The sequence below is a fragment of the Streptomyces sp. NPDC093260 genome (assembly GCF_040683715.1).
In the GTDB taxonomy this organism is placed as follows: Bacteria; Actinomycetota; Actinomycetes; order Streptomycetales; family Streptomycetaceae; genus Streptomyces; species Streptomyces sennicomposti.
The window spans coordinates 1-115,343 of the sequence record NZ_JBFBEK010000022.1 but is presented as its reverse complement, the minus strand read 5'-3'; the positions used below and the strand labels follow the sequence as shown (position 1 = coordinate 115,343).

Genomic DNA, 115,343 nt, shown 5'->3' with positions numbered 1-115,343 from the left:
CCGATGAGGTAGTCGCCGACGTCCGTGCTGTTGTTGGCGTAGAACTCGACGCCGGTGCCGAAGATGTCGCTGGTCGCCTCGTTCAGACCGCCGGACTCGCCGCTGTAGTTGAGGCCCGCGGTGTTGGAGGTGACGCCGTGGCTCATCTCGTGGCCGGCCACGTCCAGCGAGGTCAGCGGGTCGTTGTTGCCCGAGCCGTCGCCGTAGGTCATGCAGAAGCAGCTGTCGTCCCAGAACGCGTTCACGTACGAGTTGCCGTAGTGCACACGCGAGTAGGCGCCGACGCCGTTGTTCTTGATGCCGTTGCGGCCGAAGGTGTTCTTGTAGAAGTCCCAGGTGACCGCGGCGCCGTAGTGCGCGTCGGCCGCCGCGGTGGCCGCGTTCGACGTGGTGCCGTTGCCCCAGGTGTCGCTGGTCTGGCTGAACAGCGTGCCGGTGCCCGAGGTGCCGTGGTTCAGGTTGTACGTCTTGTGGCCGCCGCGCGCCCCGTCGGTCAGCGTGTAGGACGAACCCGACTGAGTCGTCGTCAGCGAGACCTGGCCGCTGTACTGGGTGTTGCCGACACCGGTCTCGATGCCCTGGTAGCGGAACAGCTCCTTGCCGGTGCTGGCGTCGGTGATGACGTGCAGCTGGTTCGGCGTGCCGTCGTCCTGGAGCCCGCCGATCACCGTCTCGTACGCCAGCACCGGGGTGCCGTTCGCCGCCCAGACCACCTTGCGGGAGGAGGGGGCCACCGAGGTCTTCTGCGCGCCGAGCGCCTGCGCGCTGCGCAGCGCCTGCTTCTCCGCGGTCGCCTTCGGCACGGCCGGGGTGAGGCTGCGCACCCGCACGGCCGCGTTCGTGGCCTTCACGACCCGCTCGGTCCGCCCCGACTTCGCGGTGTCCACGACCAGGTCGCCGCCGAGGACGGGCAGGCCGGCGTAGGTGCGCTCGTAGCGGGTGTGCAGGGTGCCGTCGGCGTCCTTCACGACGTCCTTGACGACCAGCTTCTCCTGCGCGCCGAGGCCGAGGTCCTTGGCCGTGGCCGCCTTGGCGCCGTCGGCGTCGCGTATCAGTTCGGCGCGCTGTGAGGGGGTGAGCTGCACGGCGACGTGCGCCGGGTTCACCTTCCCGGGGTGCTGGGCCGGGGTGGGCGCGGCACTGGCGGCGCCCGACTGGACCGCCGTGGCGACGAGGGCGGCGACACCGGCCAGGGCGACGCCCGCGGCCCGGCGGTGGGTGGTGTGGGAGGTGCGTCTGCGAGAGCTGCTGCTACTCAACACTGACTCCTTCTGCGTGGCCGCGGGTCGCGCGGCCAGGTGGGGAGGTCCGGGCGGGGGGTGAGCCGTCCGGGCAGAACTGCGAAGTGCCGAAGTGCGAGGTGCGTGGAACGCGGTGCGTCGAGCGCCGTGCTTGGTGCGGAGGTGCGTGGCGCCGGGTGCTGGGGTGCGTGCGTGGCGCTGGGGTGTGCCTTGCCGAGGTGCGCGGTGCGGTGCACGGCGCCCGAGGGCGGGGTGCGGGCCGGGCCACAGTCGCGGAACGGTGGGGGGTGCTGTGGTGTGGCTGTGAACGGCCGAGGGGAAGAGTGGCAGGAGGACGCGGTGCTTGTCAGGACCGCGTCATCAACTTGGCTGGAAATCGTTCGTTGTCCGGATGTTCATGTTCGGTATACGGACCGGACGCGGGAACGGCGTGTGCCGCTGCTCCACTTCGCCGCGGCGGGCGGCGCAGCACGGAGCCCCGTCGCACGGCGACGTGCGACAGGGCTCAGGTGTGCGGGGGCCGGACGGCCCGGGACGGTCAGCCGGCGGCGGGGTGCACCGTGGCGAACAGCCCGTGGGCGCGGACGCCGTCCGGCAGGTCCCAGGCGCCTGCGACATGGCCGATCGCCGACGGCGGCACAACCGGCCGTCCGTCCGGTTCGGGGCGCAGCACCCGGCGCAGCCGCAGGGTGGTGCCGTCCGGCGCGGACAGCCGGGTGTCCTCCCCGGTGTCGGCGGCCCCGGCGAAGCCGGCGGGCAGCGGGTCCACGCTGGAGCGGGCGGCGGTGACCTCCCTGTCGGGGGTGTGGCTGACGCTCTGCGCCTGCGCCTCGGCCCGGCCGTCGATCAGCGCCGCCAACTGCGCGACCAGCACCGGGTCCTGGCAGCCGTCGTAGACCCAGCGCCGGCCCAGCACGCCGTGCTCCGTGGTGCCGATCAGGGCCGCCTCGCCGCCGTCGAGCGGGGCGCCGCGGTAGGTGAGCGGCACCAGGTACGCGGCCGGGTGCGGCCCGGCCAAGTCGGCGGCCACCATGAACTCGATCCCGACCTCGCCCTCCGGGTCGTCCAGCCGGAAACCGCCCGCCTTGGCCAACTCCGGGGCGCCGGCGCCCCCCTGGTACCAGGGGCGGGTGGGGAGCCAGCCGGTGAGCAGCTCCAGCTTGGTCGGCTCGAGGGTGGTGCGGTGGATGACGGCCATGCCTGCGGGTCTCCTCGGGTGACTCGGTGCGGGTGCTCACACCCTCGCACCTCGCCGGCGGACGCCGCGCGGCATTACCGCAGCGCGGCGGCCACCAGGTCCCGCAGCTGCCCGGCCGGCACGCCCCCGCCGTTCACCAGGCGGTCGAAGACCAGGCCGTCCACGCAGGTCAACAGGGTGACGGTACGTCCCGCGGGGTCGGTCACGCCCTGGGCGGCGAGGAAGGCGCGCACGGCGTCGCGGGCCGGGGCCGACGAGAGCGCGGGGGGCGGCACCGGCGCCGGCACGGGGGACGGCGCCGGCGCCGGCGCCGGCGCGGGGGGCGGGGATGGGGAGGGTCCGGCCGCAGCGCCTGCGCGGCGGGGCGGTGGCAGCCGTCCGGCCGGAGCGATGCCCGTGCGGCAGGACGCCGGCGGAGGGCCGCTGCGGGCGTCCGGCGGGCGGGAGGTCCTGGAGGCCGATCTCGTCGTGGCCGCCGACGGTGTCAACAGCCGTCTGCGCGCCCGTCTGTTCCCGGGCCACCCGGGCCCCGCCCACAGCGGCTCCACCGTCCTGCGCGCCCTCACCGAGGGGCCGGTCGACGTGGACGGCGACTTCGCGCTCACCTGGGGCGGGGAAGCGGAATTCGGCCACATCCTCTTCCGCGACGGCCGGGCCGAGTGGCACGCGGTGCTCAACTCGCCGCCCGGCGTGCGGTACGCCGACCCACTCGCCGTACTGCGCCGCCGGTTCGCCGGCTGGCACGAGCCGACCCCCGCGCTGCTGGCGGCCACCCGGCCCGAGGCCGTCCTGCACCACGACACCCACGAACTGCGCACGTCGCTGCCGTCCTACGCCGTCGGCCGGACGGCCCTCCTCGGCGACGCGGCGCACGCCATGACGCCGAACCTCGGGCAGGGCGCCTGCCAGGCGCTGGAGGACGCGGTCACACTCGCGCACACGCTGGCCCACGAACCGGGCGTCGACCCCGCGCTGGCCCGTTACGACGCGCTGCGCCGCCCGCGCAGCCAGTCCGTCGCCCGCGCGGCGCGCCAGGCCGGGCGCATGGGCCAGAGCCTGACCCGCCCCCTGGCCATCGCGGCCCGCAACACGGCCCTGCGCCTGGCCGCGGCCGGAGCGGCCCAGCAGGCGATCCTCCGGCACGCGAGGTGGGTCCCGCCGGCGCTGCCCTGACCCGCCCGCCCGAGCCGGCCGGGTCCGGGCGCGTCGGCTCGGGTCACGGTGTCGTCGGCCTCTCGCCTTCGGGGCCGGGCTCGGCGAAGCCGCCCGGCGGGACCGCCGCTCACACCCCGCCTGACCACCCGCTCAGCTCCCGGCGGGGCCCCCGGAGGAAGCGGCGCCCTCCCTGGCCGAAACGGCCCCGCTTCCGGCCGAGTCGCCACCGCTTCGGACCGGGCCGGGAGCGCTCCCGGCCGAATCGGCAGCGCTCCCGGCCGGACTCGCACCGCCCCCGGCCGGGCGGCCCCCATCGCCTCCGGCGGAGTCTCCGTCGTCCCCGTGCCACGTGCGCCACAGCGCCGCGTACGCGCCGTCGGCCGCCACCAGTTCCTCGTGGGTGCCGAGTTCGGTCAGGCGGCCGGACTCCATGACTGCCACCCGGTCCGCGTCGTGGGCGGTGTGCAGGCGGTGGGCGACGGCGATGACCGTGCGGCCCTTGAGCACGGCGGCCAGGGCGCGTTCGGTGTGGCGGGCCGTCGCCGGGTCCAGCAGCGCCGTCGCCTCGTCCAGGACGAGCGTGTGCGGATCGGCCAGCACCACCCGCGCCAGCGCCAGTTGCTGCGCCCGCGAGCCGTCCGTACGGCCGCCCTCCGCCCCCAGCTCGGTGTCCAGACCGGACTCCAGCTCCCGTACCCACCCGTCCGCGCCCACGGCGGCCAGCGCCGCCCACAACTGCGCGTCGGAGGCGGCCGGTTCGGCGATGCGAAGATTGTCGCGGACCGTGCCCAGGAAGACGTGGTGCTCCTGGGTGACGAGGACGACCTGGCGGCGCAGCCGCTCGGGTTCCAGGTCCGCGATCGGCACGCCGCCCACCGTCACCGACCCCGCGGTCGGCGCGTCCACGCCCGCCAGGAGCCGGCTCAGCGTGGTCTTGCCCGCGCCGGACGGCCCCACCACGGCGAGCCGTTCCCCGGGCCGCACCGTCAGATCGACCCCGGCCAGCACCTCGCCGCCGCGCTCGTAGGCGTAGCGCGCCCCCACCACGTCGATCCGGTCGTCCGCCGGGACGGGCGAACCGGCCGCCCCGGCCGACGGCAGCGCGCGGGCCACGCCCTCCACGCGGGCGAACGAGGCCCCGCTGCTCTGGAGTTGCTCCACCTGCATCAGGATCTGGTCCAACGGCTCGGTCAACTGCCGCAGATACAGGGCGGCGGCCACCACCGCGCCCAGGGACACCGCGCCCCGCGCGTGCAGGAACCCGCCCAGCAGCAGTACCCCGGCCACCGGGAGGGCGTAGGACACGTCCACCGCCGGGAAGAACACACTGCGCAGGAACAGGGTGTGCAGCCGGGTGCGGCGGGCCTCGTCCAGCGCGTGCCGGCTCGCCGTGACCCGCCGCCCGGCCAGCCCGAACGCCTCCACCGTACGGGCCCCGGCGGCCGTCGCCGCGAGGATCTCCGCGACTTCGGAGGTGGCCGCGCCCTCGGCGAGGTAGGCGGTCCGCGCCCGGCGCAGGTACCAGCGCAGCGCCAGCCAGATCGGTGTCAGCGTCAGCACGCCGACGGCTCCCAGCAGCGGGTCGATCACGAACACCGCGACCAGCACGGCGAGCGCCTGCATCCCGCACACCAGCAGCTCGGGCCCCGCGTCGCGCAGGGTGGTGCCGACGGTCGACACGTCGGCGGTGCCGCGCGTGGTGAGGTCGCCGGTGCCGGCCCGCTCCACGACCGAGGCGGGCAGCGCCAGCGCCCGGTCCACGAACTCCTCCCGCACCCGGGCGAGGGTGCGTTCGCCGAACCGGTGGCCCAGGTAGCGGGCGTAGCGGGCCAGCAGCAACTGGGCCAGCGCGCACATGAGGATGGCGAGCGCCATCCGGTCCACGCCGTCCGTGCCGCCGCCCGCCCGGACGTGGTCGACGATCCGGCCCAGCAGCCACGGCCCGGCCAGGCCCGCCCCGGCGGCGAGCACGTTCAGCAGCAGGACGGCGGTGAAGGCCCGCCCGTCGGCCCGCACCAGCCGCCCCGCGGCCCGCCGCACCTCCCGGACCCCGGCGACCGGCAACCGTCCCTGCGCCAGGCCGCCGCTGTCACCGCCCGGCCCCCGCTTCCCGCCCTTCCCCGTCACCGGACCGCCTCTCGTGTGTCCGGCGCCTCGCCGGGCCGTGCCCCGGCGCCGTGCGTCTCGGTGTCCCGGGCCACCAGGTCCCGGTAGGCCGGGTCGCGGGCGAGCAGGTCGCGGTGTGCGCCGCTCGCCGTGACCTTGCCGTCGACCAGGTGGTGCACGAGGTCGGCGCGGTCCAGGACCAGCGGCGAGGTGGTGGTCACCAGCGTCGTACGGCCGGCCCGGGCCGCGTACAGCCGGTCGGCGACGGCCGCCTCGGTGTGCGCGTCGAGCGCCGAGGTCGGCTCGACCGCCAGGAGCACCTCCGGGTCGGCCAGCAGCGCCCGCGCCAGCCGCACCCGTTGCCGCTGACCGCCCGACAGGCTGCGCCCCTGCGCGGCCACCGGCGAGTCCAGCCCGTCCGGCAGGCCGCGTACGACGTCCTCGGCGACGGCCGCGTGCAGCGCCCGCACGATCTCCGCCTCCGTGTGGTCCGCCCGCCCCGACAGCAGTTCCCGCAGGGCGCCCGCGAACAGGTCGGCCTCGTTGTCCGCGACCAGGACGCGTGCGCGCACCTCGCGCAGCCGGATCTCGTCCAGGCGCCGTCCGCCCCAGGTGACGTCGGACGGCTCGTACCGGCCGAGCCGGTCCACGACCGCCGCCGCGTCCGCCGGGCGGGCGCACACCAGCGCCGTCAGCCGCCCCGGCGGCACCCGCACGCCCGAGTCCGGATCGTGCAGCACGGACGGTTCGGCCGGCCCGTCGAGGACGCCGGTGTCCGCCTCCGGCTCCACCCGCAGCAGCCGTACGACCCGGCGGGCGGCCACCACGCCGCGGCTGAGGTCGTAGCCCATCTCCACCAGGAAGGCCACCGGGCCGACCAGGACCGCGGTCCAGCCGTACACCGACACCAGCTCGCCCACGGTCAGCTCGCCCCGGGCGGCCAGCCGGGCGGCCAGCCAGGTCACCACCGCGAGGAACAGCGTCGGCAGGCCCACCCCGAGCGCCTGCATCCAGCTGGTGACCGCGCCGACCCGGTAGCCCTGTGCGCGCAGCCGCTGCGAGTCCCGGCGGAAGGCGTCCGCGAACAGGTCCTTGCCGCCCAAGCCGTTGAGGACGCGCAGCCCGCCCGCGAGGTCGCCGATCCGGGCGGTCAGCACGCCCTGCCGCTCCCGGTACTCGCCCTCGGCGCCCTGCAACCGCCGCATCAGCGGCCCGACCAGTACCGCGATCAACGGCAGCCCCAGCAGCACCACCACCGCCAGCACCGGCGAGACCGCCAGCAGCAGCCCCGCCACCACCACGTACACGACGACCGAGCCGACGCCCGGCCCGATGACGGTGAGCGCCCTGCTGACGGTCTGCACGTCGCCCACGCCGATCGTGACGACCTCACCGGCCCCCACCCGGCGCGGCAGCGCCGCGCCGAGCCGCGCCACGTGGTCCACGACCACCTTGACCGTGCGGAAGTTGGCGTCCATCCGCACCCGGGTCATCGTGCGGTGCCGCATGATGGACACCCAGGAGTTGACCGCGCCGACCACCACCAGCGCGGCCGTCCAGCCGGCCAGCGCCGCCGTGTCGCCGCGCTGGAGTCCGTCGTCCACCGCCCGCGCCATCAGGTACGGCGTCGTCGCCAGCAGCACCATCCATGTGCTCGCCAGGACCGCTCCGGCCACCGAGCGGCCCGGCTGGCGCAGCGCCAGCCACGCCAGGTAGTGCCACCCGCCGCGCCGGTCCGGCGTCCCCGGGTCCTCGTACGCGTCGATCACGCTTCCCCCGATCCCCGCCGTAGCGCCGTCCGCATTCCGCCGTCCGCCGCTCAGGCGAGACTGTCGCGCCAGGCCCGGTGCAGTGCGGCGAAGCGGCCCGTCCCGGCGATCAGTTCGGCCGGGCGGCCGTCCTCCACGATCCGGCCGCGCTCCATCACCAGCACCCGGTCGGCGATCTCCACGGTGGACAGCCGGTGCGCGATCACCACCGCCGTACGGCCCCGCAGCACCGTGGCCATCGCGCGCTGCACCGCCTGCTCGCCCGGTACGTCCAGCGAGCTGGTCGCCTCGTCGAGGATCAGTACGGCCGGATCCGCAAGCAACGCCCTTGCGAACGCGACCAGTTGGCGCTGCCCGGCCGAGATGCGGCCGCCGCGCTTGCGGACGTCCGTGTCGTAGCCGTCGGGCAGGGCGCTGATGAAGTCATGGGCGCCGATCGCCTTCGCGGCGGCCTCGATCTCCGTGCGGCTCGCCTCCGTTCGGCCGATGGCGATGTTGTCGGCGACCGTGCCCGAGAACAGGAACGCCTCCTGGGTCACCATCACCACCCCGCGCCGCAGTTCGGGCAGGGCCAGCTCGCGCAGGTCCACGCCGTCCAGCAGCACCCGCCCGGCGGTGGGGTCGTAGAAGCGGGCCAGCAGCTTGGCCAGGGTGGACTTGCCGGCGCCGGTGGAGCCGACCACGGCGACGGTCTGCCCGGCCGGAAGGGTCAGGTCGAACCGGGGCAGCACCTCGCCGCCGGTGCGGTACCCGAAGCCGACCGCGTCGAACACCACCTCACGGCCCGGCAGTCCGGACGTGAGCGGGGGCAGCGAACGCGGCGCGGACGGCTCCGGCACCGACGGCGTCTGCGCCAGCAGGCCCGCGATCTTCTCCAGGGACGCGGCCGCCGACTGGTAGGAGTTGAGGAACATGCCGAGGCGGTCGATCGGGTCGTACAGCCGCCGCAGGTACAGCACCGCCGCCGCCAGCACGCCCAGCTCCAGCGAACCGTCCGTCACCCGGTACGCGCCCCACAGCACCATCGCCGCGACCGCCGTGTTCGCCACCAGCCGGGAGCCGACCACATAGCGGGCCATCTCCAGCAGCGCGTCGCCGTTGGCGCGTTCGTGACGGCGGTTGAGGACCGCGAAGTCGGCGTCGTTGACGGCCTCGCGCCGGAACGCCCGCACCGGCCGGATGCCGTTCATCGTCTCCACGAACTTCACGATCACGGCGGCGATCGCCGTGGACCGCTCCCCGTACACCCTGACCGCGCGCCGCTGGTAGAGCCGCACCAGCACGTACAGCGGCACGAACGAGGCCACCGCGACCGCGCCGATGCCGAGGTCCAGCCACAGCAGCATCGCCGAGATGTAGACGAACGACAGGACGACCGTGATCAGCTCCTGGAGCCCCTCGCTCAGCAGCTCCCGCAGCGACTCCACGTCCGTGGTGGAACGCGAGATGAGCCGGCCCGAGGTGTAGCGCTCGTGGAAGTCGACGCTCAGCGCCTGGGCGTGCCGGAAGATCCGGCCGCGCAGATCCAGCAGCACGTCCTGGTTCACCCGGGCCGCGCCCACGATGAACGCCCACTGGAACGCGCCGGAGGCCAGCGCGCACAGCAGATAGCCGACGGCCACCGCGATCAGCGGCCCGTTCTCGTGCGCGCGCAGCGCCGGTACGGCGGTGTCGATCGCGTACGCCACCAGCAGCGGGCCCGCCTGCGCCGCCGCCTGCTGGAGCAGCAGCAGGAGCGTCGTCCCGGCGACGCGGGACTTCATCGGGGCGAGCAGCGAACGCAGCAGCGCGGCCGTGGCGCCCGGGGGAGTGGGCAGGACGTCCCGGTCGAAGGGGTCGCCGGAGTCCTTCGGGCGCGGCGGTTCGTCCGTCTCGTCCTCGGCGGCGGGGACGGGCGCGGTGGAAGCCGTCATCGGTCCTGGTCCTCCTCGGTCGGCTCGGACGGCGTCGTGCCGCCCGCCATCAGATGGGCGTACTCGGGGTGGGTGCGCAGGAGTTCCTGGTGGGTGCCGACGGCGGCGATCCGGCCGCCGGAGAGAAGGGCGACGCGGTCGGCCAGCAGCACCGTGGAGGGGCGGTGCGCCACGATCAGGGCGGTGGTGTCGGCGAGGACCCGGCGCAGCGCGGCCTCCACGGCGGCCTCCGTGTGCACGTCCAGGGCGGACAGCGGGTCGTCCAGGACGAGGAAGCGGGGGCGGCCGACGACCGCGCGGGCCAGGGCGAGGCGCTGGCGCTGGCCGCCGGACAGGCTCAGGCCCTGCTCGCCGACCTGGGTGCCGGTGCCCTGCGGGAGCGCGTGCGCGAAGTCGGCCTGCGCGACGGCGAGGGCGCGGTCCAGGTCGGCCGCGCCCGCGGTGTGCGGGGCGCCCATCAGGACGTTCTCGCCGACGCTGGCCGAGAACAGGGTGGGTTCCTCGAAGGCGACGGCGACCAGGGAGCGCAGGCGGTCGCGGTCCATGGCGGTGATGTCCTCGCCGTCGAGGGTGATGCGGCCGGAGGTGATCTCGTGCAGGCGGGGGACGAGGGCGGTGAGGGTGGTCTTGCCGCTGCCGGTCGCGCCGACGAGGGCGACGGATTCGCCGGGGCGGACGTGCAGGTCGACTCCGTCGAGGAGGGGTGGGGAGTCGGGACTCGCGTCGGGGTAACGGAAGCGGACGTTCTCGAACCGCAGCCCGCGCTCGGTGACGCCGCGGCCGGCCGGCCCGGTCGTCCTGCGGGCCGTCGCGCCTGCCCCGGTGCCCGACGCCGTCGACCCGCGGTCACCAGGAACCGCCGGTTCCTCCGGCTCCGCGTCCATCACCTCGAAGTACCGTTCCGTGGCCGTCGCCGCCTCCTGGCTCATCGCCAGGAGGAAGCCGATCGACTCCACCGGCCACCGCAGCGCCAGCGCCGTGGACAGGAACGCGACCAGCGTCCCCGCCGACAGCGCGTCGTCGGCCACCCGCGTCGCGCCCACCACCAGCGTCGCCCCGATGGCCACCTCGGGCAGCGCCATGATGACGGCCCAGATCGTCGCCAGCAGCCGCGCCTTGCCCAGCTCCGTGCCGCGCAGGGTCTTCGACAGCTCGCGGAACGCCCGCGCCTGGCTGCGGTGCCGGCCGAACCCCTTGATGACGCGGATGCCGAGGACGCTCTCCTCCACCACCGTCGTCAGATCGCCGACCTGGTCCTGCGCGAGCCGCGCCACATGCGCGTACCGCTTCTCGAAGTACGCGCTGAGCGCGATCAGCGGCACGGCCGGTGCCAGCATCACCAGCCCCAGCGTCCAGTCCTGGACCAGCATGATCGCCAGGCCCACCAGGATGGTCACGCTGTTGACCAGCAGGAAGGTCAGTGGGAAGGCGAGGAACATGCGCAGCAGCATCAGGTCGGTGGTGCCGCGCGAGAGCAACTGGCCCGAGGCCCACCGATCGTGGAAGGCGACCGGGAGGCGCTGCAGGTGCCGGTAGAGGGCCGCCCGCATGTCCGCCTCGACCCGCGACAGCGGCCGGGCCACCAGCCACCGCCGCAGCCCGAACAGCACCGCCTCGGCGAGACCCAGCACCAGCACGCACAGCGCGCCGAGCCAGACGCCCCCGGTGTCCCGGTCGGCGACCGGCCCGTCCACCAGCCACTTCAGGACCAGCGGGATCACCAGCCCCACACAGGAGGCGACGATCGCGACGGCCGCGGCGACGGCCAGCCGGGCGCGCACCGGGCGCACGTACGGCCACAGGCGCAGCAGGGCCCGCACGGCCGAGCGGCCGGCGTGGGCGTCGCCGCCGGGGCGCTGTCCGGCGTCCGCAGGGCGCTGTCCGGCGCTCGCGGGGGTGTCCCCGGCGCCTTCCTCGGTGGTCTCCCCGGCGGGAGTGGGTGTCGTGGGCATCAGGAGCGAGCGTACGGATCGGCACTGACATCGCCCACCGAGTTTTGGCCGGACCGTGGTCCGTCCCTGGTCCTACGACCTGCGCGTTCGGCCGTCCGGGGGAGGGTTCGCCCGGTCCCGTCGTAGCGCGGCATCAACCGATCGGCTGATGCCGCTTCGAGCGCGTCGGGCGATGTGCGGGCGGGGTGCGCGCCGGGATTCTGGGGCCATGTCAGTCATCGAAGTCAGCGAACTGCGCAAGTCGTACGACGGCCGGGCCGTCGTGGACGGCGTCTCGTTCTCCGTCGAGGAGGGCGAGATCTTCGGCGTCCTGGGGCCGAACGGAGCCGGGAAGACCACCACCGTGGAGTGCGTCGAAGGGCTGCGCGTCCCCGACGCGGGCCGGGTCCGGGTGACCGGCCTGGACCCGGTCGCCGACCACGAGCAGGTGGCCCGTGTCCTCGGCGCCCAGCTCCAGCAGAGCGAGCTCCAGTCCAAGCTCACCGTCCGCGAGGCACTGGAGCTGTACGCCTCCTTCTACCCGCACCCGGCGGACTGGCGGCCCCTCGCCGAACGCCTCGGTCTGACCGACAGGCTGACCACCCGCTTCGGCAAGCTGTCCGGCGGGCAGCAGCAGCGCCTGTTCATCGCGCTCGCCCTCATCGGTAACCCCCGGGTCGTCGTCCTGGACGAGCTGACCACCGGACTCGACCCGCGCGCCCGACGCGACACCTGGCAGCTGATCGAGGACGTCCGCGCCGGCGGGGTCACCGTGCTGCTGGTCACGCACTTCATGGAGGAGGCGCAGCGGCTGTGCGACCGGATCGCGGTCATCGACAAGGGCAGGATCGCCGCGCTGGACACCCCGCAGGGCCTGATCCGCCGCTCGGCCGGGGCCACCGTGATCAGCTTCACGCCGTCCGCGCCGCTGGACGGACACGACCTGAACGCGCTGCCGGAGGTGGCCTCGGTGGCGTACAAGGACGGGCGGGTCACGCTCTCGGGCACCGACGCCACCGTCAACGCCGTGATCACCCTCCTCGCCCGCCACCACGTCACCGCCCGACAGCTCCGCGTCAGCGACGCCACGCTCGACGACGCGTTCCTGGACCTCACGGAGGCCGCCGCATGAACACCCCGGTCGTCGACGGCGCCGTGCTGCGCACCGAGATCCGCCTCTTCGGCCGCGAGCCGGGCGCGATCTTCTGGATCCTGCTCTTCCCGACCCTGCTGCTGGTGATCCTCGGCTCCATCCCGTCCTTCCGGGATCCCGACGACTCGCTCGGCGGCCTGAGGCTCGTCGACACGTACGTACCGATCACCGTGCTGCTCGGCATGATCCTCGGCGGGCTCCAGGGCATGCCGCAGGTCCTCACCGGCTACCGCGAGCGCGGCATCCTGCGCCGGATGTCCACCACCCCGGTCAGGCCCATCGCCCTGCTCACCGCCCACATGGTGGTCTTCGCGGGCGCGGCCCTGGTCTCCGCGCTGCTCGCCCTGCTCGTCGGCCGGCTCGCCTTCCACGTGCGGCTGCCCGAGCGGCCCTTCGGGTACGCCGTCGCCCTGGTGCTGGCGGTGCTGGCCGCCCTCGCGCTGGGCTCGGTGGTCTCCGCGCTGTCGCGCACCACGAAGATCGCGGGCGCGGTCGGCAGCGCGGTGCTCTTCCCGATGATGTTCTGCGCGGGCCTGTGGGTGCCGGTGCAGGCCATGCCCCACCTGATGGCCCGGATCGTCGGCTGCACGCCCTTCGGGGCCGCCGCGCAGGCACTCGGCCAGGCCGCCGGGGGCGACTGGCCGGGCTGGACCCACCTCGGCGTGCTCGCCGCCTGGACGGTGCTGCTCACCGCCGGGGCCGCGCGCTGGTTCCGCTGGGAGTGAACCGGCCGTGCCGGACACTGGGTCCATGACGAACGCCGAGTGGGCGCCGCTGCGGGTCGGCTTCGCCGCCTGGGGACCGTACGGACTGCTGGCCGTGGGGGTGCTGACGGCGGCCGGTTCGGCCGGCGTGGTCGGCATGTCCGGGAGCGAGATGTACCTGTCCGCCGCCCTGGTGGCCGCGGCCCTGGCGCTGGAGCTGGGACGGCCGTGGGCGCTGCGTCACCGGCCGCCGCGGGGCCGCGCGTCCGTCTGCCTCTACTTCCTGCGCTGGGCGTTCGGATTCGTCCTCACCTGGCTCAACCCCTTCTTCGCCTTCTACGCCGTCATCGGCTACTACACGGCCACCGTGCAACTGCCCCGCCGCCTGGTGCTGCCCGGTCTGGGCCTGACCGCCGTCACCATGGCGGGCAGCGAGATCGGCGGTATGCCGCCCCGCGGCACGGTCGCCTGGTCCGGCTTCGTCGTGGTGCTCGGCGTCAACATCGCCATCGTCTCGCTGTTCACGCGCTTCGCCGACCAGGAGCAGCGCCGTGCCGTCGCCCAGGCCGAGACCATCGCCGAGCTGGAACGCACCAACACGGCCCTCCAGCAGGCCCTGGACGAGAACGCGGCCCTGCACGCACAGCTCCTCGTCCAGGCCCGCGAGGCCGGGGTCGCCGACGAGCGGCGGCGGCTGGCCGCCGAGATCCACGACACCCTCGCCCAGGGGCTGACCGGGATCATCGCCCAGCTCCAGGTCGTCTCGGGCGCCCCCGATCTGACCACCGCCCGCACCCATCTGGAGCGGGCCTCGGTCCTCGCCCGGCACAGCCTCGGCGAGGCCCGCCGCTCGGTGCACAACCTCGCCCCCGTCGAACTGGAGGACACCGGACTGCCCGAGGCGCTGAAGTCCACGGTCGCCGCGTGGGGCGAGCGCACCGGAGTACGCGCCGACTTCACCGTCACCGGCACCGCCGAGCAGCTCCACGACGAGGTGTCCGCCACGCTGCTGCGCATCGCGCAGGAGGCCCTGTCCAACGCCGCCCGGCACGCCCGCGCCGCCCGGGTCGGGGTCACCCTGTCCTACCTGGGCGACGAGGTGATCCTCGACATCCGCGACGACGGCGCGGGCTTCGACCCGGCCGCCGTGCCCGCCCGCACCCGCGCCGGCGGCTTCGGTCTGGCCGGAATGCGCGCCCGAGCCGAGCGCATCGCCGGGTCGGTGACCGTCGAGTCGGAGCCGGGGCAGGGAACGGCGGTCTCCGCTCGCGTACCGTTGGTGCGCCATGACCGATGACACGACCGTCTCCCTGCTGATCGTCGACGACCATCCCGTGGTGCGGGACGGTCTGCGCGGCATGTTCGAGTCCGCGCCCGGCTTCACCGTCCTCGCCGAGGCCGCCGACGGCGTGGAGGCCGTCGCGAAGGCCGCGGCGCTCGACCCGGACGTGATCCTGATGGACCTGCGGATGCCGGGCGGCGCGGGCGTGGACGCGATCCGCGAGCTGACCCGGCGCGGCGCCCGCGCGAGGGTGCTGGTCCTGACGACGTACGACACCGACTCCGACACCCTGCCGGCCATCGAGGCGGGCGCGACCGGCTACCTCCTGAAGGACGCCCCGCGCGACGAGCTGTTCACCGCCGTGCGCGCCGCCGCCGAGGGCCGTACGGTCCTCTCCCCGGCCGTGGCCTCCCGGCTGGTCTCCGCCGTCCGCGCCCCGGCCCCCGGCAACGAGCCGCTGTCGGCCCGCGAGCGCGAGGTGCTGGTCCTGGTCGCCCGCGGCACCTCCAACCGGGAGATCGCCCGCGAACTGTTCATCAGCGAGGCCACCGTGAAGACCCACCTCACCCACCTGTACGCCAAGCTCGGCGTCAACGACCGGGCGGCGGCGGTGGCGGTCGCCTACGACCGGGGCATCCTCGGCTGAGCCCCAGGCCCGGCGGGTGCGTGCCGCCCGAGGTCAGCCGGCCACCCGCAGCAGCAGCACCGAGCGGGCCGGCACCGTGATCGAGGCGCCCGCCCGGTGCACGACGCCCGGCGCCTCGGCCTGCTCCTCCAGCGAGGTGTCCACCACCACCTCGTAGCGCTCCGCCCACGGAGCCCCCGGCAGGACGAAGCCGACCGGGCGGTCCCCGGCGTGCAGGACGGCCAGGAAGCTCTCGTCCAGCACCGGCGCGCCCCGCTCGTCGCGGCCCGGGATGTCCCGCCCCGACAGATACATGCCGAGGGTGGCCGCCGGGGCGTACCAGTCCTCCTCGGTCATCTCCGCCCCGCGCGCGGTGAACCACGCCAGGTCGCGCAGCCCGTCCGACGAGTGGGCGCTGCCCGAGAAGAACGCCCGGCGCCGCAGCACCGGATGGCGGCGGCGCAGCCCGATCAGCCGGGCCGTCAGGTCGAACAGCGCCCGCCACCCGGGATCGTCCAGCAGGGACCAGTCCAGCCAGCCGGTCTCGTTGTCCTGGCAGTAGGCGTTGTTGTTCCCGTGCTGGGTACGGCCCATCTCGTCGCCGGCCACCAGCATCGGCACCCCCGTGGACAGCAGCAGCGTGGTGAGCAGGTTGCGCAGCTGGCGGCGGCGCAGCGCCCGTATCCCCTCGTCGGCGGTCTCGCCCTCCGCGCCGCAGTTCCAGGACCGGTTGTCGTCGGTGCCGTCCCGGTTGCCCTCGCCGTTGGCCTCGTTGTGCTTGCGGTCGTAGCTGACCAGGTCGCGCAGGGTGAAACCGTCGTGCGCGGTGACGAAGTTGACGGAGGCGTACGGCCGCCGGCCGCCCCAGGCGTACAGGTCGCTGGAGCCGGACAGCCGGTAGCCCATCTCCCGCACGTCCGGCAGCGCGTGCCGCCAGAAGTCCCGTACGGCGTCGCGGTAGCGGTCGTTCCACTCCGCCCACAGCGGCGGGAACGCGCCCACCTGGTAGCCGCCCGCGCCCACGTCCCACGGCTCGGCGATCAGCTTGACCCGGCGCAGCACCGGGTCCTGGGCGATCACCGCGAGGAACGGGGAGAGCATGTCCACGTCGTGCATGGAGCGGGCCAGCGCGGCTGCCAGGTCGAACCGGAAGCCGTCCACGCCCATCTCGGTCACCCAGTAGCGCAACGAGTCGGTGATCAGGCGCAGCACGTGCGGCTGGACGACGTGCAGGGTGTTGCCGCAGCCGGTGTAGTCGGCGTAGCGGCGGGCGTCGGCCTGGAGGCGGTAGTAGCGCTGGTTGTCGATGCCTTTCAGGGACAGCGTCGGGCCGTACTCGCCGGCCTCCGCGGTGTGGTTGTAGACCACGTCGAGGACGACCTCGATGCCGGCCGCGTGCAGCGCCCGCACCATCCGCTTGAACTCGCCCACCTGCTGTCCGGCGGTGCCGGCGGCCGCGTAGGCGGCGTGCGGGGCGAAGTAGCCGATGGAGTTGTAGCCCCAGTGGTTGCGCAGGCCGCGCCTGAGCAGGTGGTCCTCGTGGGCGAACTGGTGCACCGGCAGCAGTTCCACCGCCGTCACGCCGAGCCGCGTCAGGTGCTCGATCGCGGCCGGGTGGGCGAGCCCGGCGTACGTCCCCCGCAGCTCCTCGGGGATGCCGGGGTGGCGCATGGTGAAGCCGCGCACGTGCAGCTCGTAGATGACCGAGTCCGCCCACGGCGTCTTGGGGCGGCGGTCGTCCGACCAGTCGTCGTCATCGTGCACGACGACGCCCTTGGGCACGTACGGCGCCGAGTCGCGGTCGTCGCGCACCGTGTCGGCGACGTGCTGGTCCGGCCAGTCGCGGACGTGCCCGTAGACCTCGGGCGGCAGCCGGAACGCGCCGTCCACCGCGCGCGCGTACGGGTCGAGGAGCAGCTTGGCCGGGTTCCAGCGGGCGCCGGTCCACGGGTCCCAGCGGCCGTGCACCCGGTAGCCGTAGCGCTGCCCCGGCAGCACGCCCGGCACGAAGCCGTGCCATATCTCGTGCGTCAGTTCGGTCAGCCGGGTGCGGGTCTCCTTGCCGGCCTCGTCGAACAGGCACAGCTCGACCGCCTCCGCGCCGCCGGCCCACAGCGCGAAGTTGGTGCCCGCGACCCCGTCCGGTCCGATCCGGAACCGGGCGCCCAGCGGCGTGGACGCCCCCGGCCACACGGGCACGGGCGGCGCCGCCGGGGCGACGCGCCGCCCTCCGGCCACGGCGACGGCGGCGGACGCGGGAGCCACGACGGCGCGGCGGCCGGCGCGCCCGTTCGTGTCCGACCGCCCACGGCCGCCGCCCGCGAGGCGGTGCCGGTCCTCGGCGGGCTGCGCGTGACCGCCGCCCCCGAGACCATGCCCGTCCTCGGCGGGCCGCGCCTGCCCGGCGGCCCGCCTGTCCGGCCGTGCGTTCTCGGGGCTGTGTCCGGGGTCGCCGCCCGTGGGGCCGCGCTCGCCCGGCCGCCCGTCCTCGGGCGTCTGTCTGTCGCGGGGCACCCGCCCGTTGCCGCCCGGCCGGCCGTCCTCGGTCGCGCGCCCGCCCGGCCCGCCGTCCTCCGTGGCCTGTCTGCCCGTGGGCACCCGGCCGTTCCCGGCCGGCTCCCCGTCCTCGGTCGCGGACCCGTCCGCGGGCACCGACCCGGAGGCGTCCGGGCGACCGGCATCGGGCGGCGGGCCGTCCTCGGCCGGGTGGTCGGCGTCGGGCGGCTGACGGGCGCCGGTCGTCGACCCGGCGTCGGTCGTCGGCCCCTTCGCGGTGGCGCGCCCGCTCGCCACCGCCTCCTGCTCGGCTGCGCTCGACACCTGGTCGGCCCCTTTTTTCGGCTGCTGCGGCTCGTTCGGCTCCGGTCCGCTCCTGCGGCTTGTCCCCCGGGCGCGGCTCCCCGGCGCGTGCTCCTCCCCACTGTTCTGCCCAGAGGCGGGGTCGCACTCACGTTTCCCGGGAGCGGGCCGGTCGTTGGGCAGCCCGTGAGGCACGTACAACGGCGCGCACGGCGCGCGAGGGCCGTGATGGCCGCCGTACTGGCATGGGCAGGACTACTGGCCGGGGCCGCCGGCTGCACCGCGGGCGGCCCGGAGTCGCTCGGCCGGGTCTTCGGCAAGCCCCCCGCGCCCGAGGACGTGGTCCGCGTCGCCCCGGCCGACGGCAGCAAGGACGTCCGCCCGGGGACCAGGCTGCGGGTGCGGGTGGCCGGCGGGCGCCTCCAGTCCGTCAGGGTCGTCAAGGCGCAGGACGCGCAGGACACCCCGGTGCCCGGCCGCCTCTCCCGCGACGGCCGCACCTGGCAGCCCGACGACGACCGGCTCGCCCTCGCCGCCAAGTACACCGTGGACGCGGTCGCCGTGGACGAGGACGGGCACCGCGCCGCCCGGCACACCACCTTCACGACCTACGTCCCCGCCGAGCGCTTCATCGGCTACGTCACCCCCGAGAACCGCTCCGTCGTCGGCACCGGGATGATCGTCTCCCTGTCCTTCAGCCGCCCGGTCGCCGACCGCGCCGCCGTCGAGCGCGCCGTCCGGGTCAGCGCCGACCCGCCCGTGGAGGTCCGCCCGCACTGGTTCGGCAAGGACCGCCTCGACTTCCGGCCCCGCGCGTACTGGCGGCCCGGCACCCGCGTCACCGTCGATCTGCGCCTGCGGGACGTGCAGGGTGCGCCCGGCGTCTACGGGCTCCAGTACAAGACGTTCTCCTTCACCGTCGGCCGCAGCCAGGTCTCCCTGGTCGACGCCGCGGCCCACACCATGCAGGTGCGCCGCGACGGCGAACTGCTGGCCACCGTCCCCGTCACGGCCGGCGCGCCCAACTCCACCACCTACAACGGGAAGATGGTGGTGATGGAGATGCTGGAGGTCACCCGCATGAACAGCCGCACGGTCGGCTTCGGCGGCGAGTACGACATCCCCGACGTCCCGCACGCCATGCGCCTGACCGACTCCGGCACCTTCCTGCACGGCAACTACTGGTCGGCGCCGACCACGTTCGGGCGGACCAACGTCAGCCACGGCTGCGTCGGGCTGAAGGACGTCAAGGGCGGCAGCTCCGGCACCCCGGCGGGCTGGTTCTTCGACCGCAGCCTCGTCGGCGACGTGGTCGAGGTCGTCAACAGCGACGACCGCACGGTCTCCCCGAGCAACGGACTCGGCGGCTGGAACATGAGCTGGGCCGACTGGACGGCGGGCAGCGCACTCGGGTAGCCGGGCGGGGCACGCCCGAGGCGTGCCCCGAGTGGTCGCGCACGGCCGGGTTGCGCGACGGCGGACAAGCGGTTTCCGGCGGCTGCCGAAGTTGGGACGGAACAGTGACATTCGGCCGGCGACCCGCCCCCTGACCTTGTGGTTACTATGCGCCAATGTGCGCGTGGGACGCGCTGGGGCACGGGTCGGACCGGCCCGGGGAGGGGAGTCACGTTGAACGTGCGGCCGATATCGGGGGCGTCGGTTGACGCGCGCGGACGCAGGGGGCGGCCGGGGCGCGGGGCGGGCAGGGGAGTGCTCGCACTGTCCTGCGGGGCACTGCTGCTCGCCGTCACCGCGTGCGGCGGAGGGGACGCGGACGCGGAGTCCGGCAAGAGCGGGGGCAAGGACGCGGACACGGCGCAGAGCAAGCAGTCGCAGGCCGTCGTCACCATCGCGCCCGAGGACGGCGCCAAGTCCGTCGACACCAGCGGCGCCCTCAAGGTCGCCGCGAGCCAGGGCAAGCTCACCCAGGTCGTCGTCAAGGACCCCAAGGGCACCGAGATATCCGGGGAGATAACCGGCGGCGGCGCCACCTGGACGCCGTCCTCCCACCTCGCGGCCTCGACCAAGTACACGGTCCACGCGGTCGCCAAGGACTCCGCCGGCCGCCAGGCCGCCGAGGACTCCAGCTTCACCACGCTGACGCCGAAGAACACGTTCGTCGGAGACTTCACGCCCGAGGACGGCTCCACGGTCGGCGTCGGAATGCCGGTCTCCGTCAACTTCACGCGCGGCATCACGCATCCGGACGCCGTCGAGAAGGCCATCCAGATCAAGACCGAGCCGGCCGTCGACGTCGAGGGCCACTGGTTCGGCAACGACCGCCTCGACTTCCGGCCCGAGCAGTACTGGAAGGCCGGCACCAAGGTCACCGTCAAGATCGACCTGGACGGGGTCGAGGGCCGGCCCGGCGTCTACGGCAAGCAGACCAAGACCGTCTCCTTCACCATCGGCCGCAACCAGGTGTCCGTCGTGGACGCCAAGAAGCACACGATGAAGGTCATGCGCGACGGCAAGGTCGTCAAGACGCTCCCGGTCACCACCGGCAAGCCCGGCTACGACACCTGGAACGGCCGCATGGTCATCAGCGAGAAGCTCGCGGTGACCCGGATGAACGGCGAGACGGTCGGCTACGGCGGCGAGTACGACATCAAGGACGTCCCGCACGCCATGCGCCTGACCACCTCGGGCACCTTCATCCACGGCAACTACTGGGGCGGCGACGCCTTCGGCAACTACAACGCCAGCCACGGCTGCGTCGGCCTGCGCGACGTGCGCGGCGGCTACGACGGCGGGGTGCCGGCCGCCTGGTTCTTCAACCACTCGATGATCGGCGACGTGGTGGAGGTCGAGAACTCCCACGACAAGACCGTCGCCCCGGACAACGGCCTCAACGGCTGGAACATGTCCTGGAGCGAGTGGAAGGCGTGACGGCGCGCGGGGGCGGCCCCGCCGACGCGTGAGCGTCCCCCGTGCCCCTCGGGAACGGTGTGGCCCCGGAGTCCACGGGAACGGGGGGAGCGCCCCGGCCGCCGCGGGAACCGGCCCGGTGTGATCGACCGCACCGGGCCGGTTCCCGTTAGTGGTGGTTAACCTGCTTGCCATGACCGTAACTCTGGAAGTCGCCGACGGCGTCGGCACGCTGCGCCTGGACCGCCCGCCCATGAACGCGCTGGACGTCGCGACGCAGGACCGGATCAAGGAACTGGCCGAGGAGGCCGCCCGCCGCGAGGACGTGCGCGCCGTGGTGCTCTACGGCGGCGAGAAGGTGTTCGCGGCCGGCGCGGACATCAAGGAGATGCAGCTGATGGACCACGCGGCGATGGTGCTGCGGGCCCGCGCCCTCCAGGACTCCTTCACCGCCGTGGCCCGCATCCCCAAGCCGGTGGTCGCCGCGGTCACCGGCTACGCGCTCGGCGGCGGCTGCGAGCTGGCGCTGTGCGCCGACTACCGCATCGCCGGGGACAACGCCAAGCTCGGCCAGCCGGAGATCCTGCTCGGCCTGATCCCCGGCGCGGGCGGCACCCAGCGGCTGTCCCGGCTGATCGGGCCCGCCAAGGCCAAGGACCTCATCTTCACCGGCCGCCAGGTCAAGGCCGACGAGGCCCTGGCGCTCGGGCTGGTGGACCGCGTGGTGCCGGCCGCCGAGGTGTACGAGGCGGCGCACGCCTGGGCGGCGCGGCTCGCCAAGGGGCCGGCGCTCGCGCTGCGGGCCGCCAAGGAGGCGATCGACAGCGGTCTGGAGACCGACCTGGAGACCGGCCTCGCCGTCGAGCGGAGCTGGTTCGCGGGGCTGTTCGCCACCGAGGACCGCGAGCGCGGGATGCGCAGCTTCGTCGAGGAGGGGCCGGGCAAGGCGAAGTTCCTCTGACACCCGTGGTTCCCCTGGTGCCCGCCGCTTCCCCGACGCCCCGCGCGTCACACGCGGTTGACGCGGCGTCCGCTCGCGTGTCCCCCGAAGGGGCGGTTTAGGGGAGCCTTAAGGCAATCTCAAGGCCGACCCGCCGCGGCGGCCGGCTCTTCGCCGCCGGCCGTGCCGTCCCCGCAGGTCGGCACGGCCGGACCGGTGCCGGAAGGGCTCGGGGCATATGCCGGCGCGGGGCCGGGCGACGGGGGCGTACGGGGGGCGTATTCCACCGGAACGGCCACACGGCGCGGTCCGGGCCGCCATGATGGGGGCATGGCGGGGCTGGAGGGCATGGAACAGCCGCGGGGACAGGGGCACGCGTCCGCGGCACGCTGGTCGCCCGCGATCGAGGACGAACGGGCGCTGACCGCGCTGGAGTTGTACGGCAACCCCACGGACGCGGAGGTTCCGCTGCCGTCCCGGCCCGAGTCCGCGGCCACCGCCCGCCGGCTGGTCCAGGTCGTCGTCCTGCGCCACTGGGGACTGAGTCCCAAGCTGACCGAGGACGCGGTCCTGCTCGTCTCCGAACTCGTCGGCAACGCCGTCCGGCACACCGGCGCCCGGGTGTTCGGGTTACGGCTGCGCCGCCGCCGGGGCTGGATCCGCGTCGAGGTGCGCGACCCCTCCCGGGGACTGCCGTGCCTGATGCCGGTGCAGGAACTGGACATCAGCGGCCGGGGCCTGTTCCTGGTCGACAAGCTCGCCGACCGCTGGGGCGTGGACCTGCTGCCGCGCGGCAAGACCACCTGGTTCGAGATGCGTGTGGCGGACCGCTGACGCGGGGCGGGCGACGTGGTGACATCCCACCGGACCGCGCTCCATGACACCTGATCAGGCCCGTGCGGCACCCGATCGGCCCCGCCCACGGCCCCCTCGGCCGACCGACGCTCACCCGGTGGCCACACGTGTGAATCGCCCGTTTCTTACCTTTCGCCCCTTAAATGGTGCGGGTGACCACCACTGATCGTCGCGGCGTGCTGCGGGCCGGCGCCGGGCTCGTCGCCGGGGGCGCGCTCGCGGCCGGGTGTTCCGCCACCGGCGCCGCCCCGCACCCCGCCGCGCCCGACGCCCCGCCCACGGGCGCCCCCGCCACCCCCACCGCCGCGGCGCGCTCCGCCGCCCCCGCCCCGCGCGCCTTCCCGCACCAGAGCGCGCAGATCACCCACGGCCCCCGCGACCGCCCCCGCGTCGCCCTCACCTTCCACGGCCAGGGCGACCCCGCGATCGCCCGCGCCCTGCTCACCACGGCCGAGGAGCACGGCGCCCGCCTCACCGTGCTCGCCGTCGGCACCTGGCTGGACGAGCACCCGGAACTGGCCCGCCGGATCCTGGACGGCGGCCACGACCTCGGCAACCACACCCAGCGCCACCTCGCCGTCAACGACATGTCCGAGTCAGACGCCCGTGCCGAGATCACCGGCTGCGCCGACCGCCTGAAAGGCCTCACCGGCTCCATCGGCGCCTGGTTCCGCCCCTCCCGCGCCCCGACCGCCTCCCCGCTGGTCCAGCGGCTGGCCCGGGACGCCGGGTACCCGCACGTGCTCTCCTACGACGTCGACTCCCTCGACTACACCCGGCCCGGCGCCTCTGCCGTCGTCCGCAACGTCATGGCGGCGGCCAGGGCCGGCTCCGTGGTGAGCCTGCACTTCGGATACGCCGACACGGCCGCCGCCCTCCCCGACGTACTCGCCGAACTCGACCGCCGCGGCCTGCACGCGGTCACCACCACGGAGCTGCTGAGCTGATGCCACCCACACCACCCACGCCCGCGTCCCGTCCCCTGAGGGTCCTGATCGCCGGCGCCGTCTGCGCCGTGCTCGCCGCGCTGCCCGCGTGCAGCGGCACGGACTCCGCCCACCACGCCGACGAGGCCCTCGGCAGCGAGGCGCCCGCCCGGCCCGAGCAGCCGGGGCGGCGGCAGGCCGACGCGCTGCCCGGCATGCCGCCCGTCCTGGACCCGAAGGACGCCTACGCCGCCGACCGTCCCGGCCGCCTCGCCGAGGCCGTCAAGGACTTCCCGACCCGGATCTACGTCCCCAACACCAACTCCAACACCGTCTCGGTGATCGACCCGAAGACGTACAAGGTCACCGAGACCATCCCGGTCGGCCGCCAGCCCCAGCACGTGGTGCCGTCCTGGGACCTGAAGACGCTGTGGGTCAACAACGACCTCGGCAACTCCCTGACCCCCATCGACCCGAAGACCGGCAAGGCGGGCAAGCCCGTCGACGTGCACGACCCGTACAACCTGTACTTCACCCCGGACGGCAGGTACGCCGTGGTGATGGCGTCCAAGGACCGCCAGCTCGTCTTCCGCGACGCGCACACCATGGACCGGGTCAAGACCGTCCCCGTCACCTGCGGCGGCGTCAACCACGCCGACTTCTCCATGAACGGCCGCTACTTCATCGTCTCCTGCGAGTTCAGCGGCGAACTGCTCAAGGTGGACACCGCGAAGATGCAGGTCGTCGGCCAGCAGAAGCTGGACGTGCGCGGTGCGATGCCGCAGGACGTGAAGATGTCGCCCGACGGCAGAACGTTCTACATCGCCGACATGGTGGCCGACGGGCTGTGGATCCTGAACGGCGACACCTTCGCCAAGCCCCGCTTCCTGCCCACCGGCAAGGGCGCGCACGGCCTCTACGTCAGCCGCGACTCCCGCCAGATGTACGTCTCCAACCGGGGCGAGGGCACCATCTCCGTCTTCGACTTCGCCGAGGACAAGCTGACCAAGAAGTGGCGCCTGCCCCAGGGCGGCAGCCCCGACATGGGCGGCGTCTCCGCCGACGGCAAGGTGCTGTGGCTGTCCGGCCGCTACAACTCCGAGGTGTACGCCATCGACACCCGCAGCGGGAAGCAGCTCGCCCGGATCAAGGTCGGCAGCGGGCCGCACGGCCTCGCCGTCTACCCGCAGCCGGGCCGCTACTCGCTCGGCCACACCGGCATCTTCCGCTGACGCCGCCCGGTGCGGGGCGCGGCAACCCACCGGCCGGACACGCCGCCGATCAGGTGACGGTCCACCGCCCGCCGCCGCGGAACCGCGATCGTGCTGCGCATGATCACCACTCGTCCGCGGCGGCGGATCGCCGCCGCCGTCCTGTCCGTGTCGGCCGTCCTCGCGACCACGGCCGCCACCGCTCCCACGACCTCCGCCGCCACGACCGGGAAGGCCGCCGGCCGGGCCGGCTTCGCGCGGGCCGCCGCCGCGCCCGCCTGCCCGCGGTTCGCCGACAGGGTCAAGGCCGCCGCCGACCGGCGCGTGGACGTGGACCGCATCACGCCCGACCCCGCCTGGCGCACCACGTGCGGCACCCTGTGGCGCAACGACAACCGGGCCCCGGAGACCATCTTCCAGGAGGGCTTCCTCCCCCGGGACGTGCTGGACGGCCAGTACGACATCGAGAAGTACGTCCTGGTCAACCAGCCCTCGCCGTACGTCTCCACGACGTACGACCACGACCTCTACAAGACCTGGAAGTCGGCGTACAACTACTACATCGACGCCCCCGGCGGCGTGGACGTCAACAAGACCATCGGCGACACCCACAAGTGGGCCGACCAGGTCGAGGTCGCCTTCCCCGGCGGCATCGCCCGGCAGTACGTCGTCGGCGCCTGCCCGGTCGACAAGGCCACGAAGACCGAGATCCTCAGCCGCTGCGAGAGCAACCCGAACTACGAGCCCTGGCACTGAGAGCCGCCCGGCGCCCCCGCCGGGCCGTACCGCCCGCACGGCCCGCCCCGCCGTGCCGTTAATCTGACCTGCGTCAGTACGACACGCAAGCCAGATCAATCGCGACACAAAAGGGGCGGACCGGTGGCGGACATCGAGGAAGCACGCAAGCAGTTCGAGCGGATCGACGCGGACGGTGACGGTTTCATCACCGCGGCCGAGTTCAAGTCGGCCCTGGCCCAGGGCGGCGACTGGAACGTCACCGACACCGTGGCGGAGGCCATCATCAAGCAGCGCGACCTCAACGGCGACAAGGTGCTGTCCTTCGACGAGTTCTGGGCGTACCTCAGCAGGTGACGCGGACGGCAGGGGCGCCCGGCGAACCCGCCGGGCGCCCCTCGTCGTACGGCCGTCGCGCGCCCGGCGGCCACAGGCTCACCCCGGGTACGGCGCGGCCTCGCGTCCCGCGTCCGCCACCCCGCCGCTCACCCGTTCGCCGCCGCCCGGAATACCCCGCCGCGCGCGGAGGTTGGGCCTGTCCTGCACAGCCGTGACAGCACACGGGCACCGACCTCCCGGAAGAGCGAGGCGAGCACAGATGAAGATCGGCATCATCGGCGCGGGCAACATCGGCGGCAACCTCACCCGGCGGCTCACCGCCCTCGGGCACGACGTCTCGGTCGCCAACTCCCGCGGACCCGAGACCCTGGCCGCACTGGCCGAGGAGACCGGCGCGACGCCGGTACGCGTCGAGGAGGCGGCGCGCGGAGCGGAGATCGTCGTGGTCACCGTGCCCCTGAAGGCGGTCCCGCACCTGCCGTCCGGGCTGCTGGACGGCGCCGCCGACGACGTGGCGGTCATCGACACCGGCAACTACTACCCCGAGCGCGACGGCCGGATCGACGCCGTCGAGGACGACGGCCTGACCGAGAGCCGCTGGACCGAGCGGCACCTCGGCCATCCGGTGGTCAAGGCGTTCAACGGCACCTACGCGCAGGACATCCTGGACCGCCCCCGCCCGGCCGGCGACCCCGGGCGCCTCGCGCTCCCGGTGGCGGGCGACGACCAGGCGGCCAAGGCGAAGGTCCGGGCGCTGATCGAGGAACTCGGCTTCGACACGGTGGACTCCGGCGGCATCGACGACTCCTGGCGCCAGCAGCCGGGCACCCCGGTCTACGGCCTCCGGGAAGGCGTCGAGGCGGTCACCAAGGCCCTCGCGGAGGCATCCCCGGAACGCCCGGCGGACTTCCGCGCCTGACCGGCGCCGCGGCCCGTCACTTCCTGGCCCACTCCCGCAGCGCGTCCGCACTGGAGAAGTCGGCGACGTTGGTGTCGTGCGGCTCGTCGGTGTACTGGTGGAAGAGCCACTTGGCCTTGATGCGGGGGTGGCCGGCCTTGACGTAGTCGGCGATCCACAGACCGTCGCCCGCGTACGAGGTGGTGTCGACGGTCAGCCAGAAGTGGCGGTTGGTGTACAGCACCACCCGGTTGTTCGGGCGCAGCTGCTTCACCTTGCGGATGAAGCTGTCCTTCTCGGCGTTGGAGGCGTGGGTGCCCTCGGCCGTGTTCTCCCAGTCCACGGCGAGGATGTCACCCCGCTTCTCGGGGGCGTGCGCGACGAAGTACTCGGCCTGGGCGGTGACGTCGCCCGGCCACAGGAAGTGGTAGAAGCCGACGACCAGACCGGCGTCCCGGCCGTGCTTGGTCTGGGCGCTGAGCCTGGAGTTGACGTACGAGCGGCCCTCCGTCGCCTTGATGAAGACGAAGGAGAGGCCGCTCGTGCCGTAGGTCGCTGACTGGTAAGCGCTCACATCGATGCCCTTGAGCATGCAAACTCCCTGAAGGTGCCGTGGGGGAAGGAGTCGTCCCTGAATTCCTGCCCCACCCTGATACGGCCGATCCCTCCCGAGCGTTCGAACATCCGCCCTACGCGCCCGCCGCCCGGTTCCGGCGGCACCCGTGCCTCAGCACTCGATGATGTTCACCGCCAGCCCCCCGCGGGCCGTCTCCTTGTACTTCACCGACATGTCCGCGCCGGTGTCCTTCATGGTCTTGATGACCTTGTCCAGGGAGACCTTGTGGGAGCCGTCGCCGCGCAGGGCCATGCGGGCGGCGGTGACCGCCTTGACCGCGGCCATGCCGTTGCGTTCGATGCAGGGGATCTGGACGAGTCCGCCGACCGGGTCGCAGGTGAGGCCGAGGTTGTGCTCCATGCCGATCTCGGCGGCGTTCTCCACCTGCTCGGGCGTGCCGCCCATCACCTCGGCCAGGGCGCCCGCCGCCATCGAGCAGGCGGAGCCGACCTCGCCCTGGCAGCCGACCTCGGCGCCGGAGATCGAGGCGTTCTCCTTGAACAGCATGCCGATCGCGCCGGCCGCGAGCAGGAAGCGGACCACGCCGTCCTCGTCCGCGCCGGGGATGAAGTTGATGTAGTAGTGCAGGACGGCGGGGATGATGCCGGCCGCGCCGTTGGTCGGGGCGGTGACGACCCGGCCGCCGGCCGCGTTCTCCTCGTTGACCGCCATCGCGTAGAGGGTGATCCACTCCATGGAGCGGGCCGCCGCGTCGCCCTCGGCGCGCAGCTGGCGCGCGGTCGTCGCGGCCCGGCGGCGCACCTTCAGACCGCCCGGCAGGATGCCCTCTCGGCTCATGCCCCGCCCCACGCACGCCTGCATCACCCGCCAGATCTCCAGCAGGCCCGCCCGGATCTCCTCCTCGGTGCGCCAGGCCCGCTCGTTCTCCAGCATCAGCGAGGAGATCGACAGGCCGGTCTCCTTGGTCAGGCGCAGCAGCTCGTCGCCGGTGCGGAAGGGGTACTTCAGGACCGTGTCGTCGAGTCTGATCCGGTCGGCGCCCACCGCGTCCTCGTCCACGACGAAGCCTCCGCCCACCGAGTAGTAGGTCTTGGTCAGCAGCTCGGCGCCCGAGGCGTCGTGCGCCCACAGGGTCATGCCGTTGGCGTGGTAGGGCAGCGCCTTGCGGCGGTGCAGGACCATGTCGTCGTCGAAGGAGAAGGCGATCTCGTGCTCACCGAGCACGCTGAGGCGGCCGTCGGCCTTGATCTTCTCCACCCGCGCGTCGGCCGTCTCCACGTCCACCGTGCGCGGCGAGTCGCCCTCCAGGCCGAGCAGCACCGCCTTCGGGGTGCCGTGGCCGTGGCCGGTCGCGCCGAGGGAGCCGTACAGCTCCGCGCGCAGCGACGCGGTCCGCTCCAGCAGCCCCTCGCCGCGCAGCCGGCGGGCGAACATACGGGCCGCGCGCATCGGGCCGACCGTGTGGGAGCTGGAAGGGCCGATGCCGATCGAGAACAGGTCGAAGACCGAGATGGCCACAGGGACTCCTCAAGACGGGGGTGATGCGAGCGGGAGGGCGGGGACACCGCGCGGGCGCCGGGATCGCCGGCGTGCGCGGTGCCCCCGGGCGACTTACTTGTCCAGACCCGGGTAGAGCGGGTGCTTGTCGGCCAGGGCGGTCACCCGGGCCTTGAGGGCCGCCGCGTCGTACGACGGCTTCAGCGCCTCGGCGATCACGTCCGCGACGTCGGCGAAGTCCTCGGCGGTGAAGCCGCGGGTGGCCAGGGCCGGGGTGCCGATCCGAAGGCCGGAGGTGACCATCGGGGGCCGCGGATCGTTCGGGACGGCGTTGCGGTTGACCGTGATGCCGACCTCGTGGAGGCGGTCCTCGGCCTGCTGGCCATCCAGCTCCGAGTTGCGCAGGTCCACCAGGACCAGGTGCACGTCGGTGCCGCCGGTCAGCACGTCCACGCCGGCCGCGCGGGCGTCGTCCCGCACCAGGCGCTCGGCCAGGACGCGGGCGCCCTCCAGGGTACGCCGCTGGCGCTCCTTGAAGTCGTCGGAGGCGGCCACCTTGAAGGCCACCGCCTTCGCGGCGATCACATGCTCCAGCGGGCCGCCCTGCTGACCGGGGAAGACCGCGGAGTTGATCTTCTTGGCCAGCTCGGCCGTGGACAGGATCACACCGCCGCGCGGACCGCCGAGGGTCTTGTGGGTCGTGGTGGTGACCACGTGGGCGTGCGGCACCGGGTTGGGGTGCAGGCCCGCCGCGACCAGACCGGCGAAGTGCGCCATGTCGACCATCAGGTACGCGCCGACCTCGTCCGCGATCCGGCGGAACTCGGCGAAGTCCAGCTGCCGCGGGTAGGCCGACCAGCCGGCCACGATCAGCTTCGGCTTGGACTGCCTGGCCAGCTTCTCCACCTCGGCCATGTCGACCAGGCCGTCCTCGCCGACGTGGTAGGGGACCACGTCGTAGAGCTTGCCGGAGAAGTTGATCTTCATGCCGTGGGTCAGGTGGCCGCCGTGCGCCAGGTTCAGGCCCATGATCGTGTCACCGGGCTTGAGCAGGGCGAACATCGCGGCGGCGTTCGCCTGCGCGCCGGAGTGCGGCTGCACGTTGGCGTGCTCGGCGCCGAACAGTTCCTTGACCCGGTCGATCGCGATCTGCTCGACCACGTCGACGTGCTCGCAACCGCCGTAGTAACGGCGGCCCGGGTAGCCCTCGGCGTACTTGTTGGTGAGGACCGAGCCCTGCGCCTCCATGACCGCGACCGGGGCGAAGTTCTCCGAGGCGATCATCTCCAGCGTGGACTGCTGGCGGCGCAGCTCGGCGTCGACCGCGGCGGCCACGTCCGGGTCGAGCTCGTGCAGGGGCGTGTCGAGAACAGTCATGGCGTCCGTCCTCAGCCCGCGTTCTGCGCGGCGTACTCGTCGGCGCTCATCAGGTCGGCCGGCTCCTCGGCGATGCGCACCCTGAACAGCCAGCCGCCCTCGAAGGGCTCGGAGTTCACCAGCGACGGGTCGTCCACCACGTCCTGGTTGATCTCCGTGACCTCACCGCCGACCGGGGAGTACAGGTCCGACACCGACTTGGTGGACTCCAGCTCGCCGCAGGTCTCGCCCGCGGCCACCGTGGAGCCCACCTCCGGGAGCTGGGCGAAGACGACGTCGCCGAGCGCGTTGGCCGCGAACTCGGTGATGCCGACCGTCGCGACGCCGTCCTCGGCGGGCGACAGCCACTCGTGCTCCTTGCTGTAACGCAGCTGCTGGGGGTTGCTCATGGCCTGAATTCTCCTGTACGCGGGAGGGTGCTGGTGAATGGGGGACTGCGGAAGGCACGCGTGAGCAGGGGCGGGGCGCCCCGGGATCACGACGGTCCGGTTACGACGGTGTCACTTCCGCCGCTTGTAGAACGGCAGTGCCACGACCTCGTACGGCTCGTGGCTGCCCCGGATGTCCACGCCCACGCCCTCGGCGCCGGGGGCGGCGTGCGCGGCGTCGACGTACGCCATGGCGATCGGCTTGCCGAGAGTGGGGGAGGGAGCACCGGAGGTGACCTCGCCGATCACCTCGCCGCCGGCCACCACCTGGTAGCCCGCGCGCGGGACGCGCCGGCCCTCGGCGACCAGGCCGACCAGGACCCGCGGCGGGTTCTCGGCGGCGCGCTCCGCGGCCCGCCGAAGGGCCTCGCGGCCGACGAAGTCGCCGTCCTTGTCGAACTTGACGACCCGGCCGAGCCCCGCGTCGAACGGCGTCAGCGACGTCGTCAGCTCGTGCCCGTACAGCGGCATGCCCGCCTCCAGGCGCAGCGTGTCGCGGCAGGACAGCCCGCACGGGATCAGCCCGGCGTCGGCGCCGGCGTCGGTCAGCGCCTGCCACAGCTTCTCGGCGTCGGCAGGGGCGACGAACAGCTCGAAGCCGTCCTCGCCGGTGTAGCCGGTGCGCGCGATCAGCGCGGAGACGCCGGCCACCGTGCCGGGCAGACCGGCGTAGTACTTCAGACCGGCCAGATCGGCGTCGGTCAGCGACTGGAGGATCGCGGGGGAGGCCGGACCCTGCACAGCGAGCAGCGCGTACGCGTCGCGATCGTCGCGGACCTCCGCGTCGAAGCCGGCCGCCCGCTCGGTCAGCGCGTCCAGCACCACCTGGGCGTTGGAGGCATTGGCGACGACCATGTACTCCGTCTCGGCCAGCCGGTAGACGATCAGGTCGTCCAGGATGCCGCCGTCCTCGCGGCAGATCATCGTGTAGCGGGCGCGGCCCACGCCGACGGAGGCGATGTCGCCGACCAGGGCGTGGTTCAGCAGGGCGGCGGCCTCCGGGCCGGTGACCGCGATCTCGCCCATGTGGGAGAGGTCGAACAGACCGGCCCGGGTGCGCACGGCCACGTGCTCGTCGCGCTCGGAGCCGTAGCGCAGCGGCATGTCCCAGCCGGCGAAGTCGGTCATCGTCGCCCCGAGCGAGCGGTGCAGCGCGTCGAGCGCGGTGTGGCGCAGCGGATGGGAGGCGGAACTGCTCATCGGTCGGTCTCCAAGGCGAGGCGGTCTCCCCGCGCCGGCGCACGCCGGAGGTCGGGGAGGACGAGGACAGGGCTCGTGTCCTCCCCATCTGTCATCGGAACCTGAGAGGTTCGCCATGACCGCCGTCGCACGGACGGGTCACGGCTTGCACCTTGGGTGGAGCCACTGCGGCAGCGGCCCGCTTTTCAGATGTGCCTCGCCCGCGCGGTAACGGGGCCTGAGAGATTCAAGGGAGGGACTTGCTCCTTCGGCGCCCCGTGCAGACGTGCTGCCGGGGACTCTCCCGCGCGGATTCAAGCGGCCGGTATGCAGTTGGCGCGCCCATCATTGCACGGCGCGCCGCCGCCCGGCAGGGCCGCATCTGTAACCGGCCTGTGGCAGAACGCGCACGGAAACAACGGGGACCGCGCATTACGTTCTCTTTACCGAGGGTAGGTGAACCGTCACCACCCAGGGGAGGACGATGACGGTGAACAGGACCGTGCCGGCGTACGCCACGACCCACGCCCCCGCGCTGCCCGCCGCGCGCACCGGCCGCGCCCGCGCGCACGGCGGGCGGGGCGGCCCCGCGCCCGCCGTCCGCGACCTGCGCGAGCGGCCCGGCCGCGGACCGCGCGCCCTGGTCTTCGGCCCCCGCGACCTGGTCGTGGTCACCGGACTGCCCGGCAGCGGCAAGTCCACCCTGATCCGGCGCGCGGCCGACGGCCTGCGCATCGACTCCCAGGACGCCCGCGACCGCTTCGCGGCCCGCCTGCCGGGCCGCCTGCCCTACGCCCTCTACCGCCCCCTGGTCCGCCTCGCCCACTACGCGGCCCTGCGCCGCGCCCTCGGCACCGGCGAACCGGTCGTGGTGCACGACTGCGGCACCCAGACCTGGGTCCGCTCCTGGCTGGCCCGCGCCGCCCGCCGCCGCGGCGCCGCCCTCCATCTGCTGCTGCTCGACGTCACCCCCGAAGCCGCCCTCCAGGGCCAGCGCCGCCGCGGCCGGGGCGTCTCCCGCTACGCCTTCGCGCGCCACCGCCGCGCGGCCGCCCGGCTGTTGCGCGCGGTCGAGCGCGGCGAGGTCCCGGCCGGCTGCGGCTCGGCGGTGCTGCTGGACCGCGCGGCGGCCGGCCGGCTGCACCGGATCGGGTTCACCGGTGAGGGCGAGGACGGCACCCGTTAGCCTTTCGGTCACATCAGTGGTTCCCAGCAGGCGGTAGGCAGATGGACTTCCCGGCGGACTTCTCCGCGGACTTTCCGGGGGACTTCCCGGTACCGACACACCCCCAGCCGCACGGCGGCTGGCCCGGCAACGAGCTGGAGGAAGTGCTCTCGGCCTCCCTCGGCGTGCCCACGGCCGGCGCCCGGATCGTCGAGGTGCTGGCCCGCAGCTTCCTGTGGGTGCCGCTGCCCAACGGCGGCGGCCCGCACAGCGGGCCCCTCGACCTGCCCGCCCTGGAGATCGACGGCCAGGCCTACGTCCCCGTCTTCAGCTCCGAGGAACAGCTGCGCCAGGTCGCCGGCGCCCACATGGCGTACACCATCGCGCCCGCCGTCGAGTTCGCCCGCGGACTGCCCCCGCAGATCGGCCTCGCCCTCAACCCGGACGGTGTCGTCGGCATCCCGCTGCCCCCGCAGGCGGTGGCCGAGCTGTGCCGGGCCGGGCGCACCGAGCTGGACGGCCCGGCGGGCGGCGGCCGGGTCCGCCTCTTCGAACCGGACTGGCAGGACGACCCGGTGGACTTCCTCGCCGCAGCCTCGGCCGAGTTCGCCGAGACGGGCGTCGTCGTCAGCGCCCGCCGCTGTCTGGCCGCCGTGGAGACGGCCGACCCGGTGATGTTCATAGGCGTCGAACTGGCCCAGTGGGAGGGCGATCTGCGCGCCCGCCCCCTGGACGCCCTCGGCCGCGCCCTGGCCAAGGCCCCGGTCAAGTGGCCGGTGAACCTGGTCCTCATGGACGTGGCCGACGACCCGGTCATCGACTGGCTGAGGGAAAAGGTCCGCCCCTTCTACCAGTACGGCCACTGAAGCCGCCCCGGGAAGGGGCGCGGGGCCGTGCCGGTGCGCGGCTCCGCCGCGGGAGGTGACCGGCCGCGGCCGGCCCGCACCCGCGCGACCAGGACGGAGACCGAGCCGGCAGGCGGCCTTAAGCTAGACGCACAGCTCGGTGAGGAGCCACACGAAGGGGCGGTAAAAGGGTGAGCGCCAGCGCGAGCGGCACCGCGGCCGGGCACGTGGAGCAGATGCTGCGCCAGGTGGCCCCCGGCCGCTACGACGCCTACGAATCGCTCCTCCACGCCCTCGCCACCCCCGCCACCGGCCAGGTGTGGATGCTGCTGTGGCACGGCCAGGCCGGCGCCCCCGACGCCCAGTACGGCCACATGGAGGTCGGCGGCCACGGCTACGCGCCCTGCGTCACCTCCGCCCAGGAGCTCTCGGCGAGCGGCTGGATGCGGTCGTACGAGGTGGTGGACGCCCTCGACGTCGCCCGCACCCTCTACCCGGACCGCTACGGCCTGTGGCTCAACCCGCACGCGCCGGGCGGCGGCGTCGGCATCCCCTGGCTGGACCTGCGGCGGATCGCGGCCGGCCTGGACCGCCAGCCGGCCGGACCCCTCAGACTGTCCGAACCCACCATCGAGATCCCGCAGTTCTACGCCCTGCTCACCCAGAACGCCCACCGCACCCCGGCGCTGCGCTCGCTGCGCCGCGCCTGGGTGCAGCCCGCGTACGGGGCGCCCTACCTCGCCATCGGCCTGGACGTGTACGACGCCTCGCCGCCGGCCGTGGACTCGGTGCGGGCGATGATGCAGCGCTCCATCGGCGCCGTCCCCGACGGGCTGCCGGTCTCCACGGTCGCGATGTCCGACGAGTTCGATCCGGTGGCGATGTGGCTGCGCGCCAACTCCCGCCCGTTCTACGACCGCGACGCCCATGCCGCCCCGGGCCCGGCCGGCGGCTACGGTCACCCGCCGGTCAACGGCGCTTACTGACCGCAGCGGCCCGGCGCGGCCGCTTTCCGGTTTGCACACAGGATCTTCGCACCACCCCCTCCTCTGCGCGCGTAGATTGTCGGCGATTGGACCCGAACCGCGCCGGATCGCCCTTGTGTCCCAACTGTTCAGCGTTCGGGAGGCGTTACCCACTGTTCGGATAACGGAATCCCCTGGACTGCATCACGGTTGCGCATACTTTCGCCGTCAGCTCTGGCGGGTGATCGTGACCACGCTGAAGACTCGCGAGTCAGACACGAGGTCGATGACCCCGTGTTCAAACGCGAGTTGACGTAACAGCCGGGTCACAGTGGCCGCCACCATCTGCGGCCGGAGCCCGGCAGCCAAGTACCAAAACGCCGCGCACAGCGGCAGGCGCAAGCCGGTCACCACCGGCGAGAGGGGTCGGGTCACTGTGACCGCACCGATCGAGACCACCGGGGCGACAGCCGAAGCACAGCCCGAGGCTGTGCTCGCCGGCGCCGGTGAGGGGCGGATCGAGGGTCGTTCTCTCGGGCAGATCGCCTGGTCCCGGTTCAAGAAGGACAAGGTCGCCGTCACCGGTGGCGTCATCGTGCTGCTGCTGATCGTCCTGGCGATCGTCTCGCGACCCCTCCAGGCCCTGTTCGGCCTCGACCCCAACGCCTTCAACCAGGACCTGATCGACCCCAACACCTCGCTGCCCAGCGCCGGCTGGGGCGGCATGAGCCTGGACCACCCCCTCGGCGTGGACCCCAAGTTCGGCCGCGACATCGCCACCCGCGTCCTCGAGGGCTCCTGGGTCTCCCTGGTGGTGGCCTTCGGCGCGACCATCCTGTCCAACGTGATCGGCGCGATCATGGGCGTCATCGCCGGCTACTACGGCGGCCGGGTCGACTCGATCATCAGCCGGCTGATGGACACCTTCCTCGCCTTCCCCCTCCTGCTCTTCGCGATCGCCATCTCCGCCACCCTCCAGGGCGGCGCTTTCGGGCTCAACGGGCTGCCGCTGCACCTGAGCGTGCTGATCTTCGTGATCGGCTTCTTCAACTGGCCCTATCTGGGACGCATCGTCCGGGGCCAGACGCTCGCGCTGCGCGAGCGCGAGTTCGTGGACGCCGCCCGGGGCATGGGCGCCAAGGGCCCGTACATCCTGTTCCGGGAACTGATGCCCAACCTGGTCGGCCCGATCATCGTCTACTCGACGCTGCTCATCCCGACCAACATCCTCTTCGAGGCGTCCCTGAGCTTCCTCGGCGTCGGCATCCAGCCCCCGCAGGCCTCCTGGGGCGGCATGCTCCGGGACGCCGTCACCTACTACGAGGTCGATCCCCAGTACATGATCGTGCCCGGCCTCGCCATCTTCATCACCGTCCTCGCGTTCAACCTGCTCGGCGACGGTCTCCGCGACGCTCTCGACCCGCGCAGCCGCTGACGCCTGCAACCCCGAGAGACAACAAGTTTCCGATCAATGGAGGGGAACCCGCCCATCATGCGTAGGTCAGCGCTGGCCGCAGTTGCGGCCGTCGGCTCCGTGAGCCTGCTTCTCGCAGGCTGCAGCAAGGCCGATGACAACAAGAACGACAACGGCAAATCGGCTGGGGCCAACGCCGCGACCAAGGACGTCGTCAACGCCTCCAGCAAGAAGGGCGGCACGCTCACCTACGAGCTGTCCGACGTCCCGGACTCCTTCGACCCCGGCAACACGTACTACGCGTACATGTACAACCTCAGCCGGCTGTGGGCCCGTCCGCTGATGACCTTCCAGCCCGGCCCGGGCGAGAAGGGCAACACCCTCGTCCCCGACCTCGCCGCCGGCAAGGGCGTGCCGAGCGACGGCGGCAAGACCTGGACCTACAAGCTGCGTTCGGGCCTGAAGTACCAGGACGGCACCGCGATCACCTCGAAGGACGTCAAGTACGCCGTCGAGCGGTCCAACTTCGCGCGTGACGTACTCTCCCTGGGCCCGAACTACTTCCAGCAGTTCCTGGAGGGCGGGGACAAGTACAAGGGCCCCTACAAGGACAAGAGCGGCAAGGGCCTGTCCTCCATCGAGACGCCGGACGACACCACGGTCGTCTTCCACCTCAAGCAGGCGTTCCAGGAGTTCGACTACCTCGTCGCCGCCCCGCAGACGGCCCCGGTGCCCCAGGCCAAGGACAAGGGCGTCGACTACGTCAAGAGCATCGTGTCCTCGGGCTCGTACAAGTTCCAGAGCTACGACGAGGGCAAGCAGGCCGTCCTCGTGCGCAACGAGAACTGGGACCCGAAGACCGACCCGCTGCGCAAGCAGCTGCCGGACAAGATCGTCGTCAAGCTGAAGGTCAACCCGGAGACGGTCGACCAGGACGTCCTCGCGGGCGACGCGATCGACCTCGGCGGCACGGGCGTCCAGGCGGCGACCCAGGCCAAGATCCTCAACGACTCGTCGAAGAAGGACAACACGGACAACACCTACGGTGGCCGTCTCGTGTACCTGGCGATCAACACCACGGTGAAGCCGTTCGACAACGTCGCCTGCCGCAAGGCCGTGCAGTACGCGATCGACAAGGTCTCGGTGCAGACCGCCGAGGGCGGCCCGATCCGCGGTGAGATCGCCTCCACCGTCCTGCCGCCGGACATCCCGGGCTACGCCAAGGCCGACGCCTACGCGACCGCGGGCAACAAGGGCGACGCCGCCAAGGCCAAGGAGCAGCTGAAGGCCTGCGGCAAGACGGCGATCACCACCAACATCTCGGCGCGCAGCGACCGTCCGCAGGAGATCGACGCCGCCACCGCGATCATCGCCTCGCTGAAGAAGGTCGGCATCAACGCCAACCTGAAGCAGTTCCCGTCGGGCAAGTACTTCACCGACTACGCGGGTGTCCCGAAGTTCACCCAGCAGCAGAACATCGGTCTGATGATGATGCAGTGGGGCGCCGACTGGCCGTCCGGCTACGGCTTCCTGCAGCAGATCCTCAACGGCAAGGCCATCAGCCAGTCCGGCAACACGAACCTGTCGCAGTACAACGACAAGGACGTCAACGCCCTGCTGGAGAAGGCCATCGCGACTCAGGACACCACCGAGCGCAACAGCCTCTACACCCAGATCGACAAGAAGACCATGGACGACGCCGTGATCGTCCCGCTGGCCTACTTCAAGGTCCTGCTGGCCCGCCCGCAGAACGCCACCAACGTGGTCTCCACGGCGGCCTTCAGCGGTCAGTACGACTACCTCAACATCGGCACCACGAAGTAGCAGCCCCGGAAGGCAGGTGAAGGCATTGGCGCCCGCGGGTTCGTCACCCGCGGGCGCCGGCGCCGGCCCCCGTGATCTCGTACATCCTCCGCCGGACGTTCGCGGCAGTGATCCTGCTGTTGGTCGTCTCCGCGGTCACCTTCGCCATCTTCTTCCTGCTGCCACGGCTGGCCGGCCAGACCGCCGACCAGCTGGCTACGCAGTACCTGGGCAAGAGCCCGTCGAAGGCCGACATCCTCGCGGTCAAGCACAACCTCGGTCTGGACCAGCCCCTCTACGTCCAGTACTGGCACTTCATCAAGGGGATCGTGGCCGGCGCCACCTATGACCTGGGTCCGACCACGGTGCACTGCAACGCACCGTGCTTCGGCTACTCCTTCAAGACCCACCAGGCGGTCTGGCCGGAGCTCACCTCCCGGATCCCGATCACCGGGTCGCTGGCCGCCGGCGCCGCCGTGCTGTGGCTGCTGTCGGGCGTGGCGGTCGGCGTCGTCTCCGCGCTGAAGCCCCGCTCGTTCTTCGACCGCGCGTTCATGGGCGTCGCCCTCGCCGGTGTCTCGCTGCCCATGTTCTTCACGGGCCAGCTGGCGATCCTGCTGTTCCGGGTCCAGTGGCCGATCTTCGGCCGTGAATACGTGCCGTTCACCGAGAACCCCTCGCAGTGGGCCAACACGCTGTTCCCCGCCTGGTGTTCGCTGGCGCTGCTGTACTCCGCCATCTACGCCCGGCTCACCCGCTCGGGCATGCTGGAGACGATGAACGAGGACTTCATCCGCACGGCCCGCGCCAAGGGCCTGCGCGAGCGCAAGGTCGTCGTCCGGCACGGACTGCGGGCCGCGCTCACCCCGATCATCACCGTCTTCGGCATGGACCTCGGTCTGCTGCTCGGCGGTGCCGTGATCACCGAGTACGTGTTCTCGCTGCACGGCGTGGGCGAGTACGCGGTGCAGGGCATCACCGACAACGACCTGCCCAAGATCCTCGGCGTGACCCTGCTCGCCGCCTTCTTCGTCGTCATCGCAAATCTCCTGGTGGACCTGCTCTACGCGGCCGCCGACCCGCGGGTGAGGCTCTCGTGACCGAACTCTCCAAGACCGGCGCCGCACTGAGCGAGCCGGCCGCCACCGAGAAGGATTCCAAGGCCTTCCTCGACGTCCGCGACCTCAAGGTGCACTTCCCCACCGACGACGGCGTGGTCAAGTCCGTCGACGGGCTCAGCTTCAAGCTGGAGAAGGGCAAGACCCTCAGCGTGGTCGGCGAGTCCGGCTCCGGCAAGTCGGTCACCTCGCTCGCCATCATGGGCCTGCACCGGCTCGGCGCGCGCGGCAAGAACGTCCGGATGTCCGGCGAGATCTGGCTGGACGGCAAGGAACTGGTCTCCGCCGACCCGGACGAGGTGCGCAAGCTGCGCGGCCGCGAGATGGCGATGATCTTCCAGGACCCGCTGTCCGCGATGCACCCCTACTACACGGTCGGCAACCAGATCGTGGAGGCGTACCGCACCCACCACCAGGTCAGCAGGAAGACCGCCCGGGCCCGGGCGATCGAGATGCTGGACCGGGTGGGCATTCCCGAGCCGGCCAAGCGCGCCGACTCCTACCCGCACGAGTTCTCCGGCGGTATGCGCCAGCGCGCGATGATCGCCATGGCGCTGGTCAACAACCCCGAGCTGCTGATCGCGGACGAGCCGACCACCGCCCTCGACGTGACCGTCCAGGCGCAGATCCTCGACCTGATCCGGGACCTGCAGAAGGAGTTCGGCTCCGCGGTCATCCTCATCACCCACGACCTCGGCGTCGTCGCCGAGATCGCCGACGACGTGCTGGTGATGTACGGCGGCCGGTGCGTGGAGCGCGGCCCGGTCGAGGAGATCTTCGAGCGGCCCCAGCACCCCTACACCTGGGGCCTGCTGGGCTCGATGCCGCGCATCGACCGTGAGACCTCCGAACGGCTCATCCCCGTCAAGGGCCAGCCGCCGAGCCTCATCAACGTTCCCTCGGGCTGCGCCTTCCACCCGCGCTGCCCCTACGCGGACCTCCCCAAGGGGAACGTCACCCGGACGGTGCGCCCCGAGCTGCAGCAGGTCGACGGCGGCCACTGGTCCGCCTGCCACCTCTCGCCGGAGGACCGTACGCGGATCTGGACCGAAGAGATTGCGCCGAAGCTGTGAGTGAGACGAAGAAGACGGACGCCGCGGCCGAGGCCACCGCGCCGGAGCCGGGCGCGGCCGACGACCGCGAGGTGCTGCTCAAGGTCACCGGCCTGACCAAGCACTTCCCCATCAAGAAGGGCATCCTGCAGCGCCAGGTCGCCGCGGTGAAGGCCGTCGACGGCATCGACTTCGAGGTGCGCAAGGGCGAGACCCTGGGCGTCGTCGGCGAGTCGGGCTGCGGCAAGTCCACGATGGGCCGGGTGATCACCCGTCTCCAGGACCCGACCGGTGGCACGATCCACTTCGAGGGCCAGGACATCACCCGGCTGAGCGCCGGTCAGATGCGCCCGCTGCGGCGGGACATCCAGATGATCTTCCAGGACCCGTACGGCTCCCTGAACCCGCGCCACACCATCGGCTCGATCGTCTCCGCGCCGTTCCGGCTCCAGGACGTGACGCCCGAGGGCGGCGTGAAGAAGGAGGTCCAGCGGCTGCTGGAGCTGGTGGGCCTGAGCCCCGAGCACTACAACCGCTACCCGCACGAGTTCTCCGGCGGCCAGCGCCAGCGCATCGGCATCGCCCGCGCGCTCGCGCTCAAGCCGAAGCTGGTGGTGGCGGACGAGCCGGTGTCCGCGCTGGACGTGTCGATCCAGGCCCAGGTCGTGAACCTGATGGACGACCTCCAGGAGGAACTGGGTCTGACGTACGTGATCATCGCGCACGACCTGTCCGTCGTCCGGCACGTCTCGGACCGGATCGCGGTGATGTACCTCGGCAAGATCGTCGAACTCGCCGACCGGACCTCGCTGTACGAGGCGCCGATGCACCCGTACACCAAGGCGCTGATGTCGGCCGTGCCGGTGCCGGACCCGAGGCGCCGGGGGCAGAAGAGCGAGCGCATCCTGCTCAAGGGCGACGTGCCCTCGCCGATCGCCCCGCCGAGCGGCTGCCGCTTCCACACCCGGTGCTGGAAGGCGACGGAGATCTGCAGGACGACCGAGCCGCAGCTCGTGGAGCTGAAGCCGGGGCAGCGGGTGGCGTGCCACCATCCGGAGAACTTCGCCGACCAGGCCCCGCAGGACACCGTCCTGCTGTCGGCCGCGAAGGAGGCGGCGGAGCTGGTGTCGGAGGAGGCTCTGGCCAGGTCCGCCGAGACGTCGGCGGCGGTGGCCGCGGCCGACCTGACTCCGGCCACGGAGGCGTCCACGCCGGAGCCCGCGGAGAAGCCCGCGGCCGAGGCCGCGGACGACCCGTCGACCGAAGCCCCTGCCGATGGTGAGGCTGCGGCCGAGGCGACGGAGAAGGCCGAGGCGACGGAGAAGGCGGCTGTGGGTGAGGCCCCGGCCGAGCCCGAGGCCGCCGAGGCCGCGGACGGTGACACGGCTGAAGCCGCCACCGGGGCGAAGACCGCGCCGCTGGCGGACGAGGCCGCCGACGGCGACGCCACGACCGAGGCCCCGGCCGGCAAGGCCGCGCCTGCGGTTGCGACTGCGGCGACGCCCGACGGCGACGCCCCGGTGAAGTCGGCGGAGGCGGACGCCCCGGCCGACGAAGCCGCGCCCGCGAACGAGGTCCCGGCCGACGCCGAGCCGGAGCCGGCCCCGGAGGCCGCGAAGAAGGCCGTGGCCAAGAAGACCGCTGCCAGGAAGACGGCCGCAAGGAAGACCGTGGCCAGGAAGTCCACCGCCAAGAAGTCCACCGTCAAGAAGACGGCCGTCGCCGAGAAGGCCGCCGAGGACACGCAGCGGACCGAGGGCGGTGCGGGAGAGGACGGCGGCAGCGCGAGTCAGGACTGATCCTCGACTGAGGCATGACAAGTTGGCAAAGTCATGCCCATGACCGAACGGGAGAGTGAAGAGTCGGCCCCGTACGTGCGATCCACCGATCGACGCACGCGCGAAGGGATGACCTCATGGCACTCTCCCGTTCGGCACGTCTGGGAGCCGTCGTCACCGCGGCGCTCTCCTTCCTGACCGTCGCCGCCTCCCGCGCCCCCATCCACGGCGCACCAGGAATCGGCGACCCCTACTTCCCCGAGCTGGGCAACGGCGGCTTCGACGCCCGTCACTACGCCCTCGACATCGCCTACGATCCGGCCACCGGCCGCCTCGACGGCCGTACCACCCTCACCGCCCGCGCCACGGACGACCTCTCCTCCTTCGACCTGGACCTCCAGCAGCTCACGGTCACGGGCGTCGAGGTGGACGGCAGACGCGCGCGGTTCACCCGCGACGGCGACGAGCTGCGCGTCACCCCGCGCCAGGTGCTGCGCAAGCACGGCGACTTCGAGGTCACCGTCACCTACGGCGGGGTGCCCCAGCCGCTGAGCGGCCCCATCGTCTTCGGCTCCAAGTACGGCTGGATGAAGACCGCGGACGGCGTCTTCGTCGCCTGCGAGCCCAACGCCGCCTCCACCTGGTTCCCCTCCAGCGACCACCCCTCCGACAAGGCGACGTACGACATCCGCATCAAGGCCCCCAAGGGCCTGACCGGCATCTCCAACGGCAAGCTGGTCTCGACGTACGACCGGGGCGGCTCGACGTACACGCACTGGCGCGAGAGCCGGCCCATGGCCACCTATCTCGCCACCGCCACCATCGGCAAGTTCGACGTGCGCACCGGGAAGACCCCCTCCGGCATACCGGTCTACGTGGCCGTCGACCCCGTGCTGAAGAACGGCAACGGCGTCGACGTGTACGCCGTCACCGCCGCGGCCACCGACTACTGGTCGGAGGTGTTCGGGCCGTACCCCTTCGAGGAGACCGGCGCGATCGTCGACGACATGCCGGAGGCCGGGTTCTCGCTGGAGGTGCAGAGCAAGCCGGCGTACTCGGCGGTGCGCAGCGAGTCCACCATCGTGCACGAGCTGGCCCACCAGTGGTTCGGCGACTCGGTGTCCGTCGCGCACTGGAAGGACATCTGGCTCAACGAGGGCTTCGCCACCTACGCGCAGTGGCTGTGGGCCGAGCACCAGGGCACCCGCACCGCGCACGACGCCTTCCGCGCCGCCTACGACTCCCTGCCGGCCGACAGCTCCTTCTGGCAGATCAAGGTGGCCGACCCGCAGCGCGACACGATGTTCGCCTCCGCCGTCTACAACCGCGGCGCGATGACGCTCCAGGCGCTGCGCGAACGCATCGGCGACAAGGCGTTCTTCAAGCTGCTCCCGGCCTGGACCAAGGCGCACCGCTACGGCAACGCGAACACGTCCGAGTTCATCCGCCTCGCCGAGCGCGTCTCGGGGCAGCGGCTGGACGGCCTGTTCGACACGTGGCTGTACACGACGGGCAAACCCGCCCTGTAGCGCGCACCACGCCTTGCATCGCAAGGCGCACCCCGGACCCTGAGTAAGAATGTGGGGTGCTTCAGCAACTGTTCAGCCCCTCCGTCCAGCACAGCGTGGACATGGTCGGCATCTTCGTGTTCGCCATCTCCGGTGCGCTGCTGGCCGTCCGCAAGAACTTCGACGTCTTCGGCATCGCCGTCCTCGCCGAGGTGACCGCGCTGGGCGGGGGGCTGTTCCGAGACATCGTCATCGGGGCCGTGCCCCCGGCCGCCTTCACCGACCTCGGGTACTTCCTCACCCCGCTGATCGCCACGGTCGTGGTCTTCTTCCTGCACCCGCACGTGGAGCGCATCCAGCGGGCGGTCTACGTCTTCGACGCGGCCGGCCTCGGCCTCTTCTGCGTCTCCGGCACGACGAAGGCGTACGACTACGGGCTCAGCCTCACCTCGTCGGCGACCCTCGGCATGGCGACCGCGGTCGGCGGCGGCGTGCTGCGCGACGTGCTCGCCAACGAGGTGCCCTCGCTGCTGCGCTGGGACCGCGACCTGTACGCGGTCCCGGCGATCGTCGGCGCGACGATGGTGGTGCTGTGCATCCACTACGACGCGCTGAGCCCGCTGACCACCGCGCTGGCGGCGGTCACCGCTTTCGTCCTGCGTCTGCTCGCGATGAAGTACCACTGGCGAGCTCCGCGGGCGTGGAACCGGCGTTCGACCGTCCGGGAGGAGTAGCCGGTCCGTGCGGGGCGGCGGGGGAGCCGGCCCCGGGCTGCGCGCCGGCCGGCTTGCCGTCCAGGACGTCGGTCAGCCAGCGGAACGCCGTCGGCACCTGCGGCCGCCACAGCGCCATGGTGTGCCCGCCGGCGCTGCGCGGCAGGAACACCGGGCGCACGGTCGTCGGGGCCTTGGCGACCTTCGCCAGCGCCGCCGCGGCCTCGTAGCCGTCGCCGGCCTCGCCGGACAGGTAGAGCGCGACGCGCGGCGGGGTGCGGGCCTCGCGCAGCAGGACGTAGGGGTTGTTCGCCCGGCGCAGCGCCATGCTCCGGTTGGCCAGCGAGTCGTGCTCGCCGATCGGGTCGTTGTAGCCGGACAGGCTGATCGCGGCCCGGTAGCGGTCGGGGTGGGCGACGGCGAGCTTGGCGGCGCAGTGGGCGCCGGCCGAGTAGCCGGCGGCGGCCCAGCCGTCCGGGGCGGGAAGAGCGCGGAAGTTGTCCGTGATCATCTTGGGCACGTCGATGCTCAGCCAGCTGTCGGCGTTGACGGTGCCGGGGATGTTGGCGCAGCCCGTGTCGGCCTTGGCGACCAGGTTGGTGCGCGGGGAGACCAGGATGAAGGGGGCGACGCGGCCGGCGCGCATCAGGGGCTCCAGCTGCTCGTGCACGTGCATCGACCCGAACCAGGCCTTCGCCGAGCCCGGGTAGCCGGACAGCAGCTCGACCACCGGGAACTTCGTGTCCTTGTAGGCGGGGTCGCCGTACTGCGGCGGCAGCCAGACGTAGACCTCCGCGTCGACGCCCGACACCCGGCCCCTGAGCTGGGTGACGCGGACCCCGCCGGCCGCGTGCATCCCGGGACCGTCGGCATGCCCGAACTCCTGCCTCACCCTGGGCAGCTTGCGGTAGGCGATGCCGCCGGTGCCGTCCGCGCCGAGGTCGGCGGCCTTGCGCACATGGTCGCCGGTGCCGAGCAGGTCGGCCCAGTCGTCGTACAGGTTGTTGGCGTTGTTGACCAGGACGAAGACCAGGGTGACGGCCGTGATCTGCGTGAACAGCAGCATCAGCGCGCGCACCGCGGCGCGCAGCGGGCGGGGGCCGCGCAGCCGCGTCCACAGCAGGAACGGCAGGGCCAGCGCGACCGCGGCCAGCGCGACGGTGGTGTACAGGAACGCGGTCCCGGTGAGGCTCATGTCCCTCTAGAGGGGATTCGGGGCCTTCCGGTCACACAGGAGTGGGGAGACTTACCGGGACATTGCCGAAGTCACACCCGGGGCGGCGGAGGTGTTCACCTGGCCGCAACGAACAAAGCTACCGCTTAGTATTTACCTGTTGTACGGTTCAGCCATGTCACAAGCAGCCTCCGCCCCGGCCGCGCGGGCCACCGTCGGCGACAGCGAGTTCGACCGGGACACCGCCATCGCCCGGCGCGCCCCGGGTGTCTACGACATCGACCTCTCCGCCGGCTGGACGATCATCAACGCCGTCAACGGCGGCTATCTGCTCGCCGTCCTCGGCCGTGCGCTCGCGGACGCCCTGCCGCACCCGGACCCGTTCACCATCTCGGCCCACTACCTGACCGCGTCGCGGCCCGGCCCGGCCGTCGTGCGCACCGACGTGGTCCGCACCGGCCGCACCCTCTCCACCGGCCAGGCCTCCCTCTTCCAGTACGACGACGACGGCCGGGAGGTGGAGCGCATCCGCGTCCTCGCCTCCTATGGCGACCTGACCGCGCTGCCCGACGACGTGCGCACCACCGCCGAGCCGCCCGCGATCCCGCCGGTCGAGCAGTGCTTCGGCCCCGAGGACGGGCCCGCCCCGGTCGAGGGCAGCTCGGCCATCGCCGACCGTCTGATGCTCAAGCTGGACCCGGCCACCCTCGGCTGGGCGCTCGGCGCGCCCTCCGGCAAGGGCGAGATGCGGGCCTGGTTCGGGCTCGCCGACGGCCGCGACGCCGATCCGCTCTCCCTGCTGCTCGCGGTGGACGCGCTGCCGCCGACCGCCTTCGAGCTCGGCCTCAAGGGCTGGGTGCCGACCGTCGAGCTGACCGTGCACGTCCGCTGCCGCCCGGCCCCCGGCCTGCTGCGGGTCTCCATCACCACCCGCAACCTCGCCGGCGGCTTCCTGGAGGAGGACGCCGAGGTCTGGGACAGCGCCGACCGGCTGGTGGCGCAGTCCCGTCAGCTCGCCCGCGTCCGGCTCGGCCGGGACTGACCGCACGCCGCCGCCCGCGCCCCGGGCCGCGAGGACGGCTCCTCGCGGCCCGGGGCGTCAGTCGGTCCAGTGCCGGCGACCGATGCTGATCAGCCGCAACTGCCGGGTGGCGAGCCGGGTGACCCGCTCGCGCTCGGGCGACGGCGCGGGCGGCGCCTCCAGGAACAGCGAGGCGGTGACCAGCATCTGGTCGACGTAGAGATGGGCCAGCATGAGCAGGTCGTCCTCGCCCCAGCCCGCCGACTGCGGGTCCTTGGCCAGCTCGTCGCGCACCTCCCGGGCGAACCGGGCCAGTTGCCCCTGGATCGCCTCCCGCACCGACTGCACCCCGCCGTGCCGCTCACGGGCGATGAAGCGCACATGGGCGGGGAACGCGTCCACATGACGGGCGATCAGTCCGACGGCGCGCGCGATGCGCTCCTCGCTGTCGTCCACCTCGGACACCGTCGTCCGGATCATCGGGTGCAGGCCGCCCAGTGCCTCCTCGACCAGCGCCACCCCCAGGTCCGCGGTGCTGCGGAAGTGCCGGTAGAAGGCGGTCGGGGCGACGCCGACGGCGCGGGTGACCTCGCGCAGACCCAGGCTGCTCAGGCTCTGCTCCTCCAGCAGGCCCAGGGCCGCGTCCAGCAGCGCCCGCCGGGTCTTCAGCTTCTGCGCCTGCCGCACGCCGAGAGTGTGACTCATGCCATGCAGTTAACAACTGTTCTCCGGAATCTCCAAGCGGTCGCGCGCGCTAGACTCGTTAGTCAGTGAACAACTGTTACTACAAGCGTTCACCGCACGTTCCCGGGCGCGCACCCGCTCCCGGGAGAACGCTGGAGGGGGATTCCGTCCCATGCTGTTCCTCGTCGCCGCACTGCTGCTGTTCGGGGTGACCCTGGGCACCGTCGCCCACGCACCGCTCGGCCTCAGCGCCGTGGCCGCCGTGGTCATCGCCGTCTGGCTGGGGATCTTCGCGCTCCGCGAGCGCCACACCCGCCGGCGCGGCACGTCCCACTGACGCCGCGCACCCACGCGGCCCACGGGCGCATCGCCCCCGGTCCGCTCCGAGGCGGATCGACCGTCCGACCGTAGGGAGCACGCACCATGCACCTCACCGCACCGGCCACCCGCAGCACCGGACTGCGCGACGCCGACGGCGCCGCCGTCGCGTCCTTCGTCCTCGGCCTGCTCGGCCTCCTCGTCCTCAACGTCGTCCTCGGCCCCATCGCCATCGGGCTGGCCGCCGTCGCCCTGTGGCACGGCACGCACCGCCGCGGCCGCGCCCTGCTCGGCCTCGGCCTCGGTATCGCCGACCTCCTGGTCCTCGTCGCCTTCATGCAGGTCGACCACACGGTGTCCTGGGGCTTCTAGCCGGGGGCACCGGGACCCGCGCCCGCCGCCCGGCCGCGGCGGGGGAGACTCGGCGCGACCGCGACCGCGACCGGGGTCATGGCGGGGTGCCCCGTAGAATCGGGCGCACCATGGCTTACCTCGACCACGCCGCGACCACGCCGATGCTCCCCGAGGCGGCGGAGGCGATGACCGCCGCGCTGGCCGTCACCGGCAACGCCTCCTCCCTGCACGCGTCCGGCCGCCGCGCCCGCCGTACGGTCGAGGAGTCCCGCGAGACCCTCGCCGAAGCCCTCGGCGCGCGCCCCAGCGAGGTCGTCTTCACCGCCGGCGGCACCGAGGCCGACAACCTCGCCGTCAAGGGCCTGTTCTGGTCCCGCCGCGCCGCCGACCCGGCCCGCACCCGGGTCCTGGCCAGCCCGGTCGAGCACCACGCCGTCCTCGACGCCGTGCACTGGCTCGGCGAACACGAGGGCGCCACCGTCGAGTACCTCCCCGTCGACTCCTACGGCCGCGTCCACCCCGAAGCGCTGCGCGAGGCGGTGGCCCGCGACCCCGGCGACGTAGCCCTGGCCACCGTCATGTGGGCCAACAACGAGATCGGCACCGTCCAGCCCGTGCGCGAACTGGCCGAGGCCGCCGCCGAGTTCGGCGTTCCGTTGCACGCCGACGCGGTCCAGGCCGTCGGCCAGGTCCCGGTCGACTTCGCCGCTTCGGGGCTCGCCGCGATGACCGTCTCCGGCCACAAGATCGGCGGCCCGTACGGCATCGGCGCCCTCGTCCTCGGCCGCGAGCACACCCCCGTGCCCGTGCTGCACGGCGGCGGTCAGGAACGGCACGTACGCTCCGGCACCCTCGACGTGCCCGCCATCGCCTCCTTCGCCGTGGCCGGCCGGCACGCCGCCGAGCACCGCGAGCGGTTCGCCCGGGAGATCGGCGCGCTGCGCGACCAGCTGATCGCCGCCGTCCGCGACGCGGTCCCCGACGCGATGCTCAACGGCGACCCCGCGCCCGCCGGACGCCTCCCGGCCAACGCCCACTTCACCTTCCCCGGCTGCGAGGGCGACTCCCTGCTGCTCCTGCTGGACGCCCAGGGCATCGAGTGCTCCACCGGCTCCGCCTGCACCGCCGGCGTCGCCCAGCCCAGCCACGTCCTCCTCGCCACCGGCACCGACCCGGACCTGGCCCGCGGCACCCTGCGCTTCTCCCTCGGCCACACCTCCACGGAGGCGGACGTGGCGGCGGTCGCCAAGGCCATCGCCCCGGCGGTGGAACGCGCCCGGGCGGCGGGGCTGACGTGACCCGCGCCCTTCGGGGCCGCGGGCGAGGGGCCGACGCCCCGAGGGGCCAGCCGTCTTCGGGAACCGGGCGCGGTCCCGGAGCGGGAGCGCTCCCTCAGCCGGAGGCTCTGCCGGACCCAGACCCGGACCCGGACCCGGACGGTGACGGCGTCCCGGACCCCGACGGCGTCGGGGAGTCCGGCGGCGCCGCCCGCACCAGGCGCAGATACCGGGCCCAGTCCCAGTGCGGCCCCGGGTCCGTGTGGTCCGTGCCCGGCACCTCCACGTGACCGATGATGTGCTCCCGGTCGACGGGCATCCCGTAGCGCCGGCAGATCTGCGCCGTCAGCCGCGCCGAGGCGGCGTACATCGCCTCCGTGAAGGACGACGGGTCGTCCACGTAGCCCTCGTGCTCGATGCCGACGCTGCGCTCGTTGTACGCGCGGTCGCCCGCGTGGAAGGCCACGTCCAGCTCGCGGATCATCTGCGTGATCCGCCCGTCCCGGCGCACTATGTAGTGCGCGGCCGCCCGGTGCCCCGGGTCCTGGAACGCCTTGACCGCGCTCGCGAAACCGCCCTGCGTGACATGGACGACGACCCGGTCGACCGGATAGTCGTCCGGGCGGTCCGCCTCCCGGTAGTTGGCCGGCGAGGCCGCCACCCAGCGGGCGCCGCCGAAGTCCACCGCGCCCGCCACCCGCGGCCGCTGCGCGCCGGGCAGCTTCCACCACAGCCGCGACAGCGCGTCGTGCCCCAGCGCGACCCCGCCCGCGACCGCGGCGGCCCCGCCGACGAGCAGTGCCCTGCGCCGTACGTGCCGGTCCGGGCCGCCGCCGGCGCCCTTGTTCTCCCCCATGCGCTCTGCAACGGACAACCGGCCGCCGTCGTTCCCGCGTCCCCGTACCCTGTAGAGGCTATGACTGAGACCTCGCAGCGCCCCCGCCCCCTCCGCGTCCTCGCCGCCATGTCGGGCGGCGTCGACTCCGCCGTCGCCGCCGCGCGCGCCGCGGAAGCCGGCCACGACGTCACCGGCGTCCACCTCGCGCTCTCCGCGAACCCGCAGTCCTTCCGCACGGGCGCGCGCGGCTGTTGCACCATCGAGGACTCGCGCGACGCCCGCCGCGCCGCGGACGTGATCGGCATCCCGTTCTACGTCTGGGACCTCGCCGACCGCTTCCGCGAGGACGTCGTGGAGGACTTCGTCGCCGAGTACGAGGCCGGCCGCACGCCCAACCCGTGCCTGCGCTGCAACGAGAAGATCAAGTTCGCCGCCCTGCTGGACAAGGCGCTCGCGCTCGGCTTCGACGCGGTGTGCACCGGCCACTACGCCAAGGTGGTCGTCGGCGAGGACGGCGCCCGCGAGCTGCACCGCGCCTCCGACATGGCCAAGGACCAGTCGTACGTCCTCGGCGTGCTGGACGAGAAGCAGCTCGCACACGCGCTGTTCCCGCTCGGCGACACGGTCACCACCAAGGAGGAGATCCGCGCGGAGGCCGAGCGGCGCGGCCTGGCCGTCGCCAAGAAGCCCGACTCGCACGACATCTGCTTCATCGCCGACGGCGACACCCAGGGCTTCCTCGCCCGCCGCCTCGGCAAGGCGGAGGGCGACATCGTGGACGAGACCGGCGCGGTCGTCGGCACCCACGAGGGCGCGTACGGCTTCACCATCGGCCAGCGCAAGGGCCTGCGCATCGGCACCCCGGCCCCCGACGGCAAGCCGCGCTACGTCCTGGACATCTCCCCGGTCACCAACACCGTGACGGTCGGCCCGGCCGCCGCCCTGGACGTGGAGGCCCTCACCGCGATCCGCCCCCGCTGGTGCGGCGCGGTCCCCACCGGCCCCGGCACCTACACCGCCCAGCTGCGCGCCCACGGCGGCGAGACCGAGGTCACCGCCGAACTCGTGGACGGCGAGCTGCGCGTCACCTTCACCGAGCCGGTCCGCGGCGTCGCCCCCGGCCAGGCGATCGTCCTGTACGACGGCACCCGGGTGGTGGGCTCGGCGACGATCGCCTCGACGCGACGGGCGACGGCCGGGGCGGCCTGAGGCCTGTGATCCTGGGCGGCCTCAGGCCCCCGGTCAGCGGGCGGCGGTCTCCTCCGCCGCCTGCTTGATCCCGGCGAGCGTCGCCTCCATGCCCCTGCCCAGCTCGTCCAGGCGGTAGGCGACGATCGCCTCCTCGCGCTCGGGGGTGCGCTCGATGAACGCGCTCAGGCCCGAGCGGCCGGGACCGATCGTCACCGACTGGCGCAGCAGCGTGCCGCCCTCCGGGGCGGGGGAGAGGGCGAAGGACCAGGCGGCCATCCGGTCCGCGGGGCTCTCGGAGGCCTTGCCGAAGCGGCCGTCGACGTCCAGGACGCACCAGGTGAGCGTCCGCCCGGGGACGTACTCGGTGATCTCGGAGACGGTCCGCCACTCGCCGTTGTGGGGGTGCCGGTTGTGGCCGGCGTAGCGGACGCCCACCGCCGGTCCGGCCGACCCGTCGCACCACTCCACCCGCTCCAGCTCGGGACTCCAGCGGGTCATCGCCTCCACATCGGCCACGATCTCCCACACCCGGGCGGGATCGGCGGCGACGCGCACCTCGCGGTGGGTGGTCGGCTGGTCGGCGTAACGCATGGCGGCTCCCCGTACGGGCGCGGTCGCACGCCGCGCCCGCGCAGGAGTCTAGGGCGGCCAAGTGGGGGCGGCAGGTGTGGAGTCGGTTACAGCACGCCCGGGTCAGTCGCAGGGGCGACCACCGCCGGTCCGCCGCGCCGTGTCCTGCCGCCCGGGGCGCTCACGGACGGTCCGCATCGCCAGGGCGCTCACCGCCGGTCCGCCGCGCGGGCGCCCACGCGGCGGCCGTTCACTCCGTGAAGAACTCCGCCAGCTCCGGCGCCAGGACGTCCGGGTCGACCATGTGCGTCTGGTCCGCCAGGCAGCGGTACGCGCCCTCACGGGCCGCCTCGGCCGTCGCGCGGGCCGCCTCCTGCAGCCGGGCCGGGCTCGCGCCGCCCGCCAGGGCCAGCACGGGGACCTCGATCCCGGCCAGCTCCCCGACCGGGACCCGGCCGCCCGCCATGACCGCGTCGTCGTGGGCGAGGGTCGGCGCGATCGCCTCCATGTCCGGCCACATGGGCGAGGCGCGGGCGCTGACGATGATCTCGGGGGCCAGCCCGGTCAGGGACAGGAACAGCGCCACCGCGTCCCCGCGCCGCCCCTCACGCAGCGCCTCGGCGAGCCGTGCGGTGTACTCGGCGCGCTCCGCCACCTCCTCCTCCGACAGCGCGAACGGCGGCTCGTACACCGCGACCCGCGTCACCGGCAGCCCGCTCGCCGCCGCCCGCAGGACGAGCGCGGCGCCCGACGAGACGCCGTACAGCGCCGCACTGCCGCCCGCCGCCTCCACCAGCGCCGCGATGTCCTCCACCTCGCGCTCGACCGCGTACGGCGCCGTGTCGCCGCTCGCGCCGCGCCCCCGGCGGTCGGGGACCAGGACGTCGAAGCGGTCGGCGAGGCGCGCGGCCAGCGGCGCCAGCGTCGCGCCCGTGGACATCGCCCCGCTCACCAGGACGACCGCGGGGCCGTCGCCGTAACGGGTGTACGCGAGGGACGTGCCGTCGCGTGAGGTGACCTTCTTCTCCATGGCCGTCTCCCTGCCCTAACTGCGTCCCTAGGCAGACTGCCACGCCGGGCCGGACTCATCGGGGAGGCGGCGAGGGGGTCGGGCGCGCGGGTCCCGGCGGACCGGCTCCGGTCGGGCGCGCGGGTCCCGGTGGACCGGCTCCCGGCATCCGGTGCGAGCGCCCGGGGTCCGGCGTCCGGGCCGGGGCGCGTCCGTCCCCGCGTCCCGGCGCCGTCGCCCGGGTTCAGCCGCCCACACCGCCTCCTCCGTCGCCCACACCGCTTGCGCGGTCGCTCACACCACTTCCGTGTCGTAGAAGCACAGGTGGTCCTTGATCGCCGCCACGTCCGGCTTCGGCTCGGGGTACGCCCACACCAGGTCCGGCGCGTCCGGCAGCGACCAGTAGGACGCGTCGCCCTTGAAGGGGCAGTGGGTGTGCGTCCCGGAGGGCGTCAGCAGGTCGAGGCGGACGTCCTCGGGCGGCAGGTAGTAGCGCGGCGGACAGCCGGTCTCGCGCAGTACGAGGGGGCGGCGGCTCTCCGCCAGGACCTGCCCGTCGCGCACCACGCGCACGTGCGCGTCGCTCGGCTCGACCGTGATCGTGTGTCCTCGGGTCTCTCGGGTCATACCGGGGAAGCACCGGCCGGCCCCCGCATCTTCCCGTGTGTCGTACACCTACCTGCGCCGCGTACCGTGGCCGCATGAACATCTGCGTCTTCCTCTCCGCCGCCGACCTCGACGACCGCTACACCCGCCCCGCGCGCGACTTCGCCCGGCTGCTCGGCAAGGGCGGGCACACCCTGGTGTGGGGCGGCTCCGACAGCGGGCTGATGAAGGTCGTCGCGGACGGCGTGCAGGAGGCGGGCGGGCGGCTCGTCGGCGTGTCGGTGGAGTTCCTGTCCGCGAAGGCGCGGCCCGGCGCCGACGAGATGGTCATCGCACCCGACCTCGCCGAGCGCAAGCGGCTGCTGCTGGAGAAGGCCGACGCGGTGGTGATCATGGTGGGCGGCACCGGCACCCTGGACGAGGCCACCGAGATCCTGGAGCTGAAGAAGCACGGCCGGACCGGGAAGCCGGTGGTGCTGCTGAACACCGCGGGCTTCTACGACGGCCTGCGCGAGCAGTTCCGCCGGATGGAGGAGGAGGGCTTCCTGCCCCGCCCGCTGGCCGAGCTGGTCTTCTTCGCCGACGAGCCGGCGGCCGCGCTCGCCTACCTGGAGGAGTCCCTGAACGCGGCCTGAGGCGCGGGTGCGAGCATGGCGGCATGGCTACACACGTGATCACCGGAGCCGGCTCCGGCATCGGCGCGGCCGTCGCCCGCCGTCTGCACGCGCGCGGGGACGAGCTCGTGCTGCACGCGCGCGACGCGGGCCGCGCCAAGGAACTGGCGGCCGAGTTCCCCGGCGCGCGCACCCTCGTCGGCGACCTCGCCGACCCGGACCGGCTCAGCTGGGCCTTCTCGCACCAGACGCTGCCCGAGCGCATCGACTCCCTGCTGCACGTCGCGGGCGTGGTGGACCTCGGCCCGGTCGGCGAGCTGACCCCCAAGGCGTGGCGCCACCAGCTCAACGTCAACCTGATCGCGCCCGCCGAGCTGACCCGCCACTTCCTGCCGCAGCTGCGCGCCGCGCGCGGCCACGTCCTCTTCGTCAACTCGGGCGCCGGTCTGAACGCGAGCCCCGACTGGTCCGCGTACGCGGCCTCCAAGCACGGTCTGAAGGCGCTGGCCGACTCCCTGCGCCAGGAGGAGCACGGCAACGGCGTGCGCGTCACCTCCGTCTACCCGGGCCGCACCGCCAGCCCCATGCAGGCCAAGGTGCACCAGCAGGAGGGCAAGGAGTACGAGCCGGACCGCTGGATCGACCCCGAGTCGGTGGCGACGACGATCCTGATGGCCCTCGACCTGCCACGCGACGCGGAGGTCAACGACCTCACGGTCCGGCCGGGGAGGTGACCCGGTCCCGGGGCTGCGTAGGCTGCCCCGGTGAGCGAAAACAGCCAGTTCCAGTTCGGCGCCGCGACCGGGGTCGGCTCGATGCCCGGCGGCGACGCCCGGGAGGCCGTCAAGACGGCCGCCGGGACGTTCGAGGACTTCCCCTTCCTGCCGGAGCTGCCCGCCCGTGGGCCCGGCGCCGACATGATCGGGCGCACCGCCGGAATGCTCGTCGAGCTGTACGCGCGCGTGGAGCCCAGCGGATGGCGGCTCGGCGACCGGCCGGGCCGGGACACCAAACGGGCCCGCTCCTGGCTGGGGGAGGACCTGGACGCCCTCGAGGAGTTCACCCAGGGCCACCAGGGGCCGCTGAAGGTGCAGGCCGTCGGCCCCTGGACGCTCGCCGCCAACCTCGAACTGAGGAACGGCGAGGCCGCCCTCTCCGACCCCGGCGCCTGCCGCGACCTCGCCGCCTCCCTCGCCGAGGGCCTGCGGCTGCACCTGGCCGAGGTGGAGCGGCGGGTGCCCGGCGCGCACGTCGTCCTGCAACTGGACGAGCCCTCCCTCACCGCCGTCCTGCGCGGCCGGGTGCGCACCGCCAGCGGCTACCGCACCCACCGCGCAGTGGACCGCCAGGTGGTGGAGGCGACGCTGCGCGACGTCGCCGGCGTGCACGACGGGGGGCCGGTCGTGGTCCACTCCTGCGCGCCGGACGTCCCCTTCGCACTGCTGCGGCGGGCCGGTGCGACGGGCGTCTCCTTCGACCTCTCGCTCGTCACCGAGCGCGACGACGAGGCGATCGGGGAGGCCGTGGAGGCCGGTACACGGCTGTTCGCCGGTGTCGTCCCGGCCACGGACGGCCCGTTGTCAGACCCTGCCGGTAGCGTCATGGGTGTCAGGACGTTGTGGCGCAGGCTGGGGCTGCGACCGGGGCTTCTCGCGGAGGCGGTGACGGTCACCCCGGCGTGCGGTCTCGCGGGCGCTTCCCCCGCGTACGCGCGCGAGGCACTCGCCCACTGCGTCCGGGCGGCGAGATCCCTCGCGGACAACCCAGAGTAACGGGAGGACGACACGGTGGCCGGCGACAAGCAGCAAGCGGAGACAGCGGTGCCCGCCGAGGCCCGCGAGGAGCACGCGCGGCTCGCGGAGCAGGTCGAGGAGCACCGCTTCCGGTACTACGTCAAGGACGCGCCGGTCATCAGCGACGCCGACTTCGACCGCCTCCTGCGCTCCCTGGAGGACCTGGAGGAGCGTTACCCCGAGCTGCGTACGCCCGACTCGCCGACCCAGAAGGTCGCCGGGGCGTACGCGACGGAGTTCACCGCGGTCGAGCACCGCGAACGGATGCTCTCGCTGGACAACACGTTCAACGACGAGGACCTCGCCGCCTGGGTCGACCGGATCGCCCGGGAGCTGGGCGAGCAGGAGTACCACTTCCTGTGCGAGCTGAAGGTCGACGGCCTCGCCGTCAACCTGACGTACGAACAGGGCCGGCTGACCCGCGCGGCCACCCGCGGCGACGGACGCACCGGCGAGGACATCACGCCCAACGTGCGCACCATCGCCGAGATCCCCGACCGGCTGCACGGCGACAAGGTGCCCGACCTGGTCGAGATCCGCGGCGAGGTCTACTTCCCGATGGCCAAGTTCGAGGAGCTGAACGCCCGTCTGGTCGCCGCGGGCGACAAGCCGTTCGCCAACCCGCGCAACGCGGCGGCCGGGTCGCTGCGCCAGAAGGACCCGCGCGTCACCGCCACCCGCCCCCTGCACATGGTCGTCCACGGCATCGGCGCCCTGGAGGGGTACGAGGGCCTGACCCGCCTGTCCGAGGCCTACGACCTGCTGAGCACCTGGGGCCTGCCCACCTCCCCGCACAACCGGGTGGTGGACGACCTCGACGGCATCCGGGAGTTCATCGCCCACTACGGCGAGCACCGGCACTCGGTGGAGCACGAGATCGACGGCGTCGTCGTCAAGCTCGACGAGATCCGTCTCCAGGGCCGCCTCGGCTCCACCGCGCGCGCCCCGCGCTGGGCCATCGCCTACAAGTACGCGCCCGAGGAGGTCAACACCAAGCTCCTCAACATCCGCGTGGGCGTCGGCCGCACGGGCCGCGTCACGCCGTACGCGCAGGTCGAGCCGGTCACCGTCGCCGGCTCGGAGGTCGAGTTCGCCACCCTGCACAACCAGGACGTCGTCAAGGCCAAGGGCGTCCTCATCGGCGACACCGTCGTGCTGCGCAAGGCCGGGGACGTCATCCCGGAGATCCTCGGACCGGTGGCCGATCTGCGCGACGGCAGCGAGCGCGAGTTCGTGATGCCGAGCGAGTGCCCCGAGTGCGGGACGCCGCTGCGGCCCATGAAGGAGGGCGACGTCGACCTGCGCTGCCCCAACGCCCGCACCTGCCCGGCCCAGTTGCGCGAGCGTCTGTTCTACCTCGCGGGCCGCAAGGCCCTCGACATCGAGCACTTCGGCTACGTCGCCGCCGCCGCCCTCACCAAGCCGCTGGAGCCCGCCGAGCCGCCGCTGCGGGACGAGGGCGACCTGTTCGACCTCACGGTCGAGCAGCTGCTGCCCATCAAGGCGTACGTCCTCGACCAGGACAGCGGACTGCCCAAGCGGGACCCGAAGACCGGCGAGGAGAAGATCGCCACCGTCTTCGCCAACCAGCAGGGCGAGCCCAAGAAGAACGCGCTGGCGATGCTGGAGAACATCGCCGCCGCCAAGCAGCGCCCGCTGGCCCGCGTGCTCACCGGCCTGTCGATCCGTCATGTCGGCCCGGTCGCCGCCGAGGCGCTGGCCCGCGAGTTCCGCTCCATCGACCGCATCGAGCAGGCGAGCGAGGAGGAACTGGCGAACACCGAGGGCGTGGGCCAGATCATCGCGGCCTCCCTCAAGGAGTGGTTCGCCGAGGAGTGGCACCAGGAGATCATCCGCAAGTGGCGGGCCGCGGGCGTGCGCATGGAGGAGGAGGGGCCGGGCGAGGACGAGGGACCGCGCCCGCTGGAGGGCCTCACCGTCGTGGTCACCGGCACCCTGGAGCACTTCACCCGGGACGGCGCCAAGGCGGCGTTGCAGAGCCGGGGCGCGAAGGTGACCGGCTCGGTGTCGAAGAAGACGTCCTTCGTGGTCGTCGGCGACAACCCCGGCTCCAAGTACGACAAGGCGATGCAGCTGAAGGTGCCCGTCCTGGACGAGACGGGTTTCGGCGTCCTGCTGGACCAGGGCCCGGACGCGGCGGCGCAGGCCGCGCTGCCGGGCGAGGAGCGGGGGGACCAGGCGGAGCAGGGGGAGTAGGGGCGCGGCGGGCGGCCGGCCGGGGAGCGGCGGGGGTTGAGCAACCGACCGGCGGGCAAAGGGAGTTGTGCTCCCCGGCCGCGAGACGGGGAGAGTCGTGCTCCCGGCCGGGGAGCGCTCGGCCTCGTGCTTCCGGCCGGAGGCGAACTCACATGTGGGGCCGGGCCGGTGGCGGTGCCCGAAGTCGTATGTGCCGCCGGGCGGTGGTGCCGCGAGTCACCGCCGGGCGGCGGTGTTCCACGTCATACCTGGCCGCGACCCCGGCGGCTGGCTCCGTGCGCACCGCCCCCGAGGTGGCCGAAGTCGTACCCCGTGACCGGCGGGTGGCGGTTGAAGGCCACGCGTACGGCGCATATCAGATGCATACGGGTGGCCGGGGCGCATTCGGGCAACCGTCGACGACCGCTGCCCGTGGAAGCCTTCCGCGGCCTACTGTTGAGGCGTGCGCCCGCCGTGTCCGGCCGCGGTCGGGGCATCCCCGTGCTCCGACGAGCGCGGGGAAGGGTTTTTCCGGCGCGGTGCCGGTGCGGGCCGAAGGGGCGCCGCGCGGGGGCCGCGTGGTGTGGGCACCGCCGGCTGTGAGAGGGACGGGAATGGAACCGACCGAGAGCGCCGCCCCGCACTCACGGCTGCGCCGGGTGACCGGCGCATGGCGAGGGTGCCTGAGGCGGACGGGGGAGCGTCCGGACGCCGACCAGCACGCGGGGCGCGCGGGCCTTCCCGCACGCCCCGCCTCGCACCACACCGTCGCGGAGATACGGCCCCGCCCGGCGCCGGCCCGCGTGACAGCCGCCGGTCCGCCCGGCGCCGGCCCCCGGCCCGGACGGCGTGCGCCGCGGGCCGCACTGCCCCCGGCGGTCGTCACCGCCGCCGCCCTCGTCCTCGGCGCCGGCGTCCTCAGGTCGTTCACCGACGCGCACGCCCTCTTCCCGTCCGGCGCCGCCGGCTGGTCGCTGGCCGTGCTCACCGGCGTCATCGTCGGCCACCTCGTCATGCTCGGCCGCGCCCGCTGGTCGGGCGGCACCGGCTCCGGCGCCGCCCTCACCCTCGCCGTGCTCCTGCTCTACGGATGGGTGCCCGCCGAGCTGGTCAGCCTCGCCGTCGTCGTGCTGGTCGGCATCGCCCGGCGCGGCCGCTGGCGGCCCGGCGTGCTCAACGGCGCCGCGGACATCCTCGGCATCGCCGCCGCCGCCCTCGTCCTCGGCGCCTGCGGCCGGGTGCCGACCGTGGAGCGGCCCTGGGACCCGGGGGACTGGACCGCGTACAGCGCCCCCGAGGTGGTGCTGGTCGCCGCCGTCTACCTCGCCGTCACCCGGCTGCTGATCTGGTGCCTGCACGCGCCGCGCACCGGCCCGCTGCCCACCGTCGGCCGCCCCGCCCTGGTCCGGCAGGGCCTCCTCGCGGTCGCTCTGCTCGGCATCGCGCCCCTGGTGTGCGTGGTCGCCGTCGCCGAACCGGTTCTGCTGCCGCTGTTCGCCATCCCGCTCATCGCGCTCGACTCCACCCTGTGGATCGCCCGCGCCCGGGCGGAGGAGCAGTTGCGCGACCCGCTGACCGGGCTGCCCAACCGGCAGTGGCTGCTGGAACGCATCTGGACCGCTCTCGACGACACCGAACGCGCCGGCGGCCGGGCCGCCCTGCTGCTGATCGACCTGGACCGCTTCCGCTCGGTCAACGACACCCTCGGCCACCTCGCCGGCGACCGGTTGCTGCTCCAGATCGCCGACCGGCTGCGCCAGGCGCTGCCGCGCGGGGCGGAGGCCGCGCGGCTCGGCGGTGACGAGTTCGCCGTGTTACTGCCCGTCGCCGACTCCACCACGTCCGCGACCCGTATCGCCCGCCAGCTGGTCACCGCGCTCAGCTCGCCGCTCGACCTCGACGGCCTCACCCTCGTCCTGGAGGCCAGCGCCGGGGTCGCCGTCTGCCCCGACCACGCCCTCGACGCCGAAGGCCTGCTGCGCCGCGCGGACGTGGCGATGTACCAGGCCAAGCGGGACCGCACGGGGGTGGAGGTCTACGAGTCCAAGCGGGACTCCAACACCCCCGACCGGCTCGGCCTCCTCGGCGACCTGCGCCGGGCCCTGGACGCCCACGAGGTCCAGCTGCACTACCAGCCCAAGGTCCGCTTCGACGGCCAGGTCGCCGGCCTTGAGGCGCTGGTGCGCTGGGTGCACCCGGAGCGGGGCAAGGTCCCGCCGGACGAGTTCATAGCGATCGCCGAGTCCTCGGGGCTGATGCCCCATCTCACGGAGTACGTGCTGGAGACCGCCCTCGGGCAGGTCGCCCGGTGGCGTGCCCAGGGCCTGTTCACACCGGTCGCCGTCAACGTCTCGCCGCGCGACGTGCACACTCCCGGTTTCGCCGGCTCGGTCGCCGCCCGGCTCGCCCGGCACGGCGTCCCGGCCGGCGCACTCCAGCTGGAGATCACCGAGCACGTGCTGCTGGAGGATCCGCAGCGGGCCGCCGACACGCTGGCCGGGCTCACCGCGCACGGCGTGAAGATGTCGCTGGACGACTTCGGCACCGGCTACTCCTCGCTGGTGCATCTGCGCCGTCTGCCGGTGAGCGAGCTGAAGATCGACCGCTCCTTCGTGGCCCGGCTCGCGGTGGACACGGAGGACGCCGAGATCGTGCGCTGCACCGTCGACCTCGCCCACTCCCTCGGGCTGCTCGTCGTCGCGGAGGGCGTCGAGGACGACGAGACCTGGGAGCGGCTGCGGGACCTGCGCTGCGACGCCGTGCAGGGCTGGCTGGTCGCCGCCGCGATGCCGCCCGAGGAGACCACCGCGTGGCTGCGCGCCCGCGGCTCCCGCGGCTGGGTCCGCCCGGCGGCGGCCTTGCCGGCGGCGGCGACGGACGAGTAACCGCCCGGCCGGTGGCCGCGAGACGGCGCCGGGTGCCGGTCGCTTCGGCCTCGATGAAGGGTCGAGTGGGGCCACGGGGGCGGGACAGGGCGTGGTCGCCCCGTCCGGGTGGCCGGGAATCGCCGTTTGTCCGCAGCACCGGGGCTTCCGCCCCGTCACGGGTCCCCGAAGGCGTGACACCCACGCCCATCGTCGGCGGGCCGAAGGCACGCCTCCACCCACCGCCGGCTTCTGAGCCGGACGACACCCCGCTCGACACGCCCGAGCCGAGCCGCACCCGGCCGTGATCAGGGCCCCAGCGGGCCGGATCCCCGCCGCCGCTCCCGGCCCGTGTGACGCCCGCCCCCGCTCACCGCGCCCGACGCGAGCCCCATCCGGCCGTGATCCGCGGCCGCGCCCCGCCAGCGGGCACCCGGCGCGAGCCGCCGTTCGGACGCGTCCCGGGCCCGCGCCCCCGTCAGTCCGTGCCCGGTGGTACGAAGTGGCCGATCAGCAGGGCGAGGCGGCGTTCGTGGCCGCCATCGGGCAGCCGGCCGCTGCGCATCAGGGTGACCAGGCCGTGCAGCCCGGCCCAGTAGGTCTCCGTCAGCAGCTCCGGTTCGTCGCCCTCGGCCGCGACCGGCTCGACGGCCTTGGCCAGTTCGCCGAACGCCTCCTGCAGTGCGGCGGGCGCCTCGGGTGTCGCGAACGGCAGGTCCACCGCATGGGTGAACATCGCGTCGTACAGCGCGGGCCGCCGCCGGCCGAAGGCGGTGTACGCCTCGCCGACCGCCGCCAACGCCTGCCGTGCGCTCCCGGCCGACGTCCGCGCCTTGCGCAGCTCGGCCGCCAGCTCCTCGCAGCCCTGGACCGCGACCGCCGCCATGATGGCGTCCTTGCCCCTGAAATGGCTGTACAGGACCGGCTGGCTGTACTCCACCTCGGCGGCGAGCCGGCGTGTGGTGACCGAGTCCCAGCCTTCCGCCTCCGCGAGCTCCCGAGCGACCCGCACGATCAGCCGCTCGCGTTCCGCCCGTTCGCGCTCTCGGCGCTTCTGGATCGTCATGACGGGGATTCTAGCAGTGCTAGCCATTCTGTCGCTGCTCTGCTAGCGTCGCTCCTGTCGCTAGCGCCGCTAGCAAATCGAGCGATGAGGAGAAGTGGCATGACCGTCACCGCGTACACCCTGGCCGTCCTGCTCGACCTGTTCTGCCTGTTCCTCGGCTACCGGTTCCTGTTCCAGCCGGCCCCGGCCGCGACGGGCTACGGCGTCCCGGCCGACCCGCACGGAGACGCGGGCGCCTACCTCTCGGTCAAGGGCCTGAGGGACGGCACGTTCGGAGTGGTCGGGCTGGCCCTGCTGACCGCCGTCGGCGCCCGCGCCGAGGCCTGGTTCATGCTCTGCGTGGCACTCGTCCCGCTCGTCGACACCCTGATAGTCCTGCGTCACGGCGGGCCGAAGGCGACCGCGTTCGGCATCCACCTCGCCACCGCCGTCGTCGTACTGATCAGCGCCGCGCTGCTCTTCGTGGCGTGACCGGGCCGCGTGCGGCCTCACACGGAGTTCCGACCGACCACGCACCAGGAGAAGCCGCGATGTCGCTGTTCGTACCGAAGTTCGACGAGTCCGTGATCGTCCGTGACGCCGAGGCGGAGGTGGTGGGCGGCGCCCCGGTCGCCGTCCGGCTGCTGGCCGACAGCAGCGCCACCGGCGGAGCGCTGTCCACGGTCCGCGTCACCCTCGCCGAGGGGGCCGACGGGGCCCACCCGCACTGGCACGACAACTCCGCCGAGATGTTCTTCGTCCTGGACGGCGCCGCCGAACTGCTCTCCGGCGACGACATCGTCACCGCCGAGCGTGGCGACCTCGTCGTCGTCCCGCCGGGCCGCCCCCACGCCTTCGCCGCCGCCCCCGGCGCCACGGCCGACCTCCTCGTCGTGATCACGCCGGGCGTGGAGCGCTTCGAGTACTTCCGCCACCTCCAGCGCATCCGCCTGGGCGACGTCACCCCGGAGAGCCTCCTCGAAGTGCAGGACCTGTACGACAACCACTTCCTGAAGAGCGCCGTCTGGGACGGACGCCGCTGACCCGGCACGGGCGCGGGGCGGCATCGCCGGTCGCCCCGCCCGGGACGCGAAGAAACCGCTGCACGCGCATACGGCCCCGCCCCATAGGATTGGCTCCAAACCACACACACTCACCCCAGAGGAACGCTGCATGCCTGGCATCACGCGCGAGGAGGTCGCCCACCTCGCCCGGCTGGCGCGTCTGGAGCTGAAGCCCGAAGAGCTCGACCACTTCGCGGGACAGCTGGACGACATCATCGGCGCGGTGGCCCGCGTCAGCGAGGTCGCCGACCGAGACGTACCGCCGACCTCCCACCCGCTGCCGCTGACGAACGTCATGCGCGCGGACGAGGTCCGTCCGTCGCTCACCCCCGAGCAGGCGCTCTCCGGCGCCCCGGCCCAGGAGCAGCAGCGTTTCAAGGTGCCGCAGATCCTGGGGGAGGAGTAAGCCATGACGGACATCATCAAGCTCACCGCGGCCGAGACCGCCGAGAAGATCGCCTCCGGCGAGCTGACGGCCGTCGAGGTCACCGAGGCGCATCTGGCCCGGATCGAGGCCGTCGACGAGAAGGTGCACGCCTTCCTGCACGTCGACCGCGAGGGCGCCCTCGCCCAGGCCCGCGCCGTGGACGAGAAGCGGGCGCGCGGCGAGAAGCTCGGCCCGCTGGCCGGCGTCCCGCTCGCCCTGAAGGACATCTTCACCACCGAGGGCGTGCCGACCACCGTCGGCTCCAAGATCCTCGAGGGCTGGATCCCGCCGTACGACGCGACGCTCACCAAGCGGCTCAAGGCCGCCGACGTCGTCATCCTCGGCAAGACCAACATGGACGAGTTCGCCATGGGCTCCTCCACCGAGAACAGCGCCTACGGCCCGACCGGCAACCCCTGGGACCTCACCCGGATCCCCGGCGGCTCCGGCGGCGGCTCCTCCGCCGCGCTCGCCTCCTTCCAGGCCCCCCTGGCCATCGGCACCGACACCGGCGGCTCCATCCGCCAGCCGGCCGCCGTCACCGGCACGGTCGGCGTCAAGCCGACCTACGGCGCCGTCTCCCGCTACGGCATGGTCGCCTTCTCCTCCTCCCTGGACCAGGGCGGCCCCTGCGCCCGTACGGTCCTGGACGCGGCGCTGCTGCACGAGGTGATCGCCGGCCACGACCCGATGGACTCCACCTCCATCGACGCGCCGGTCCCGGCGGTGGTCGAGGCCGCCCGCAACGGCAGCGTGGCGGGCATGCGCGTCGGCGTGGTCAAGCAGTTCCGCGGCGAGGGCTACCAGCCCGGCGTCATGCAGCGCTTCGACGAGTCCGTCGAACTGCTGAAGGAACTGGGCGCCGAGATCGTCGAGCTGGACTGCCCGTCCTTCGACCTCGCCCTGTCGGCGTACTACCTGATCGCACCGTCCGAGTGCTCCTCCAACCTCGCCCGCTTCGACGGCCTGCGCTACGGCCTCCGTACGGGCGACGACGGCACCCGCTCGGCCGAAGAGGTCACCTCCCTCACCCGTGAGGCGGGCTTCGGCCCCGAGGTCAAGCGCCGCATCATGCTCGGCACCTACGCGCTCAGCTCCGGCTACTACGACGCGTACTACGGCAGCGCCCAGAAGGTCCGTACGCTCATCAAGCAGGAGTTCGACAAGGCGTTCGAGCAGGTCGACGTGATCGTCTCCCCGACGACCCCGACCACCGCCTTCCCGATCGGCGAGCGCGCCGACGACCCGATGGCGATGTACCTCGCCGACCTGTGCACCATCCCGACCAACCTGGCGGGCAACGCGGCCATGTCCCTGCCCTGCGGCCTCGCCCCGGAGGACAACCTCCCGGTGGGCCTGCAGATCATCGCCCCGGTGATGAAGGACGACCGCCTCTACAAGGTGGGCGCCGCCGTCGAGGCCGCGTTCGTGGAAAAGTGGGGACACCCGCTGCTCGAGGAGGCTCCGTCGCTGTGAGTAACGCACTGTCGAAGGCCAAGGGCTTCAAGAAGTCCAAGTCCGGCACGTACCTGTCCATGGGCACCACCGCGTTCGGCGCGATCGGCGTCGCCAAGCAGATCAGGAAGGCGCGCGCCGAGCACGACACGCTGCGCCTGATCGACGCCACCGTGTCCGCCGTCGCGATCGTCACCGGCCTCGCCATCCTCTACCGCGAGCTGAAGCGGCTGGGCGACGACGACGTCCTGCTGGGCTGAGAGGGAAGTTTTCACCGTGACCACCACGACCGACCTGGTGTCGTACGAGGACGCGCTGGCGTCGTACGACCCCGTCATGGGCCTCGAGGTCCATGTCGAACTCGGCACCGCCACCAAGATGTTCTGCGGCTGTTCGACCGCGCTCGGCGCCGACCCGAACACCCAGACCTGCCCGGTCTGCCTCGGCCTGCCCGGCGCGCTCCCGGTCGTCAACGCGACCGGCGTCGAGTCAGCCATCAAGATCGGCCTCGCGCTGAACTGCGAGATCGCCGAGTGGTGCCGCTTCGCCCGGAAGAACTACTTCTATCCGGACATGCCGAAGAACTTCCAGACCTCCCAGTACGACGAGCCGATCGCCTTCGACGGCTACCTCGACGTGCAGCTGGAGGACGGCGAGGTCTTCCGCGTGGAGATCGAGCGCGCCCACATGGAGGAGGACACCGGCAAGTCGACGCACGTCGGCGGCGCCACCGGCCGTATCCACGGCGCGTCCCACTCCCTGCTGGACTACAACCGCGCCGGCATCCCGCTGATCGAGATCGTCACCAAGCCGATCGTCGGCGCCGGCGAGCGCGCCCCCGAGGTCGCCAAGGCCTACGTCCGCGAGCTGCGCGAGCTGATCCGCGCGCTCGGCGTCTCCGAGGCCCGCATGGAGATGGGCCAGATGCGCTGCGACGTCAACCTGTCGCTGATGCCCAAGGGCGCGGACAAGTTCGGCACCCGCAGCGAGACGAAGAACGTCAACTCGCTGCGGTCCGTCGAGCGCGCCGCCCGGTTCGAGATCCAGCGGCACGCCGCGGTGCTCTCCTCCGGCGGCACGATCGTCCAGGAGACCCGGCACTTCCACGAGGACACCGGGACCACGACCTCGGGCCGCGTGAAGGAGGAGGCCGAGGACTACCGGTACTTCCCGGAGCCCGACCTGGTGCCCGTGGCTCCCGCGCGCGAGTGGGTCGAGGAGATCCGCGCCGCGCTGCCCGAGCCGCCGCTGGCCCGCCGCACCCGCCTGCTGGCGGAGTGGGGCATCTCGGCCACCGACATGCAGGCCATCCTCAACGCCGGTGCGCTGGACCCGATCGTCGCCACGATCGACGCCGGCGCCGACGCGGCCTCCGCCCGCAAGTGGTGGATGGGCGAGCTGGCGCGCAGCGCCAACGAGTCCGGCAAGGCCCTGGACGAGCTGGCGATCACGCCCGAGCAGGTGGCCCGGGTGACCGAGCTGGTCTCCTCCGGCGACCTGAACGACAAGCTGGCCCGCCAGGTCATCGAGGGCGTCCTCGCGGGCGAGGGCACCCCGGACGAGGTCGTCGACAAGCGCGGTCTGAAGGTCGTCTCCGACGACTCCGCGCTGGGCACGGCCGTGGACGAGGCCATCGCGGGCAACCCCGGCATCGCGGACAAGATCCGCGGCGGCAAGGTCGCCGCGGCGGGCGCGCTGGTCGGCGCGGTCATGAAGGCCACCCGCGGCCAGGCCGACGCGGCCCGCGTCAAGGAGCTGATCCTGGAGAAGCTGGGCGTCTCCGAGTAACACCGACAAGGCGGCGCCGGGCCCCGCCCGCCCCGCCGCCCCGAAGGGCGCGCCCCGAACCACACCGGGACGCGCCCTTCGGCCTTCGGCCGTTCAGTGCCGGAGCGCGCGGCGGACGTACGGGGCACGCGTCCGGAGGGGCGCACAGCCGGGCGCGGCAAGCCGCCCCGCCGCCGACCGCGCGGAGAGCGGCGGCTACGCTCGCCCGCCATGAGTGGACGCGTCGATTCCGAGACCCCCGCCGCCATGTCCCGGCCGGACGGCGTCGAGGCCCCCGGCCCGCGCGGCGGGACCGGGGCCGCATCCCGGACGGCCACCGAACAACTCACCGAAGCCCCCCTCGCCGGCGCCGGCGAGGACGAGGACGACAGCGACCTCCAGGACCCCTCCGAGGTCGCCCGCAGGGCGCGCTGGACGGCGGGCGGAGCCGGCGCGCTGCTGGCCCTCGCCGGGCTCGCCGCCGCGCTGCTCCGCCTGACCGGCGCGGCTCCGGCCCCCGTCGGCGCCGCTTACGCCCTGGGCGCCGCCGTCTGCGCGCCGGCGTCCCTGCTCGGCTTCCGGGGCCGTACCCGGTGGGCGCTGTGGCTGATGATCGCCGGGGTGATGGTGATGGCACTCGGTGACCAGTTCGACTGACCCGCCCGCTCACTGACCGGAGCGGCCCCGCCCGGTGGACGCCCTCCGGAACGCGTCGTCCGGAATGATGTGAATAACGCCACGAACACGGTAAACGATCACATTGGCCTGCAAGAGTGTTGTCACCTTGCTCATGCGTTCTTTGCGGGCCGTTCCGTTCATGGACGACTGTTCCCGGTCAAAGATCCACAAATCATCACCTGGGAGCACGTTCGTGGCAGCCCTAGCGCGTTGGTGTGTCCGGCACCGCCTCGTCACCGTTCTGCTCTGGCTCCTCGCCCTCGGCGGGATCACCGTCGCCGCGGCCGTCGCCGGCCCGGCGTACTCGAACGACTACGAGGTACCCGGCACCGAGTCGGGCCGGGCCACCCAGCTGCTGCGCGAGGGCTTCCCCGGCCTCGGCGGCGACAGCGACACCGTGGTGTGGCACACCGCCTCCGGCACCGTCCGCGCCGCCGACGTCGAGCAGACGATGGCCCGCACCCTCGACCGCATCGAGACCCTGCCCGGGGTGGCCTCCGTGGTCAGCCCGTACCAGGGCCGGGGCGCCGGCCAGATCAGCGCCGACGGGCACACCGCGTACGCGACCGTCACCTTCGCGCACGCCGCCCAGGACATCCCGGAGTCCCAGGCGCGGGCGGTGGTCGGCGCGGCGAAGACCGCCCAGGCCGACGGACTCCAGGTGGAACTCGGCGGCAGCGCGATCAGCGGGACCCAGTCCTCCGGCGGGCACCTCGCCGAGATCATCGGCGTGGTCGTGGCCGCCGTGGTGCTCCTGCTCGCGTTCGGCTCGCTCGCCGCGTCCCTGCTGCCCATCGCCACCGCGCTGGTCAGCGTGGGCACCGCCTACGGCGCCATCGAGCTGCTGAGCCACGCCATGACGGTGGCCGACTTCGCACCCATGCTCGGCATGCTGATCGGCCTCGGCGTCGGCATCGACTACGCGCTGTTCATCGTCACCCGGCACCGGCGCGGCCTGAAACGCGGCCTCACCACCGCCGAGGCGGCCTCCAACGCCGTCGCCACCACCGGTCGCGCCGTCGTCTTCGCCGGCGCCACCGTCTGCATCGCCCTGCTCGGCATGCTCATCCTGCGGCTCGGCTTCCTCAACGGCGTGGCGGTCGCCGCCGCCGCGACCGTCGCCCTGACGGTCGCGGCCTCGGTGACCCTGCTGCCCGCCCTGCTGTCCTTCATCGGCCCACGCGCCCTCAGCCGCCGCGAGCGGCGCCGGCTGGCCGAGCACGGCCCCGAACCCGAGCTGCCCACCGGCTTCGCCGCCCGCTGGTCGGCGTTCGTGGAACGCCACCCCAAGCTCCTCGGTGTCCTCGCCCTGGCCGTGATCACCGTGCTCGCGCTGCCCACGCTCTCCCTCCACCTCGGCACCTCCGACCAGGGCAACGACCCCGCCTCGGCGACCACCCGGCGGGCCTACGACCTCGTCGCCGACGGCTTCGGCCCCGGCGTCAACGGGCCGCTGACCCTCGTCACCCGCGTGGACGACGCCGAGGACCGGCTCGCCCTGGACGGCCTGGACACCACCCTGCGCACCACCGAGGGCGTCGCCGCGGTCACGCCGGTCACCTACAACGGCGGCGGCACCACCGCCTACCTGACCGTCGTCCCCGACTCCGCGCCCCAGTCGCAGCGCACCAGCGACCTGGTCGACCGGCTGCGCACCGAGGTGCTGCCGCGCGCCGAGACCGGCACCTCGCTCGACGTCCAGGTCGGCGGCGTCACCGCCGGGTACGACGACTTCGCCGGTGTGATCGTCGGCCGGCTGCCGCTGTTCGTCGGAGTGGTCGTCGGCCTCGGCTGCGTGCTGCTGCTGCTCGCCTTCCGGTCCGTGGGCATCCCGCTCAAGGCCGCCGCCATGAACATCGCCGCCGTCGCCGCGGCCTTCGGCGTGGTCGTCGCGATCTTCCAGTGGGGCTGGGGCAGCGAGTTCCTGGGCCTGGGCCGGGCCGGGCCCATCGAGCCGTTCCTGCCCGTGATCATGGTCTCGGTGCTGTTCGGACTGTCCATGGACTACCAGGTCTTCCTGGTCAGCCGGATGTACGAGGAGTGGCTGGAGACCGGGGACAACCGGCGGGCCGTACGCGTCGGCCTCGCCGAGACCAGCCGGGTGATCAACTCCGCTGCCGTCATCATGATCTCCGTCTTCCTCTCCTTCGTGCTCGGCGGCGACCGGGTGATCGCCATGTTCGGCATCGCGCTCGCCACCGCCGTCGCGCTCGACGCGTTCGTGCTGCGCACGCTGCTCGTGCCCGCCCTGATGCATCTGCTCGGCCGCGCCAACTGGTGGCTGCCGCGCCGGCTGGACCGCGTACTGCCCCGCATCAGCATCGAGCCGCCCGAATGCCGCGCCGCCCATGAGAGGCTCGCCGACGTCGTGGCGGAACTCGAGAAGGAGCGGCAACGGGATGTACGCGATATCGCTGGGTGACGACGGAGCGGAACTGCGCCCGCTGGAGCCGTGGCAGGCCGAGGAGTTCCTCGCGCACCTGGACCGCGGACGGGAGTTCATCACCCGGCACATCCCCTTCGGGGCGAACGCCACGGACGTGGACTCCGCGCGCGCCCTGCTCCAGGCGTACGCGGACAAGCACGCCGCCGGCACCGGCTTCCTGCACGGGCTGTGGCTGGACGGCGTCCTGGTCGGCGGACTGCTGTTCCGGATCTTCGACACGGCGACCGGCATGTGCGAGATCGGCTGCTGGCTGGAGCCGGCCGGGACCGGACGCGGACTCGTCACACGCGGCGCGCGCGTGCTGATCGACTGGGCGTTCGACGAGCGCGGGATGCACCGTGTGGAGTGGCACGCCTCCTCCGCCAACGAGCCGAGCGTCAACGCGGCGCGGCGGCTCGGACTGACCCGCGAGGGCGTCCTGCGGGAGAGCTTCCCCTACCGGGGCGTACGCCACGACATGGAGGTGTGGGCGGTGCTCGCCCCGGAGTGGCGTTCGGCACGCGCGCGTACGGCACGCGCCGATCGCTGACGATCATTAAGGGACCTCTCAGAGAGCGTCCGTACGGTGCGGGGCATGGGAACGAAGACCGCAGCCGAGACCGCCACCGACCAGGAGGGCACGGGCCCCACCGGGTCCGACCTCACCGAGAACACCACGGACGGCGGTGGGACGGCGGCGACGGGCACCGGGTCCGACGCCGCCGCCCCGGCCGCGACGGCCACCGAGAAGGTCACGGGCGAGCCCGCTGACTGCGGACAGACCGCCTCCGCCGCGGCCACCGACGAGGCGGCCGGCCCGGAGGGGGACCCAACCGACGCCGCCGACCCGGCCGGTGACGGCGGGCCGGCCCCCTCGGGGGTCGGCCAGGGCGCCGGCGCCGTCGTCGCCGCCGCGCTCGGCGTCGTGTCGCTCAGCGGCGGCTGGCTCGGGACGGTCGCCTCCGCGCGCGAGCAGCTGATCGGCCAGCTGCGCACCCCCACCTCCGCGAGCGTCGCCACGCAGGTCAAGGAGGTCTACGGCGACGCCTGGCACACCACCGCGCTGTGGGCGGGGGTGTTCGCGCTCGCCGCCATGGTCGTGGGCGTCGTGGTCCTGGTCCGGCCCGCGTTCGGCGCGCCGCGCGCACCGCAGGCGCCGTGGATCAAGTCGGTGGCCTGGGCGGGCGTCGTCCTCGGCGTCATCGGTCTGCTGCTGGCCGTACTGAAGTACACCGACGTCCTGCTCGGCCTGCCGTCCACCGGCTGAGCGGCATCGCCCGGCCGCCGGGCCTCCGGTAGGCCCCCGAGGGGGTCCTCAGCGCCGCCGTACGCCTCCCCACGGCGGCCCTAAGGACCCCCTCAGGCGTGCCTAAGGACCTTGATCGCCGCCCAAGATGCGGCACTCTCCCGATGCCGGCGGCCCCCCCTGGGAGACGAGGGTTGACCCATCGCGCCGAACCGGTGCGGAGGACCGGACAAGACCGGACCACCTCTCACTCGCCAGGGACACGACATGCTTGAGTACGAGTACCACCAGCTCCGTTCCGCCGAACTGCGCCGCGAGGCCGAGCAGGCCCGGCTGGCCCGCTCCGTGGCCCGCGCCCGACGCGTGGCCCGCCGCGCGTCCCGCGAGGCGGAAAGCCAAGACCCCCGCTTCCGCCGCCACCGATTCACCCCGGCGGCATGACCCCCGCACCGCCCGGCCACCCCGCCCCGACAGCGTCGACCGGGCAGCCCGCCCGCGCGGGGCGCCCCGCGGCGGGAGCGGGTCGGCCCGACCTTGCCGCGGCGCCCGGACGGCCCGCCCCAACGGCGTCGCCCGGGGAGCCCGACCGCACTGCGACCGCCGAGAGGCGCGGCTCTGCGACGGGAGCCGGACGGTCTGCCCCCGCAGGGACGGACGGTCGGGCCGGTTCGGCGGTGGCCGCCGAAGATGCCGCTCACACGGCGGCCACCGCCGAAGCCGACGTAACCGCCGCTCCCGCCGCACCCTCCGCGGCCGTCGGCCGGACCGGTCCCACGGGGGTGGGCCGGGGCCGGCCGGCGGGCGCGGCGGGGACCGGGCGTTCCGCACCGGCCCTTGGGCGCACCGCACTTGCCCGCCCCTCCGCCGCGACGAAAACCGCTCCCGCGCTGTCGGTGGCGCGTGCGATGCTCGGGGCTGTGGAGAACAGGTCCGTCAGTCCGGTGTTCGTAGGCCGCCAGAGCGAACTCGGCACGCTCGACGACGCGCTCGCCCGCGCGGCCGCGGCGGAGCCGCAGGCGCTGCTGCTCGGCGGCGAGGCCGGGGTCGGGAAGACCCGCCTCATCGAGGAGTTCGCGGCCGCCGCCACCCGTCGCGGCGCCGTCGTCGCGCTCGGCGCCTGCGTCGAGATCGGCGCCGACGGGCTCCCCTTCGCGCCGTTCTCCACCGCCCTGCGCGCCCTGCGCCGCGCCCTGCCCGGCGAGTTCGCCGCCGCTGCCGCCGGCCAGGAGGAGGAACTCGCCCGCCTGCTGCCCGAACTCGGCGGCGACCAGGCCGCCGCGCGCGGCGCCGGCCGGCACGACGAGGAGGGCATGGCCCGCCTCTTCGAGCTCACCGCCCGCCTGCTGGAGCGGGTCGCCGCGGGCCACACCGTCGTCCTCGCCCTGGAGGACCTGCACTGGGCCGACGCCTCGACCCGCCACCTCCTCGTCTACCTGCTGCGCACCCTGCGCACCGGCCGCCTGCTCGTCCTGGCCAGCTACCGCTCCGACGACATCCATCGCCGCCACCCGCTGCGCCCCCTGCTCGCCGAACTCGACCGGCTGCGCACCGTCCACCGCATCGAACTGGCCCGCTTCACCCGCCAGGAGGTGGCCCGCCAGATCGCCGGCATCCTCGCCGCCGAACCCGACCCGGCCCAGATCGACCAGATCTTCGAACGCTCCGACGGCAACGCCTTCTTCGTCGAGGAACTCGCCTGCTGCACCGGCCCGGACTGCCCCGACCTCAGCGACTCCCTGCGCGACCTGCTCCTGGTCCGCGTGGAGGCGCTGCCCGAGACCGCGCAGCGGGTGGTGCGGATCGCCGCCGAGGGCGGCTCCACCGTCGAGTACCGGCTGCTGGCCGCCGTGTCCCGGCTCGCCGAGGACGACCTGATCGAGGCGCTGCGCGCCGCCGTGAACGCCAACGTCCTCATCCCCGCGCCCAGCGGCGACGGCTACCGCTTCCGGCACTCCCTGGTCCGCGAGGCCGTCAGCGACGACCTGCTGCCCGGCGAGCGCTCCCGCCTCGACCGCCGCTACGCGGAGGCCCTGGAGGCCGACCCGACCCTCGTCCCCGCCGACCAGCGCGTCACCCGCCTGGCCAGCTACTGGTACCACGCCCACGACCCCGCCAAGGCGCTGCCCGCCGTCCTGGACGCCTCCGTCGCCGCCCGCTCCCGGCACGCCTACAGCGAGCAACTGCGCCTGCTGGAGCGGGCGATGGAGCTGTGGGACGCCGCCCCGGAGGAGGTCAGCGGGCGGCTGCGCGCCGTCGACCACGTCGAGGCCTACCTCTCCTGCGGCAGCGACGGCGCGCCCGTCCCGTTGCGCTACCTCGACCTGCTGGCCGAGGCCACCGTCGCGGGCCGGCTGTGCGGCGAGCGGGAGCGCGCCATGAAGCTCGCCAAGCGGGCGCTGCGCCTGCTGGACGAGGAGGACGACCCGCTGCGCGCCGCCTGGTTCTGGGTCCAGCGCTCCCGGCTGGTCCAGCTGAAGTCCCACGGCGACGGCTGGCGGGAGCTGGCCACCGCGCAGGACCTGGTGCGCGGACTTCCGCCCTCGGAGGTGCACGCCGAGGTGCTGGCCCACGTCGCCAACTGGTCCATGGTCCACATCCCCGGCCCCGAAGCCGTCTCGGCGGCCGAGCGGGCCGTGGAGTACGCGCGCATGGTCGGCGCCCGCGAGATCGAGATGAACGCCCGGCTGACCCTCGGCGGCCTCATGGTCGACGCCGGGGACGTCGAGGCGGGCCTCGCCGAGATGCACGAGGTCAACCGGCGCACCGTGGCCGACGGGATCTCCGCCGTCGCCGGCCGCTCCTACATCAACCTGCCCTCCGAACTGGAGGCCGTCGGCCGCTCCCGCGAGGCCGTGCCGCTGCTGGAGAAGGGCCTCGCCTACACCCGCGGCCACGGACTGCTGGACCACGAGGCCTGGGTGTGGGGCAACCTCGCCGAGTCCCTGTTCAGCCTGGGCCGCTGGGACGAGGCCGCCGAGGCGGTGGCCCGCTCCGAGCGCATCGGGCACAGCGCGAAGCCGGGCGCCTTCCACGCCAGGAACCGTGCCGAACTCGCCCTGGCCCGCGGCGACCTGGCCGAAGGGGCCCGCCAACTGACCGTGGCGCAGGAGAGCTACGGCAAGTACGCCCACGCCCCGCAGCACGCCATCCCCCTGGCCCGGCTCACCATCGCCGTCGCCGCGGGCGAGGGCCGCCTGCCCGACGCCCGTACCGAACTCGAACGGGTCCTGGAACGCGGCTTCCCACCCGGCACCCACCGCTACGGCTGGCCCGTCCTGCTCACCGCCGCCACCATGGAGGCCCGTGCCGCGACCCTGACCGGCGCCGGTCCCGGCCACACCGCCACCCTCGAACGGGTCAGGGACGCCGCTCGCACGCTGCCCACCGTGGTGCCCGTCTGGCAGGCGTACGAGAGCTGGGTGCGCGCCGAACTCGCGCGCGCCGCGGGCCGCGACCGGCCCGAGGACTGGACCGGCGTCGTCGCGGCCTTCGAGACCCTCGAACGCCCCTACGACCTCGCCCGCGTCCGCTGCCGCCTGGCAGCGGCCCTGCTCGCCGGCGGGGACGCCGACGGCCGCGACCGGGCCACGGAACTGCTGCGCCTGGCGCACGCCGTCGCCGAGCACCTGGGAGCCCGCCCGCTCGCCGACGCGGTGGCGCGGCTCGCCCGCGGCGCCCGGCTCTCCCTGGCCGCCGTCCCTCAGCGGCGGGCCACCGCCGCCGACCCCGTCGAGTCCCTCGGCCTCACCCGCAGGGAACAGGACGTTCTGCGCCTGGTCGCCCTGGGCCGCACCAACCGTCAGATAGCCGAGGAACTGTTCATCTCCCCGAAGACGGCCAGCGTCCACGTCTCCAACATCCTCGCCAAGCTCGACGTCTCGGGCCGCGGCGAGGCGGCGGCGGTGGCGCACCGGCTGGATCTGTTCGCCCACGACCCGCTCTCCGCCCCGGCGGCCGGATGAGTCGTACGGTGGGGAGACGACCGGAGGGGAGCGGACCGTGTTCAACGCCTTCGAGGAACTGTTCGCACCAGGGCGCAAGCACACCACGGACGAGCAGAACCGGCTGGAGCTGACCCGGGAGGACGTCGGAGACGGCGACCCCGGGCGTGGGCCCGTCGACCTCTCGTCCGGGAAGGTGGTCGTACGCCTGCCGAGGACGGCCCCGGAGACGGCCGGCCCCGACGGCGAGACCGAGCCCGACGGGGAGACCGCGTCCGGCGAGGAGTGAGCGCGCCCGGTCGCCGCTCCGGGCCGCCCCGCCGGAACGCCGGGACCGGGGGCTCTGGTTCGGATCATGCGGGGCTCGCGGGCCCCGGCACCGTTCCCCCAGGCTCTTCGAGCAGGGGACCCCCACGCCGCGTCGCCGTCGGTCGCCACGGCTCCGCCATGACGCCCTCCTCCGCCTCGCGAGGCTCCCCCACTGCCTGGACGGCGTGGGAGGCGCCCCCCTCACCGGATCCCGCTCCCTGATCCGGCCTGATCCGGACGAAAGACCCTAGGACACCCGGAGTTCCAGGATCCGGTCGTCGCCCTTCCTCGGCCTGCCCCGGCCGTCGGTGTTGCTGGTGACCAGCCACAGCCGGTCGCCGCCCGCGGCGACCACCGTGCGCAGCCGCCCGTAGGTGCCGGCCAGGAACGCCTGCGGGGCCGCCGAGGCCGCTGTGCCCTTCAGCGGAACCCGCCACAGCCGTTCGCCGCGCAGACCGGCCAGCCAGATCGAGCCGGCGGCGTAGGCGATGCCGCTGGGGGAGGCCTGGTCGGTGTGCCACTGGGCGATCGGGTCGCGGAACTTCCCGTCGCCGGACCTTCCCTCCGCGTCCGGCCAGCCGTAGTTGCCGCCCGGCGTGATCGCGTTCAGCTCGTCCCAGGTGTCCTGGCCGAACTCGTCGGCGAACAGCCGCTGCTTGGCGTCCCAGGCGAGTCCCTGCACATTGCGGTGGCCGTAGGAGTACACGGGCGAGTCGGGGAAGGGGTCGCCCGGGGCCGGCGCGCCGTCCGGCGTCAGCCGCAGGATCTTGCCGCCGAGCGACTTCCGGTCCTGGGCCAGCCCCCGCTCGCCGCTCTCGCCGGTGCCCGCGTAGAGCATGCCGTCGGGGCCGAAGGCGATCCGGCCGCCGTTGTGGATGACGCCCTTCGGGATGCCCTTGAAGATCGTGTCGGGCGCCCCCAGCTGGTCACCGGCCGGACGTTTCGCGTCGTAGAGCATCCGGACGATCCGGTTGTCGGAGGCGGAGGTGAAGTAGGCGTAGATCAGATGGTCGGAGGCGAAGTCGGGGGAGAGGGCGATGCCGAGGAGGCCGCCCTCGCCCTCCGGCGCCACCCCGGAGACCGTCCCCAGCTCGGTCTTGCGCCCGGTCTTCTCGTCGATCCGCGTGATCGTGCCCCGGTCGCGGGAGGAGACCAGCAGACCGCCCTCCGGGAGCGGGGCCAGGCCCCAGGGCGAGTCCAGGCCGTCGGCGACCGTGCGCACCACCTTCACCGTCCCCTTGGCCGGCGGCGCGCTCTCGGCCGCCCGGGCCGGGGCCGAGGAGTGCGCCGCGCTGGCGCCGGGCGTCGCGGAGTGTTCGCCGGACGGCGACTGACCGGAGGAGCATCCGGCCGCCAGCACGAGGACGGCGGCGGCCAGCAGCCCGGGCACGGCTCGACGTTGCACGATCGGGTCCCTTCGACGCGGCGGGTCGTCCCACTCATACACCGCCCGCGCCCGCCAGGTTCCCCTCCACCGCGAACCGAAGCCGTCCCACGCGCGAGCGGCGGCCCTCTCGCACACCGTGCGAGACGCGGCCACGTCGGGAACCGGACGAGCCCCCCGCCCCGCCCCGGTCCCCCTCGACTGAACCCCGGCCTCCTCCCGCACGCGGCACGGCCCCCGTGCCTCAGTCCCAGGACCCCCGCGCCGCCGGCAGCCGCGCCAGTTCCGCCAGGTCCTGGGCCGTCAGGCGAAGTCGGGCCGCCTGCGCGTTCTCCGTCACCCAGCGTTCCCGCTTGGCGCCCGGCACCGGGATCACCTGCCGGCCCTGCGCCAGCACCCAGGCCAGGGCCACCTGCGCCGCGGTGACCCGCTCGCCGTGCCGCGCGGCGACCCGCCGCAGGCCGGCGACGATCGGCTGGTTGGCGGCCATCATCTCGGCGGTGAACCGCGGATGCCGGGCCCGCACGTCGTCCGGCTCGAACCCCTGACCGGGCGTGAGCGTGCCGGTCAGGAAGCCGTTGCCGAGGGGCATCGCGGCGAGGAAGCCGACGCCCCGCGCCGCGCACCACGGCAGCAGCGACACCAGCGCCTCCGGCGACCACACCGACAGCTCGGCCTGCACCGCGCTCACCGGGAACACCTGCTGCACCCGCTCCAGCTGCCGGATCGTTCCGTCGTGCAACCGCGACCCCGACCGGCGCCGGCCGTGCGCCCCCACCGCGCACAGCCCCAGCGCCCGCACCTTCCCGGCCCGCACCAGCTCCGCCATCGCCCCCCAGGTCTCCTCGACGGGCACCTCCGGGTCGGCCCGGTGCAGCTGGTAGAGGTCGATCACGTCCGTCTGCAGCCGCCGCAGCGACGCGTCGCAGGCGCGGCGCACATAGCCGGGGCGGCCGTTGGCCACGATGTGCTGGTCGCCCACCAGCAGGCCCACCTTCGTCGAGACGAAGGCGTCCGCCCGCCGCTCCTTGAGTGCCCGCCCCACCAGCAGCTCGTTGGTGAACGGGCCGTACATGTCGGCCGTGTCCAGCAGCGTGGAGCCGAGGTCGAGCGCCCGGTGCACGGCCCGCAGCGAGGTCTCGCCCCGCTGCCGCGACGCGCTGTAGGACCAGCTCATCGGCATGCACCCGAGCCCCACGGCCCCCACCGCCAGGGCCCCCGCGCCGATCGTCCTGCGCTCCACCTCGCCGTAACCCTCCCTCGCCTGCGGTTGACCAACCTAACCTCTGGCCGCGCACGCCCCTGACATAGCCTCCGGACCATGACTGCTGACGTGTGGCTGCCCATCCCGCCGGACGAGATCGAGGGGCTCCCGGACGGGCCGGACTACCTCTTCTGGGACGGAGGGGACGACGGGGAGCAGGAGTTCCCCGGCGACCCGGCCGACTGCGCCTTCTACGTCGTGCCGTACATGCGCCCCGCCGCCCTCGTGGTGCGCCCGATGCCGCTGATGCGCTCGGTGCGGGTCGTGCAGACGCTGTCCGCCGGCACCGACAACGTCGAGCCGGGTCTGAAGCACCTGCCGGCCGGGGTGCGGCTGTGCAACGCGCGCGGTGTGCACGAGGCGAGCACCGCCGAACTCGCCCTGACCCTCGTCCTGGCCTCGCTGCGCGGCGTCCCCGGTTTCGTGCGCGCCCAGGACCGGGGCGCGTGGCAGGGCGGCTCCTTCTACCCGGCGCTCGCCGACAGGAGCGTCCTCATCGTCGGTTACGGAGCCATCGGCGCCGCCATCGAGGACCGGCTCGCGCCCTTCGAGCTCGCGCGGGTGGCGCGCGTGGCGCGCTCCGGGCGCGCTACGGCGCGCGGTCCCGTGCACCCGCTCACCGATCTGCCCGCGCTGCTTCCGCACGCCGATGTCGTCATCCTGTCCACGCCCTTGACGCCGGGCACCCGAGGACTGGTCGACGCCGGGTTCCTGGCGCGGATGAAGGACGGAGCGCTGCTGGTCAACGTGGCGCGCGGGCCCGTCGTGGACACCGGGGCGCTGCTGGCGGAGCTGGAGAAGGGCCGGATCACCGCGGCCCTCGACGTCACCGACCCCGAGCCGCTGCCCGCCGGCCACCCCCTGTGGCACGCGCCCGGCGTGCTGATCAGCCCGCACGCGGGCGGTCCGACCTCGGCGTTCCGGCCGCGCGCCGAGCGCCTGCTGGTCCGTCAGCTGACCCGTTTCGTGAACCGGGAGCCGCTCGCCAACGTGGTCCTCACGACGGGCGTGGCCGGTGAGGGAACCGCGGGCGCGGTAAACGCGTAGTTCCGCTTCGGGTACCGTCCGCGATCCTCCGGACGCGGTGCGTATACGCATATGCGCTGGTCGTCACGGAGCGTAGAGCGACTATGTCCCTGAGTGACGATACTGGTGTATCGTCCCGACAGGGGCTGCGCCGTGCACTTCGGCGCCGGGGACGGATTCCAGACTGTGAGGGGGGCGACGGGCGATGCACGGCCTATGGACGAACCATCCGAAGCGGCGGGGCCGCCACCGCAAACCCTGGCGCACGGCGGCGCGCGACCGCGGCCGGCGCCCGCAGAGCGGCCGGCTTCCACAGGACGACCGGAATCAGGACGGCGGCCGGAGCCGGCAGCGCGGCCCCGCCGGCCCGAGACGGCATCCGCGACCGGCGCGGCGGTCCTCGCTGGACCCGTCGGCGCGGACCGGGAGGGACCGGTGAGCCCGCCCCCGTCCCTGATGACCACGCTCAGCGGAGCGCCGCGCGGCCGGCTGTCGCCCGGCGTGCTGCCGTCCCGGTCGCCGGCCACCACCGTCGCCCGCGGGGTCGCCCCCCAGCTCGCGCTGGCGCTGGTGTGCGCCGCCTACGCCGTCGGCTCCGCCACCGGCTGGGGCTCGCACGAGGTCGCGCTGTTCATGGGCGACTTCGGGCTGAGCGCCGCAGCCGGCACCGCCGCGGTCTCGTGCGTGCTGTACGCGCGCGGCCACGGCGTCCGCTTCCGGCTCGCCTGGCTGCTGTTCGCCCTCTCCTCCGCGATGGCGGCCCTCGGCAACGCGGTCTGGGGGTGGTACGAAGTCGTGCTCGACGAGCAGGTGCCCAGCCCCAGCTACGCCGACCTGTTCTTCCTGTGCTTCGCCCCGCCCGCGATCATCGGCCTGCTGGTCCTGGCCAAGCGGCCGGTGAACCGGGCCGGCTGGGTGTGCCTGGCGCTGGACGCCTGGCTGATCGGCGGCTCGCTGCTGACCCTCTCCTGGAGCCTCGCGCTCGCCCAGGCGGCCAGGTTCGACGGTCCGAGCGTGGCCTACACCGCGCTCTCGCTGGCCTACCCGCTGCTGGACATCGCCCTGGTCAGCATGGTGCTCGCGCTGCACCTGCGGCGCTCGCGCGTCAACCGCAGAGCGGTCAACACGGCCATCGGCGGTCTCGCCCTCACCGTGCTGAGCGACGCCCTGTTCACCTCGCCCCTGCTGCACCACACCTACCGCTCGGGGCAGCTCCTGGACGCGGGCTGGTTCGCCGGCTCGCTCATCCTCGCCTACGCCCCCTGGGCCGCCTCCCAGTGCGCCCGCACGGCCACCGAACAGCACGAGAGCGCAGGGCCCGAACCGGTCTCCGAGGCGCCCGGCGCCCACCCGCACGACGCCCGCCCGTACGAGGGCGGCCACCCCGGCGCCGCCCGCCCCCAGGGCGGCGAACGCCCGCACGACGAGGCGCACCCGTGTGACGGCGACGACGGCGGAGAGGCCCACGAGCGCGTGGCGGACGGCCCCGCACCCGCCGAGCGCCGCCCGGGCGGCGCCGCGTCCGGACACCTGCCCGGTCAGCGCCCGGGCGGTCCGGACGGACGGTTCCGGCCACCCGCGCCGGACGGCGACGGCGACCACGAGCGCCCCCCGGCCGCCGAGCACGACCGCCATCCGGCCGGCCGCCCGCTCGCCGGCTCCCTCGCCGCCCTCACCCCGTACCTCGCCGCCGCCGTCTGCACGCTGGGGATCCTCTACAACGTGCTCAACGGCCACAGCGTCGACCGCGTGGTGCTGATCACCGCGGGGGCCGTGGTGCTCGCCCTGCTCGTACGGCAGGGCATCACCCTGCTGGAGAACATCACCCTCGCCCAGGAACTGGCCCACAAGGAGAACCACTTCCGCTCCCTGGTGCAGGGCTCCAGCGACGTCATCATGATCGCCGCGCCCAACGGCGTCCTGCGGTACGTCTCCCCGGCCGCCGCCGGGGTCTACGGCCGGCCCGCCGAGGAACTGGTGGGCACCGAACTGGCCAGTCTGATCCACCCCGACGACCTCGGCTGCGTGGTCCACGAGGTGCGCCGCTTCCTCGCCGCCAGCCCGCACGAGGAGCCCACCACCCGTATCGAGTGCCGCTTCCGCTTCGGCGGCGGGGGCGCCTCCCACCCGGGCGAGACCGAGAGCGGGGGCGGCTGGCTCAACGTCGAGTCCACCATCAACCGCCACCACGGCGGCCTGATCTTCAACAGCCGGGACGTCACCGAGCGGGTGCGCCTCCAGGCCCAGCTCCAGCACAACGCCGAGCACGACCCGCTCACCGACCTGCCCAACCGCGCCCTGTTCACCAAACGCGTCCAGCAGGCCCTGTCCGGCCGCCGCAGCACCGACCGGGGCACCGCCGTGCTCTTCATCGACCTGGACGGCTTCAAGGGCGTCAACGACACCATCGGCCACCAGGCCGGGGACGAACTGCTCGTCCAGGCCGCCCGCAGACTCCAGGAGGCGGTCCGGCACGGCGACACCGCCGCCCGGCTCGGCGGCGACGAGTTCGCCGCCCTCATCGTCGGCGACGGCGGCCGCGACCACGCGGCCCGCGAGGGCCACATCCTGGAGCTGGCCGACCGGCTCAGAGCGACCCTCTCGCAGCCCTACCTCATCGACGGCAACGACGTCCGCGTCGCCGCCTCGATCGGCGTCGCCTTCGCCGAGCCGGGTCTCGGCGCGGGCGAGCTGCTGCGCAACGCCGACCTCGCGATGTACCGCGCCAAGGCCGCGGGCAAGGGCCGGGTCGAGCTGTACAAGCCGCAGATGCAGCAGGACGTGGTCCGCCGGGCGGGCCTGGCCGGCCGGCTGCGCTCCGCGCTGCACGACGGCGAGTTCACCCTGCTGCACCAGCCGGTGGTGCGCCTGGCGGACGGCCGGGTCACCGCCGTCGCCGCCCAGGCGCGCTGGCGCTCCTCCCAGGGCGTGCTGTTCACGCCGGCCGAGTTCCTGCGGGCCGCCGAGGACGGCGACAAGTCGGCCGAGCTGGCCCGCTGGCTGCTGGAGCAGGCCGTGGAGCAGGCCGCCGAGCGGGCCAGGACCGGGCTGTCCGTCTCCGTGGCGGTCCGGCTCGGCGCCCGCCGCCTGGTGGACCGCACCCTGCCCCCGGGCGCCGTGGAGACCCTGCTGACCCGGCACGGGTTGCCCTCCGGGGCGCTGGTGATCGAGCTGGCCGACACCGACCCGAGGGTCCCGCTGGACGAGCTGGAGCGCCGCCTTTCGGCCCTCGCCCGGCTCGGGGTGCGCATCGCCCTGGACGGCTTCGGTGGCGGCCACGGCGCCATCACGGCCCTGCGCCGGCTCCCCGTCGACGTGCTCAAGCTGGACCGGGGCCTGGTCGAGGGCGTCGTGGAGTCCGCCCGGCTGCACAAGATCACCAGCGGGCTGCTGCGGATCGCCGGCGACCTCGGGCTGCAGTCCGTGGCCGAGGGCGTGGACCTCCCCGAACAGGTCGTCGCCCTGCGCGCGATGGGCTGCACCCACGCCCAGGGCACGGCCTTCTCCGGCCCGCTGGACGAGTACCGGCTGCGCCGGGCCATCGCCGCCGGCCACTACCCGGTGCCGCCGGGACCGGCCGAGCCGGTCTTCGCCGGCAAGGGCGTGGCCGCGTTCACCGCCGGGGTGCCGGCCGTGCTCGGCGGCGGGGCGGCCCCGGCCGTGGTCGGCGGCGGGAGCGTGCCCGCCGTGCGCGGGAGCGGAACGACACTGTGCCCACATAATGAGACGCCCGTCCCACCCACTTGACAGTAGGTGCGCGCCGGGGGGAGGGTCAGTGCCATGCGCACCCGAATTCTCGTACTTGGACAGCGCGTCGGCTGAGCTGGGACCCACCGGAGGAGAGATCCGGAATCCCCAGCGACCCACACCGGCGCGCTCCCCTCGCTTGCCTCACGGCACGAGGGGTTTTTTGTTGCACGGGCACCCTCCGTACAACACCCGCACACCGTGCGAACCCGGCGGAAGCCGGACATGCCAGACCCTCGAAGAATCCTCGCCAGAACCCTCAGCATCGAGAAGAGAATGCCGATGACCGAGCAGGCCACCGGGGCCCATCCGCAGCCGCGGCCCCGATCCGGAGGACACCAGTCCGCGCCCGAGCACGTCACGGGTGCGCAGTCCCTCATCCGCTCTCTCGAGGAGGTCGGCGCCGACACCGTGTTCGGCATTCCCGGTGGCGCGATCCTTCCCGCGTACGACCCGCTGATGGACTCCACGAGGGTGCGCCACGTCCTGGTCCGGCACGAGCAGGGCGCCGGCCACGCGGCCACCGGCTACGCCCAGGCCACCGGCAAGGTCGGCGTCTGCATGGCGACCAGCGGCCCCGGCGCCACCAACCTGGTCACCCCGATCGCCGACGCCCACATGGACTCCGTTCCGATGGTCGCGATCACCGGCCAGGTGGCGTCCTCCTCGATCGGCACGGACGCCTTCCAGGAGGCGGACATCGTCGGCATCACCATGCCGATCACCAAGCACAACTTCCTGGTCACCCAGGCCGAGGACATCCCGCGGGTGATCGCCGAGGCGTTCCACATCGCCTCCACCGGCCGCCCTGGACCGGTCCTCGTGGACATCGCCAAGGACGCCCTCCAGGCGAAGACCGTCTTCTCCTGGCCGCCCGTCATGGACCTGCCCGGCTACCGGCCCGTCACCAAGCCGCACGCCAAGCAGATCCGCGAGGCCGCCAAGCTCATCACCGCCGCCAAGCGGCCGGTCCTCTACGTCGGCGGCGGCGTCCTCAAGGCGAAGGCCACCGCCGAGCTGAAGGTGCTGGCCGAACTGACCGGAGCGCCCGTCACCACCACCCTGATGGCGCTCGGCGCGTTCCCCGACAGCCACCCGCTGCACGTGGGAATGCCGGGCATGCACGGTGCGGTCACCGCCGTCACCGCGCTGCAGAAGGCCGACCTGATCGTCGCCCTCGGCGCCCGCTTCGACGACCGCGTCACCGGCAAGCTGGACAGCTTCGCCCCCTACGCCAAGATCGTCCACGCCGACATCGACCCGGCCGAGATCGGCAAGAACCGCGAGGCCGACGTGCCGATCGTCGGCGACGCCCGCGAGGTCATCGCCGACCTGATCCAGGCGGTCCAGAAGGAGCACTCCGAGGGCCACCGCGGCGACTACACCGCCTGGTGGAACGACCTCAACCGCTGGCGCGACACCTACCCGCTCGGCTACGACCAGCCCGGCAACGGCTCGCTCGCCCCGCAGCAGGTCATCGAGCGCATCGGACAGCTCGCCCCGGAGGGCACGATCTTCGCCGCGGGCGTCGGCCAGCACCAGATGTGGGCCGCGCACTTCGTCCAGTACGAGCAGCCCGCCACCTGGCTCAACTCCGGCGGCGCCGGGACCATGGGCTACGCGGTGCCGGCCGCCATGGGCGCCAAGGCGGGCAGGCCCGAGCGCACCGTGTGGGCGATCGACGGCGACGGCTGCTTCCAGATGACCAATCAGGAGCTGACCACCTGCGCCCTGAACAACATCCCGATCAAGGTCGCCGTCATCAACAACGGCGCTCTCGGGATGGTCCGCCAGTGGCAGACCCTGTTCTACAACCAGCGCTACTCCAACACGGTCCTGCACTCCGGCCCGGACGACGTCAATCCCCAGGCCAAGGGCACCCGCGTCCCCGACTTCGTCAAGCTGTCGGAGGCCATGGGCTGCTACGCGATCCGCTGCGAGTCCCCGGCCGACCTCGACAAGGCCATCGAGGAGGCCAACTCCATCAACGACCGCCCGGTCGTCATCGACTTCATCGTCCACGAGGACGCCATGGTGTGGCCGATGGTCGCCGCCGGCACCTCCAACGACGAGATCATGGCCGCCCGGGACGTCCGCCCCGACTTCGGCGACAACGAAGACGACTGACAGAGAGCTGAGCGATAACCATGTCCAAGCACACCCTCTCGGTCCTCGTCGAGAACACCCCGGGCGTCCTGGCCCGGATCACCGCCCTGTTCTCACGCCGCGGCTTCAACATCGACTCGCTCGCGGTCGGCGTCACCGAGCACCCCGACATCTCCCGCATCACCATCGTGGTCAGCGTCGAGGACTTCCCGCTGGAGCAGGTGACCAAGCAGCTCAACAAGCTGGTCAACGTGCTCAAGATCGTCGAGCTGGAGCCCACCCAGGCCGTCCAGCGCGAACTCGTCCTGGTCAAGGTGCGCGCCGACAACGAGACGCGCTCGCAGGTCGTGGAGATCGTCCAGCTGTTCCGCGCCAAGACCGTCGACGTGTCCCCGGAGGCCGTGACCATCGAGGCCACCGGGTCCAGCGACAAGCTGTCCGCCATGCTCAAGATGCTGGAGCAGTACGGCATCAAGGAGCTGGTCCAGTCCGGCACGATCGCGATCGGCCGCGGCGCCCGTTCGATCACGGACCGGTCGCTGCGCGCCCTCGACCGGTCGGCGTAACGACGCGTTCGGGCGGTCGGGCGACACCCGCCGCCCGTATGCCGAGACCCCCGGACTTCCCGTCCCCTCACCGGCATACGGTGGGACGCACAACCTGCACACCAAGGAGAGAACCCAAAGTGGCCGAGCTGTTCTACGACGCCGACGCCGACCTGTCCATCATCCAGGGCCGCAAGGTCGCGGTCATCGGCTACGGCAGCCAGGGTCACGCCCACGCGCTGTCGCTGCGCGACTCGGGCGTCGACGTGCGCGTCGGTCTGCACGAGGGCTCCAAGTCCAAGGCCAAGGCCGAGGAGCAGGGCCTGCGCGTGGTGAGCCCCTCCGAGGCCGCCGCCGAGGCCGACGTCATCATGATCCTGGTCCCGGACCCGATCCAGGCCCAGGTCTACGAGGAGCACATCGCCCCGAACCTGAAGGACGGCGACGCGCTGTTCTTCGGCCACGGCCTCAACATCCGCTACGGCTTCATCAAGCCCCCGGCCGGCGTGGACGTGTGCATGGTCGCCCCCAAGGGCCCGGGTCACCTGGTGCGCCGTCAGTACGAGGAGGGCCGCGGCGTCCCGTGCATCGTGGCCGTCGAGCAGGACGCCTCCGGCGACGCGTTCGCGCTGGCGCTGTCGTACGCCAAGGGCATCGGCGGCACCCGCGCAGGCGTCATCAAGACCACCTTCACCGAGGAGACCGAGACCGACCTCTTCGGCGAGCAGGCCGTGCTGTGCGGCGGCACCGCCGCCCTGGTGAAGGCCGGCTTCGAGACCCTGGTCGAGGCGGGCTACCAGCCCGAGATCGCCTACTTCGAGTGCCTGCACGAGCTGAAGCTGATCGTGGACCTCATGTACGAGGGCGGCCTGGAGAAGATGCGCTGGTCGATCTCCGAGACCGCCGAGTGGGGCGACTACGTCACCGGCCCGCGCATCATCACCGACGCCACCAAGGCCGAGATGAAGAAGGTCCTCGCCGAGATCCAGGACGGCACCTTCGCCCGCAACTGGATGGACGAGTACCACGGCGGTCTGAAGAAGTACAACGAGTACAAGAAGCAGGACTCCGAGCACCTGCTGGAGACCACCGGCAAGGAGCTGCGCAAGCTCATGAGCTGGGTGAACGAGGAGGCGTAAGCCTCACGGCCGAGGGGCCGGAGCCATGCTCCGGCCCCTTCGTCGGCTTTCTTCGCCGAACCCGGGGCGAGGCCGCGGTCCACGGTCGGCTCGCGGCGTTGTCCACCCCGTCCAGCCACGGACGGGTGATCCTTCCGCAGCGGAGTAATGCAGGGCACACAACGCCACTAGACTGCTGCACAACAACGCGTCAGGCCCACAGCGTCGTGCGTCTTCCACGCGGCATGCCCCTCCACCGCCTGCGGCCGTCGGGACGGCCGTCCGCATTGGACTTGTGAGGACTCACGTGAGCTCGAAACCCGTCGTACTCATCGCTGAAGAGCTGTCGCCCGCCACCGTCGACGCGCTCGGCCCCGACTTCGAGATCCGGCACTGCAACGGCGCCGACCGGGCCGAACTGCTGCCCGCCATCGCCGACGTCGACGCGATCCTGATCCGCTCGGCCACCAAGGTCGACGCCGAGGCCGTCGCCGCCGCCAAGAAGCTCAAGGTCGTCGCCCGCGCCGGCGTCGGTCTGGACAACGTCGACGTCTCCGCCGCCACCAAGGCCGGCGTGATGGTCGTCAACGCGCCGACCTCCAACATCGTGACCGCCGCCGAGCTGGCCTGCGGCCTCCTGCTGGCCACCGCGCGCAACATCCCGCAGGCCAACGCCGCGCTGAAGAACGGCGAGTGGAAGCGCAGCAAGTACACCGGCGTCGAGCTGGCCGAGAAGACCCTCGGCGTCGTCGGCCTCGGCCGCATCGGCGCGCTGGTCGCCCAGCGCATGTCCGCCTTCGGCATGAAGGTCGTCGCCTACGACCCCTACGTGCAGCCCGCGCGGGCCGCGCAGATGGGCGTCAAGGTGCTGACCCTGGACGAGCTGCTGGAGGTCTCCGACTTCATCACCGTCCACCTGCCCAAGACGCCCGAGACCCTCGGCCTGATCGGCGAGGAGGCGCTGCACAAGGTCAAGCCGAGCGTGCGCATCGTCAACGCCGCGCGCGGCGGCATCGTGGACGAGGAGGCGCTGTACTCGGCGCTCAAGGAGGGCCGGGTCGCCGGCGCGGGCCTCGACGTGTACGCCAAGGAGCCCTGCACCGACTCGCCGCTGTTCGAGTTCGACCAGGTGGTCTGCACCCCGCACCTCGGCGCCTCCACGGACGAGGCGCAGGAGAAGGCGGGCATCGCCGTCGCCAAGTCGGTGCGCCTCGCCCTCGCCGGCGAGCTGGTGCCCGACGCGGTCAACGTCCAGGGCGGTGTCATCGCCGAGGACGTCAAGCCGGGCCTGCCCCTGGCCGAGCGCCTCGGCCGCATCTTCACCGCCCTCGCCGGCGAGGTGGCCGTCCGCCTCGACGTCGAGGTCTACGGCGAGATCACCCAGCACGACGTCAAGGTGCTGGAGCTGTCCGCGCTGAAGGGCGTCTTCGAGGACGTGGTGGACGAGACCGTCTCCTACGTCAACGCCCCGCTGTTCGCGCAGGAGCGCGGCGTGGAGGTACGGCTGACCACGAGCAGCGAGTCCGCCGACCACCGCAACGTCGTCACCGTGCGCGGCACCCTCGCCGACGGCGAGGAGATCTCGGTCTCCGGTACGCTCGCCGGCCCCAAGCACGTCCAGAAGATCGTCGCCGTCGGCGAGTACGACGTGGACCTCGCACTCGCCGACCACATGGTGGTCCTGCGTTACGAGGACCGTCCGGGCGTCGTCGGCACGGTGGGCCGGATCATCGGCGAGGCGGGCGTCAACATCGCCGGTATGCAGGTCGCCCGTGCGGCGGTCGGCGGCGAGGCGCTGGCCGTGCTCACGGTGGACGATACGGTGCCGCCGTCGGTGCTTTCCGAGGTCGCGGCGGAGATCGGGGCCACGTCGGCCCGATCGGTGAACCTCGTCTGAGGACACCGTCCCTCTGGGGCTGCCGGTCAGGGCCGGCAGCCCCTAGCCGGCCGCGCCGATCACGAAGCCGGCCGTGACGACATGCGCCCGGTCGCCGCCCTTCCGTACCAGGTGGACCGTCGTCGGCGCCGCCCGATCGGGACCGGGGGCAGCAGCGGCGCCCGGCCGTCGATCAGGGCCTCTCGTTCGGATCATGCCGGCCTCGCGGGTCTGGTGCCGTTCCCCCCAGCTCTTCGAGCAGGGGAATCCCCACGCCGCGTCGTCGTCGGTTGCCACGGCTCCGCCATGACGCCCTCCTCCGCCTCGCGAGGCTCCCTTACTGCCTGGACGGCGCGGGAGGCCCACCCTCGCCGGAGCCCGCTCCCTGATCCGGCCCGATCCGAACGGAAGACCCTAGAGCCGCGCCGCCTTCAGGGCCATGTGGAGCAGCAGACGGTCCTCGCCGTCGTCCAGGTCGAGACCGGTCAGCTGCTCCACCCGGGACAGCCGGTAGTACAGCGTCTGCCGATGGATGCCCAGCTCGGCGGCGGTGCGGCCGGCCTGGCCCGCGCAGTCGAGGTACACCTCGGCGGTGCGGGCCAGGTCCTGGTGGCCGGGAGCGAGCAGCGGGCCGGTCACCGCGTCGTGCGTGGCGTGCGCGGGCAGCGAGGTGAGCAGACGGTACGGGCCGATCCGCGCCCACTCGGCGACCGGCCCGAGCCGGGGCTCGGCCAGCGCGGCACGGGCCGCCGCCGACGCCTCCGCCCAGGCGGCGGCCAGATCGGCGAGCCCGATCCGCCCGGCGGCCACCCCGGCAGCCGTCCGTCCGCGCCCCGCCCCGCCGACCGCCGGCACCGCGCCGGCCTCCGCCTGCTCCAGCAGCCGGGTCGCCGCCGACACCGCGCCGGTCAGCGTCTCCGGGGAGCGCAGCCGCACCAGCACCGCCAGGCACTGCGCGGTCGTGCCCCACGGCACCGTGCACAGCGCCGTCGCGCCCGGCAGCGTCCGCACCGAGGGTGCGTCGTCCGGGTCGGCCGAGGGCCACGGCGCCACGCACACCACCGTGTGCGGCCCGTCCGCCCGCGCGCCCAGCGCCGTCCGCAGCTCGGCCACCGCCATGTCGCGCGGCCAGCCCCGTTCGGCGGTGAGCACCGCCCGCAACTCCCGGGTCAGATCCGCGCCGTGCTGCGCCTCGTCCGCCAGCAGCGCGCCGATCCGCCCGGTCACCAGCATCGCGGCGGCCAGTTGCTGTTCGCTCGGCCCGGGATCGTCGTCCAGCAGCCAGACATAGCCGAGGACGACCCCCCGATGGCGTACCGGGAGGCAGATCCGGCCCCGGTAGACGCCCGCCTCCGGGGTGGGCGGGATGCGCACCGGGCCGGTCGCCCGGGTGATGCCGAAGCCCTCGAACCAGCGGCGCACCGCGGCCGTGGAGCGACGGGTGAGGATCGAGCGGGTGCGCACCGGGTCCAGGGCGGACGGGTCCAGATCGCCCTCGCTGTCGTAGGCGCCGAAAGCGATCAGCTCGAAGGTGCGGCTCTCCAGGGTGGCCGGGGCGCCGAGCAGCTCCGAGATCTCGTCCACCAGCTCCTGGTAGTCGCCTTTGTACGCCGCCGTCATCCGGCCATTCTCCCGCACTTCTGCAGGGCCTTCATACATCTGTCTGAGATCGACTCCGCTGATGCGTGACAGCTGTCGATGGCAGAGGATCGGAGGGTTCCTTAGCTTTCACAGTGGTTCTCCGTGCCGTCCCCGAATGGACGGGTTTCGGCCTTTTGACTGACTGTTGTGGAGGTTCCCGTGCTGGGTCCCGTGATTCTTGCCGCGTCGCGCAGCGACCGGATGCGACGTCTGATCTCGGCGGCCCCGGTGACCAAGCAGGTCGTGGACCGCTTCATCCCCGGCGAGACCGTGACGGACATCGTCCCGATCATCGAGGACCTCACGGCCAAGGGCCTGGAGCTGACCATGGACGTGGTCGGCGAGGACATCACCACCCCCGAGCAGGCCACCGCCGCCCGGGACGCCTACCTGGCCCTGATCGACCACATCAAGGACCTGGACCTCGGCCCGCGGGTCGAGATGTCCGTCAAGCTCTCCATGTTCGGCCAGGCGCTGCCCGGCGGCCACGAGCTGGCCCTCGCCAACGTCCGTCCGGTCGTCGAGGCCGCCGCCGCCATCGGCACCACGGTCACCCTGGACGCCGAGGACCACACCACCCTCGACTCGATGTTCGCCATCCACGAGGAGCTGCGGAAGGACTTCCCGCAGACCGGCTGCGTCATCCAGGCCTACCTGTTCCGCACCGAGGCCGACGCGCGCCGCCTCGCCGAGGCCGGCAGCCGCGTACGGTTGGTGAAGGGCGCCTACAAGGAGCCCGCCGAGGTCGCCTACCAGAACAAGCACGAGATCGACAAGGCGTACGTCCGGGTCCTGAAGACCCTCATGGAGGGCGAGGGGTACCCGATGATCGGTTCGCACGACCCGCGGCTGATCTCCATAGCCCAGGAACTCGCCCGGACGGCCGGCCGCAAGCTGGACGAGTACGAGTTCCAGATGCTCTACGGCATCCGCGGCGACGAACACCTGCGGCTGGCCGCCGAGGGTCACCGGATGCGCGTCTACACCGCCTACGGCACCGACTGGTACGGCTACTTCATGCGCCGTCTCGCGGAGAAGCCGGCGAACCTGCGCTTCTTCGTGCGGAGCATGCTCAGCCGAGGCTGACCGGCGACGGCTGCGCCGCACCCCCTGCCGGGGGTCCGGGGGCGCCCCCGGGAAGGCGCGGCATGCGCCGGCCGGCGGAAAAGCCGGCCCACCAGCGCTTCTTCGTCCGTTCGACGGTCGGCAAGGGCTGAGCCCGCCACCCACGCCCGCAACACCGCTCACCTCAAGGAGTTACGGAACACATGGACGCTGTGACCCAGGTCCCCACCCCGGTCAACGAGCCCGTGCACGGCTACGCCCCCGGTTCGCCCGAGCGCGCCCGGCTGGAGGCCAAGCTCAAGGAGCTGGCCGAGAACCCGGTCGAGCTGCCCTGCACCATCGGCGGCGAGAAGCGCCTGGGCGGCGGCGAGGCCTTCGAGGTCGTGCAGCCGCACAACCACAAGGCCGTCCTCGGCACCTACCGCAACGCCACGAAGCAGGACGCCCAGGACGCCATCGACGCCGCCCTGGCCGCGGCCCCGGCCTGGCGTGCCATGTCCTTCGACGACCGCGCCGCGATCATCCTGCGCGCCGCCGAGCTGCTGGCCGGCCCCTGGCGCGAGACCATCGCCGCCTCCACCATGCTCGGCCAGTCCAAGACGGCCCAGCAGGCCGAGATCGACAGCCCCTGCGAGCTGGTCGACTTCTGGCGCTTCAACGTCCACTACGCCCGCCAGATCCTGGCCGAGCAGCCCCCGGCCAACTCGCCGGGCGTGTGGAACCGCCTGGACCACCGCCCGCTGGAGGGCTTCGTCTACGCGATCACGCCGTTCAACTTCTCGGCGATCGCCGCCAACCTGCCCACCGCGCCCGCCCTCATGGGCAACGTGGTGATCTGGAAGCCGTCCCCGACCCAGACGCACGCCGCCGTGCTGCTGATGAAGCTGCTGGAGGAGGCGGGTCTGCCCAAGGGCGTCATCAACCTGCTCACCGGCGACGGCATCGAGGTCTCCGAGGTCGCCCTGAACCACCGCGACCTGGCGGGCATCCACTTCACCGGCTCGACCAAGACCTTCCAGCACCTGTGGAAGACGGTCGGCAACAACATCGAGAAGTACCGCTCCTACCCGCGGCTGGTCGGTGAGACCGGCGGCAAGGACTTCGTCGTCGCCCACCCGAGCGCCGACCGCGCGGTGCTGAAGACCGCGCTGACCCGCGGCGCCTTCGAGTACCAGGGCCAGAAGTGCTCGGCGACCTCGCGCGCGTACATCCCGGCCTCCCTGTGGAACTCGGGCTTCAAGGAGGAGTTCGCCGCCGAGGTGGACGGCCTCGCCATGGGTGACGTCACCGACCTGTCGAACTTCATCGGCGCGGTCATCGACGAGCGCTCCTTCGCCAAGAACAAGGCCGCCATCGACCGCGCCAAGGCCGACCCGGCCTGCACGATCGTCGCCGGCGGCAGCTACGACGACTCGGTCGGCTACTTCGTCCGCCCGACCGTCATCGAGTGCACCGACCCGGAGAACGAGGTCTTCACCACCGAGTACTTCGGCCCGATCCTCGCCGTGTACGTCTACGAGGACGACCGGTACGACGAGATGCTGACCCAGATGGAGTCGGTGTCGGACTACGCCCTCACCGGTTCGGTCATCGCCAACGACCGCGCCGCGGCGGCGTACACGATGGAGAAGCTGCGCTACGCGGCGGGCAACTTCTACATCAACGACAAGTCGACCGGCGCCGTGGTCGGCCAGCAGCCCTTCGGCGGCGGCCGCGCCTCCGGCACCAACGACAAGGCCGGTGCCCCGCAGAACCTGATGCGCTGGACGCTGACCCGCGCCATCAAGGAGTCGCTGGTCTCGCCGACCGACTACACCTACCCGCACATGGGCTGAGACGCCGTGCCGCGCGTGAGCCGACGCGCGGGGCATGCCGACGGGCCGGGTCCGCTGGGACCCGGCCCGTCCGCGCACCCGGGGCGGCGGCCGTACCGGTGGGGGCGCGCTAGCCGGGCATCTCCGTGCGCTCCCACCACTCGTACACCGGCAGCGTGCCCTCCGGTGTGTCCGCCCGGCGCTCGGTCGGCCGGAAGTGCTCGTAGCCGTTGCGCAGCTCGATCTTCACGTCCTCGCCCGGCGCCGGACGCGCGACGATCCGCTCGGGCAGGTCCTGCGGGCCGCCCTCCAGAAGTGCCTTGGCCGTGTCGTTCATGCCCTCACCGTTCCCGCGCCGCACGCCGATGCCCCCGGTCGTGGCGAGGATCAGCCGGGTGGGCGATGCGGGCGGCCGGAAGCGGGTCCCGACTGCCCGACGACCGCCCGAGCGCCCGACCGGAGGCTCGCACGCGGCCGCCGGCCGCCGGAAAGGGTTCGCACGCGGCCGCCGGCCGCCGGGACACTGGCCCGATGACCCTTCCGATCCGCACCGCCCACACCGCCGAGCTGACCCCCGCCGAACTCGGGGCCGTCCGCGCCCTGCTGGACGCCGCCTTCGAGGGGGACTTCAGCGACCACGACTGGGACCACACCCTGGGCGGCGTCCACGCCCTCGCCCACGACGAGCGGGGACTCGCCGGGCACGGCTCCGTGGTCCAGCGCCGGGTGCGCCACCAGGGGCGGTGGCGGCGGGTCGGGTACGTCGAGGGGGTCGCCGTCCGGCAGGACGTACGGCGCACCGGGATCGGCGGCGGGATCATGACCGCCCTGGAGGAGGTCGTCCAGCGCGCCTACGCGTTCGGCGCGCTCTCCGCGAGCGAGGCGGGCGCCCCGCTGTACACGGCGCGGGGCTGGCGCGCGTGGGCCGGGCCGCTGCACACGATCGGTCCGGAGGGCGTGGTGCGGCTGGCGGAGGAGGAGGGCTCCACCTATGTGTGGCCCGCGCCGGCGGACGCGGACGACATCGGCGCCGAACTGGTCTTCGACTGGCGCGACGGCGACGTGCTCTGACGCGGTTCCGGGGAACCCACAGCTCAGTGGCGGTGTGGGGCGATCACCGTCTCAGATAGTAGGAAGCCCAAGTAATTATGCAGACAGCCGCGTGGTCCTCCCTTACTTTTGTAGGAGCCGAACGTCACGCTCGATCCAGCGAAGGGCGGTCGTGAGCCGGGCCCTGTGCAGGCCACCCCTGCGGCACCGTGCTCCCCGCCCACTCCGGCGTCTCGCAACCCCCCTCCGTCCCACGCGCTCCGTGGGTACCTCGAAGGAGTCGATCCCTCATGGCCGAGACGACCGTCCGCCGCCGAGTCCGCCACGTCTCCCGTACGAGCGAGTCCGACCGCAAGAACGCCGCCGCCGCCCTCCAGCGCGCCCTCGACCGCCGGGACAACGGCGGCCAGACGGGCCACTGACCGCAGACCGCCGCCTCCCCCGTCCGCCCGCCTCCCCGTCCGGCCGCCACGAAGCGCCTGGTCGGGTGCGGCGCGCCGGCCCGCCGGAGGGGGACGGGGCACCGGGAGTCGTCCATATGGTGGACATGTTGTGTCATCTCTCGGGACGAACAGCTAGGGTGCCGACATGTCTCGCAGCATCGATCTCGCAGTGATCCCCGGTGACGGCATCGGCCAGGAAGTCGTGGCCGAGGGCCTCAAGGTCCTGACCGCCGTCCTCCCGCAGGACGTGAAGCTCGAGACCAAGGAGTTCGACTTCGGCGCCCGGCGCTACCACGCCACGGGCGAGACCCTCACCGACGCCGACCTCGACGCCCTCAAGGCGCACGACGCGATCCTGCTCGGCGCCATCGGCGACCCGTCGGTGCCCTCCGGCGTCCTGGAGCGCGGCTTCCTGCTCAAGCTCCGCTTCGCCTTCGACCACCACGTCAACCTGCGCCCGAGCAAGCTCCTGCCCGGCGTCGCCACCCCGCTCGCCGGCGACCCGCAGATCGACTTCGTCGTCGTCCGCGAGGGCACCGAGGGCCCCTACACGGGCAACGGCGGCACCATCCGCAAGGGCACCGAGCACGAGGTCGCCACCGAGGTCTCCGTCAACACGGCCTTCGGTGTCGAGCGCGTGGTCCGCGACGCCTTCGCCCGCGCCCAGGCCCGCCCGCGCCGGAAGCTCACGCTGGTCCACAAGAACAACGTGCTGACCTTCGCCGGCCACCTGTGGACGAACATCTTCAACAAGGTGGCCGAGGAGTACCCCGAGGTCACCACCGAGTACATCCACGTCGACGCCGCCACGATCTACCTGGTCACCCAGCCCGAGCGCTTCGACGTCATCGTCACCGACAACCTCTTCGGCGACATCATCACCGACCTCGCCGCGGCCGTCTCCGGCGGCATCGGCGTGGCCGCCTCGGGCAACATCAACCCGAGCGGCGAGTTCCCGTCCATGTTCGAGCCCGTGCACGGCTCGGCCCCGGACATCGCCGGCCAGGGCAAGGCCGACCCGACCGCCACGGTCCTCTCCGTCGCCCTGCTCCTGCGCCACCTCGGCTACGAGGCCGAGGCGACCCGGATCGAGGACGCCGTCTCCGCCGACCTCGCGGAGCGCGGCGGTCTGCCCGAGCGCAGCACCTCCGAGATCGGTGACGCCCTCGCCGTACGAGTAGCCGGCTGACCCGCCGCGCTGCTCGAACCAGCGAAGCCGTCGGGTCGCATTCCGCGCCCGGCGGCTTTCCCGTGTCCGCCGCCGGGTGCCACCATCGAACCCCGGGCCGCCTTCACCCCGATTCCGTCCGCCGCAGGTCCCGCGCGATAATCGAACGCGGAGCCGCGGTATGAGGGAATGCTCGGACGTCCAACCACTGACCGGCGACGGTCGTGCGGGCGTGAATGCGGCCCGTCACGACAACCGGTGAAGGACATCCACTCATGACGACGCCCACGATCGAGCTCAAGCCCTCCGCCAACCCGCTGTCCGCCGCCGAGCGTGAGGCGATCCTGGCCAGCCCCGGGTTCGGCCGCCACTTCACCGACCACATGGTGACGATCCGGTGGACCGAGGGCCGAGGCTGGCACGACGCGCAGCTCGTCCCGTACGGCCCGATCTCCATCGACCCCTCCTGCCACGTCCTCCACTACGGCCAGGAGATCTTCGAGGGGCTCAAGGCGTACCGCCAGCCCGACGGCTCGGTCGCGGTCTTCCGCCCGGAGGCCAACGCCCGCCGGTTCCGCAACTCCGCCCGCCGCATGGCCATGGCCGAGCTGCCGGAGGAGCTGTTCATCGAGGCGCTGGACGCGCTGCTGGCGCAGGACGCGGACTGGGTCCCGCCGCACGGCGGCGAGGAGTCCCTGTACCTGCGGCCGTTCATGTTCGCCTCGGAGACCGGGCTCGGCGTCCACCCGGCCAACGAGTACCTGTTCATGCTGATCGCCTCGCCCTCCGGCGCCTACTTCGCCGGCGGCGTCAAGCCGGTCACCATCTGGGTCGCCGAGGACCACGTCCGCGCGGTGCCCGGCGGCACCGGTGACGCCAAGACCGGCGGCAACTACGCCGCCTCCCTGCTGCCCCAGGCCGAGGCCGCCGCGCACGGCTGCGACCAGGTCGTCTACCTCGACGCGGTGACCCGCACCAAGGTCGAGGAGAGCGGCAGCATGAACGTCGCCTTCGTCTACGGCGACCGGATCGTCACCCCCGAGCTGAGCGGCTCCATCCTGGAGGGCATCACCCGCGACTCCCTCCTCCAGGTCGCCCGCGACCTCGGCCTCACCGCCGAGGAGGGCGTGATCACCCTGGAGCAGTGGCGGGCCGACGCCGCCTCCGGCGCGCTCACCGAGGTCTTCGCCTGCGGCACCGCCGCCGTGGTCACCCCGATCGGCCACGTCAAGACCAAGTCGGACGGCTGGACCCATGGCGACGGCACGCCCGGCGAGGTGACCCTGCGCCTGCGCGAGGCGCTGCTCGGCATCCAGCGCGGTGTCACGCCGGACGAGCACGGCTGGATGCACAAGATCGGCTGAGCGAGCCTCCGGCTCCTGGGCCGCCGTGGACGTATCGTCCGCGGCGGCCCTTTCGCTTTCCGGGCGCCGGCGGGGCGCGCCGGACGCCCGGAGGTGGTCGAGTGTCCCGCCCACGTCTTAGAACGCCGCTCGATGTGACATGAACGACGGCTCTCCGCGAAGCTTCCCTCGCGTGAGATCTGGCGTTTAGAGTGGTGCTCTAAAGTGCGAGAGGCAAGGAGGTGCCGACGCGTGCGCCTGACCCCCACCGAACGTGACCGGCTGCTGCTCTTCGGGGCCGCCGAACTGGCCCGCGCCCGCCGGGCCCGCGGCCTCAGGCTCAACGTGCCGGAAGCCACCGCCCTGATCGCCGACACGGTGTGCGAGGCCGCCCGCGACGGCGCACGCCTCGCCGAGGCGATCGAGCGCGCCCGTACGGTGCTCGGCCCGGACGACGTGCTGCCCGGCGTCGCCTACGTGGTCACCGAGGTCCATGTGGAGGCCGTCTTCGACGACGGCTCCCGGCTCGCGATCGTCACCGACCCGCTGGCCGGCGGCAGTCAGGGCGACCGGGCGCCGGGCGCGCTCCTGCCGGGGCCGCAGCACGCCGACCCCGAGCCGGCCGTGTGCCTCACGGTCACCAACACCGCGGCCGTCCCCGTCTCCGTCACCTCGCACTTCCACTTCTTCGAGGCCAACCCGCGCCTGGACTTCGACCGCGCCGCCGCCTACGGCATGCGGCTCGCGGTGCCGGCCGGGTCGTCGGTGCGGTTCGGGCCGGGGGAGAGCGCGGAGGTCGGCCTCGTCCCGATCGGCGGCGCGCGCGTGGCGATCGGCTTCGCCGGGCTGGTCGACGGCCCGCTGGACGCGCCCGGGGCGAAGGCGGAGGCCCTGCGCCGGGCCGCCGCCTGTGGCTACCTGGGCGTCACCCCGGACGTGCCGGAGGCGCCGCAAGCACACGACGCGCCGCAGGAACCCGAAGCACCGCGAGGACCGGACACGCCGGAAGGAGGCGACCGATGAGCCGCTCCAAGGGGCGCGAGGTGAGCCGTGCGATCCACATCGACCCGTACGCCTACGCCGCCACCCACGGCCCCCGCGCCGGTGACCGCGTCCGGCTCGGCGACTCGGGACTCGTCGTCCGCGTTGAGTCCGACGCACAGCGCTACGGCGACGAGTTCCTGGCCGGCTTCGGCAAGACGGCCCGCGACGGACTGCACCTCAAGGCCGCCGCCGTCCGCGACACCTGTGACGTGGTGATCAGCAACGTCGTCGTGATCGACGCGGTGCAGGGCATCCGCAAGGTGTCCATCGGCATCCGCGAGGGCCGGATCTGCTCGATCGGCCGGGCCGGGAACCCGGACACGCTCGACGGCGTGGACGTGGTCGTCGGCACGGGAACGACCATCGTCTCCGGCGAGGGCCTGATCGCCACCGCCGGCGCCGTGGACACCCATGTGCACCTGCTGTCGCCGCGCATCATGGAGGCCTCGCTGGCCTCCGGGGTGACCACGATCATCGGCCAGGAGTTCGGGCCGGTGTGGGGGGTGGGCGTCAACTCGCCGTGGGCGCTCCGGCACGCGTTCGGCGCCTTCGACGCCTGGCCGGTCAACATCGGCTTCCTGGGCCGGGGTTCGTCCTCGCACGAGGCCCCGCTGATCGAGGCGCTGGCCGAGGGCGGCGCGTCCGGCTTCAAGGTGCACGAGGACATGGGCGCCCACACCCGCGCCCTGGACACCGCGCTGCGCGTCGCCGAGGAGCACGACGTGCAGGTCGCCCTGCACAGCGACGGGCTGAACGAGTGCCTGTCGGTGGAGGACACCCTGCGGGTCCTGGAGGGCCGCACCATCCACGCCTTCCACATCGAGGGCTGCGGCGGCGGACACGTCCCCAACGTGCTGAAGATGGCGGGCGTCCCGAACGTCATCGGCTCCTCCACCAACCCCACCCTGCCCTTCGGCCGGGACGCGGTCGCCGAGCACTACGGCATGATCGTCTCCGTCCACGACCTGAAGACCGATCTGCCCGGCGACGCGGCGATGGCCCGCGACCGCATCCGGGCCGGCACGATGGGCGCCGAGGACGTGCTGCACGACCTGGGCGCGATCGGCATCACCTCCTCCGACGCGCAGGGCATGGGCCGGGCCGGCGAGACCGTGCGCCGCACCTTCGCGATGGCCGGCAAGATGAAGGCCGAGCTGGGACCGGCCGACGGCGACGGCGAGGGCGACGACAACGCCCGCGTGCTGCGCTACATCGCCAAGCTGACCGTCAACCCGGCCATCGCGCACGGCCTTTCGCACGAGGTCGGTTCGCTGGAGGTCGGCAAGCTCGCCGACATCGTGCTGTGGCGCCCGGAGTACTTCGGCGCCAAGCCGCAGCTGGTGCTGAAGTCGGGCTTCCCGGCGTACGGCGTGGTCGGCGACCCCAACGCGGCCACCGACACCTGCGAACCCCTCGTCCTCGGACCGCAGTTCGGCGCGCACGGCGCCACTCCCGCCGAGATCTCGGTGGCGTTCGTGGCGCAGGCCGCGCTCGACCAGGGCCACGACACGATGCCCACCCGCAGGCGCCGGGTCGCCGTCCGCGACACCCGCGGTATCGGCCCGGCCGACCTGCGGCTCAACTCCCGTACCGGGGCGGTCGACGTGGACCAGCGCACCGGCCTGGTCACCCTCGACGGCGACCCCTTGCGCTCCGCGCCCGCCGACTCCGTCTCCCTCAACCGCCTGTACTTCCTCTGAGACTCGCGCCCCCAGCGCCTGAACCGCCGCTAAGGACCACACACATGACCACCCCCGCCGCCGACGGCTTCCGCATGCCCGCCGAGTGGACGCCGCACGAGCGCACCTGGATGGCCTGGCCGGGCCCCAACCCGACCTTCGGCACCGCCGAGGAGGTCACCGAGGCCCGCGCCGCCTGGGCGTCGGTCGCCCGCGCGATCCGCCGCTTCGAACCGGTCACCGTGGTGTGCGGCCCGGGCCAGTCCACCGAGGCCCGCGCCCTGCTCGGCGAGGGCGTCGAAACGGTCGAACGCGACCTGGACGACGCCTGGATGCGCGACATCGGCCCCACGTTCCTCACCGACGGCGCCGGTGAACTGGCGGCCGTGGACTGGACGTTCAACGGCTGGGGCGCGCAGGACTGGGCGCGCTGGGGGCACGACTCCAAGATCGGCGCGTACGTCGCCGACCTCGCGGGCGCGAGGACGTACGCCTCCGAGCTGGTCAACGAGGGCGGCGCGATCCACGTGGACGGCGAGGGCACCGTCCTGCTCACCGAGACCGTGCAGCTCGGCCCGGAACGCAACCCGCACTGGACGAAGGAGCGGGTCGAGGCGGAGATCCACGCCCACCTCGGCACCGAGAAGGCGATCTGGCTGCCGCGCGGCCTGACCGGCGACTACCCCCCGCACGGCTACGGCACCCTCGGACACGTGGACATCGTGGCCGCCTTCGCCCGCCCCGGCGTGGTCGTCGCCCACCACCAGCCGGACCCGGCCCACCCGGACCACGAGGTCACCAAGGAGGTCATCGGCCTCCTCAGGTCCGCCACCGACGCGCAGGGCCGCCCGCTGGAGGTCGTGGAGATCGCCGCCCCGACGGCCCTGGAGGCGGACGGCCACTGGGCCGACTACTCCTACATCAACCACTACCTCTGCAACGACGCGGTGATCCTCTGCGCCTTCGACGACCCCCGCGACGAGGAGGCGGCGGCCACCTTCCGCCGCCTCTTCCCGAACCGCACCGTCACCCTGGTGGACGCCCGAGCGATCTTCGCGGGCGGGGGAGGCGTCCACTGCATCACCCAGCAGCAGCCGAAGCGCACGGCCCGGTGATCCGGGGCCGGGGCCCCGGCTCCCGCGCCCGGCGGCCCGCCAGGGTCCTTCGTGCGGATCGGGCCGGATCAGGGCGCGGCACCGGGCCCCGAGAGCCCGGCATGATCCGAACGAGAGGTCCCGGACCCATACCGAGGCCGGGCGCCTCACTCGTGCATGGCCCGAGGCCGACCCGGAAGTCACCTGCCCGACCCCGGTACCTGACCGTGCGTCACGGCAAGGCCGCCGGCTCGACGCACGCCGTCCGCGACGGGGCCCGGACGGCGTACGAGCGAGAGGTCCGGGCGGCGGCGTACGCCCCGCCCCTGAGAGGATGGCCCCGCGGTGGCGGTCACCGCGTCACCCGACATCAGAAGTCACGAACCCGTCAGGAGAGTCGCCGATGGCCGATGGGGCGCGGGCGCGCCGGAACGCGCCGCCCCGTGAGGAGGTCCTCGCCGCCGCCATGGAGATGATCGCCGGGCGCGGTCTGGAGAAGCTGACCATGGCGGCGCTCGGCCGTGCCGTCGGGATGAGCAGCGGGCATCTGCTGTACTACTTCGGCTCCAAGGACGAGCTGCTGCTGCGCACCCTGGAGTGGAGCGAGAGTCGGCTCGGCGCCGAGCGGGCGCGGCTGCTCACCCGCCCCGCGCCCGCCCGCGAGCGCCTCGCCGCCTACGTCGACCTGTACGTGCCCGACGGCCACCGCGATCCCCACTGGACGCTCTGGCTGGAGGTCTGGAACCGCTCCCTCGGCGCCGTCGAGGACGCCCGCGACCGGCAGGCCGCGATCGAGGGCGCCTGGCACCGCGACCTGGCCGCCCTCGTCGCCGAGGGCGTCTCCCGCGGCGAGTTCCGCCCCGTCGACGCCGACCGCTTCGCCACCCGTCTGCGGGCCCTCCTCGACGGCTTCTCCATCCACGTCGCCATCGGCCTGCGCGGCACCGGCCGCGAGCAGGTCCTCGGCCACGTACGGGAGTTCCTGGACGAGTCCCTGCACCGGTGACCGTGCGTCGCCCGCGCCCCGCCGGGGCAGTTACGCCCCATGGAACTCACGGCAACCACGGGGCGTACGGCACGCACGACGCGCGAGCAGTGGAAGAAGATCTGGATCGGGTCCGCCGGGAACATGGTGGAGTGGTACGACTGGTTCGTCTACGCCAGTTTCGCCACCTACTTCGCCGGGGCGTTCTTCCCGCACGGCAACCCGACCGCCCAGATGATGAACACCGCCGGCATCTTCGCCGTCGGGTTCTTCATGCGGCCCGTCGGCGGCTGGCTGCTCGGCCGGGTCGGCGACCGGCGGGGGCGCAAGGCGGCGCTCACCCTGACCGTCACCCTGATGTCCGCCTCCGCCGTCCTCATCGCCGTCGCGCCGACGTACGCCGTCGCCGGCTACGGCGGCGCGCTCGTCCTCCTGCTCGCCCGGCTGCTGCAAGGGCTCTCCGTCGGCGGCGAGTACGCGGCCAGCGCGACCTACCTCACCGAGGCCTCCGACCCGCGCCGCCGCGGCTTCGCCTCCAGCTTCCAGTACGTGTCCATGACGGCCGGCCAGATCATCGGACTCGGGCTCCAGATCGTGCTCCAGCGCACGATGTCCGACGCCGCCCTGCACGGCTACGGCTGGCGCATCCCGTTCGTCGTCGGCGCCCTCGGTGCGGCCGTCGTCTTCTACCTGCGCCGCTCCATGCTGGAGACCGAGGTCTACGAGGCCGACGACACCGGCGGCGAGGAGCGCGGCACCCTGCGCGCGCTGTGGCGGCACCGGCGCGAGGCGCTGCTCGTGATGGCGCTGACCATGGGCGGAACGGTGGCGTACTACACGTACACCACCTATCTCACGAAGTACCTCTCCAACTCCGCGGGCCTGTCCAAGTCGACCGCCACCCTGGTCTCCTTCACCGCGCTGATCGTCTTCGCCTGCCTCCAGCCGCTCGCCGGCCGCCTCTCCGACCGGATCGGCCGCCGCCCGCTGCTGATCACCTTCGCGGTCGGCTCGACCCTGCTCACCGTGCCGGTCATGACCCTGCTGGGGCATGTGGACGGTTACTGGCCGGCCCTCGGGCTCTCCCTGCTCGCCCTGGTCGTGGTCACCGGCTACACCTCCATCAACGCCTGCGTGAAGGCCGAGCTGTTCCCGACCGGCGTCCGCGCCCTCGGCGTCGCCCTGCCCTACGCACTCGCCAACGCCCTGTTCGGCGGTACCGCGGAATACGTCGCCCTGTGGTTCAAGAACGCGGGCGCCGAGTCCGGCTTCTTCTGGTACGTGGCGGGCTGCGCCGCCGTCTCCCTCGTCGTCTACGTCACCATGCGGGAGACCCGCGACCTCGACCTGACCCGGGTGAAGGCGGAGGATTCGTCCAAGTTGACGCCCGCATCCTGAGACGGCGGTGAGTGCGGGGGCGGGACTGTGCCAAACTGCCCCCGTGCTCTCGTTCGCCATGATTATTGGCAGCAGGCGCGCCGGTCCGCAGTGACCGTCACGTACGACCAGGTACGGACGGCCACCGTCGTCCTCGACCCGCGCGCAGACCTCTCGCACCCGCGAGGGGTTTTTCGTTTTCCTGGCCCACCCGCAGCCGGGAGCGAGGCGCGAGGGAGTATTGGGGGGACGGTGGAGCCGGTCATTCCGGTACGACCGAGATCCCACTTCAGGAGCCCTGAGACATGACCGAAACCAGCCGGCTGGACGATTCGTTCCACGTGTTCGACACCACCCTGCGCGACGGCGCCCAGCGCGAGGGCATCAACCTCACCGTCGCCGACAAGCTGGCCATCGCTCGGCACCTCGACGACTTCGGTGTGGGTTTCATCGAGGGCGGCTGGCCCGGCGCCAACCCGCGCGACACCGAGTTCTTCGCCCGCGCCCGCCAGGAGATCGACTTCCAGCACGCCCAGCTCGTCGCCTTCGGCGCCACCCGGCGAGCCGGCGCGAAGGCGGCCGACGACCCGCAGGTCAAGGCGCTCCTGGACTCGGGCGCCGAGGTGATCACCCTGGTGGCGAAGTCGCACGACCGGCACGTGGAGCTGGCGCTGCGCACCACCCTGGAGGAGAACCTGGAGATGGTCCGCGACACCGTCTCCCACCTGCGCGCCCAGGGCCGCCGCGTCTTCGTGGACTGCGAGCACTTCTTCGACGGCTACCGCGCCAACCCCGAGTACGCCAAGTCCGTCGTCCGGGCCGCCGCCGAGGCCGGCGCCGACGTCGTCGTCCTGTGCGACACCAACGGCGGCATGCTGCCCGCCCAGATCCAGGCCGTCGTCGCCACCGTCCTCGCCGACACCGGCGCCCGCCTCGGCATCCACGCCCAGGACGACACCGGCTGCGCCGTCGCCAACACCCTCGCCGCCGTGGACGCCGGCGCCACCCACGTCCAGTGCACGGCCAACGGCTACGGTGAGCGCGTCGGCAACGCCAACCTCTTCCCGGTCGTCGCCGCCCTGGAACTGAAGTACGGCAGGCAGGTGCTGCCCGAGGGCCGGCTGCGCGAGATGACCCGGATCTCCCACGCCATCGCCGAGGTCGTCAACCTCACCCCCTCCACCCACCAGCCCTACGTCGGCGTCTCCGCCTTCGCCCACAAGGCCGGCCTGCACGCCTCCGCCATCAAGGTCGACCCCGACCTCTACCAGCACATCGACCCCGAGCGGGTCGGCAACACCATGCGGATGCTGGTCTCCGACATGGCCGGCCGCGCCTCCATCGAGCTGAAGGGCAAGGAGCTCGGCATCGACCTCGGCGGCGACCGCGAACTGGTCGGCCGGGTCGTGGAGCGGGTCAAGGAACGCGAGCTCAAGGGCTACACCTACGAGGCCGCCGACGCCTCCTTCGAGCTGCTGCTGCGCGCCGAGGCCGAGGGCCGGCCGCTGAAGTACTTCAGCGTGGAGTCGTGGCGGGCCATCGTGGAGGACCGCCCCGACGGCACCCACGCCAACGAGGCCACCGTCAAGCTGTGGGCCAAGAGCGAGCGCATCGTCGCCACCGCCGAGGGCAACGGCCCGGTCAACGCCCTCGACCGCGCCCTGCGCGTCGCCCTGGAGAAGATCTACCCCCAGCTCGGCGCCCTGGAGCTGGTGGACTACAAGGTCCGCATCCTGGAGGGCAAGCACGGCACCTCCTCCACCACCCGCGTCCTGATCTCCACCTCGGACGGCACGGGCGAGTGGTCCACGCTCGGCGTCGCCGAGAACGTGATCGCCGCGTCCTGGCAGGCCCTGGAGGACGCGTACACCTACGGTCTGCTGCGCGCGGGCGTCGAACCGGCCGCCTGACCCGGCCCGCCCACCGGCATCCTGGACGGCGATCGGCGCGCGCCCTGCCGATCGCCGTGCGGCGCCGGGGGTACGGCGTCCCGGAACCGGCGCCTCACGGCGACCGCCAGATGTTCTGGAACGCCGCGTCCTCGATCCGCCGCCGCTGCCGCACGCCCTCCAGTTCGGTCACCGCGCCGTTCACGGCGGCCAGCACCGTGACCGCGGCCTCGTCCTCGGGGACCGGGATCTCCCCGGCGCCCTCGGGCTCGATCCCCAGCGCGGCGGCCAGCCCGGCGAGGACCGGCTCGTGGAAGGCCCAGCGGTCGCCCGCCGACCGCCGCGCCGGGCCGTCCACCGGCACCGGGCGCTCGGTCCCCCGGGGCATCAGCCGGCGGCGCGGCGTCGCGAGCTGCCCCTCCGCCTCCAGCGCGGAGACGTAGGCGGCGGCCAGCCCGCGCCCGCGCCGCCACAGCCACTCCTCGACCGGCTCGTACGGGGCCTCGGCGACCAGCGCGGCCGCCGCCTCGTCCAGCAGCCGGTCGCCCGTGCCCGGCCCCGTCCCGTCCGGCTCCGGTACGACGGTCTCGCCGTCCAGCGCGGCGCGCCCCGCCGCGAGCAGGTCGGCCAGCTCGGCCCCGGCGAGGGCCAGCGACAGGTCGCCCTGCTCGACGGGGCGCGTACCGGGCACGTCCAGGGCGACGATCAGCAGGTCCCGCGGTGTGGTCATACGGTCCAGGATGTCGCGGCCCCCGCCGATCCGCAGCGCGGACCACCGGCCCGCGCCACGCACCCGGGCCGAGTCCCGCCGCCCCTGCCGGAGCCGCCGCCGTTACTGGAGCCGCCACTTCTGGTTCGCGGCCCCGGTGCACGACCAGATCTGCGCCCGCGCCCCGTTCGCCGAGGAGTTGTCCGTGACGTCCAGGCACTTGTCCGCACTCGTGTTCACCACGTCGCCCGTGGCGGCGTTGTACGACCACTGCTGCGCGCCGGTCCCGTTGCAGCCGTAGAGCTGCGCCTTCGCGCCGTTCGCCGTCGAACCCGAGGTCACGTCGAGGCACTTGCCGAGCGCCCGGACCGTGCCGTCGCCCTGCACGGTCCACTGCTGCGCCGCGCTGCCGTTGCAGTCGTAGAGCTGGACCGCCGTGCCGTCCGCGCTCGAACCGCCCGCCACGTCCAGGCACTTGCCCGCGAGACCGGTGAACGTCCCGGTCCTCGCGCCGCCCCCGGACTGGGTGCCGGACCAGGTGAAGGTGGCCGAGGTCTTCGCGGGCAGCGAGTAAGTGGCGTGCTGCGAGCCCCAGTCGACCGTGACCGTCTTGGCGCTGGTCGCGCCGTTGTAGGCGATCAGCGCCTTGGAGCCGTCCGGGTTGCGCCAGGCGACGTTCGGCACGGCCGTGGAGGCGGTGGAGGCGATGCGCTGCGCGCCCGGGCGGACGAACTTCGTCAGGTGGCCCATCGTGTAGTACTCGACCGTGTAGTCCACCTGGCCCGACCTGCCGTCGCCGTCGTGCACGGTGACCAGCCCGGTGCAGGTGCCGCAACCGCCGTTGTGCGGGCCCATGTCCTGGTCCACGGCCAGCGACCACTTGGTCACCGACTTCGCCCAGTTGCGGGTGTAGTCGATGATGTTGGACATGTCCTCGCGCTGCTGGTCGGCGATCCAGGTGCCACCGGAGTGCTCGGTGCCGAAGGCGTCCAGCGAGGGGTACTGGTTGTGCACCGCGGTCTGCTTGGCGACGTCGCCGCCGTAGCCGTGCCAGGCGATGCCGCCGAAGTTCGGGTGGGTGCGGATCGCGGCGTCGTCGACGCTGGGGGCGGCGTAGGAGTCGTAGGTGTCCCAGTTCCAGTCCAGCGCGAGGACCTTGGTGCTCAGGCCCGCCGCCTGGAGCTTGGGCAGCAGCTCGCTCTTGAGGAAGTACTGCAACCCGCTCGCGTTCCAGCTCATCGACGGGTACCCCGAGCAGCAGGTCGGCTCGTTCTGCGCGGTGACGTAGGAGACGGGGACGCCCTGGTCCTTGTAGGCCTGCACGTACTTCACGAAGTACGAGGCGTAGGCCCCGTAGTCCTCCGCCTTCAGCCACCCGCCGTTGAGCTGCCCGCTGTCCTTCATCCAGGCCGGCGCGGTCCAGGGCGAGGCCATCACCGTCAGGGACGGGTTCAGCTGGAGCGCCTGCCTGGTCAGCGGGACGACGTCCGCGAGGTCGTGCGCGACGGAGAACTTCGCCAGCGACGGGTCGCTCTGCCCGGCGGGCACGTCGTCGTAGGTGTAGCCGTAGCGGGCGAGGTCGGAGGAGCCCATCGGGTTGCGCAGGAAGGACAGGCCGATGCCGTCCGTGGGCGAGAACAGCTTGCGCATGGTCGCGTCACGCGTCGCCTGCGAGAGAGCCCCGCTGCTGTTCATCAGCCAGGCCGCGGTGTCGGTGAAGGACGCGCCGCCACCGGTGAAGGTCTGGTAGCGGGTGTTCTCGTCCACGGTGATGTTCTCGCCGGACCCGCCGGCGCCGGACTGGAAGGCGAACGGCGTCTGCGGCTCCAGGCCGCGCACCACGTGCCGCCCGCCGCTGTCGTCGGTCGTGGTCAGCCAGGCGGTGACCTGCTCGCCGGCCGCGTGCGCGGCGGGCGCGGACAGGGCCGCCAGCCCGGCGGTGGACAGCAGCCCGGCCAGCAGCAGCCGGACCGCGCGCGAGGTGACCGTGCGCGAGGGTCTTCTCATCGTGCGCCGCCCTTTCGGAAGGTGGGGGAGGGGAGGCGTGCGAGCCGTGAGTAAATGACGGCTGGGACGGCCCGTCAAGGGGGTCGGCGTTCATTGGTCGAAGCGTCGACGGGCCGGAAACAGCCGTGCGTCGAGCCGCGTACCAGTTCCGGTGTGAAGCCTTGACGGATCGCCGCCGCCCCATTTAACTCACGCCCTGATCTAAGCCATGAGTGAACGCTGGCCGCAGGAAACCCTGAGCCGGCCCCGGGACGCCCAGGGCCGCGCAGCCCCTGGGACGAGGGAAGGTCCGTGCATGCGAAGAACCGCCCTGCTCGCCTCCGCCACCCTGCTCACCGCGCTGGTGCCGCTCGCCGCCGCGCAGGCGGCCCCGGCCGCCGCCGACCCCGCGCCGGTGCCCGTGGACCGCTTCGAGGGCGAGGTGCCCTTCGCCGGGCAGCCGGCCGAGGGCATCTTCACCTGGGGCGGTGACAGCGACGACCCGCCCGCCCTCCAGCTCACCGCCCGCTCCGACGCTCCCGAGGGCGAGAAGGTCCTGACCGGGACCTACGACATCAGCGGCTACGGCGGCTTCACCCACGACTACGCCGCCGACCGGCCCGCCCACGACTGGTCGGCCCACAAGGGCGTCCGGCTGTGGTGGGAGGGCCGGAACAGCGGCAGGAAGATCCCGTTCGAGATCAAGGACGGCGGCGCGAACGGCGAGGCGTCCGAGCTGTGGACGACCTCCTTCGCCGACGACTTCAGCGGCTGGAAACAGATCGAGCTGCCCTTCGCCGACTTCACCTATCGCACGGACTACCAACCGGTCGGCGGCATCGACCACGTCCTCGGCCTCACCCGGATGTGGGGCTACTCCCTCACCCTGCCCACCGGAGTCAAGGGCCGCTTCGCCATGGACGGCGTGGAGCTGTACGGCAAGGCCGACCAGTCGCTGCGCGCCTCCGTCACCACCGACGCGCCCGTCTACCCGGTCGAGGAGGGCGGCACGGCGACGGTGCGGATCACCGTCGCCACCACCGGCTCCGCCCCGATCACCGAGCCCGTCACGGTCGCCTACCGCACCGCCGGCGGCACCGCCGAGGCGGGCAAGGACTACGCCCCCGTCTTCGGCACCCTCACCTTCCCCGCCGGCACCGCCTCCGGGACCTCGCGCACCGTCGAGGTCCGCACCCTGAAGGACAAGGCCGCCGAGGCCGCCGAGACCATCCCGCTGGACCTCACCGTCACCGGGGCCAAGGCCCCCGCGCAGAAGCCCCAGGTCGTCGTGGACGCCCACGGGCTGCCCTACCTCGACACCGGGCTGCCGGTGAAGAAGCGCGTCGCCGACCTCGTGTCCCGACTCTCCCTCGCCGAGAAGGCCGGGCAGATAACCCAGGCCGAGCGCGGCGCGATGGGCAACCCCGGGGACATCGCCGGCTACGCCCTCGGCTCGCTGCTGTCCGGCGGCGGCTCCACGCCCACGCCCAACACCGCCGAGGCCTGGGCCAAGATGATCGACGGCTACCAGCTCCAGACCCGGGCCACCCGCTTCCAGATCCCGCTGGTCTACGGCGTGGACGCCGTCCACGGCCACAACAACCTGGCCGGCGCGACGATCATGCCGCACAACATCGGCCTCGGGGCGAGCCGCGATCCGCGGCTCGCCGAGCAGGCCGGCGCGGTGACCGCCGCCGAGGTCCGCGCCTCCGGGCCCCAGTGGGACTTCGCGCCCTGCCTGTGCGTCACCCGCGACGAGCGCTGGGGCCGCTCCTACGAGTCCTTCGGCGAGGACCCGGCGCTGGTGAAGTCCATGGAGACGGTGATCCAGGGCCTCCAGGGCCGGGCCGACGGCAGCGACCTGGACCGCAGCGACAAGGTGCTCGCCACCGCCAAGCACTTCGTCGGCGACGGCGGCACCACGTACGGCTCCTCCACCACCGGCACCTACACCATCGACCAGGGCGTCACCGAGGTCACCCGGCAGCAGCTGGAGGACATCCACCTCGCGCCCTACCAGGACGCGGTGGAGCGGGGGATCGGCACGGTCATGCCGTCCTACTCGTCCCTCGACATCGCCGGGGACGGCAAGGGCGCGGTCAGGATGCACGCCCGCGGCGACATGATCAACGGCGTGCTCAAGGGCCGGATGGGCTTCGACGGCTTCGTCATCAGCGACTACAACGCCCTCGACCAGCTCCCCGGCGCCTACCCCGCGCAGGTCACCGCCTCCGTCAACGCGGGCGTGGACATGATGATGGTGCCCTACAGCTACACCCGGTTCACCTCCACCCTGATCGACGAGGTGAAGGCGGGCCGGATCAGCGGGAAGCGGATCGACGACGCCGTCTCGCGCATCCTCACGGAGAAGTTCCGGCTCGGCCTCTTCGAGCACCCCTACACCGACACCCGGGGCGCGGCGCGGATCGGCTCGGCCGGCCACCGCGCGGTCGCCCGCGAGGCCGCCGCCGAGTCGCAGGTGCTGCTGAAGAACACCGGGAACGTCCTCCCGCTCAAGAAGAGCCAGAAGGTCTACGTCGCCGGGTCGAACGCCGACGACATCGGCAACCAGACCGGCGGCTGGACCATCACCTGGCAGGGCTCCTCCGGGAACGTCATCAAGGGCACGACGATCCTCGAGGGCATGAAGAACGCCGGCGGGAACGTCACCTACTCCCAGGACGCCTCCGCGCCCACCGGCGGTTACGACGTCGGCGTGGTCGTCGTCGGCGAGACCCCGTACGCCGAGGGCGTCGGCGACGTGGGCAACGGCCACGGCATGGAGCTGTCCGCCGCCGACCAGGCCGCCGTGGTCAAGGTGTGCTCGGTGATGAGGTGCGCGGTGCTGGTCGTCTCCGGCCGCCCGCAGCTCATCGGCGACCGCCTCGGGGACATCGACGCCCTGGTCGCCTCCTGGCTGCCGGGCACCGAGGGCGACGGCGTGGCCGACGTGCTCTACGGCAAGCGCGCCTTCACCGGCAGACTCCCGGTGACCTGGCCCAAGAGCGAGGCGCAGCTGCCGATCAACGTCGGCGACGCGAGCTACGACCCGCAGTTCCCCTACGGCTGGGGTCTGACCACGCTGACGAAGACGCCGTCGGGCGGCACGGCCGCTCTGAAGGCGCTCGGCCTGGCCGCGACGCTCGCCGAACGGGCGCACGCCGCCGAAGCGGGCCGCGCCCTGGTCGACAAGGCCCGGCTGCTCGTCCAGCAGAAGGCCGCGAACAGCATGAGCGCGGCGGTGGCGAAGCCCTTCGCCGACGCGGACCACCTGTTGCTGACCGGCAGGTACGGGGCGGCGGTGGAGCGGCTGACGGCGGCGTACCGGGCGGCATGACCGGGTAGCCGCACGGCAGGGAAGGCGCACCTCCGGTCTCCCGGAGGTGCGCCTCTCTCGTGGCGGCGCTTCCCCGCTCCCCGGGTTCGCCCCGTGACCATCCCGTTCGAACGACCGATGTGCACCCCTTAGGACGATTTCCGGTAATTTCGAAGTATGAACGCCGTCGCCGTGTCCCGAGCACGCGTCCCCGTACAGCTGCTGCTGGCGCTCGCGGTGGCCGTCATGGCCGCCCTCGCGACCGGTGTTCCCCCGGCCGCCGCCGACACCTCCGTCTCGGCGGTCGCCCAGGCGCTGCGCGAGAGCCCCGTCTACGTGGACCCGGCGGCCCGGGCGCAGCTGTCGTCCGCCGACGCGGACGCGCTGGCGCGCAAGATCGAGGACGCCGACAAACCCCTGTTCGTCGCCGTCCTCCCGACGGGCTACCCGACCCAGGACCTCTTCACCGACCTGCGCACCGCGACCGGCATCACCGGCGCGTACGCCATCCGCCTCGGCGACCGCTTCGACGCCCGCGCCGACTCCTCGGTGCTGCCCCGCACCGCCGTCCAGAACCTGGTCACCAGCGTCCAGGGCGAGGACGCCAAGGCCCAGCTCACCGACTTCACCGATCGCGCCCTGGCCACCATGCGCGGCTCGGCCCCCGCCTCCTGGGGCGGCCCCGGCCACGGCGGCGCGTCGAGCACCGCGCTGATCACCGCCGGCGCGGTCCTGGTGGCGGGCGGCATCGGCGCGTACGCCCTGGTCCGGCGCGGCCGCAGCCGCAAGGCGGCCGAGCAGCGGGCCGCCCTGGAACGGCTGCGGGTCGTCGTGGACGAGGACATCACCGCCTTCGGCGAGGAACTGGACCGGCTCGACTTCCACCCGGCGGAGGCCGGCGCGACCGACGCCATGCGCGCCGACTACGAACGCGCGCTCAACGCCTACGACCAGGCGAAACAGGCCATGGCCGAGGCCCGCAAGCCCGAGGACGTACGGGCCGTCACCGCGGCCCTGGAGGACGGCCGGTTCAGCCTCGCGCAGCTCGCCGCCCGCCGTGAGGGCCGCCCGCTGCCCGAGCGCCGCCCGCCGTGCTTCTTCGACCCGCGCCACGGTCCCTCGGTCACCGACGCCACCTGGACCCCCGTGGGGGGCGCGCCCCGCGAGGTCCCGGTCTGCGCCGCCGACGCCACCCGGCTGGCCGACGGCCGCGACCCGGTCGTCCGCGAGGTGGACACCGACTGGGGCCGCCGCCCCTACTGGGACGCGGGTCCCGCCTACGGTCCCTGGGCGGGCGGCTACTTCGGCGGCGGCATCCTCCCCGGCCTCCTCGTCGGCACCCTGCTCGGCAGCATGATGTCCGCCCCCGCCTACGGCGCGTACTACGGCACGGGCTACGGGGACTTCGGCGGCGACGCCGGGGGCTTCGGCGGGTACGGCGGCGGTGACGTCTCCGGCGCGGACTTCGACCCCGGAGACTTCGGCGGCGGCTTCGGCGGCGGGGACTTCGGCGGCGGCGGCGACTTCGGCGGGGGCGGGAGCGGCGGGGACTTCGGCGGCGGGTTCTGAGCCGCGCCGACCGCGGCCCGGAGCGGCGGGAGGCGGCCGTCACATACGGGTGCCGAAGTCCTGGGTCCACCACGGGCCGCCCGAGCCCTTGTGGACGCCCACGCCGAGGTTCTTGAACGCGCAGTTGAGGATGTTGGCGCGGTGGCCGGGGCTGTGCATCCAGGAGTCCATCACCGACTCCGGCGTCTGCTGGCCCCGGGCGATGTTCTCGCCGTACGTGGACCAGCGGTAGCCGGCGGCGGTGATGCGGTCGCCGGGGTCCTTGCCGTCAGGGTTGGTGTGCTCGAAGAAGTTCCGGGCGGCCATGTCGTCGGAGTGGGCCTGCGCGGCGGCGTCCAGCTGCGGGTCACCGGTGACCGGGCCGCAACCGGCCTTCGTCCGCTCCTGGTTGACCAGGGCGATGACCTGCGCGACGGTCCCGGCGGGGGCGGGCTGCGCGGGCGGGGCCTCGGCGGTGGTGCGGGTGGGCCGGGGCCGCGGCTTCCTCGTCGGCCCGGGCGCGCTCTTCGTCGGGCTCGGGCTCCTGGCGGCGCCGGTGCTCTTGGACGGGGAGGCGGACGGCGACACGGAGGACGAGGCGGACGCGGAGGCCGAGGGGGAGTCCGACGGGCTGTCGGCCGGTGCGGCGAGGTCGGTGACGGGGGTGATCGGGGCCGCGGCGACGCTGTCGCTCCCGTCCGCACCGTCGCCCGGACCGGGGCCGAAGTACCAGGCGCCGCCGCCGGCGAGGCAGGCGGCGACCACCGCGGCCGCCGTCGCGCGCCGCCGTACGCGCCGCTTGCGGCGGGCGGCGTCCCGGGCGGTGCCCCGGCTGCCGCCGCGCCGCGCCGCGGCCCGGCCGCCGTGGGCCACGGTCACGTCGTGCGGGCCGCCGGTCGCGCCGAGACCCTCGGAGGCCGAACCGGTCGGCACGCCGCCGAAGCCGGCGGTCGGCGGATGCGGCAGCAGCGGGACGGGCACCAGACCGAGACCCGCGAGCAGCCCCTCGGCCGGCATCAGCCCGCTCCACAGGCCCGCGCAGCGCACGCACTCCCGGGCGTGCCGGGCTATCCGCTTGCGCCACAGCGCGGACGGACGGCCGTCCCAGCCGGCCAGCACGTCGCCGAGTTCGGGGCAGCGCGGCCGGGCGTCGAGGGCGCGGACGACCACACGGGCCGCCTCCAGCTGGGCCTTCATCCGCTGTACCCGGACCGCGGTGTGCTGCGCGGACAGCGCGAGCGCCTGCGCGACCTCGGCGCGGGTCAGTTCACCGGCGCACTCCAGCCACCACAGCGACAGCAGGCCCCGGTCGTCCGGTTCCAGCCAGCGGGTGGCGCGCGCCGTCTCCTGGCGCTGGCCGGACAGTTGGAGCCGCAGCATCGTCAGGTCCACGAAGTCCGCGCCCGGGTCCGGGACCCGGCCGGCCTCCTCGACGCCGCCCGGCGCGGCCTGCCGGTCCTGCCAGTGCGCCCGCACCCGGTTCATGGCGATCGCCACCAGCCAGGACCGGAAGCTCTCCGGCTCACGCAGCCCGGCCAGCCCGTCGAGGGCGCGCAGCATGGTGTCCTGGACGATGTCGTCGACGTCCACGGAACCGTTCAGGGCGCGCCCCACGATGTTGTACACGAGCGGCAAGTGCGCGCTGACCAAGGCGTCCTGAGCCGCCGGATCGCCCTCGCGGGCGCGGTTCACCAGCGCCGCCAGCTCCACCGGGTGCTGTGTGCTCATACGAGAAGTTCCCTGTCCCTCGACGTCGGTCGATGATGTCCGATGCCAGGGAGACCGCCGACAGCGGCCCGAATAACAGTTCTTCGCAGATCCGACCGAGAACTTCTGCGGAAGACGGCGGAACGGGTCCTTCCGAGCACGCCGAGGCGCCCGCCCTCCCCGTACGGGGGAGTGGAGGGCGGGCGGGTTCCGGGGGGAGGCGAGGGCCGGCGCCCCGCCGGCCGTCTCGTCAGGCGTTCCTGATGGCCGAGATGTCGAAGTTCAGCTTGACCTTGTCGGAGATCAGCACGCCGCCCGTCTCCAGCGCGGCGTTCCAGGTCAGGCCCCACTCGGAGCGCAGGATCTCTGTCTTGCCCTCGAAGCCGACACGCTCGTTGCCGAAGGGGTCCTTGGCGGCGCCGTTGAACTCCAGGTCGATGGTGACCGGCTTGGTGACGCCGAGGATGGTCAGGTCGCCGGTGATGCGGTAGTCGTCGCCGCCCAGGGCCTCCGCCTTGGTGGAGCGGAACGTCATCGACGGGAACTCCTCGGTCCTGAAGAAGTCCGCGCTCTTCAGGTGCCCGTCACGGTCGGCGGAGCCGGTGTCGATGCTGTCCATCGCGATGTCGAGGGCGGCGGTGGAGGCGGCCGGGTCGCCGCCGTCCAGGTGCAGGGTGCCGGTGAACTCGGTGAAGCGGCCCTTGACGTTGGTGACCATCGCGTGCCGGGCCGTGAAGCCGAGCGTCGAGTGGGCCGGGTCGATCGTGTAGTCGCCGGTCAGCGCGGCGAGGTCCGGGTTCACGGCGGCCGGGGCCTCGGTGGTGGTGGCGGTGGTGTCGTTCTTGCGGCCGAAGATGCCCATGGCGTGCTCCTTGGGGACGGTGTCGGCACCGGCGCGGAGGGGGAGCACCGGTGATGTTGAATGTTCAATCACCTCAACGCCGACGACCGTAGACCCATTCCGTTCATGTTTCAACATCTGGCGCGGAATGCATCCGGCGAGTCCCGCCCTGACTCCGCCGAACGCCCCTCCGGTCCGCCGTACGGGTCTGCGCATCACTCAGGAGATGGCATCCTCGACAGGAGAATGTGAGGCGCCTCTCGGTCCGTGCGTTTGTGTGACCTCCACAACGCCGATCCCCTCTGAGCAGTCGGAAAGCCTCAACAGCCCCGGGGTTCTGTTCAAGAGCACCAGGAAAACGGGCTGGAGACTGTACGGAGTCGACGGCTCGCTTTCCTTGGTGTCCTTCGTAAGGTCGCTACATGACCGTTTTGGAAGAGACCACGGGTGAGCCGACGGGTGATCCGGCCGGGGAGCCGGCGGACGCGCGCGGGCGCGTCGCGGAGCTGCACGGAATCCGTGCGCAGGCGGTGGCCGGTCCGAGCGAGAAGGCGACCGCGGCGCAGCACGCCAAGGGCAAGCTGACGGCGCGGGAGCGGATCGAGCTGCTCCTGGACCCGGGGTCCTTCCAGGAGGTCGAGCAGT

94 protein-coding genes, 2 pseudogenes and 1 riboswitch (1 of these 97 running past the window's edge) are annotated in these 115,343 nt (G+C 73.0%); of the genes and pseudogenes, 68 read left to right on the top strand and 28 right to left on the bottom strand.

Features of this window, described 5'->3' with window-relative positions; translation table 11 throughout:
* From AB0N63_RS25710 to AB0N63_RS25700, 3 genes and pseudogenes are all read right to left on the bottom strand, one after another.
* Positions 1-1,259, bottom strand: partial view of a M4 family metallopeptidase gene (locus AB0N63_RS25710; protein WP_365531968.1) — the 5' portion only. 790 nt of this gene lie to the left of the window's left edge; the window shows 1,259 of its 2,049 coding nt (coding positions 1-1,259); its start codon is at positions 1,257-1,259; its stop codon lies off the left edge, out of view.
* 520 nt (positions 1,260-1,779) lie between these two features.
* Positions 1,780-2,439: a 1,4-alpha-glucan branching protein gene (locus AB0N63_RS25705; protein ID WP_365531966.1), complete on the bottom strand. Its 660-nt coding sequence runs from the start codon at positions 2,437-2,439 to the stop codon at positions 1,780-1,782.
* 74 nt (positions 2,440-2,513) lie between these two features.
* Positions 2,514-2,681: pseudogene (locus AB0N63_RS25700) on the bottom strand (TetR family transcriptional regulator); the annotation flags it as partial.
* 196 nt (positions 2,682-2,877) lie between these two features.
* Here AB0N63_RS25700 and AB0N63_RS25695 point away from each other — a divergent pair.
* A pseudogene (locus AB0N63_RS25695) lies at positions 2,878-3,612 on the top strand (FAD-dependent monooxygenase); the annotation flags it as partial.
* 132 nt (positions 3,613-3,744) lie between these two features.
* Here the strand turns inward: AB0N63_RS25695 and AB0N63_RS25690 are convergent.
* From AB0N63_RS25690 to AB0N63_RS25675, 4 genes are read right to left on the bottom strand one after another with little or no spacing between them, the layout of a single operon-like run.
* A complete protein-coding gene (locus tag AB0N63_RS25690; protein WP_365531980.1) occupies positions 3,745-5,673 on the bottom strand; it encodes an ABC transporter ATP-binding protein in 1,929 nt (642 codons plus the stop codon).
* Between the two features lie 44 nt (positions 5,674-5,717).
* The gene (locus AB0N63_RS25685) at positions 5,718-7,469 is read right to left on the bottom strand and encodes an ABC transporter ATP-binding protein (protein WP_365531964.1); all 1,752 of its coding nucleotides are present in this window, start codon (positions 7,467-7,469) and stop codon (positions 5,718-5,720) included.
* Positions 7,470-7,519: 50 nt separating this feature from the next.
* Positions 7,520-9,382: an ABC transporter ATP-binding protein gene (locus AB0N63_RS25680; RefSeq protein ID WP_365531962.1), complete on the bottom strand. Its 1,863-nt coding sequence runs from the start codon at positions 9,380-9,382 to the stop codon at positions 7,520-7,522.
* On the bottom strand, positions 9,379-11,334 hold the full coding sequence (locus tag AB0N63_RS25675; protein WP_365531960.1) for an ABC transporter ATP-binding protein: 1,956 nt from the start codon (positions 11,332-11,334) through the stop codon (positions 9,379-9,381). Before AB0N63_RS25675 ends, AB0N63_RS25680 begins: the two co-directional genes overlap by 4 nt.
* A 208-nt stretch (positions 11,335-11,542) precedes the next feature.
* Between AB0N63_RS25675 and AB0N63_RS25670 the strand changes: the two genes are divergently transcribed.
* The 4 genes from AB0N63_RS25670 to AB0N63_RS25655 are packed head-to-tail and all read left to right on the top strand — an operon-like array spanning position 11,543 to position 15,098.
* Positions 11,543-12,445 (top strand): ABC transporter ATP-binding protein, encoded by a 903-nt coding sequence (locus tag AB0N63_RS25670; RefSeq protein WP_365531958.1) that lies wholly within the window; start codon positions 11,543-11,545, stop codon positions 12,443-12,445.
* Positions 12,442-13,191, top strand: coding sequence for an ABC transporter permease (locus tag AB0N63_RS25665; protein ID WP_365531956.1), 750 nt, complete (start codon positions 12,442-12,444; stop codon positions 13,189-13,191). Before AB0N63_RS25670 ends, AB0N63_RS25665 begins: the two co-directional genes overlap by 4 nt.
* Before the next feature lie 25 nt (positions 13,192-13,216).
* A complete protein-coding gene (locus tag AB0N63_RS25660; RefSeq protein ID WP_365531953.1) occupies positions 13,217-14,467 on the top strand; it encodes a sensor histidine kinase in 1,251 nt (416 codons plus the stop codon).
* Positions 14,457-15,098: a response regulator transcription factor gene (locus tag AB0N63_RS25655; RefSeq protein ID WP_365531951.1), complete on the top strand. Its 642-nt coding sequence runs from the start codon at positions 14,457-14,459 to the stop codon at positions 15,096-15,098. The genes AB0N63_RS25660 and AB0N63_RS25655 overlap by 11 nt, the downstream gene beginning before the upstream one ends.
* Before the next feature lie 33 nt (positions 15,099-15,131).
* On the opposite strand, the gene glgX is transcribed toward AB0N63_RS25655, so the two are convergent.
* Positions 15,132-17,315, bottom strand: coding sequence for a glycogen debranching protein GlgX (gene glgX, locus AB0N63_RS25650; protein ID WP_365531978.1), 2,184 nt, complete (start codon positions 17,313-17,315; stop codon positions 15,132-15,134).
* Between the two features lie 789 nt (positions 17,316-18,104).
* Between glgX and AB0N63_RS25645 the strand changes: the two genes are divergently transcribed.
* From AB0N63_RS25645 to AB0N63_RS25605, 9 genes are all read left to right on the top strand, one after another.
* Positions 18,105-19,292 (top strand): Ig-like domain-containing protein, encoded by a 1,188-nt coding sequence (locus tag AB0N63_RS25645; RefSeq protein ID WP_365531948.1) that lies wholly within the window; start codon positions 18,105-18,107, stop codon positions 19,290-19,292.
* Positions 19,293-19,586: 294 nt separating this feature from the next.
* Positions 19,587-20,765 (top strand): Ig-like domain-containing protein, encoded by a 1,179-nt coding sequence (locus AB0N63_RS25640; protein WP_365531947.1) that lies wholly within the window; start codon positions 19,587-19,589, stop codon positions 20,763-20,765.
* 172 nt (positions 20,766-20,937) lie between these two features.
* Positions 20,938-21,705: an enoyl-CoA hydratase/isomerase family protein gene (locus AB0N63_RS25635; protein WP_365531944.1), complete on the top strand. Its 768-nt coding sequence runs from the start codon at positions 20,938-20,940 to the stop codon at positions 21,703-21,705.
* A 309-nt stretch (positions 21,706-22,014) separates the two neighbouring features.
* Entirely contained in the window at positions 22,015-22,518 is a 504-nt protein-coding gene (locus AB0N63_RS25630) for an ATP-binding protein (RefSeq protein WP_365531942.1), read from the top strand.
* A 164-nt stretch (positions 22,519-22,682) separates the two neighbouring features.
* Entirely contained in the window at positions 22,683-23,486 is an 804-nt protein-coding gene (locus tag AB0N63_RS25625; protein ID WP_365531940.1) for a polysaccharide deacetylase family protein, read from the top strand.
* A complete protein-coding gene (locus AB0N63_RS25620; RefSeq protein WP_365531939.1) occupies positions 23,486-24,697 on the top strand; it encodes a YncE family protein in 1,212 nt (403 codons plus the stop codon). The genes AB0N63_RS25625 and AB0N63_RS25620 overlap by 1 nt, the downstream gene beginning before the upstream one ends.
* Before the next feature lie 99 nt (positions 24,698-24,796).
* Positions 24,797-25,432 carry an ADP-ribosyltransferase gene (locus AB0N63_RS25615; protein ID WP_365531936.1) on the top strand — a complete coding sequence of 212 codons (636 nt, stop codon included), beginning with the start codon at positions 24,797-24,799 and terminating at the stop codon, positions 25,430-25,432.
* Between the two features lie 123 nt (positions 25,433-25,555).
* Complete coding sequence (locus AB0N63_RS25610) at positions 25,556-25,768, top strand: EF-hand domain-containing protein (protein ID WP_365531934.1); 213 nt, start codon at positions 25,556-25,558, stop codon at positions 25,766-25,768.
* A 193-nt stretch (positions 25,769-25,961) separates the two neighbouring features.
* Complete coding sequence (locus tag AB0N63_RS25605) at positions 25,962-26,669, top strand: NAD(P)-binding domain-containing protein (protein ID WP_365531932.1); 708 nt, start codon at positions 25,962-25,964, stop codon at positions 26,667-26,669.
* Positions 26,670-26,685: 16 nt separating this feature from the next.
* Here AB0N63_RS25605 and AB0N63_RS25600 read toward each other — a convergent pair whose 3' ends face one another.
* From AB0N63_RS25600 to gcvT, 5 genes are all read right to left on the bottom strand, one after another.
* Positions 26,686-27,240 carry a GH25 family lysozyme gene (locus AB0N63_RS25600; RefSeq protein WP_365531929.1) on the bottom strand — a complete coding sequence of 185 codons (555 nt, stop codon included), beginning with the start codon at positions 27,238-27,240 and terminating at the stop codon, positions 26,686-26,688.
* A gap of 135 nt (positions 27,241-27,375) precedes the next feature.
* The gene (locus tag AB0N63_RS25595; RefSeq protein ID WP_365531928.1) at positions 27,376-28,743 is read right to left on the bottom strand and encodes an L-serine ammonia-lyase; all 1,368 of its coding nucleotides are present in this window, start codon (positions 28,741-28,743) and stop codon (positions 27,376-27,378) included.
* A 93-nt stretch (positions 28,744-28,836) separates the two neighbouring features.
* Positions 28,837-30,099: a serine hydroxymethyltransferase gene (gene glyA, locus AB0N63_RS25590; protein ID WP_365531926.1), complete on the bottom strand. Its 1,263-nt coding sequence runs from the start codon at positions 30,097-30,099 to the stop codon at positions 28,837-28,839.
* A gap of 11 nt (positions 30,100-30,110) precedes the next feature.
* Positions 30,111-30,488 carry a glycine cleavage system protein GcvH gene (gene gcvH, locus AB0N63_RS25585; protein WP_365531923.1) on the bottom strand — a complete coding sequence of 126 codons (378 nt, stop codon included), beginning with the start codon at positions 30,486-30,488 and terminating at the stop codon, positions 30,111-30,113.
* A 111-nt stretch (positions 30,489-30,599) separates the two neighbouring features.
* On the bottom strand, positions 30,600-31,727 hold the full coding sequence (gene gcvT, locus AB0N63_RS25580; protein WP_365531920.1) for a glycine cleavage system aminomethyltransferase GcvT: 1,128 nt from the start codon (positions 31,725-31,727) through the stop codon (positions 30,600-30,602).
* Positions 31,728-31,922: 195 nt separating this feature from the next.
* A riboswitch (glycine riboswitch) is annotated at positions 31,923-32,023 on the bottom strand.
* 167 nt (positions 32,024-32,190) lie between these two features.
* On the opposite strand from gcvT, the gene AB0N63_RS25575 reads away from it, so the two are divergent.
* From AB0N63_RS25575 to AB0N63_RS25530, 10 genes are all read left to right on the top strand, one after another.
* Positions 32,191-32,892, top strand: a complete 702-nt coding sequence (locus tag AB0N63_RS25575; RefSeq protein WP_365531919.1) for an AAA family ATPase — start codon at positions 32,191-32,193, stop codon at positions 32,890-32,892.
* Positions 32,893-32,933: 41 nt separating this feature from the next.
* Positions 32,934-33,737, top strand: a complete 804-nt coding sequence (locus tag AB0N63_RS25570; protein WP_365531917.1) for an enhanced serine sensitivity protein SseB — start codon at positions 32,934-32,936, stop codon at positions 33,735-33,737.
* A 215-nt stretch (positions 33,738-33,952) separates the two neighbouring features.
* Complete coding sequence (locus AB0N63_RS25565; RefSeq protein WP_365531977.1) at positions 33,953-34,702, top strand: enhanced serine sensitivity protein SseB C-terminal domain-containing protein; 750 nt, start codon at positions 33,953-33,955, stop codon at positions 34,700-34,702.
* A gap of 415 nt (positions 34,703-35,117) precedes the next feature.
* The gene (locus tag AB0N63_RS25560) at positions 35,118-36,116 is read left to right on the top strand and encodes an ABC transporter permease (RefSeq protein WP_365531914.1); all 999 of its coding nucleotides are present in this window, start codon (positions 35,118-35,120) and stop codon (positions 36,114-36,116) included.
* A gap of 57 nt (positions 36,117-36,173) precedes the next feature.
* Entirely contained in the window at positions 36,174-37,919 is a 1,746-nt protein-coding gene (locus AB0N63_RS25555) for an ABC transporter substrate-binding protein (protein WP_365531913.1), read from the top strand.
* A gap of 71 nt (positions 37,920-37,990) precedes the next feature.
* Entirely contained in the window at positions 37,991-38,998 is a 1,008-nt protein-coding gene (locus tag AB0N63_RS25550; protein ID WP_365531911.1) for an ABC transporter permease, read from the top strand.
* On the top strand, positions 38,995-40,089 hold the full coding sequence (locus AB0N63_RS25545; protein WP_365531908.1) for an ABC transporter ATP-binding protein: 1,095 nt from the start codon (positions 38,995-38,997) through the stop codon (positions 40,087-40,089). Before AB0N63_RS25550 ends, AB0N63_RS25545 begins: the two co-directional genes overlap by 4 nt.
* Positions 40,086-41,867: a dipeptide ABC transporter ATP-binding protein gene (locus tag AB0N63_RS25540; protein ID WP_365531906.1), complete on the top strand. Its 1,782-nt coding sequence runs from the start codon at positions 40,086-40,088 to the stop codon at positions 41,865-41,867. The genes AB0N63_RS25545 and AB0N63_RS25540 overlap by 4 nt, the downstream gene beginning before the upstream one ends.
* Positions 41,868-41,983: 116 nt before the next feature.
* A complete protein-coding gene (locus AB0N63_RS25535; protein WP_365531905.1) occupies positions 41,984-43,375 on the top strand; it encodes a M1 family metallopeptidase in 1,392 nt (463 codons plus the stop codon).
* A 56-nt stretch (positions 43,376-43,431) separates the two neighbouring features.
* Positions 43,432-44,088, top strand: a complete 657-nt coding sequence (locus tag AB0N63_RS25530; protein ID WP_365531903.1) for a trimeric intracellular cation channel family protein — start codon at positions 43,432-43,434, stop codon at positions 44,086-44,088.
* Here AB0N63_RS25530 and AB0N63_RS25525 read toward each other — a convergent pair.
* A complete protein-coding gene (locus AB0N63_RS25525; RefSeq protein WP_365531901.1) occupies positions 43,997-45,262 on the bottom strand; it encodes an alpha/beta hydrolase-fold protein in 1,266 nt (421 codons plus the stop codon). The two genes, AB0N63_RS25530 and AB0N63_RS25525, sit on opposite strands and share 92 nt — an antisense overlap.
* Before the next feature lie 154 nt (positions 45,263-45,416).
* Between AB0N63_RS25525 and AB0N63_RS25520 the strand changes: the two genes are divergently transcribed.
* Positions 45,417-46,283: a thioesterase family protein gene (locus tag AB0N63_RS25520; protein WP_365531898.1), complete on the top strand. Its 867-nt coding sequence runs from the start codon at positions 45,417-45,419 to the stop codon at positions 46,281-46,283.
* Positions 46,284-46,340: 57 nt separating this feature from the next.
* Here the strand turns inward: AB0N63_RS25520 and AB0N63_RS25515 are convergent, their stop codons facing one another.
* Positions 46,341-46,967 carry a TetR family transcriptional regulator gene (locus AB0N63_RS25515; RefSeq protein WP_365531896.1) on the bottom strand — a complete coding sequence of 209 codons (627 nt, stop codon included), beginning with the start codon at positions 46,965-46,967 and terminating at the stop codon, positions 46,341-46,343.
* A gap of 151 nt (positions 46,968-47,118) precedes the next feature.
* Here AB0N63_RS25515 and AB0N63_RS25510 point away from each other — a divergent pair, with 151 nt between their 5' ends.
* The 3 genes from AB0N63_RS25510 to AB0N63_RS25500 all read left to right on the top strand — a co-directional run bounded on the left by AB0N63_RS25510 (position 47,119) and on the right by AB0N63_RS25500 (position 48,916).
* On the top strand, positions 47,119-47,283 hold the full coding sequence (locus AB0N63_RS25510) for a hypothetical protein (RefSeq protein WP_365531894.1): 165 nt from the start codon (positions 47,119-47,121) through the stop codon (positions 47,281-47,283).
* 86 nt (positions 47,284-47,369) lie between these two features.
* A complete protein-coding gene (locus AB0N63_RS25505) occupies positions 47,370-47,636 on the top strand; it encodes a DUF4190 domain-containing protein (RefSeq protein ID WP_365531891.1) in 267 nt (88 codons plus the stop codon).
* A gap of 110 nt (positions 47,637-47,746) precedes the next feature.
* Positions 47,747-48,916, top strand: a complete 1,170-nt coding sequence (locus AB0N63_RS25500) for a cysteine desulfurase family protein (RefSeq protein ID WP_365531888.1) — start codon at positions 47,747-47,749, stop codon at positions 48,914-48,916.
* Between the two features lie 94 nt (positions 48,917-49,010).
* Here AB0N63_RS25500 and AB0N63_RS25495 read toward each other — a convergent pair whose 3' ends face one another.
* The gene (locus AB0N63_RS25495; RefSeq protein ID WP_365531886.1) at positions 49,011-49,751 is read right to left on the bottom strand and encodes a peptidoglycan recognition family protein; all 741 of its coding nucleotides are present in this window, start codon (positions 49,749-49,751) and stop codon (positions 49,011-49,013) included.
* A gap of 60 nt (positions 49,752-49,811) precedes the next feature.
* Here AB0N63_RS25495 and mnmA point away from each other — a divergent pair, with 60 nt between their 5' ends.
* The gene (gene mnmA, locus AB0N63_RS25490; protein ID WP_365531884.1) at positions 49,812-50,942 is read left to right on the top strand and encodes a tRNA 2-thiouridine(34) synthase MnmA; all 1,131 of its coding nucleotides are present in this window, start codon (positions 49,812-49,814) and stop codon (positions 50,940-50,942) included.
* Positions 50,943-50,975: 33 nt separating this feature from the next.
* On the opposite strand, the gene AB0N63_RS25485 is transcribed toward mnmA, so the two are convergent.
* The 3 genes from AB0N63_RS25485 to AB0N63_RS25475 all read right to left on the bottom strand — a co-directional run bounded on the left by AB0N63_RS25485 (position 50,976) and on the right by AB0N63_RS25475 (position 53,130).
* Positions 50,976-51,515 carry an SRPBCC family protein gene (locus tag AB0N63_RS25485; protein ID WP_365531882.1) on the bottom strand — a complete coding sequence of 180 codons (540 nt, stop codon included), beginning with the start codon at positions 51,513-51,515 and terminating at the stop codon, positions 50,976-50,978.
* Between the two features lie 229 nt (positions 51,516-51,744).
* Positions 51,745-52,524 (bottom strand): alpha/beta hydrolase, encoded by a 780-nt coding sequence (locus AB0N63_RS25480; RefSeq protein ID WP_365531879.1) that lies wholly within the window; start codon positions 52,522-52,524, stop codon positions 51,745-51,747.
* A 273-nt stretch (positions 52,525-52,797) separates the two neighbouring features.
* On the bottom strand, positions 52,798-53,130 hold the full coding sequence (locus AB0N63_RS25475) for a DUF427 domain-containing protein (RefSeq protein WP_365531877.1): 333 nt from the start codon (positions 53,128-53,130) through the stop codon (positions 52,798-52,800).
* Between the two features lie 74 nt (positions 53,131-53,204).
* On the opposite strand from AB0N63_RS25475, the gene AB0N63_RS25470 reads away from it, so the two are divergent.
* The 5 genes from AB0N63_RS25470 (at position 53,205) to AB0N63_RS25450 (ending at position 60,597) form a co-directional block, all read left to right on the top strand.
* Positions 53,205-53,744, top strand: a complete 540-nt coding sequence (locus AB0N63_RS25470; RefSeq protein WP_365531875.1) for a TIGR00730 family Rossman fold protein — start codon at positions 53,205-53,207, stop codon at positions 53,742-53,744.
* A 23-nt stretch (positions 53,745-53,767) separates the two neighbouring features.
* Positions 53,768-54,457 carry an SDR family oxidoreductase gene (locus AB0N63_RS25465; protein WP_365531873.1) on the top strand — a complete coding sequence of 230 codons (690 nt, stop codon included), beginning with the start codon at positions 53,768-53,770 and terminating at the stop codon, positions 54,455-54,457.
* 30 nt (positions 54,458-54,487) lie between these two features.
* Positions 54,488-55,495, top strand: coding sequence for a methionine synthase (locus AB0N63_RS25460; protein ID WP_365531870.1), 1,008 nt, complete (start codon positions 54,488-54,490; stop codon positions 55,493-55,495).
* Between the two features lie 15 nt (positions 55,496-55,510).
* A complete protein-coding gene (gene ligA, locus AB0N63_RS25455) occupies positions 55,511-57,733 on the top strand; it encodes an NAD-dependent DNA ligase LigA (protein WP_365531867.1) in 2,223 nt (740 codons plus the stop codon).
* Between the two features lie 593 nt (positions 57,734-58,326).
* Positions 58,327-60,597 carry a bifunctional diguanylate cyclase/phosphodiesterase gene (locus tag AB0N63_RS25450; protein WP_365531865.1) on the top strand — a complete coding sequence of 757 codons (2,271 nt, stop codon included), beginning with the start codon at positions 58,327-58,329 and terminating at the stop codon, positions 60,595-60,597.
* Positions 60,598-61,054: 457 nt separating this feature from the next.
* Here the strand turns inward: AB0N63_RS25450 and AB0N63_RS25445 are convergent, their stop codons facing one another.
* Positions 61,055-61,642 carry a TetR/AcrR family transcriptional regulator gene (locus AB0N63_RS25445; RefSeq protein WP_365531862.1) on the bottom strand — a complete coding sequence of 196 codons (588 nt, stop codon included), beginning with the start codon at positions 61,640-61,642 and terminating at the stop codon, positions 61,055-61,057.
* Between the two features lie 99 nt (positions 61,643-61,741).
* Here AB0N63_RS25445 and AB0N63_RS25440 point away from each other — a divergent pair, with 99 nt between their 5' ends.
* The 13 genes from AB0N63_RS25440 to AB0N63_RS25380 all read left to right on the top strand — a co-directional run bounded on the left by AB0N63_RS25440 (position 61,742) and on the right by AB0N63_RS25380 (position 74,913).
* Complete coding sequence (locus AB0N63_RS25440) at positions 61,742-62,113, top strand: DUF4267 domain-containing protein (RefSeq protein ID WP_365531859.1); 372 nt, start codon at positions 61,742-61,744, stop codon at positions 62,111-62,113.
* Between the two features lie 59 nt (positions 62,114-62,172).
* Positions 62,173-62,664 carry a cupin domain-containing protein gene (locus tag AB0N63_RS25435; protein WP_365531856.1) on the top strand — a complete coding sequence of 164 codons (492 nt, stop codon included), beginning with the start codon at positions 62,173-62,175 and terminating at the stop codon, positions 62,662-62,664.
* 130 nt (positions 62,665-62,794) lie between these two features.
* Positions 62,795-63,091 (top strand): Asp-tRNA(Asn)/Glu-tRNA(Gln) amidotransferase subunit GatC, encoded by a 297-nt coding sequence (gene gatC, locus AB0N63_RS25430; protein ID WP_009190762.1) that lies wholly within the window; start codon positions 62,795-62,797, stop codon positions 63,089-63,091.
* Between the two features lie 3 nt (positions 63,092-63,094).
* Positions 63,095-64,588: an Asp-tRNA(Asn)/Glu-tRNA(Gln) amidotransferase subunit GatA gene (gatA, locus tag AB0N63_RS25425; RefSeq protein WP_365531852.1), complete on the top strand. Its 1,494-nt coding sequence runs from the start codon at positions 63,095-63,097 to the stop codon at positions 64,586-64,588.
* Complete coding sequence (locus AB0N63_RS25420; RefSeq protein ID WP_365531849.1) at positions 64,585-64,827, top strand: hypothetical protein; 243 nt, start codon at positions 64,585-64,587, stop codon at positions 64,825-64,827. Before gatA ends, AB0N63_RS25420 begins: the two co-directional genes overlap by 4 nt.
* 16 nt (positions 64,828-64,843) lie before the next feature.
* Positions 64,844-66,355: an Asp-tRNA(Asn)/Glu-tRNA(Gln) amidotransferase subunit GatB gene (gene gatB, locus AB0N63_RS25415; RefSeq protein WP_365531847.1), complete on the top strand. Its 1,512-nt coding sequence runs from the start codon at positions 64,844-64,846 to the stop codon at positions 66,353-66,355.
* A gap of 210 nt (positions 66,356-66,565) precedes the next feature.
* Positions 66,566-66,991 carry a hypothetical protein gene (locus AB0N63_RS25410; protein WP_365531844.1) on the top strand — a complete coding sequence of 142 codons (426 nt, stop codon included), beginning with the start codon at positions 66,566-66,568 and terminating at the stop codon, positions 66,989-66,991.
* A 214-nt stretch (positions 66,992-67,205) separates the two neighbouring features.
* The gene (locus AB0N63_RS25405; protein ID WP_365531843.1) at positions 67,206-69,434 is read left to right on the top strand and encodes an MMPL family transporter; all 2,229 of its coding nucleotides are present in this window, start codon (positions 67,206-67,208) and stop codon (positions 69,432-69,434) included.
* A complete protein-coding gene (locus AB0N63_RS25400; RefSeq protein ID WP_365531841.1) occupies positions 69,412-69,987 on the top strand; it encodes a GNAT family protein in 576 nt (191 codons plus the stop codon). The genes AB0N63_RS25405 and AB0N63_RS25400 overlap by 23 nt, the downstream gene beginning before the upstream one ends.
* Positions 69,988-70,032: 45 nt before the next feature.
* The gene (locus AB0N63_RS25395) at positions 70,033-70,704 is read left to right on the top strand and encodes a hypothetical protein (RefSeq protein WP_365531838.1); all 672 of its coding nucleotides are present in this window, start codon (positions 70,033-70,035) and stop codon (positions 70,702-70,704) included.
* A gap of 246 nt (positions 70,705-70,950) precedes the next feature.
* Positions 70,951-71,124 carry a hypothetical protein gene (locus tag AB0N63_RS25390; protein ID WP_365531835.1) on the top strand — a complete coding sequence of 58 codons (174 nt, stop codon included), beginning with the start codon at positions 70,951-70,953 and terminating at the stop codon, positions 71,122-71,124.
* Positions 71,125-71,588: 464 nt separating this feature from the next.
* A complete protein-coding gene (locus AB0N63_RS25385; RefSeq protein WP_365531832.1) occupies positions 71,589-74,645 on the top strand; it encodes an AAA family ATPase in 3,057 nt (1,018 codons plus the stop codon).
* Positions 74,646-74,682: 37 nt separating this feature from the next.
* The gene (locus AB0N63_RS25380) at positions 74,683-74,913 is read left to right on the top strand and encodes a DUF6191 domain-containing protein (protein ID WP_365531830.1); all 231 of its coding nucleotides are present in this window, start codon (positions 74,683-74,685) and stop codon (positions 74,911-74,913) included.
* Positions 74,914-75,180: 267 nt separating this feature from the next.
* On the opposite strand, the gene AB0N63_RS25375 is transcribed toward AB0N63_RS25380, so the two are convergent.
* Together AB0N63_RS25375 and AB0N63_RS25370 are read right to left on the bottom strand one after the other, a co-directional pair.
* On the bottom strand, positions 75,181-76,338 hold the full coding sequence (locus AB0N63_RS25375) for a PQQ-dependent sugar dehydrogenase (RefSeq protein ID WP_365531829.1): 1,158 nt from the start codon (positions 76,336-76,338) through the stop codon (positions 75,181-75,183).
* Between the two features lie 223 nt (positions 76,339-76,561).
* The gene (locus AB0N63_RS25370) at positions 76,562-77,560 is read right to left on the bottom strand and encodes an aldo/keto reductase (protein WP_365531827.1); all 999 of its coding nucleotides are present in this window, start codon (positions 77,558-77,560) and stop codon (positions 76,562-76,564) included.
* Between the two features lie 78 nt (positions 77,561-77,638).
* On the opposite strand from AB0N63_RS25370, the gene AB0N63_RS25365 reads away from it, so the two are divergent.
* The 6 genes from AB0N63_RS25365 (at position 77,639) to serA (ending at position 88,020) form a co-directional block, all read left to right on the top strand.
* Positions 77,639-78,628, top strand: coding sequence for a 2-hydroxyacid dehydrogenase (locus tag AB0N63_RS25365; RefSeq protein ID WP_365531825.1), 990 nt, complete (start codon positions 77,639-77,641; stop codon positions 78,626-78,628).
* A 414-nt stretch (positions 78,629-79,042) separates the two neighbouring features.
* A complete protein-coding gene (locus AB0N63_RS25360; protein WP_365531823.1) occupies positions 79,043-82,354 on the top strand; it encodes an EAL domain-containing protein in 3,312 nt (1,103 codons plus the stop codon).
* Between the two features lie 282 nt (positions 82,355-82,636).
* The gene (locus tag AB0N63_RS25355; protein ID WP_365531822.1) at positions 82,637-84,481 is read left to right on the top strand and encodes an acetolactate synthase large subunit; all 1,845 of its coding nucleotides are present in this window, start codon (positions 82,637-82,639) and stop codon (positions 84,479-84,481) included.
* A 20-nt stretch (positions 84,482-84,501) separates the two neighbouring features.
* On the top strand, positions 84,502-85,026 hold the full coding sequence (ilvN, locus tag AB0N63_RS25350; RefSeq protein WP_009190777.1) for an acetolactate synthase small subunit: 525 nt from the start codon (positions 84,502-84,504) through the stop codon (positions 85,024-85,026).
* 119 nt (positions 85,027-85,145) lie between these two features.
* A complete protein-coding gene (gene ilvC / locus AB0N63_RS25345; protein WP_009190778.1) occupies positions 85,146-86,144 on the top strand; it encodes a ketol-acid reductoisomerase in 999 nt (332 codons plus the stop codon).
* Positions 86,145-86,430: 286 nt separating this feature from the next.
* Positions 86,431-88,020, top strand: a complete 1,590-nt coding sequence (gene serA / locus AB0N63_RS25340; protein WP_365531818.1) for a phosphoglycerate dehydrogenase — start codon at positions 86,431-86,433, stop codon at positions 88,018-88,020.
* Positions 88,021-88,413: 393 nt separating this feature from the next.
* Here serA and AB0N63_RS25335 read toward each other — a convergent pair whose 3' ends face one another.
* A complete protein-coding gene (locus AB0N63_RS25335) occupies positions 88,414-89,619 on the bottom strand; it encodes a helix-turn-helix domain-containing protein (protein WP_365531816.1) in 1,206 nt (401 codons plus the stop codon).
* Between the two features lie 180 nt (positions 89,620-89,799).
* Between AB0N63_RS25335 and AB0N63_RS25330 the strand changes: the two genes are divergently transcribed.
* Both AB0N63_RS25330 and pruA read left to right on the top strand, forming a co-directional pair.
* Positions 89,800-90,726, top strand: coding sequence for a proline dehydrogenase family protein (locus AB0N63_RS25330; RefSeq protein WP_365531815.1), 927 nt, complete (start codon positions 89,800-89,802; stop codon positions 90,724-90,726).
* Positions 90,727-90,908: 182 nt separating this feature from the next.
* Positions 90,909-92,540, top strand: a complete 1,632-nt coding sequence (gene pruA / locus AB0N63_RS25325; protein WP_365531813.1) for an L-glutamate gamma-semialdehyde dehydrogenase — start codon at positions 90,909-90,911, stop codon at positions 92,538-92,540.
* A 109-nt stretch (positions 92,541-92,649) separates the two neighbouring features.
* Here the strand turns inward: pruA and AB0N63_RS25320 are convergent, their stop codons facing one another.
* A complete protein-coding gene (locus AB0N63_RS25320) occupies positions 92,650-92,856 on the bottom strand; it encodes a DUF5988 family protein (protein ID WP_365531811.1) in 207 nt (68 codons plus the stop codon).
* A gap of 194 nt (positions 92,857-93,050) precedes the next feature.
* Between AB0N63_RS25320 and AB0N63_RS25315 the strand changes: the two genes are divergently transcribed.
* From AB0N63_RS25315 to cimA, 10 genes are all read left to right on the top strand, one after another.
* Positions 93,051-93,590 carry a GNAT family N-acetyltransferase gene (locus AB0N63_RS25315; protein WP_365531809.1) on the top strand — a complete coding sequence of 180 codons (540 nt, stop codon included), beginning with the start codon at positions 93,051-93,053 and terminating at the stop codon, positions 93,588-93,590.
* A 269-nt stretch (positions 93,591-93,859) separates the two neighbouring features.
* The gene (locus tag AB0N63_RS25310; protein ID WP_086025501.1) at positions 93,860-93,991 is read left to right on the top strand and encodes a hypothetical protein; all 132 of its coding nucleotides are present in this window, start codon (positions 93,860-93,862) and stop codon (positions 93,989-93,991) included.
* 166 nt (positions 93,992-94,157) lie between these two features.
* Positions 94,158-95,201 (top strand): 3-isopropylmalate dehydrogenase, encoded by a 1,044-nt coding sequence (locus tag AB0N63_RS25305; RefSeq protein WP_365531807.1) that lies wholly within the window; start codon positions 94,158-94,160, stop codon positions 95,199-95,201.
* 254 nt (positions 95,202-95,455) lie between these two features.
* Entirely contained in the window at positions 95,456-96,544 is a 1,089-nt protein-coding gene (locus AB0N63_RS25300) for a branched-chain amino acid aminotransferase (RefSeq protein ID WP_365531804.1), read from the top strand.
* A 231-nt stretch (positions 96,545-96,775) separates the two neighbouring features.
* Positions 96,776-97,546 carry an urease subunit gamma gene (gene ureA, locus AB0N63_RS25295; RefSeq protein ID WP_365531802.1) on the top strand — a complete coding sequence of 257 codons (771 nt, stop codon included), beginning with the start codon at positions 96,776-96,778 and terminating at the stop codon, positions 97,544-97,546.
* A complete protein-coding gene (locus tag AB0N63_RS25290; RefSeq protein WP_365531800.1) occupies positions 97,543-99,267 on the top strand; it encodes an urease subunit alpha in 1,725 nt (574 codons plus the stop codon). Before ureA ends, AB0N63_RS25290 begins: the two co-directional genes overlap by 4 nt.
* A 44-nt stretch (positions 99,268-99,311) precedes the next feature.
* The gene (locus AB0N63_RS25285; protein WP_365531798.1) at positions 99,312-100,361 is read left to right on the top strand and encodes an agmatine deiminase family protein; all 1,050 of its coding nucleotides are present in this window, start codon (positions 99,312-99,314) and stop codon (positions 100,359-100,361) included.
* A 382-nt stretch (positions 100,362-100,743) separates the two neighbouring features.
* Positions 100,744-101,346: a TetR/AcrR family transcriptional regulator gene (locus tag AB0N63_RS25280; RefSeq protein WP_365531796.1), complete on the top strand. Its 603-nt coding sequence runs from the start codon at positions 100,744-100,746 to the stop codon at positions 101,344-101,346.
* Positions 101,347-101,385: 39 nt separating this feature from the next.
* Complete coding sequence (locus tag AB0N63_RS25275) at positions 101,386-102,723, top strand: MFS transporter (protein WP_365531793.1); 1,338 nt, start codon at positions 101,386-101,388, stop codon at positions 102,721-102,723.
* Positions 102,724-103,007: 284 nt separating this feature from the next.
* Positions 103,008-104,612, top strand: a complete 1,605-nt coding sequence (gene cimA, locus AB0N63_RS25270; protein WP_365531790.1) for a citramalate synthase — start codon at positions 103,008-103,010, stop codon at positions 104,610-104,612.
* 94 nt (positions 104,613-104,706) lie between these two features.
* Here the strand turns inward: cimA and AB0N63_RS25265 are convergent, their stop codons facing one another.
* Positions 104,707-105,321 (bottom strand): GPP34 family phosphoprotein, encoded by a 615-nt coding sequence (locus AB0N63_RS25265; RefSeq protein ID WP_365531787.1) that lies wholly within the window; start codon positions 105,319-105,321, stop codon positions 104,707-104,709.
* A 102-nt stretch (positions 105,322-105,423) separates the two neighbouring features.
* Positions 105,424-107,307, bottom strand: a complete 1,884-nt coding sequence (locus AB0N63_RS25260; RefSeq protein ID WP_365531783.1) for a ricin-type beta-trefoil lectin domain protein — start codon at positions 107,305-107,307, stop codon at positions 105,424-105,426.
* 295 nt (positions 107,308-107,602) lie between these two features.
* Between AB0N63_RS25260 and AB0N63_RS25255 the strand changes: the two genes are divergently transcribed.
* On the top strand, positions 107,603-110,623 hold the full coding sequence (locus AB0N63_RS25255; protein WP_365531781.1) for a glycoside hydrolase family 3 N-terminal domain-containing protein: 3,021 nt from the start codon (positions 107,603-107,605) through the stop codon (positions 110,621-110,623).
* A 156-nt stretch (positions 110,624-110,779) separates the two neighbouring features.
* Positions 110,780-112,171 (top strand): hypothetical protein, encoded by a 1,392-nt coding sequence (locus AB0N63_RS25250; RefSeq protein WP_365531779.1) that lies wholly within the window; start codon positions 110,780-110,782, stop codon positions 112,169-112,171.
* A gap of 39 nt (positions 112,172-112,210) precedes the next feature.
* Here AB0N63_RS25250 and AB0N63_RS25245 read toward each other — a convergent pair whose 3' ends face one another.
* The gene (locus AB0N63_RS25245; RefSeq protein ID WP_365531778.1) at positions 112,211-113,878 is read right to left on the bottom strand and encodes a sigma-70 family RNA polymerase sigma factor; all 1,668 of its coding nucleotides are present in this window, start codon (positions 113,876-113,878) and stop codon (positions 112,211-112,213) included.
* Positions 113,879-114,107: 229 nt separating this feature from the next.
* Entirely contained in the window at positions 114,108-114,719 is a 612-nt protein-coding gene (locus tag AB0N63_RS25240) for a YceI family protein (RefSeq protein ID WP_365531776.1), read from the bottom strand.
* 401 nt (positions 114,720-115,120) lie between these two features.
* Here AB0N63_RS25240 and AB0N63_RS25235 point away from each other — a divergent pair.
* A partial coding sequence (locus AB0N63_RS25235; protein WP_365531774.1) for a carboxyl transferase domain-containing protein occupies positions 115,121-115,343 on the top strand: 223 nt, incomplete at its 3' end.

What these genes read in the sequence shown, in the direction of transcription:
- AB0N63_RS25260 (WP_365531783.1), bottom strand. Translation starts at nt 107,307, where the DNA reads ATGAGAAGACCCTCGCGCACGGTCACCTCGCGCGCGGTCCGGCTGCTG.
- gatC (WP_009190762.1), top strand. Translation starts at nt 62,795, where the DNA reads ATGCCTGGCATCACGCGCGAGGAGGTCGCCCACCTCGCCCGGCTGGCG.
- AB0N63_RS25320 (WP_365531811.1), bottom strand. Translation starts at nt 92,856, where the DNA reads ATGAACGACACGGCCAAGGCACTTCTGGAGGGCGGCCCGCAGGACCTG.
- AB0N63_RS25440 (WP_365531859.1), top strand. Translation starts at nt 61,742, where the DNA reads ATGACCGTCACCGCGTACACCCTGGCCGTCCTGCTCGACCTGTTCTGC.
- AB0N63_RS25665 (WP_365531956.1), top strand. Translation starts at nt 12,442, where the DNA reads ATGAACACCCCGGTCGTCGACGGCGCCGTGCTGCGCACCGAGATCCGC.
- AB0N63_RS25300 (WP_365531804.1), top strand. Translation starts at nt 95,456, where the DNA reads ATGACGACGCCCACGATCGAGCTCAAGCCCTCCGCCAACCCGCTGTCC.
- glyA (WP_365531926.1), bottom strand. Translation starts at nt 30,099, where the DNA reads ATGACTGTTCTCGACACGCCCCTGCACGAGCTCGACCCGGACGTGGCC.
- AB0N63_RS25520 (WP_365531898.1), top strand. Translation starts at nt 45,417, where the DNA reads ATGTCACAAGCAGCCTCCGCCCCGGCCGCGCGGGCCACCGTCGGCGAC.
- AB0N63_RS25255 (WP_365531781.1), top strand. Translation starts at nt 107,603, where the DNA reads ATGCGAAGAACCGCCCTGCTCGCCTCCGCCACCCTGCTCACCGCGCTG.
- AB0N63_RS25240 (WP_365531776.1), bottom strand. Translation starts at nt 114,719, where the DNA reads ATGGGCATCTTCGGCCGCAAGAACGACACCACCGCCACCACCACCGAG.
- AB0N63_RS25475 (WP_365531877.1), bottom strand. Translation starts at nt 53,130, where the DNA reads ATGACCCGAGAGACCCGAGGACACACGATCACGGTCGAGCCGAGCGAC.
- AB0N63_RS25485 (WP_365531882.1), bottom strand. Translation starts at nt 51,515, where the DNA reads ATGCGTTACGCCGACCAGCCGACCACCCACCGCGAGGTGCGCGTCGCC.
- AB0N63_RS25305 (WP_365531807.1), top strand. Translation starts at nt 94,158, where the DNA reads ATGTCTCGCAGCATCGATCTCGCAGTGATCCCCGGTGACGGCATCGGC.
- AB0N63_RS25400 (WP_365531841.1), top strand. Translation starts at nt 69,412, where the DNA reads ATGTACGCGATATCGCTGGGTGACGACGGAGCGGAACTGCGCCCGCTG.
- AB0N63_RS25410 (WP_365531844.1), top strand. Translation starts at nt 66,566, where the DNA reads ATGAGTGGACGCGTCGATTCCGAGACCCCCGCCGCCATGTCCCGGCCG.
- AB0N63_RS25355 (WP_365531822.1), top strand. Translation starts at nt 82,637, where the DNA reads ATGACCGAGCAGGCCACCGGGGCCCATCCGCAGCCGCGGCCCCGATCC.
- AB0N63_RS25635 (WP_365531944.1), top strand. Translation starts at nt 20,938, where the DNA reads ATGACCGTAACTCTGGAAGTCGCCGACGGCGTCGGCACGCTGCGCCTG.
- AB0N63_RS25565 (WP_365531977.1), top strand. Translation starts at nt 33,953, where the DNA reads ATGCTGCGCCAGGTGGCCCCCGGCCGCTACGACGCCTACGAATCGCTC.
- AB0N63_RS25600 (WP_365531929.1), bottom strand. Translation starts at nt 27,240, where the DNA reads ATGCTCAAGGGCATCGATGTGAGCGCTTACCAGTCAGCGACCTACGGC.
- gatA (WP_365531852.1), top strand. Translation starts at nt 63,095, where the DNA reads ATGACGGACATCATCAAGCTCACCGCGGCCGAGACCGCCGAGAAGATC.
- AB0N63_RS25680 (WP_365531962.1), bottom strand. Translation starts at nt 9,382, where the DNA reads ATGACGGCTTCCACCGCGCCCGTCCCCGCCGCCGAGGACGAGACGGAC.
- cimA (WP_365531790.1), top strand. Translation starts at nt 103,008, where the DNA reads ATGACCGAAACCAGCCGGCTGGACGATTCGTTCCACGTGTTCGACACC.
- AB0N63_RS25515 (WP_365531896.1), bottom strand. Translation starts at nt 46,967, where the DNA reads ATGAGTCACACTCTCGGCGTGCGGCAGGCGCAGAAGCTGAAGACCCGG.
- mnmA (WP_365531884.1), top strand. Translation starts at nt 49,812, where the DNA reads ATGACTGAGACCTCGCAGCGCCCCCGCCCCCTCCGCGTCCTCGCCGCC.
- AB0N63_RS25615 (WP_365531936.1), top strand. Translation starts at nt 24,797, where the DNA reads ATGATCACCACTCGTCCGCGGCGGCGGATCGCCGCCGCCGTCCTGTCC.
- AB0N63_RS25280 (WP_365531796.1), top strand. Translation starts at nt 100,744, where the DNA reads ATGGCCGATGGGGCGCGGGCGCGCCGGAACGCGCCGCCCCGTGAGGAG.
- AB0N63_RS25500 (WP_365531888.1), top strand. Translation starts at nt 47,747, where the DNA reads ATGGCTTACCTCGACCACGCCGCGACCACGCCGATGCTCCCCGAGGCG.
- AB0N63_RS25495 (WP_365531886.1), bottom strand. Translation starts at nt 49,751, where the DNA reads ATGGGGGAGAACAAGGGCGCCGGCGGCGGCCCGGACCGGCACGTACGG.
- AB0N63_RS25470 (WP_365531875.1), top strand. Translation starts at nt 53,205, where the DNA reads ATGAACATCTGCGTCTTCCTCTCCGCCGCCGACCTCGACGACCGCTAC.
- AB0N63_RS25395 (WP_365531838.1), top strand. Translation starts at nt 70,033, where the DNA reads ATGGGAACGAAGACCGCAGCCGAGACCGCCACCGACCAGGAGGGCACG.
- AB0N63_RS25285 (WP_365531798.1), top strand. Translation starts at nt 99,312, where the DNA reads ATGACCACCCCCGCCGCCGACGGCTTCCGCATGCCCGCCGAGTGGACG.
- AB0N63_RS25575 (WP_365531919.1), top strand. Translation starts at nt 32,191, where the DNA reads ATGACGGTGAACAGGACCGTGCCGGCGTACGCCACGACCCACGCCCCC.
- AB0N63_RS25250 (WP_365531779.1), top strand. Translation starts at nt 110,780, where the DNA reads ATGAACGCCGTCGCCGTGTCCCGAGCACGCGTCCCCGTACAGCTGCTG.
- AB0N63_RS25525 (WP_365531901.1), bottom strand. Translation starts at nt 45,262, where the DNA reads ATGAGCCTCACCGGGACCGCGTTCCTGTACACCACCGTCGCGCTGGCC.
- AB0N63_RS25245 (WP_365531778.1), bottom strand. Translation starts at nt 113,878, where the DNA reads ATGAGCACACAGCACCCGGTGGAGCTGGCGGCGCTGGTGAACCGCGCC.
- AB0N63_RS25390 (WP_365531835.1), top strand. Translation starts at nt 70,951, where the DNA reads ATGCTTGAGTACGAGTACCACCAGCTCCGTTCCGCCGAACTGCGCCGC.
- AB0N63_RS25645 (WP_365531948.1), top strand. Translation starts at nt 18,105, where the DNA reads ATGGCCGCCGTACTGGCATGGGCAGGACTACTGGCCGGGGCCGCCGGC.
- AB0N63_RS25290 (WP_365531800.1), top strand. Translation starts at nt 97,543, where the DNA reads ATGAGCCGCTCCAAGGGGCGCGAGGTGAGCCGTGCGATCCACATCGAC.
- AB0N63_RS25435 (WP_365531856.1), top strand. Translation starts at nt 62,173, where the DNA reads ATGTCGCTGTTCGTACCGAAGTTCGACGAGTCCGTGATCGTCCGTGAC.
- ilvN (WP_009190777.1), top strand. Translation starts at nt 84,502, where the DNA reads ATGTCCAAGCACACCCTCTCGGTCCTCGTCGAGAACACCCCGGGCGTC.
- AB0N63_RS25620 (WP_365531939.1), top strand. Translation starts at nt 23,486, where the DNA reads ATGCCACCCACACCACCCACGCCCGCGTCCCGTCCCCTGAGGGTCCTG.
- AB0N63_RS25310 (WP_086025501.1), top strand. Translation starts at nt 93,860, where the DNA reads ATGGCCGAGACGACCGTCCGCCGCCGAGTCCGCCACGTCTCCCGTACG.
- AB0N63_RS25570 (WP_365531917.1), top strand. Translation starts at nt 32,934, where the DNA reads ATGGACTTCCCGGCGGACTTCTCCGCGGACTTTCCGGGGGACTTCCCG.
- pruA (WP_365531813.1), top strand. Translation starts at nt 90,909, where the DNA reads ATGGACGCTGTGACCCAGGTCCCCACCCCGGTCAACGAGCCCGTGCAC.
- AB0N63_RS25385 (WP_365531832.1), top strand. Translation starts at nt 71,589, where the DNA reads ATGCTCGGGGCTGTGGAGAACAGGTCCGTCAGTCCGGTGTTCGTAGGC.
- gcvH (WP_365531923.1), bottom strand. Translation starts at nt 30,488, where the DNA reads ATGAGCAACCCCCAGCAGCTGCGTTACAGCAAGGAGCACGAGTGGCTG.
- AB0N63_RS25705 (WP_365531966.1), bottom strand. Translation starts at nt 2,439, where the DNA reads ATGGCCGTCATCCACCGCACCACCCTCGAGCCGACCAAGCTGGAGCTG.
- AB0N63_RS25505 (WP_365531891.1), top strand. Translation starts at nt 47,370, where the DNA reads ATGCACCTCACCGCACCGGCCACCCGCAGCACCGGACTGCGCGACGCC.
- AB0N63_RS25555 (WP_365531913.1), top strand. Translation starts at nt 36,174, where the DNA reads ATGCGTAGGTCAGCGCTGGCCGCAGTTGCGGCCGTCGGCTCCGTGAGC.
- AB0N63_RS25630 (WP_365531942.1), top strand. Translation starts at nt 22,015, where the DNA reads ATGGCGGGGCTGGAGGGCATGGAACAGCCGCGGGGACAGGGGCACGCG.
- AB0N63_RS25275 (WP_365531793.1), top strand. Translation starts at nt 101,386, where the DNA reads ATGGAACTCACGGCAACCACGGGGCGTACGGCACGCACGACGCGCGAG.
- AB0N63_RS25465 (WP_365531873.1), top strand. Translation starts at nt 53,768, where the DNA reads ATGGCTACACACGTGATCACCGGAGCCGGCTCCGGCATCGGCGCGGCC.
- AB0N63_RS25335 (WP_365531816.1), bottom strand. Translation starts at nt 89,619, where the DNA reads ATGACGGCGGCGTACAAAGGCGACTACCAGGAGCTGGTGGACGAGATC.
- AB0N63_RS25510 (WP_365531894.1), top strand. Translation starts at nt 47,119, where the DNA reads ATGCTGTTCCTCGTCGCCGCACTGCTGCTGTTCGGGGTGACCCTGGGC.
- AB0N63_RS25535 (WP_365531905.1), top strand. Translation starts at nt 41,984, where the DNA reads ATGGCACTCTCCCGTTCGGCACGTCTGGGAGCCGTCGTCACCGCGGCG.
- AB0N63_RS25675 (WP_365531960.1), bottom strand. Translation starts at nt 11,334, where the DNA reads ATGCCCACGACACCCACTCCCGCCGGGGAGACCACCGAGGAAGGCGCC.
- AB0N63_RS25315 (WP_365531809.1), top strand. Translation starts at nt 93,051, where the DNA reads ATGACCCTTCCGATCCGCACCGCCCACACCGCCGAGCTGACCCCCGCC.
- AB0N63_RS25445 (WP_365531862.1), bottom strand. Translation starts at nt 61,642, where the DNA reads ATGACGATCCAGAAGCGCCGAGAGCGCGAACGGGCGGAACGCGAGCGG.
- AB0N63_RS25265 (WP_365531787.1), bottom strand. Translation starts at nt 105,321, where the DNA reads ATGACCACACCGCGGGACCTGCTGATCGTCGCCCTGGACGTGCCCGGT.
- gcvT (WP_365531920.1), bottom strand. Translation starts at nt 31,727, where the DNA reads ATGAGCAGTTCCGCCTCCCATCCGCTGCGCCACACCGCGCTCGACGCG.
- AB0N63_RS25625 (WP_365531940.1), top strand. Translation starts at nt 22,683, where the DNA reads ATGGTGCGGGTGACCACCACTGATCGTCGCGGCGTGCTGCGGGCCGGC.
- AB0N63_RS25670 (WP_365531958.1), top strand. Translation starts at nt 11,543, where the DNA reads ATGTCAGTCATCGAAGTCAGCGAACTGCGCAAGTCGTACGACGGCCGG.
- AB0N63_RS25365 (WP_365531825.1), top strand. Translation starts at nt 77,639, where the DNA reads ATGACTGCTGACGTGTGGCTGCCCATCCCGCCGGACGAGATCGAGGGG.
- AB0N63_RS25655 (WP_365531951.1), top strand. Translation starts at nt 14,457, where the DNA reads ATGACCGATGACACGACCGTCTCCCTGCTGATCGTCGACGACCATCCC.
- AB0N63_RS25450 (WP_365531865.1), top strand. Translation starts at nt 58,327, where the DNA reads ATGGAACCGACCGAGAGCGCCGCCCCGCACTCACGGCTGCGCCGGGTG.
- AB0N63_RS25480 (WP_365531879.1), bottom strand. Translation starts at nt 52,524, where the DNA reads ATGGAGAAGAAGGTCACCTCACGCGACGGCACGTCCCTCGCGTACACC.
- AB0N63_RS25660 (WP_365531953.1), top strand. Translation starts at nt 13,217, where the DNA reads ATGACGAACGCCGAGTGGGCGCCGCTGCGGGTCGGCTTCGCCGCCTGG.